The following is a 115,343-nucleotide window of genomic DNA, read 5'->3' as shown; positions in this document are numbered from 1 at the left end:
TGCTCGACACTCAAGGCAAAGTTGAACGTAATAGCGTTCTGCACGGGAATGACCACATCGCCAAAATCAAAGTCCGCGCCGGGGCCCATCGAATAGGTGAGGCTTCCTCGGTACAGCCCCGAAGACATACCCAATGGGTTAGGGGTCTTGATTTCGTAGGCGTACTCCATCTGTGCAAGGTTTATATAAGAAAGATCCTGCGCAGTTTTTCGGCTGCACGCTCCCGCACCTTCGGGCACCAGCCAAAAATAGGCAGCAGCATTAGTGCTGGCCACCAGGAAGCCGGTACTTACACATGGGCTCGGAGCGTTCGCCCATACTGACTGCCATGACTGACCCGGCCGCGCCCATGCGCTGACTCCTGGAGGACGTGGAACGTCCCATGGCGTACCGATACCGGCCATACGCATCTGGACTGTTTCGGTCTCACCGGTCATGACATGTGTGACCTGTAAGTCCCGCCAGTCGGATGGCACCTTCACCATAAACCCTTGCCGCTCATCCTCATGATTGGCCAAAACCGGCGCATTCGTTCTCGCCCGGAACTCAGGCGCCCTGAGACTGAAAATATTCAATTGCTTGCAGCGGGAGGGCATATGGTTTGCGCAGACCGTGCTCAGAGGCGTGGTGTTTTCGAATTTGTTCTGCATCGGGTTAGCTGGGTCCGGCCTGAATACCGCCGTGATTTCCCGGGTGATACCGACCGCTGATGTACTGAACAACAGCGCTGCGCCGATGCCCCCCAATTGCTTGATCCATGTGTTGCTGCGTTTCATCGTGAGTTGTCTCGTCATTGATTGATCGTGGCCGCTCTAGACCTGCGAATCCCAAATCACGGTCACCACACCTGAGTAGGTACTGCCCGGCCGATTGAGCATTTCGGCCATGTCGTCACGCAACACTTCAAAGTGCAGGGTGCCGGGCCGGTCGTTGACGTAGAACAGCGGCTGGAACAGTTCGGTACCGCTGCCATCCAGGCGCAGCGGGCGCCTGCGCACCGCCTGGTCGCCCTGGCCGTCGATGCCGCCGGGCAGGGTCACGGCCACCTGCACCGGCACTTCATCGCCGGTGCCGTTGCGCAAGCCACAGGTGTTGCCCATGACAATCGAGCACTCCAACTGCATCTTGAAACGCGAACTGGCGCCGATCTTGAAGGTTTGGTCGCGGTACAACCGGGCCGGTGTGCGGCCACGATTGAGCCAGGCTTGCCAACCGCCTTCGGGGATCAGTTCGATGCGGTTGCCGCCGGGGGGGATGTCGACTTTGAGGGCGTGTTCCACGCTCAGGACAAAGTTGAGGGCTACCGTGTCGATACTCGGGATCAGCGCATCCCCCATATCAAAGTCCATCCCCCGCCCAATGGAGTAAGACAGCGAGCCACGGTACTCACCGGCGCGCATGCTCAACGGATTGGGGGTACGCAGTTCATATACATAGTCAATGCCACTCCAACGGAAGTAAGGAATCGTCAGCGACGGCGTTCTTGCACAAGCCCCGGCCCCCTCGGGCATCAACCAGAAAAACTGGGCATAAGAGGCACCCGCCGCCAGGAAATTGGTACTCATGCAGGGGGCAGGTGCCGATTGCCACATCGATTGCCAGCTAGCCCCAGGCCGGGCCCAGGCACTCACCCCGGGTGGATAAGAAAGGTTCCAACTGCCACCGATACCGGCAATGCGTATCTGGACGACTTCCGTCTCACCTGTGCTGTGGCGCACCTCCACATCCCGCCAATCTGAAGGTAGGGTGAGCATGAACCCCTGCCGGGGATTTTCATGATTAGCTTCAATCGCCTCTTTCGTAACGAACGAAAGCCCTGGAAGCCTCAGGCTGAAAATACCCAACGCCTTGCAACGTGCAGGCATGAAGGAGACGCAGACACCCCCTTGGGGCGTTTTATTCTCAAAGCGGTTGACCATCGGGTTAGACGGATCCGGGACAAACGTCGCCCGAATCTCCTGAACCGCAGCCTGCGCCGACAAACTGAACAACAGCGCCGCGCCCATCGCCCCGATCTGTGTGATCACTGTATTGCTGCGTTTCATCGTGGTTGTCTCGTCATGGCACTCAACCGGCGGTCTGCGCGCTGAGCGTGTTTTCAGCCAGGGTGTCCGGCGTGCAACGCAGGTCGCCGATCATCAACACATCGTTTGCATTGGCGGTGGTGGCCGGGTCCAGGCGGAACTGACACAGCAGTTGGTTCTGGTAGCGCACTTCCAGCGTCGGCGCGCTGGCGCTCATTTCCATCGAGAAAAACCCGTCCGCTTCGCTCACGCCACGGCTGGCGTGATTGATCACGTGGTGGCCTCTAAGCGGCTGCCCCTGGGCATCGAGCAGGCGCCCGAGCACGCTGACGGTTTTCATCACGGTGATTTTTCGGTAGTCCACCCCGCCTTTGTTCAGGTGGTACGTGGCGCGCGCCGGCTGGATGTTGGCGGCCGGTGGATGGTTGCCTTCAAAGTCGAAGTTCACGGTGCTGCTCTTGTAGGCCGACACCGGCACAAAGTTGCGCCCAGGCCGCAGGATCGCGCCGCCGCCACTGAAGTCATCGGCGCGCAGGGCAATGCTGTCCAGGTCGGTCTCGACGTCGATGATCATGCCCGCGCCGTTGCTCTGGTATTGGCTGGTCAGCAGCATCTTGTCGGCGCCGGCAACGAAGGTGCTGTTCAGGTTCAGGCCGCCGCTGATATCACCGTTGAACGAGCTGCGCTGGACAAAGCCGTCGCCGCTGACCACATCGGTGTCGAAGCTGGCCATGCCGGACAGCCCCACCCCGTAGGTGTCGGTGATCGCCGTGGCCGAGACGCTTTGCAGTACATGACCGTTGAGGTCCTGGCGGTAGGTGACCGAGGCGTTGTTATCGCGCCCCCCTTCACGGGCGGTACGGCTGCCGATGCTGCCGGATATTTGCCGCCCATCGCTGCCCAGGGCCAGGCTCAGGCTCAGGTCGACGCCGCGATTGCGCTCGTTACCGGTGCCGGCGCTGGCGGGACGGTCGAACACCGAAAGCCGCCAGTTGGCGTCGCTGCCCATCAAGGTATCGCGACGGCTCCAGCCCAGGTCCACGCCTGCGCCCTCAGTATTGCCTTCGCTGTGGGACAGCCGCACGTTCCATGAGTTTTTGGTGTCGACATGGTGGTTCACCGAGAGCGCCGAATTGCTGGTTTGCCCCACGAAGGTATTGCGCCGCAGGCGGGTGCCGTCCGGCAGGGTTTCGTAGGTGTCGCGGGTATCGAGCCAACTGCGGTTGTGGCTGAATACCAGGTTGGTGGCGCCGAAGCTATAGAGCCCTTGCAGGTCCATGCCGGTGCCGTGTTCGCGGGTCTGGTAGACATTGGCGTAGAGACTGGTATTGCTGGCTACTGTCCAGTCCGCCGAGCCGCCATATTGCAATTGCTCGCGCACTTCACGGGCCGACAGACCGAGAATTACCCGTGGATGCACCAGGTAGTTGACGGAGGCGCCGGCGGTGATCGCGCCACTGGCCTGTTCGTCCCAGTTGCTGAACAACTTGGTTTCACGCCCGGCGAACACGTTGTAGCGCCAGCGATCATCAGCGTTGCGCCAGTTACTGGGCTTGTACACCAGCTCCTGGGTGGTGCTGACGGTCAGGCCGTCTTCCACCAGGCGCACCTCCACTTCATAGATGCCACCGGGCAAGGGGCGCGTGTCCAACGTCTGCAAGCCGGCCGACACCGCCTGAGTGTTGATCAGCAGGCCATTGCGGTAAATCTCCACGGCGGCCTGGCGGTTGGCGGTGACGTAGATCGGGTACACGCTGGCTTTGCCGCTGTTGATGGACAGGCTGTCAGAGCTGCCATACATGACACCCAGCGCCGTGTCGGGGCTGGCGCCAAAGCTGCGCAACTGCCGCGTCAGGCCATCGGAATTGGGGGTGAAATGCCCCAGGCGCAAAAACTGGCCTTCCAGTTCACGCTGGGTATACAGCTCATGGATCGCGTGGCGCAGTTGCTCTTCGTCGCCACTCTGGCGCGCCAGTTGCAGGTTGAACACCTGGGTCCAGTTACCCAGGCTGGCACTGGCCTGCAAGCCATAACGTCCGCCCAGGTCTTCGTCCTGGCCGCCGTTGAGGTTGAGCTGATTATTGATGATCAGGCCCCGGCTGCCGCCTTCGGGCTGCTGGTAGTAACGCGGCGCATCACCGGTGCGTTCGACGTTTTGGGTGATGATCGACAACTGCGAGCTTTCCAGGCTGTAGTGCATCGACACCAACTGCTGCGGGCACGATTGGGTACACGCACCCAGGGGCAGGCCCTTTTCCAGCAAGCCTTGCCAGGTATCACGGGTAGCGGCGGGCACCTTGCTGTCGCCCGACTCAGTGAACTCAAGCAGCGTCACGCGCTCATCGCGGGACAGGACAATCAGCGCCTCTCCCAGCAATTGCTGATCAAGATCGACCCGCACAGCCAGTGGCACATCAAAGAAATGGTCGACAAACCCCGCCGGCAAACCCTGGGACTGGGTGAGCAAGTTGGCGGGCGTCACGGCGATGGGTGTCGGCGCAGCCAAGGCACTCGTACAAATCACTAGCGCAAGCGCAACCGCGATGGGCGTCATCGGGAACATGAAAGCAATACTCTGAGAGCCAAGAGACAAAGTGATAAACAGGCCGGACTCCCGGTGGACAGAAGCCCGGCCTGAGCGCCAATGCCCGAGAGCGCAAGGCTCATCGGGCACTTACGCCATCAGGGAGCAGGCGTTGGCAGTACGGCGTCGAACACCAGCGCCACGGCGGAGGTGTAGGCACCGCGCTGGGTCTCCGTAGGCTTGGCGGCCGCGATGCGCAGTTGAGCCCCGACGCCTGGGGTCGAATCAGCCTCGTTCACCACTTCTTTTGGCGTGCCATCCAGCTCCACGCCGTGCAGGGTGGTAGTCAGCGGGATGTTTTGTGCAGGGGTACCGTTGAACAACACCGCCGGGCCACCTTCGATATAAGCGTGGACCGAGCCGTTGGTGTTCTTCAGGTCGTAGATGGCGGTCAACGGTGCCAGCTCACCACTCACCAGGTTGTAGCTCATGGTTTCGTCCCGACCAAAGTTGGGATCACGTGGCTGAGCATGGAACACGGTGGTCGGGATGTTGGCCTTGATGTTGACGGTGTGGTTGGCCTCGCCGGCTGCGAATGCAACCGACGAACTCAGTGCCAGAACGGCCAGGGGGGCAGCAATCACAAACTTCTTGAACATGGTGGATACCTGTTTCTTGGGTATTGGATTAACCACCACAAGTTGAACTTGACGTTAATAAACAAAATCAACCTGCAATGAGAGTCATGACTGCCCGCAAGTGGTCAGCACAACACCCAGGTATGATCCACCGATTTCAATTTCAAATATGCCAGCAACTTCCCATAACCACGTAGCCCTTACACTACGCGGCTTGCGTGAATTTTATGGCAATTTGCCAAAACTTTAAAAGTATCCGTAAGATTTGTACTACACAACTACCCGACACTAAAACAACTTGAATAGCCTGTAAGAACAGTACCACAAAGATAATAAAAACCGGCCAAGCACTGCATAAAAAACTAGAGCAGCAACTCTAATCAATAGTTATAGCGCAAACGTTAAAAGTTGCACTGCACTTGCCCCATGCACCTAGGCGAATGACCGTTGGTCGCCCAGGCATACCCAAACCATAAGATATATCTTACGTTATGTCTAAACCTGCAAAGAGAGCGCACAGAAATGAGAGACCCTCATCACCACCGAGACCACGGTGACAGCCACGACGGCTTCGAAAAACGCCCCGGCCGTGAACGCGGCGGGCGTGGCCCCCGCGTCTTCGCACCGGGCGACCTGAAACTGCTGCTGCCGGCGCTGATTGCCGACCAGCCTTGCCACGGCTACGACCTGATCCGCCAGATCGAAGCCCTGTTCGACGGCGCCTACAGCCCCAGCCCTGGAGTGATCTATCCCACCCTGACCTTTCTTGAAGAAAGCGAATTGATCACGGGCGACGCCGAGGGCGGAAAAAAACGCTACACAATCACCGACGCCGGTCGTCTCTTCATCAGCGAACAGGCGATTGCCCTTGAGGGTATCCGCATGCGCATGGATGTGAGCAAACGCTCGCTGCGCGGCCATGACCGCCCGCCGCAAATCCATGAGGCGGTGCATAACCTGCGCCACGCTCTGCATTCGCACCACGGGCGCTGGAGCCCGGAAGAAATCCAGCGTGTCGCCGCGTTGCTCAACAGCACCGCCCAAGCCATTGCCGACGGGAAAGCCCAATGAATACGCAAGTCATCCATCGCGTTAGCCACGAAATCAAATTGCGCCGCCTCGACGTACTGCGCGTGGTCGACATCACGCCGCGCATGCGCCGCGTCACCGTGGGCGGCCCGGAGCTGGCAGGCTTTATCAGCCTGGGCAGTGACGATCACATCAAGCTGCTGTTCCCGCAGACCGCCGCCGAACGGGATGCCCTGGAAAGCCCGACGTTCAGCCTCAAGGGCGACGGCCCGCAACCACCCATGCGCGACTACACGCCGCGCCGCTATGACCTGGGCATCGGCGAACTGGACATCGACTTCGTGCTGCACGGTGATGGCCCTGCGTCGACCTGGGCCGCACAAGCCGCAGTCGGTCAGCGCCTGTACATCGGCGGGCCGCGCGGCTCGATGATCGTGCCGGATATCTTCGACAGCTACCTGCTGATCGGCGACGAAACCGCGCTGCCGGCCATCGGTCGCCGCCTGGAAGAACTGCCGGCGGGCCGCAAGGTCTTGGCGGTGATCGAGATCGAAAATGCCGCGGAGCAGCAAACGCTGCGCAGTGCTGCCGATGTGGACGTGATATGGGTGGTGCGCGGCCAGGACACCCTGCTGGAAGTGGTGCAGAACCTGACGCTGCCCGGTGGCACGCTGTACAGCTTTGTCGCCACCGAAACCAAGCTGTCGCGCCAGGTACGCCGGGTGCTGCTGGACACCCACAAGGTCAATGAAGAGTTCCTCAAGGCCGTCGGTTACTGGCGCGCCGAAGGCAGTGAAGAAGATTGAATCAAGTAGGGGGCTTGATGACTTTATCCAGCCCCACCACTGCCACCGCAATCGCCACAAACCCCGCCAGAATCCCTCCGGCATTCACGAACACCTGTGGATAACCGAGGGTGCCGACGTCAATGAACGGGTACTGATACTGCCCGAGCAAATCCCCGCGCAGCAGCGCATAAGCGAAATACACCAGCGGGTACAGCACCCAGGCGCCGATATGCTTGAAGCGCAACGTACCCTTGGGCACACACCGCAACCAGTAGATAAAAAACAGCACCGGCATCACGTCGTGGAGCAGTTCGTCGGCGATGAACTGAAAGCCTTCGGGCTGCCATAAATGCCGCAGCAACAGGCTGTACGCCAACCCCACCACCAGGATGCTCACAGCGATCCCACTGCTGATCGCCGGCCTGAGAAAAAACCGCTTCGCCGCTGAATCCGATTGGACCAGGGCATGACTCAATACCACCACCGCCAAGGTGTTGGTGAGCACCGTGAAGAAACTGAAAAAGTTGATCAGCCCGCCCAGCAGGCTGGCGCCGGCTTCCCAGCGCGAATAGAAAATCAGGTACTGCTGAGTCGCCAACCCCATCCAACCGGCCAGTGCCGCTGCCGCTATAAACCGCTTCATGGGTTCAATCCAGCGGGCGTTTGGTGCGCATCAGCTTGACGTACAACCCTTCGACTTTTTCCCGCGCCCACGGCGTTTTGCGCAGGAACGTCAGGCTCGACTTGATGCTCGGGTCGCTCTTGAAACACCGCACATCAATGCGCTCGGCGAGGCCTTCCCATTCGTAGTGTTCCACCAGGGTAGTGAGGACGTGCTGCAGGGTGACGCCGTGAAGGGGGTCGTTGCTTGTCGCGGTCATGCCGGGCCTATGAAAAAAGTAATCACGAAGGCGCACACCTTATCACCCCGCCCACCCACTGATAAAAAGTTCCCGTGGATCACGAAAAAGAGATGTTATATTGTAACCATAACTTTCAAATCTTTTCGTCGTTTTGCCAAGGAATGTCCGATGTCCCTCTCTTCCCTGTGGCGCTTGACCCCGCTTGCCGCCGCCCTGCTGATCTGCTCCGAAGCCCACGCCCTGGAACTGCAACCCCAAGTCATCACCGGCAACCCGCTGGGCAGCGAGCAGCTCGCCTCACCGACCACCGTGCTGGAAGGCGACGACCTGACCCTGCAACAAAAAGGCAGCCTTGGCGAAACCCTGAACAAGCAGCCGGGCGTGTCGTCTTCGTACTTTGGCCCAGGCGCCAGCCGGCCGATCATTCGTGGCCAGGACGGCGACCGCATTCGCATCCTGCGCAACGGCGTGGGCGCGCTGGATGCCTCGTCGCTGTCTTATGACCATGCGGTGCCGCTGGACCCGGTCAACGTCGAACGCATTGAAATCGTGCGTGGCCCGGCCGCGTTGCTATATGGCGGCAGCGCCATCGGCGGCGTGGTCAACACCTTCGACAACCGCATCCCCACCGAGGCCATCGAAGGCATTCACGGTGCCGGTGAATTGCGCTACGGCGGCGCCGACACCACCCGCAGCAGCGCGGGCAAACTGGAAGCCGGCAACGGTACGTTTGCCTTGCACCTGGACGCCAATGCGCGGGAATTCAACGACCTGAAAATCCCAGGCCAGGCCCGCAGCCGCCACGCACCGGACAGCGAAGACGGCCCCGGCAAGAACGGGCGCCTGGGCAACAGCGACGGGCGCCAGGACGGCGGCGCGGTGGGCGGTTCCTACACCTGGGATGACGGTTATGCCGGGCTGTCCTACAGCAGCTACGACAGTAACTACGGCTCGCCTGCCGAACAGGCAGTGCGCATCCGCATGAAGCAGGATCACTACGCCTTTGCGTCCGAGATCCGCAACCTGCAAGGCCCGTTCACCTCGGTGAAACTCGACACGGGCTACACCGACTACGAGCACCGCGAAATCGAAGGCGGCGAAACCGGCACGATCTTCAAGAACAAGGGCTATGAAGCCCGCGTGGAAGCGCGTCACCAGCCCATCGGCCCGTTCAACGGCGTGGTGGGCGCCCAGGTAACCCGCAACGAATTTTCGGCCCTCGGTGAAGAAGCCTTCGTGCCGCAGACCGATACCAACGCCGGCGCGCTGTTTATCCTTGAAGAAATGCAGGCCACCGAGCGCCTCAAGCTCAGCCTCGGCGGGCGCCTGGAACACACCAGCGTCGACCCGGACGCCAAGGGCAACGCACGTTTTGCCGGTGCCGACACATCCAACGACTTCACCGCCGGCAGCCTGTCGTCGGGCGCGGTGTATACGCTGACGCCGATCTGGTCCCTGGCCGCGACCCTGGGCTACACCGAGCGCGCGCCGACCTTCTACGAGCTGTATGCCAACGGCGCCCACGTCGCCACCGGCACCTATGAACTGGGCGACGCCAACCTGAAGAAAGAAAAAGCCGTGTCCAGCGACCTGGCCCTGCGCTTTGACAATGGCACCCACAAAGGCAGCTTCGGCGTGTTCTACAGCCGCTTCTCCAATTACATCGGCCTGCTGGGCACCGGTCGTACGCTGAACGATGACGGTGAAGAAGACGCGGGTGGCATTCCCGAGTACGAATATTCCGGCGTGCGTGCACGCTTCGCCGGCTTTGAGGCACAGGATCACATCAAGCTCGGCGAAGGCGCCTACGGCAAATTCGCCCTGGAGTTGTCGGGCGACTACACCCGCGCCACCAACCTGGATACCGGCGAAGCCTTGCCGCGCATTGCGCCGCTGCGCTTGAACAGCGGCCTGCTGTGGGAACTTGACCGCTGGCAGGCGCGCATCGACGTGGAACACGCAGCGGGCCAGGGCCGAGTACCGGATAACGAAAGCGGCACCGATGGCTACACCACTTTGGGCGCGAGCGCGGGTTACCACTTCAACATGGGCGGCAGCCAGTGGCTGGCATTTGTGAACGGTGAAAACCTGACCAACCAGACCGTGCGCTATGCCAGTTCGATCCTGCGCGATGTGGCGCCCGCCCCGGGCAGGAGCGTGCAAGTGGGCCTGCGCACCAGCTTCTAAAAACACTGGAAATCTCCTGTGGGAGGAGGCTTGCCCCCTCCCACATTCATTTTTGCAGCGACACTTCGTCACTGTTACCAAATCTGAAATGATGCATCTTGCGATTCAGGCTTTCTCTAAAGGCCTCCGCGCTTTATCCTTCGCAACAACCTGAAACGTTTCATCTCCCGGTCGACCCCATCTTGCTGAATATTCCTAGCCATCAAGACAGCGCTGTCTTACACCGAGCTGCGCCCAAGGATAAATCGCCGGCCTGTGGATAACCCTCCCGATCCTCAGAAAAACCGAATTAACGCTGAACCAAGCCTGTGCCGAATCGTCATTTACAGTGAGTGAAGCACGGGGTTACACAATTATTCCAACGTCACGGAGAAACACACTATGAGCACTGATGGTGCTTCAAGCCCAAGCCGCCTGCTGCCCAGGTTGCTAGGCGTCTTGCTGCTGATCATGGGCCTGGCCCTGCTGGCCGGCGGTATCAAGCTGACAATGCTCGGCGGGTCGCTGTACTACCTGCTGGCCGGTATCGGCATCGCCCTCACCGGCGTCCTGCTGCTGGCGACCCGCCGTGCGGCGCTGGGTCTGTACGCGCTGGTGCTGTTCGCCAGTACCGTGTGGGCATTGTGGGAAGTCGGCCTGGACTGGTGGCAGTTGGTGCCACGCCTGGCGCTGCTGTTCGCCCTGGGCATCGTCATGTTGCTGCCGTGGTTTCGTCGTCCGTTGCTGCGTGGCCAACCTGCCCCGCTGGGCACTGGAGCGCTGAGCGTGGCCGTGGTGCTGGCCGGCGCTGCCGCCCTCGCCAGCCAGTTCACCAACCCTGGTGAAATCAAAGGCCAACTGGACCGCGACGCGGTGCCGGGCATGGCCAATGCTGCGCCGTCCCAGGCTGATGGCGACTGGAATTCCTACGGTCGTTCGTCCTTCGGTGACCGTTACTCGCCGCTGGCGCAGATCACCCCGGAGAATGCCCACAAGCTGGTGCCGGCGTGGACCTACCGCACCGGCGACATCCCTGGCCCGAACGATCCAGGCGAGACCACCGCGGAAAACACCCCGCTGAAAGTCAACGGCATGCTCTACGTGTGCACCCCGCACAGCCAGGTGATTGCCCTGGACCCGGACACCGGCAAGGAAATCTGGCGTTTCGATCCGAAGATCAGCAGCCAGGGCGCTGAGAACTTCAAGGGTTGGGCGCACATGACCTGCCGTGGCGTGTCGTATCACGATGACGCCGCCTACGCGTCCGAGCAGAGCCCGACCGGCAGCGCCAGCCCGGCCGCCGCGCCGAATGCCTGCCCTAAACGCATCTTCGTGCCGACCGCCGACACCCGCCTGATCGCCCTGAACGCCGACACCGGCAAGATGTGCGAAGACTTCGGCGACAAAGGCCAGGTCGACCTGCGTGCCAATATCGGCAGCTTCGCCCCAGGCGGTTACTACTCCACCTCGCCACCGGCCGTGACCAAGAACCTGGTTGTGATCGGTGGTCACGTGACCGATAACGTCTCCACCGACGAGCCAAGCGGCGTGATCCGCGCGTTCGACGTGCACACCGGCAAGCTGGTGTGGAACTGGGACAGCGGCAACCCGGACGACACCACCCCGTTGGCCGAAGGCAAGACCTACACCCGCAACTCGCCGAACATGTGGTCCATGTTCGCCGTGGATGAAAAACTCGGCATGCTCTACCTGCCGATGGGCAACCAGATGCCCGACCAATACGGCGGCGACCGTACCGACGATTCCGAGAAATATTCCGCCGGCCTGACCGCCCTGGACATCGACAGCGGCCACGTGAAGTGGACCTTCCAGTTCACTCACCATGACCTCTGGGACATGGACGTGGGCGGGCAGCCGTCGCTGATCGACATCAAGACCGACGCCGGCGTGAAGCAGGCCGTCATGGCATCGACCAAGCAAGGCAGCATCTACGTGCTGGACCGTGCAACCGGCCAACCGGTGGTGCCGGTCCATGAAGTGGCCGTGCCGCAAGGCGCAGTCGCGGGCGACCGTACCTCCCCTACCCAGCCGAAGTCCGAGCTGAACTTCATGCCGCCGCCGCTCAAAGAGCGCGACATGTGGGGCGTGACGCCGTTCGACCAACTGCTGTGCCGCATCGATTTCAAATCCCTGCGCTACGACGGCGCGTTCACCCCGCCATCGCTGCAAGGCTCGATCGTTTACCCAGGTAACTTCGGTGTGTTCGACTGGGGTGGTATTTCCGTCGACCCGGTACGCCAGATCGCCTTCGTGAACCCTAGCTACATGGCGTTCAAGTCCAAGCTGATCCCAGCCGCCGACATCGCCAAGCAAGGCCCTCGCGTCAGCGAAACCGAAGGCGTACAGCCGAACAAAGGCGCGCCGTACGGTGTGATCCTCGAAGCCATGCTGTCGCCAATGGGCCTGCCGTGCCAGGCACCGGCGTGGGGTTATGTGGCGGCGGTCGACCTGACCACCCACAAAACCATCTGGATGCACAAGAACGGCACCGTGCGTGACAGCTCGCCGGTTCCGATCCCGCTGAGCATGGGCGTGCCTAGCCTGGGCGGCACCTTCACCACTGCCGGTGGCGTGTCCTTCCTGAGCGGCACCCTCGACCAGTACCTGCGTGCCTACGACGTGAAAAACGGCAAGCAACTGTGGGAAGGCCGCCTGCCAGCCGGCGCGCAAACCACACCGATGACCTACACCGGCAAGGACGGCAAGCAGTACGTGCTGGTCGTGGCGGGTGGTCATGGTTCCCTGGGTACCAAGCAGGGTGACTATGTGATGGCGTTTAAACTGCCGGATTAAGCTTTATCGGCGGTAAAAAAAGGCGGCTACCCTAAACAGGTAGCCGCCTTTTTCATAAACAACACAGATCAATATGTGGTGTTCAGGTGACTAGTGCTCGATCACTTCCCCACGCATCACCGCCAACCGGGCAATCAACCGATTCTGCACCGGCACCGCAATGCCTTCGCTGTCCATCGCCTTGATCAAATCCTCCACCAGCGCATTGAAGTCACTGCGGCTCACGTTCTGGCCCTTGTGACTCTCGGCCATGCTGTCGCCGGTGTAGGTGCACGGCCCGCCGGCTTCGACGCAGAACTGTTCGATCAATTTGTTGCGCAGGCGCTGGATATCGACGCGCCGGAAGCGTTCGACGATGCGCTCATCCCGGGCGATGTTGAGCAGCATGCCTTCGACAATCCGGGTGATGCCGGGCATGGCGCCAAGGTCGCGGTACAGGCTGTCGTCCTTGGGCGGTTGCTGGGCGCAGGCGCTGAGCAGCAGCACCAGGGCGATCGGTAGGAAACGCATCAGAAACTCCCTTGCACCGACAGGTAGGTGCCGTTCTGGTTATCCAAGGTGGCGATCTCCCCAAGCCGGGCATAGGCCAGCACAAACGACAGATGCTTGGTGGGAAAGTAGCCGACAAACACATCGGCCCAGTCGCTTTCGCCGGCGAACGACAGGTTGTCGGGTTTCTCGCGGTACTCCACGCCCACCGCCCAGCGCGGGTTGAACAGCAGCGCCACCGAACCTTCCTTGAGCAGGCTGCGACTGTCACGGCGGTCGCCGCCAAAGCCTAGCAGACCGGTTTCGTTGGCGCGGCTGTAGCGCAGGCTGCCGTTGACGAGCACGTTGTAGCCGAACGCGGCGCCCATGAACAAACGGCTCGCGGCCAGGTAGCCTTCCACGTCGCTGTCGCGCCTGGCACCGACCAGGCTGGGGATGTCGAAGTTGGTCTGGTGCTTGTATTCCAGGCCGAGGGACACCTGGGGCAAATGGTCGTAAATCACATCACCGAACAGGCGCACCTTTACGCCGAGCACATCCTGGCCAAGATTGTCTTCCGGCAGATTGAGCTTGTGCACCAGGCTGCCAAGGTCAAAGCGCTGGCGGGCGAAAGACACTTCGACGCGGTTGTCATAGGCCAGCGCCAGCCCCGCCACGTCCAGCCGATAGTCCGGCAGGTTGACCGTGGTGGCGAACGCCGTCGCGCCCCATTCGTGCTGTTCACCGTAGCCGGCCAGTACCGCCCACGGCGTGATACCGCCGCCCGCCGTGCCCTCGATGCTGCTGGCACCGCCGGTGGCGATCAGGCGGCCGTTATCGGCCAGGGTGGTTTGCACAGTCAGGGCGGCCAGGCAGCCGAGCAATAGAGAAAAACGCACGTCAGCCACTCAATGAACCAGGGAAGTTTGCGCACTGAGGGGCAACGCCACCCAGGCTTCGAAAGCGTCGGCGCTCAAGGGCCGGCTGATCAGGTAACCCTGGGCCGTGTCGCACTGCCAGCGCTCCAGAAGACGCAGACTGTGGGCGTATTCAACGCCCTCGGCGACCACTTTGAGGCCCAGGTTGTGGCTCATCTCGATGGTGGAACGCACGATCACCGCGTCCTCACTGGTTTCATCGAGGTTACGGACAAAGGATTGGTCGATCTTCAACTCTTGCACCGGCAGGCGCTTGAGGTGAGCCAGCGACGAATAGCCGGTGCCGAAGTCATCCACCGACAGACTGATGCCGCAATCACGCAGCAGGTGCAGGACTTTCAGCGCTTTTTCCGGCTCACGCATCACTGCGCTTTCGGTGATTTCGAACACCAGTTGCTCCGCCGGCAAACCATAGCGACGCAGCAACGCCGAGACGCGGTGGGCCAGCTCATCGCCGAGTAAATCGTCCGCCGAGATGTTCAGCGACAACTGCAGGTACAGGCCACGGCGGTTCCATTCACACAGCTGACGAATGCCCTCTTCGATCACCCAGTGGGTCAGCAGTTGAATGCTGCCGGAACGTTCGGCCAGGGGAATGAATTCCGCCGGCGAGACCATGCCGAACTGCGGATGCTGCCAGCGCAACAGGGCTTCAGCCTGACGTACGGTGCCCTGGCGGATGTCCAGCTTGGGCTGGTAATGCAGCAGCAACTGGCCCTGGTTAGGCGCGTGGCGCAGGTCGCGGATCAGGGTGATCTGGCGACGGTGCGCCAGGTCACGGCCGTGCTCGTAGATTTGCAGGCGACCGGGCATTTGCGCGGCGTCTTTCATGGCGATGGCCGCACGCTCAAGCAGGGTGTGCGGGCTTTCACCGTCGGCCGGGAATGCCGCGATACCCAGGCGACAGTCCAGCGCCAAGTCATGGCCGTTGATGCGCTGGGGGCGCAGCAACAGTTGTTGGAGTTTGTCGGCCATGCCCACCGCCTCGTCGCTGCCGGCGCCTTCGAGCAATAGCAGAAACTCGTCGGCGATCAGGTGCGCCAGGGTATCGCCAGGACGCAGTACCGCCTCCAGGCGACGGCAGACGGCCAGCAGCAATTGGTCCACTGCATCCGGCCCGGCGGTTTCGCTGGCGGCACGCAGGTTGTCGATGCCCAGGTAGATCAAGGCGACCGGTCGATTCAACGCAATGGCACTGCCCAGGCGCTCCATGGCCAGTGCGCGGTTCGGCAGGCCGGTGAGGCGATCATGCAAGGCATTGTGGGCAAGCTGCTGTTCGCGCTCGGCGATGCCGCTTTGCATGGAGTTGACCGCACTGGCGAGCAAGCCCAGCTCGTCGCTGCGGGCCAGGGCGACGGGCGTCTGGTAATCGCCCTGACCAATACGCTCGGCCGCCAACGCCAATGCCTGTACCGGACGCGACACGCTACGCGCCAGCAGCAAGGCACCCATCAGCGACGCCAGTAACGCGACCAACGCAATGACCAGGATCTTTTCATCCAACGGCACAAAGGCTTGCATCGCCGCGTCCAGCGGGCTCTGCAGCAAGGCCAGGACTTTGCCGTTTTCATCGCTGGCCAACACCAGCGACTGACTGAGGAAGCTCTGTTCCAGGTGATCGGTGGTGGACACGCCTCGGCGCGTGGAATCGCCCTGCATCAGTGCCTGGATGCTCTCGTGCAGCGCTTGGGGTTGGGTAGTAACCAACTCGCCAGGCTGGTCTTTCTCGATCGCCAGGAACGACACTTCCAGGTTGCTCAACGAACGCAATTCACCGGCGAACGCGCCGTCCATGCTGAAGCCCATCACCACCCGCGCAATCGGCAGCGGCGCCAGCACCGAGGCTTCCACCAGCAGGTGCGGCTTGCCTTGCAGCGGCACGATCAGCATGGCCTGGCGATTGCGCCGGGCTTCGCGCAGCGACTGGTCATAGGTGAAGGTCGAGCCTTCGGGCACTTCGCTCAGAGTACTGGCCAGGACTTTGCCGTCCATGCCCAGCAGGATCATGTCACTGGCGTTGATGCGCTTGCCGTGATTGAGCAGCACCGAGCGCATCGTCGCCGAGTCGCCGCTGGCCACGGCATCGCGAAAACCGAAGTCGGCCGCGAGCAGTTGCACGCCGTCGGCGAGGCGCCGACCGCGTACGTCCAGCAAGCGTTCGAAGACCCGCGCCCCCACATCCAGCTGGGCCAGCGCCTGGCTGCGCACCGCTGAGCTGGTGGCTGCCTTGACGCTGAAATACAGCGCACCGATCACCACCAGCAACAGCAGGATCAGGACGCTGGCGACGCGCGCCTGGAAACTACTGCGCAGTTTCACGGGCAGCTCGATTGAAGGCATCACCAAAGGCGCTTGGCGTGGGCGGAAGGTCTTCGGACGCGGGCTCCAGGGCCAGCACTACGTTGTGGCTCAGGCCTGCGGCGGGCACGTGCAAGGTGCCGCCGTCCAACGGCTGCATATCCTTCAGTTGCGGGTGCCACAGGGTGGCGTGGTAATCACCGGGCGCCAGCTGCTCCAGGCGTACCTGGCCCTGGGCGTTGCTGGCGCCAAAGTGCGGGTCGTCGGTGACGTAGATGTAGCCGAGCATCCAGTCATGAATATTGCAGCCGAGCACCACCACGCCGGGTTTGTCGAACAGCAACGGCTCGGCGGGCGTGCCTTCGTACAGGCGCAATTCGAAACGTTTGGCCGTAGAAAAGGAATACACCTGATGCCGGATGTTATCGCTATTGGGGAAACGCACCTGGGTGCCGGTATGGACCGCCAGCACATGGGGGGCGAAGCGCTGGCCACGTTGGTCCATATTGGCCGTGAGCACGCCGGCCGATGCGGCGGGCGGGCCTTGCAGTGTGACTATCGCATCCGCCACCGGGCTGCCATCGGCCTGCTTGAACGACAGGTCCAGCGTGGCCGCCGAGGCAGAGCCCGCCAGCATCAGCATCAGGGAGATCGAAGGAAAAATTCGGGCCATGGTCGATCCGCAAAAAATGGAAAATGAGCGGCCAGCCTTGGCACAGCGATGTGCGGTCATGATGCCGCAATCAAGGCATAATGCCATCACTCAATAGCGCTGGATACTTGACCGTTGGTCGGTAAATAACTGTGCAAACGGTCAAGCCTTGTAAAGCCTATCGGCCTGGACCATAGAAACTGTAGCAGCGGGTCATCAGACCTGCGCGTGCTCGCAGCGCATCCACCTCTCGAACGCCATGGCATTCAGTGGCCGGCTGATGAGGTAGCCCTGGGCCGTATCGCAGTTCCACTGTTTGAGCAGCTTGAGACTCGGCTCGAACTCCACGCCTTCGGCCACCACCTTAAGCCCCAGGTTGTGGCTCATTTCGATGGTGGAGCGCACGATCACACCATCGCCCGTGGCGCTGTCGAGGTTGCGCACGAACGACTGGTCGATCTTCAACTCCTGCACCGGCAGACGCTGTAATTGCGCCAGCGACGAATAGCCGGTGCCGAAGTCATCCACCGACAGGCTGATGCCACAGTCGCGCAGTTGCTCCAGCACGCTGAGGGCCTGCTGCGGGTTGTGCATGATCGCGCTTTCGGTGATCTCGAAAATCAGTTGCTGGGCCGGCACGTTGTAGCGCGTCAGCAAAGTGGTGACACGGACCGCCAGTTCATCATCGGCCAGGTCGTCCACCGAAATATTCACCGACAGCTGAATAGGCAGTCCGCGCTGCGCCCATTCGCCGATCTGGCGAATCGCTTCTTCAATCACCCACTGGGTCAGGCCACCCATGCTGCCGGTGCGTTCGGCCAGGGGGATGAATTCGGCGGGCGACACCAGCCCCAGCGTCGGGTGCTGCCAGCGCAGCAAGGCTTCGGCCTGGCGTACCTGGCCGTGCAGCAGGTCGAGCTTGGGCTGGTAGCACAGGTACAACTGACCTTCGACGACCGCACGACGCAGGTCGCGGATCAGGCTGATCTGCCGTTGGTGTGCCAGGTCGCGGTCCTGTTGGTAGACCTGCAGATAGCCGGGCAGCGTCGTTGCATCGTGGCGCGCAATCGCGGCGCGGCTGATCAACTCTTCCACGTGCTGGCAGTCGGCGGGGTACGCGGCGATGCCGATACTGACCTCGTGGCGCACTTCGTGACTGCCGATGCGCTGGGGTTCGGTGAGCAGCGCGTAGAGGCGGTCGGCGCGGGCCACGGCGCGGTCGATCTCGGTGTTTTCCAGGAGCAACAGGAATTCGCTGCCGGTGATGCGTGCAGCCGTGTCGCTGGCCAACAGGCTCATGGACAGACACCGGCTGGCTTCGCGCATCATCTCTTCCACGCCTTGCGGGCCGAAGCCTTCGTTGATGACGCGGTAGTTCTCGATGCCCAGATACAGCAACACCACCGGCCGCCGCGCACTGATCGCACTGCCCAGGCGCTCCATTGCCAGGGCGCGATTGGGCAGGCCGGTCAGTGGGTCGTGGAGGGCGTTATGGGCCAGTTGCCGCTCGCGCACGGCGATGCCGCTTTGCATGGCATTGAAGGCACGGGCCAACAGGCCGAATTCATCGTGGCTGCGCACCCGCACCGGCGTGCGGTAGTCACCCGCGCCGATGCGCCCGGCCGCCTCCACCAGCGCGTTGAGCGGGCGCGACACCCGCCGCGCCAGGAACAACGCGCCGGCCAACGACACCAGCAGCACCGCCAGGGCAATCCCGAGGAACTGCCGATCCAGTGGCGCAAAGGATTCCAGTGCGTGGTCCAGCGGGCTTTGCAGCAGTACGCGCACGTCGTCGCCGTCACCGGAGTTGGCGAGCGGCAACACTCGGCTGAGCACGCGCTGACCGTAAAACGACTGGATCTGCGCCTGCGGGTTCAGCGGCGCATCGTGCAGCAGGCTGAGGATGGCGGCCTGATAAGCCTCAGGCTGGGTGCTGAACAAGGGACCAGGCTTGCCGCCCTGCACGCTGAGGAACGAGACCTCCAGGTTGCTCATGGAGCGCAGTTCATTGGCAAACAGTTGGTCCATGGGAAAGCCCATGACGACGCGGGCGATGGGCAATGGATCGAGTACTTGATCCTGCACCAGCAAGTAAGGTCGCCCGTCCAGGGCCACAATCAGCATTTGCAAGCCGTTGCGCCGTGCCTGGCGCAAGGCGTTGTCATAGGGAAAAAGCTGCCCGCGCGTAAAGATGGGCAAGGTGCTGACCACGACCTTGCCCTCCGGGCCCAGTACAAACACTTCGCTGGAGCGGATGCCGGTACCATGCCGCCGCAGCGCGGCCAGAATCGGCACCGTCTTGCCTTCGGCCACGGCCTGCTTGAACGGGCCGTCGGCGGTGAGCCAACCGAGGCCGTATTGCAGGCGACGGCCGCGCAGGTCCAGCAGGCGTTCAAACACCTGGGTTCCGGTTTTCAATTGGACCTGTGCCTGGTTCTCCACCGCGCGGGTGGTGGCGGCCTTGACGGCGAAATAGGTGGCGGCGACCACCACCAGCAGCAGCAACGCCAGCACCCCGGCGATACGGGTTTGGAACGTATGGCGCCACGTCATGGCGGTGCCCTCTGGCAGTGTTCGCCGCTTTCTGCCACTACGTCGTTGTGTCATGTGCATTCCTTGCGACAGCTGACCCGGCGTCAAAAAAACATCTATTTGGAGTGAGTATTTGGTTTGAGGAGATTAGCTGGGAGTTGGGGGGAGTGCATCCAATAAAATCGGGGAGTTGGGTGGCGGTTTATTGGCGACCCTGGGGTTGAGTGTGGGCATATCCGTTATTTGGGTGATGGCGGATATTGGTTCCGCCCTTACGGCGGGTCACTTTGGAAAAGCCCCAAAGTAACCAAAGGGCTCTTGCCCCAACACTCGGCACCTCGCCTAGGCTCGGTGTGCCCTCACTCCGGCTTGAATCCGTGGGCCGCCGCGATGGGCCATCCTTGGCCCAGCGCGGCTAACCCGGCGTCCTGCCGGGTTACCCACGGATTCAAGCCTGCGTTCGGCCAGCGTGTTTAACGGGGCGCCTAAGATCAAGATCACGATCAAAAGCGCAGATCAAAAGACCGCTGACTTCGTCAGCGAAAAGGATGTAAGAGCAAGAGCAAAAGCAGATCTAAAGCAGATCTACAGCAGTCTGAGATCTATCTGATATATGGAGATCAAAATGTGGGAGGGGCGGTGCGACGATTCGACTTGCCCCCGATGGGGGAGTGTCAGCTGATGCAGCTGTGACTGATCCACAGCTATCGAGGGCAAGCCCTCTCCCACATTTTTAACCCAGTACATCCGACACAACACCGGTCGGCTCTAAGGCCGCCGCGCTCTTGCTTTTGATCGGGAATCGCCCCGTCAACCACGATGGCCGGAATTCGATATTGATTTGGGGGGTAAACCGGCAGGGATGCCGGTTTAGCCGCCCTGCGCCATGGATGGCGCGTGGCGGCGGCCCCCCAAATCAATGTCGGATTACGGGCATGCCGAGCCTAGGCGAGGCACCGAGTGGTGGGGCACACATTTTTTATCCGAGCGATCACCCAGCCCACTCAATCAAACACAGCGCGCCCGCATGAAATCCCCCCACCGGCGCACCAGGTAGTTGTGCTCATCCATCACCGAATTCCACACAGCGATATGCCCCATCCGCTGCTCATACGACCCCCCGTCCCGCACCTCACCCACATCAATCAACGGCAACCCATCACTCCCCAACAACTCTTCCCGAGCAGCCTTCCCGGCATACCAATAATCCCACTCAGCGCTGCTCAGGTGATCGCGGCTGCGCGCCGGGTTGCCGATGTAGTAACCCTGGCGGGCCATGACCGCGCCGGGCCAGCCGGACAGCCACCAGTTGAGGTAGGCATAGGCCGCATCCAGCACCGGGCCTTGGGCATGGCGCGACAGCGACAAACCGCCAAACCAGGCGCGATAGCCTTCGCGGGGCACGGCCAGGCGGTATTTCACCCCGGCGCGATGCAAGCGCATCAAGGTCGGCGACCACAGGCTCTGGATATCAACGTTCGGGCTGAGCATCAATTGCGCCGCCTCTTCATCGTCGGACCAGAACGCCGCGAAGTGCCCCTCCTTCTGCTTGCGCACCAGAATGTCAGCCAACACGTCGATCTCTTCGATGCTCATGTTGCCGATGTCGTTAAAACGGGCCAGCCCTGCGCCCTGCACCGCCAGCGCGGCATCCAGGGCGCCGATGGCGGCGTCACTTTGCAGCGCCGTGCGTGCGCGCCAGGCCGGGTCCAGCAGCCAGCCCCAGCTCTCGTTGCCGTGGCAAAAGCCTTCGGGCAGACGCTCGGGGCGGTAGGCGAAACTGTCGGCATTGTGGGTCAGGGGCAGCATGCTGATGCGTTCGGTGACGGTGCTGCCGAGGCTGCCGTCGTGCTGCACGAATAAGCGCTCGCTGGGCACGCTGCCACTGCCCAGGCGGTCGCTGGAGGACAGGCGCCCGCGCTTGGGCAGGTCGTTGATCTCATGCCACAGCGCGATGCGTCGTGTATCGATGGGCTGGATCGCACGGGCCGGCCACACAAAGTCGACGTTGTGAAACCACTGGTCGTACAGGTCGTAGCTGTCGGGCTGCATCACCGCAATGCGCTGGGCCTGTTCGACGTCGTGTACCTGGTAGATCAGCCGAATGCCCAGTTCCTGTTCAGCCCGAACGCGCAAGGTTTCGAGCAAGGTCACGGAGGTGCCGAGGACACGTAGGGTGATCATCCGGCGAACCGCCGCGAGAACGCCTCAAAGGATCGCCGGAGCAGCGCCGGGTCCAGGCCGCGCAGGATAAACACCAGGCGCGATTGCCGATCCGTGCCCGGCCACGCAGGCAGATGGACCGGGGCATGCAGGCAGTGCTGCACGCCATGAATGACGATGGGAGCGTTGCTGGCGTTCACGTTGAGCAGTCCTTTGACGCGAAGGATTCGTTCGCCGTGGCATCTTAACAGCATCGACAACCACACCCCGAAACCCACCCAATCCAGCGGCTGGTCGAAGGTCAGGCTGCACACTTGCGCCGCGCCGTGGGTGGCGCTGGTGGTTTGATGCAGTTGCCAGCGGCTGACTTCCACCGTCGGCTCGGCGCTGCGCAGGCCCTCGCCGAGCAGCAGTTGATCGCCGCTGTGGATGTCATGGGTGTTGAGGATCGGCGTGCCGGCGTTGAGTGCCCGCAGGTGCGCCCGCAGTGGCTCGCAGTCGCCCGCCAGGTCCGTCTTGCTCAGCAGCAAACGGTCCGCGGCCGCCACCTGGGCCAGCCACTCCGGGTGCAGGCGTTCTTGCAGGGCGGCGTGGCTGGCGTCGACCAGAGTGATCACCAGGCCAATGTGAAAACGCCCACGCAATTGCACATCGTTGTTCAGGGTGGCGAGGATCGGCGCCGGGTCGGCCAGGCCGGTGGTTTCCAGGATCACCCGTTTGAACGCAGGTATTTCGCCACGCTCGCGGCGTTGCAACAGGCCGAGCAGCGCGTCCTTGAGTTCGCCACGGATCGAGCAGCACACGCAGCCGCTGGGCAGCAGAACAGTGTCGGGCGCGACTTCTTCGACCAACAGATGGTCGATGCCGACGTCGCCGAATTCATTGATCAGCAGTGCGGTATCGCCAAGGCTTTCGCCTTGCAGCAGGCGCTTGAGCAAAGTGGTCTTGCCGCTGCCGAGGAAGCCGGTGATGACATTCAGGGCGATGCTCATGGGGCGGACTCCAGGTGATCCAACAGCCGGGCATCGAGGGGGTCCAGCGGGCGGCCGAGCATGGTTTCGGCCGCTTGCCAGAGTTGATCCAGGCCGCTCGCCAATGCTTGTTTGCCGGTGGCGCCCAACAGCAGATAGGAAGCGCCCTGGAAGTCTTCGACCTTGAGCCGGAACACCGCCAACACCTGGTTGATCGCCGCAATACGGCGCAGGCGCTCGCGGCGCCGGGGCAATTCGTCGCCCAGGGGGTCGCTCCAGTGCAGGTCTTCGCCGAGCAATCCGCAGAGTCCGCACATGGCTACACCTCACTCATGGCATGACGTCGCCGGAGTTCGGGCCCAGGGTCTGGCCGACGAACAGATTGCCGCCCGGCTCGCTGGCGAGCAGCACGGCGGTGGGCGCGACTTCATCCGCCAAACCGAAGCGGCCCAGGGGCAGTTCGGCGGCCTTGGCGCGCTTCCAGTCGTCGCTGATACCGCCGACCAAAGGCGTTTCAATCGGGCCGGGGGCGATGGCGTTGACCAGCACATTGTCCTTGGCCACTTCCAGCGCCAGGGATTTGGTAAAGCCGATCACGCCGGCCTTGGCGGCTGCGTAGTGAGTCAGTTCGGCGCCGCCCTTGATGCCCAGTTGCGAGGCCACATTGATGATCCGCCCCCAACGCTGCGCGACCATGTGAGGCAAGGCGCGCTGGCTGGCGACGAACACACTGGTGAGGTCGACGCGCAGCATGTCGTTCCACATTTCGATGGACAGATCGACGCAACGCGCCTGGGTCAGCATGCCGGCGTTGTTGACCAGAATGTCGATGCCGCCGAAGTGTTCGACGCAACGGTCGACACTGGCTTGGGCGCCTTCGACGGTGCCCACATCGGCCAGGCATTCAAAGACCTCGGCGCCGAGGTTGCGGCAGGTGATCGCGGTTTCGGCGAGGCTGGCCGCGTTGCGGTCGGCCAGCACCAGCCGCGCGCCTTCGGCAGCGTAGGCACGGGCGATGGCGGCGCCAATGCCGCTGCCAGCGCCAGTGATCACGGCCCGGCGGTTAGTCAGTTGGTTCATGCAAAAACTCCTGAAAAAAACCACTTCCAATGTGGGAGGGGGCAAGCCCCCTCCCACATTTTGATCGAGTACACCTGTTAGTCAGGCCAGCGCACAGTGAGGCCGCCGTCGATGACGATGCTCTGCCCGGTCAGATAACTCGACGCCTCACTGGTCAAAAACTGCACCAGCGACGCCACCTCATCCGCCCGCCCTACCCGGCCCAACGGAATCGCCCGCGCTGCTTTCGCCAAGCCCTCCGGCCCCAGCGAGTTTTTCGCGTCCAGGGACTGCGGCGTCTCGATCAACCCAGGGATCACCGCATTGCAACGAATGCCCAAGCCCGCCAATTCCACCGCCAGCGACCGGCACAAGCCCGGCACACCGGCCTTGGCGGCGGCATAGTGCGAGTGTTCCTGCCAGCCGTACACGCCACCGGCAATCGAGGAAATCGCCACCAGCGCGCCGCCTTCCTTCATGTGCCGCGTCGCCGCACGGAAGGTGCGCATCACCCCCGTCAGGTCGACGTTGAGCATCTCGTCCCACAGCGCATCGGTCATCTCCAGCAGCGGCGCGCGACGCAGCAAGCCGGCGTTGGCGACCGCGTAATCCAACCGGCCGAAGTGCTGCACGGCCTGTGCGGCCAGGGCGTCCACCGAAGCGGTATCGCCCACGTCCAGCGGCAACATCAGGCATTCGCCACCGGCCTGTTCCACCAGGTCGACAGTGGCTTGCGGGTCGTGCGGGTCGGCCGGGTAATACCCGCCCACCACTGCCACGCCGCTGCGCGCATAGGCCACGGCGAGGGCTTGACCGATGCCGCTGGCGGCACCGGTAATCAAGGCAACTTTACGACTCATCAATGGCTCCTTATTGAACGGTTTCCGGACGCACATGGCGGGCGGCAAACATCAACATGCCGGACAGGAAGCACGGCAACGCGCCGAACCACAGCGCAGCGGTCTGCCAGTCGCTGCCGGCGGACAACACTTGGGTCGCACCGAAGCCTGCGACCACTGCACCAATCGGCCCCATGGCATGGATGATTGCGCCACCGGTGGCGCGGATGCTGGTGGGGAAACTTTCGCTGATAAAGAACAGCGCCGCCGAGTACGGCCCGATCAGGAAGAACAGGCCCAGGCTGTAAAGCCCGACCACCATGGCCATGTTGCTTGGGCCGAACAGCATGCCGGCGAACGACAGCCCGCCGAGCATCCAGCCCAGGCCGATCACGTTGCGGCGGCCGATCTTGTCGCCCATCCAGCCATGGCTGAGGTAGCCGCAGTAACCCACCAGGTTCGACAGCACGAGGATGATCAACGAGTTCTCGAACGAGATGTGGTGCACGCTGACGATCACCGACGTGCCAAGCACGCTGAACACCTGGATCGCTGCCCAGTTGAGCAGCAGCGCCGCGCCGATCACCAGCGTGGCGCGACGGGCCGGGCCACGGAACGCCGCTTTGAGGCCAGCCTTGCTGTGTTCGTCGTAATCCACGCCGTAGGTCACGGCGACGTTCTGCGCTTCTTTCACCGCGCCGCTTTTACGCAGTTCGCTGATGCGCTGGTGGATCTGGAACTGTGGGCTCTCCTTGAGCTTGCGCGCCATGATCGCGATCACTACCGCAGGGATCGCGGCGAAAATGAAGCAGCCCTGCCAGCCGATGATCGGCAGCAGCAACGCGGTCAAACCGGCGGCGATCAACGCACCGACCGGCCAGCCGCCCTGCACCAGGCTGTAGATGAAACCGCGGCGTTTGGTCAGGCGCGGGTCTTCCGAGGCGCCATACAGTTCGGTCAAATAAGTGGCGTTGACGGTTTCCTCGGCATACCCCAGGCCACCCAGCGAACGGATCAGAATCAGCGGCGACTTGCCCCACGCGCCGCCAATGGCCGTCAGCGCCGAGCACAGCGCAGAGCCGGCCACGGTGAAAATAATCCCTTTACGGCGGCCCAATTTATCCACGATTGGGCCGATGGCCAGGGCAACCACGGCAGTACCCACCGCCACCCAGGTCGCGATTTCAGCTTGCTCCACTTCACCCCAGCCAAAGTGTCGGCCGATCTCCGGCAACAACGTGCCGAACAGGATGAAGTCATACACCGCAAACACCCAGGCAAAAAACGCGATCCAGGTGGCGAAGCGCACTTCCTGGGACGTCAGTTGCCGGGGTTTCCAGCCAGTCAGGTCAAGCTTGTTGTAGATGGACATAATCGCGCCTCGGGAGGTGGGGGCTGCTTGGGTTGGGATCAGGTACGCGGCTGGCGGCGGATAAAGTCGTCGGCGATTTCGTCGAAGGTGACGAAGCGCACGCCGGCATGGCTCTGGATGTGTTCGATCAGGCGCTCAAGCATCAACAGCACTTGCGGGCGGCCGGACACGTCGGGGTGAATGGTCATGGTGAACACCGCGTGTTCGTGTTCGCGGTAGACCCAGTCGAACTGGTCGCGCCACATTTCTTCCAGGTGACGCGGGTTGACGAAGCCGTGGCTGTTGGGGGCTTTCTTGATGAACATCATCGGCGGCAGGTCGTCCAGGTACCAGTTGGCCGGGATCTCCACCAGGTCGGTTTCTTCGCCGCGTACCAAGGGTTTCATCCAGGTGTCGGGGTGCTGGCTGTAGTCGATCTTGGTCCAGCTGTCGCCCTTGCGCACGTAGTAGGGATGGAAGTCGTTGTGCATCAGGCTGTGGTCGTACTTGATGCCTTTTTTCAGCAGCAGTTCGTTGGTGACCTTGCTGAATTCCCACCACGGCGCGACGTAGCCGGTCGGGCGCTTGCCGGTGACCTGGGTGATCAGCTCGATGGATTTATCGAGGACGATTTCTTCCTGCTCGGCCGTCATCGCGATGGGGTTTTCGTGGCTGTAGCCATGCACGCCGATTTCGTGACCGGCGTCGGCCACCGCCTTCATCTGCTCGGGGAAGGTTTCCATCGAATGGCCGGGAATAAACCAGGTGGTGCGCAGGCCGTAGCGTTCGAACAATTTGAGCAGGCGCGGCGCGCCGATTTCACCGGCGAACAGGCCACGGGAGATGTCGTCCGGCGAGTCTTCGCCGCCGTAGGAACCGAGCCAGCCGGCGACGGCATCCACGTCGACGCCGAATGCACAGAGAATGTCTTTAGCCATGATGTGTCTCCTTAAATGTTGAGTACGGATTCGACAGACAAGGCCGCGCGCAACAGCCGCGCGTCCTCCCCCGTCGGGGCGCTGAGCAGCAGCCCGGTGGGCAGGCCCTGGGCGTCGCGGCCGCTGGGCACACTGACGCCTGGCATGTCGAGCAAACTGCCGGGCATGGTCAGGCGCAGGGTGGCGAGGTTGGTGCTGATGAACAGGTCATCGTCGGCTTCCAGCGGTGCCAGTGGCGGCGCGACATGGGCCACGGTGGGGGTGATCAGGATCGCGCCGTCGAGGTCGTCGAGCAGTTGCTGTTGCAGGCGGCGGCGCGCATCGGTCAGGTGGATAAGTTGGCTGGCCGGCAACGTGCGCGCAGCTTCAAGGCGGCGGCGCACACGGGGGTCGAGTTGCTCGGCATCGGCGCTGTCGAGCAGGCTCTGGTGCAGGGCGAAGGCTTCGAAGGATCCGAGCCAGCCGTGGTGTTTGATCAGGTCGAGGGTGGCCTGGAAGGTCGGGCATTCACGTTCTTCGATCAGCGCGCCTTGGGCCTGGAGTTGCGCCACGGCGCGCAGCAGGTTGTTGCGCACCGCAGGCTCGACGTCCTGCTGCGCCAACACAAAGTGCTGACCCTTGAGGCTGCGGGCGTTGTGGGTCTGGGCGCGGCCATGGAGCAGGTCGTCGATGGCCAGCGCATCACGCACGCTGCGGGTCAGCGGGCCGAGGCTGTCGAGGGTGTGGGCCAGGGGAAACACGCCGTCACGGCTGTAGCGCCGACTGCTGCTGCGATAGCCGACCAGGCCGTTGAGGGCGGCCGGGATGCGAATGGAGCCAGCGGTGTCGGTGCCCATGGCAATCGGCACAATCCCGGCGGCCACGGCCACGGCCGAACCCGAGGACGAGCCGCCGGGAATACGCGCTTGGTTCGCCCCATGAGGGTTGTGCGGCGTGCCGAAATGCGGGTTCAGGCCCAGGCCGGAATACGCCAGTTCGCTGAGGTTGGTTTTGCCGACGCTGACCATCCCGGCGCGGCACAGCAGGCCCACGCTCGGCGCATCGAGCAAGGCAGCAGGCGCGTTGCGCCGGTAAGCCGCGCCGGCGGTGGTGACGCTGCCAGCCACGTCGAACAGGTCTTTCCAGGCCACGGGCACACCGTCGAACCTGCTCAAAGGTTGGCCGGCGCGCCACCGGGCAGCGGACGCTTCGGCTTCACGGCGGGCGCGCTCGGCGGTCAGGGAAATGAAAACGCTGGCCAAGCGGCTCGCTTGATCGAGTGCCTGTTCGAGGGCTTGCACCGGGTCGCTGCGACCGCTGGCGAAATCCTCGGCCATTGACGTGGCGTCTGACATCAGGAAAACCTCGTAAAACGTACATATTCATAAAATGTACATCTTACAAAGGCAGCTTTCGTGCCAGTCTCTATTTTGCCTCGTGGAGCTGATTGCGGTTTTCCGTCCAGAACTGCGGGATAGATGGTTTGGATAAGGGCAAAAAAGTCTTGCGTTGCGTTCGTGAGTCGCCCTCAATGAAATAATGTATCTTTTATTAATAAGTACATTTTGGTGCAGAAAAGTAACAGCCGTCACTTTCAGGCCCCAAAAAAGTGCCAGCGACGTAGCACAGAGTGACAGGTGCAACTTATGAGAGAATCCCCGGCCACCGTCCTACAAGCCCCAGGGAACGTAATGAAAGCAGTGTCCGCCTCGGCCTCCCGTTACGCGATGATTCACCAAGTGTTGCGCGACGCGATCGTCAACGGCACCGCTCGGCATGGCCTGGTTTTACTGGAAGCGCCGTTGGCCGAATTGTTCGGCACCAGCCGCGTGCCGGTGCGCAAGGCCCTGGACCTGCTGCATGCCGAAGGCTTGATCTGCCGTTTCGCCGGCCGAGGTTATCTGATCAACCCCGAGGGGCTGGCCATGGAGCCGCTGCGGCTGCCGCTGAGCCATGCGCATCTGGGCCTGAACGGCGAGGCTGAACTGGTGGACACCCGGCCCTTGGGTGAGCGCATCGTCGAGGAGATCGGCGCGGCGCTGTCCACCTGCATTGCGTTCGGCCATTACCGCCTGGATGAACAAGCCGCCGCCGACCATTATGGGGTCAGCCGCGCAGTGGTACGTGAAGCGCTGATGCGCCTGCGCGACCGGGGCCTGGTGGAAAAAGAGCCTTATTCCCAATGGCTGGCCGGGCCCTTGACCGCACGGGAAGTCACCGAAGATTACGAATTGCGCGCCTGCCTGGAGCCCGAGGCCCTGCGCCAGAGCGCACCGGACCTCGACCGCGAGATGCTTGAAGCGATGTTGCGGCGGGTACTGGATGCCCAGGACAGCGCCGAGTGCAGCCTGGAAGCCATCGAACAGATCGAGGAAGACTTGCACCAGCGCTGCCTGGCCGGGATGCAAAACCGCAAGATCGCCGCACTGATTCGCCAGGGCCAGAGCCCGATGATCATCAGCCGGATTTTCTACCGTTTGCTGGGGATCGGCGCTGATCCGGCGATGTTGGCTGAACATCGCTTGATTCTGGAGCTGTTGCTGCATGGCGCGTTTGATGCGGCGGCGTTGAACCTGCGCGAACATTTGCAACGGGCACGCCAGCGGATGTTGCAGCGGTTGAAGGTGTTATCGGTATTGCCGGAGCAACCCCTACCCGCCTACCTGCACAAAATCAGCTGAATGCTCCCACATCGACCGCATGGCAGCAGATAATTTATGCAATATGTTGCTATCTCACTCCCACCATTGAAACCACTGCTGGCCCGCCCCATCTAACCTCCATACTTCCTTATGCAGGTGCCCCATGAGCGACCAGCAAGAATTCCCTGATTACGACCTCAACGATTACGCCGACCCAGAAAACGCTGAAACCCCTTCGTCCAATACCGGCCTGGCCCTGCCTGGGCAAAACCTGCCGGACAAGGTCTATATCATCCCGATTCACAACCGGCCCTTCTTCCCGGCGCAAGTGCTGCCGGTGATCGTCAACGAAGAGCCGTGGGCCGAGACGCTGGAACTGGTGAGCAAATCCGACCACCACTCCCTCGCCCTGTTCTTCATGGACACGCCGCCGGAAGACCCACGTCACTTCGACACCTCCGCGCTGCCGCTGTACGGCACCCTGGTGAAGGTGCACCACGCCAGCCGCGAGAACGGCAAGCTGCAATTCGTTGCCCAGGGCCTGACCCGCGTGCGCATCAAGACCTGGCTCAAGCACCACCGCCCACCGTACCTGGTAGAGGTCGAATACCCGCACCAGCCCACCGAGCCGACCGACGAGGTCAAGGCCTACGGCATGGCGCTGATCAATGCGATCAAGGAACTGCTGCCGCTCAACCCGCTGTACAGCGAAGAGCTGAAGAACTACCTCAACCGTTTCAGCCCCAACGACCCGTCGCCCCTCACCGACTTCGCCGCCGCCCTCACCTCGGCGACAGGTAATGAGCTGCAGGAAGTGCTGGACTGCGTGCCGATGCTCAAGCGCATGGAAAAAGTCTTGCCGATGCTGCGCAAGGAAGTCGAAGTGGCGCGCCTGCAAAAAGAACTCTCCGCCGAGGTGAACCGCAAGATCGGCGAACACCAGCGCGAGTTCTTCCTCAAGGAACAGCTCAAGGTTATCCAGCAAGAGCTGGGCCTCACCAAGGACGACCGCAGCGCCGACGTGGAGCAGTTCGAGCAGCGCCTGGAAGGCAAGGTGTTGCCGGCCCAGGCGAAAAAACGCATCGATGAAGAACTGAACAAACTGTCGATCCTGGAAACCGGCTCGCCGGAATACGCCGTGACGCGCAACTATCTGGACTGGGCCACCTCGGTGCCATGGGGCGTGTATGGCGAGGACAAACTTGACCTGAAACACGCGCGCAAGGTGCTGGACAAGCACCATGCCGGCCTGGATGACATCAAGAGCCGCATTCTCGAATTCCTCGCGGTGGGCGCCTATAAAGGTGAAGTCGCCGGTTCCATCGTACTGCTGGTCGGCCCGCCGGGCGTGGGCAAGACCAGCGTGGGTAAATCCATCGCCGAGTCCCTGGGCCGGCCGTTCTATCGTTTCAGCGTCGGCGGCATGCGCGACGAGGCCGAGATCAAGGGCCATCGCCGCACCTACATCGGCGCCCTGCCGGGCAAGCTGGTGCAGGCGCTCAAGGATGTGGAAGTGATGAACCCGGTGATCATGCTCGACGAGATCGACAAGATGGGCCAGAGCTTCCAGGGCGACCCGGCTTCGGCGCTGCTGGAAACCCTCGACCCGGAGCAGAACGTCGAATTCCTCGATCACTACCTGGACCTGCGCCTGGACCTGTCCAAAGTGCTGTTCGTGTGCACCGCCAACACCCTGGACTCGATTCCCGGCCCGTTGCTGGACCGTATGGAAGTGATTCGCCTGTCGGGTTACATCACCGAAGAAAAAGTCGCCATCGCCAAACGCCACCTGTGGCCAAAACAGCTGGAAAAAGCCGGGGTCTCGAAAAACAGCCTGAGCATCAGCGACGGCGCCCTGCGCGCGTTGATCGACGGCTACGCCCGCGAAGCCGGGGTGCGCCAGTTGGAGAAACAACTGGGCAAGCTGGTGCGCAAGGCGGTGGTCAAGTTGCTGGATGAGCCGAAGTCGGTGATCAAGATCGGCAACAAAGACCTGGAAAGCTCCCTCGGCATGCCGGTGTTCCGCAACGAACAAGTGCTGTCCGGCACCGGTGTGATCACCGGCCTGGCCTGGACCAGCATGGGCGGCGCGACGTTGCCAATCGAGGCGACACGTATCCACACGCTCAATCGCGGCTTCAAGCTCACCGGGCAGTTGGGTGAGGTGATGAAAGAGTCCGCCGAAATCGCCTACAGCTACATCAGCTCCAACCTGAAGTCGTTTGGCGGTGACCCGAAGTTCTTCGACGAAGCCTTCGTGCACTTGCACGTACCGGAAGGCGCTACGCCGAAGGACGGCCCGAGTGCCGGGGTGACCATGGCCAGCGCGCTGTTATCCCTGGCGCGCAATCAAGCGCCGAAAAAAGGCGTGGCCATGACGGGCGAACTGACGTTGACCGGGCATGTGCTGCCGATCGGCGGGGTGCGCGAGAAGGTGATCGCGGCGCGGCGCCAGAAGATTCACGAGCTGATTCTGCCGGAGCCGAATCGCGGTAGTTTTGAAGAGTTGCCGGACTATCTGAAGGAAGGCATGACGGTGCACTTTGCCAAGCGCTTTGCGGATGTGGCGAAGGTGCTCTTCTGACAAACTTCTAGCGTCTGTGAAGGCCTCTGTGGTGAGCGGGCTTGCCCCGCGCTGGGTGGCGAAGCCGTCCCTGAAAAACGCTGCGCGCTGTCAGACAAAACCTGGCGTTCGGTTTTGGGCCCGCTGCGCAGCCCAGCGCGGCAAGCCCGCTCACCACAACAAGCAAGCTCACACTCACTTCTGTCATTTCCCTCCTGTCACACCTTGTCTCATCTTCGGTTATGCTCCCCCTTCGTCGTGTATTAACGGAGCCTTCATGACCGCTGCCCGCCTGTTTCTCCCCTTGAGCCTTGCCCTGCTGGCCGGATGCGCCAGTGCCCCCAAGCAAAACGTCAGCGTGGACAACCAGAGCGCCTGCCCGCTCCAGCTTAAAACCGGGCAAAACCTGATCCTCACCCTGCCCAGTAACCCCACCACCGGCTACCGCTGGGCCATCCAGGATTCCGCCGGCGGTGTGCTGCGAGCGCTGAGCCCGGAGGTATACAGCAGCTCAGAGTCCGGTGTGATCGGCGGTGGCGGCCAATCCACCTGGCGCTTCCAGGCGTTTACTGCCGGCCAGGGCCGTTTGCGCCTGACCTCCCAACAACCTTGGGAGCCGGAAGCCGAGCCGGCCAAGACTTTCGACTGCGCCATTACGGTGAACTGATATGCCCTGGCTGATTCTTGCGTTGATGGGCGCGGCCACGTTTATCTACGGCTTGAGCACCCACGCGATGTTGCTGTGTCTGCTGGTCAAGCCGCTGCCGATATTGGCGTTGTTGGGTTGGCTGCATGACGCACCGCCCACCGACTATCGACGCTGGATCAGCCTGGGGCTGATTTTTTCCCTGGTCGGCGATGTGTTGCTGGCCTGGCCGGGCGACCTGTTTATCTTTGGTCTCGGCGCGTTTCTGTTTGCTCACCTCGCGTACCTCAAAGCCTACTTCAGCGATTGCCGTCGTTTGGCGTTGTTGCCATTGGCTCTCGCACTGGGCGTGGGCGCGATTCTGCTGAGCATCCTGATTTCCCATGGGCTCGGCGACTTGCTGATACCCGTGGTGGTTTACGCCTTGGTGATCAGCGCCATGCTCTGGCGCGCGCTGGCACGATTGGGCAGCGACGTGCCGAAACGCTCGGCAGTGTTGGCGGCGGCGGGCGCGGTGTCGTTTGTGTTTTCCGACGCACTGATCGGTATCAATCGCTTCGTGGTGGCATTCGAGGCGGCGCCGTATTTGTTGATCGCTACTTATTGGCTTGGCCAGTGGGGGATCACCGCATCAGCATTCCATCAGACAACCCGCGCACACGAGGGCCAACTTGGCTAAAATGCCGGCCTTTCCCCCATCGTCGCCGGAACAGCCGTGAGCAAAGAACCCGATCGCCTATTCGCCCAGCCCCTGCCCCAGGTGCCGGACTTCGCCTTTAACGAGGATGTGGTGCGGGTGTTCCCGGACATGATCAAGCGCTCGGTGCCGGGTTACCCCACTATCGTCGAAAACCTCGGCGTGCTGGCCGCGCAATTTGCCCAACCGGGTAGCGTGCTGTATGACCTGGGCTCTTCCCTGGGTGCCGTGACCCAAGCCCTGCGTCGCCATGTGCGCACCGAGGGTTGCCGGGTGATCGCTGTGGATAACTCGGCCGCGATGGTCGAGCGCTGCCGCGAATACCTCAATGGCCAGGACTCGATGTTCCAGGAGCTGCTGCCGGTCGAGGTGATCGACGGCGACATCCTCGCGTTGCAGTTCCAACCGGCCTCGGTGGTGGCGCTGAATTTCACCCTGCAATTTATCGCGCCCGACGAGCGCCTGGCCTTGTTGTCGCGTATTCGTCAGTCGCTGCTGCCCGGCGGTGCATTGATCCTCTCGGAAAAGCTGCGTTTCAATGACCTTGAAGAACATGCGCTGCTCACCGATCTGCATGTCGCGTTCAAACGCGCCAACGGCTACAGCGAACTGGAAATCGCCCAGAAGCGCAGCGCCATCGAAAACGTCATGAAGCCCGACAGCCTCGAAGAACACCGTGAGCGCCTGCTGGCGGCCGGCTTCTCGAAAGTCGTGCCGTGGTTCCAGTGTCTTAACTTTGCCTCGTTGATTGCCCTGCCATGATTGATCTGTCCCCCCTCGCCCGCCATTTGGTCGGTACTCCCCTGGCCGTATGGGCCCAAGGGCTGCAAGCGCAGCTCGACAGCAAAATGGAAAAAGGCCATGGCGACCTGGAGCGCTGGCAGAGTGCGTTGGATGCGCTGCCGAAGATCATGCCCAGCAACGTCGACTTGCTGAACGACCTGGTGCTGGACACCGACTGCGACGACGAAACCCGTGCGCAAATGCGCACCGCATTGTTAGGCCTGTGCCCGTGGCGCAAGGGGCCTTTTCACCTGTTCGGCGTGCATGTGGACACCGAATGGCGTTCGGACTGGAAGTGGTCGCGGGTCGCGCCGCACCTGGACCTCAAGGGCAAACGCATCCTCGATGTGGGCTGCGGCAACGGTTACTACATGTGGCGCATGCTCGGTGCCGGTGCCGACAGCGTAATTGGCGTGGACCCGAACTGGTTGTTCTTCTGCCAGTTCCAGGCGGTACAGCGCTACCTGTCCGAACCCAAGGCCTGGCACCTGCCATTCCCGTTTGAGGATTTGCCGGCGAACCTGGAAGGCTTCGACACGGTGTTTTCCATGGGCGTGTTCTATCACCGCCGCTCGCCCATCGAGCATTTGCTGGCGCTGAAGGACACCCTGGTCAAGGGCGGCGAGTTGGTGTTGGAAACCTTGGTGGTGGAAGGCGATCAGCAGCAGGTGCTGGTGCCGGAAGACCGTTATGCACAGATGCGCAATGTGTGGTTCCTGCCGTCGGTGCCAGCACTGATGCTGTGGCTGCGCCGCGCAGGATTCAGCGATGTGCGTTGTGTGGATGTGAGCGTGACCACAGTCGAAGAACAGCGTGGTACGGAGTGGATGAAGTATCAGTCGCTCAGCGACTTCCTCGACCCTGAGGATCACAGCAAGACGATTGAAGGACTGCCGGCGCCTATGCGGGCGGTGATCATCGCCAGGAAATAATCCCCAATCTCTCTGAAAAAGTGGAGATCAAAATGTGGGAGGGGGCTTGCCCCCTCCCACATTTGCTCATCCGTGTTCTTTAGATTGGCGGCTTGGCTCGGCGGGCCTTGAAGAATTCGCTCAAGACTGTGCCGCACTCTTCAGCCAGCACACCACCTTCAAACAACACCCGATGATTCAAAAAGCCCTGGGTAAAAAACTGCCCCTGGCTCTGCACAATCCCCGCCTTGGGCTCCAGCGCGCCATACACCACCCGCGCAATACGCGAATGCACGATCAACCCCGCGCACATGCTGCACGGTTCCAACGTCACATACAGCGTACTGCCCACCAGCCGATAGTTGCTGATGGCCTGGGCGGCGGCGCGGATGGCGACCATTTCGGCATGAGCGCTAGGGTCGTTGCCGCTGATGGGGCAGTTGAAACCTCGGCCGATGATTTCGCCGTCCTGCACCAGCACCGCGCCCACCGGCACTTCGCCCAGTGCCGCGCCTTGGGCGGCGAGGGCCAGGGCTTCGCGCATAAAGTCCTGGTCGCGGCTGCGGTCGATGATCGCCGTGGGGCGAATCTGGCGCATCACGCCACCTCGATGGCGGCCATCAGGCCGGTTTCCATGTGGTCGATCACGTGGCAGTGGAACATCCACACCCCCGGGTTATCCGCCACCAATGCCACGCGGGCGCGCTCGTTCTTGCCCAGCAGGTAGGTGTCGGTGAAATACGGGATCACCTTGTGGCGGTTCGAGGCGATCACCTTGAAGCTCATGCCGTGCAGGTGGATCGGGTGCTGGTACTGGGTCATGTTCTTCAATTCGAAAATGTAGCTTTTGCCCTTCTCCAGCTTGGCTATCGGGCGGTCGGCGCAGGTCTTGTCGGTGATGTCCCAGGCTTGGCCGTTGATCTGCCACAGGCTGGGCGGCTTGCCGTTTTCGACGTTGACCGACACCGAGCCGACCCACTCGAAATTGAAGTTGAGTTTTTCCGCATTGGCCAGGTCCGGCTCGGCGACCGGGTTCGCCGGCAGCGCGGGCGGCCATTCGGTGGGCGCATCGGTGTTGGCTACCGAGCGGAAGGTGCCCAGGCGCACCGGTCCATTACGGATCGACAATTCTTCACCCGCAGGCGGTGCCTTGATCGCCAGGCAGATGCGCATGCCCGGGCCCAGCCAGTATTCCTTGCCCAGCGGGCGCGGTTCGATGGGGTTGCCGTCCAGCGCGTAGATCTGCGCTTCGACGTCGGGAATGTTGATGCGGTAAGTCAGGGTGTTGTCGAGATTGAGCAGGCGCACGCGAGTGATCTGCCCGGCGGGCAAGTCGATCACTGCCTGGGACACACCGTTGATGGTCGACAGCCGCCCAGCCGTACCGCCACGCGCCGCTTCACGGGGGATGCTGAAGGCGACAAAGGCGCCCTCTTCATCGACGTGCCAGCTTTTCAGGCTGAGGGTGCGTTCGTGCTTGAAACCGGTGGGTTCGCGTTCTTCGATGATCAGCGGGCCGACCAGGCCACGGCCGAGTTCTTCGCTGCTGTTCACATGGGGGTGATACCAGTAGCTGCCGGCGTCGGGCACGCGGAATTTGTAGTCGAAGTACTCGCCGGGCAGTACCGGCAATTGCGAGACGTAGGGCACGCCGTCCATTTCCAGCGGCAGGCGGATGCCATGCCAGTGAATGGTGGTGGCGACCGGCAGGTGGTTGATAAAGCGCACCCGCAGCCATTCGCCTTGGCGCACACGCAACTCGGTACCCGGTGCCGAGGGGCCGAACGCCCAGGCTTGGGTCTTGTGGCCTGGCACCAGTTCCACGTCCAACGGTGCGGCAATCAGCTCGTAATCGTGACCCGCTTCGGATTCGGCGACTTTCCCCAGCCAGTAGCGGTAGGCGCCACCGGCACCGACGCCCACTACGGCCAGGCCTGCAAGACCACCCAGGATTTGTCGACGGGAAAAGGATCGGGACACAACAACCTCACGTATCTGCCACAGGCGCACGGCCTGCAAAGGGCAGATACGATACACCTGCATCGGCTAAACAGTAAGACTTCGCATTGCCGCACAGCTGAATTGTGGACTGCGATGAAGATCAAAAATGTGGGAGGGGGCTTGCCCCCGATTACGGTGCATCAGATAAGAGTAGGCTGACTGACACACTGCTATCGGGGGCAAGCCCCCTCCCACATGTTGATCTCCATTGAATCTTATAGTGTGCTCGCTCAGGTCCTGGAAGCGGCCAGGATCAGGGCCTTCATCTCGGCCACTGCGCCTTTGAAACCGACGAACAGCGCGTGAGCCACCAGCGCATGACCGATGTTCAGCTCGTTGATGCCCTTGATCGCGGCAACAGCTTCCACGTTGTGGTAATGCAGGCCATGACCGGCGTTGACGATCAGGCCTTCATTGAGGCCGCAGTTCACACCGTCGATGATGCGCTGCAGTTCATCCGCCACTTCAGTCGGCGTGGTGGCATCGGCGTAACGGCCGGTGTGCAGTTCGATGGCCGGCGCGCCGACGCGACGCGACGCTTCGATCTGGCGCTCGTCGGCGTCGATGAACAGCGACACTTCACTGCCGATCTTCGACAGGCGCTCCACAGCGGCCTTGATCCGCGCTTCCTGGCCGGCCACGTCGAGGCCGCCTTCGGTGGTCAGCTCCTGGCGGGTTTCCGGGACCAGGCAGATGTGCGCCGGACGGATGCGCTCGGCAAACAGCATCATTTCTTCGGTGACGCCCATTTCGAAGTTCATGCGGGTTTGCAGCACGTCCTTGAGCAGCAACACATCGCGTTCCTGGATGTGGCGGCGGTCTTCGCGCAGGTGCACGGTGATGCCGTCGGCGCCTGCTTCTTCGGCATCCAGCGCGGCCTTGACCGGATCAGGGTAACGGGTGCCCCGGGCCTGGCGCAGGGTGGCGACGTGGTCGATGTTGACGCCAAGAAGAATGCGATTGCTGGTGGTCACGGAAGCGCTCCTGAATAGGGAAAGAAACGGTGCACAGCATACACGGGGATGTCAGGGCTTTCGAAACAACTCGCGGCTGACCAGCGGCCGTCCGCCCAGGTGCACGGCCAGGGCCTGGCGCATCAGGCGCTTGGCGGCGGACAAGGCGCCCGGCGCCGTCCAATCCGCTTCGCTCATGGCCAACAGCTCAGTGCCCTGGAACAGGCCCGGTTGCAGCAGATAGACACGCTCAAGGCCAGCGTCGACTTGCAGGCGGTACATGCCATCGGCGGCGATGGGCGCGCCGTGCAGGTCGTAGTGCAGGTCGAAACCGTAGCCGAGGTCATCCAGCAGGCGCCATTCGAACGCACGCAACAGGGGTTCCAGAGGACGGCCTTCGGCCAGGGCCAACAGCGTGGCGGCGTAGTGATCGAAGACCGCTGGGTGCGGGTCTTCGGCGGGCAGCAGACGAATCAGCAGTTCGTTGAGGTAGAGGCCGCTGAACAACGCATCGCCGTTGAGCCAGGCCGACGTGCCGACGCTTTCCAGGCGGCCGACGTTTTTCAGCTCACCCTTGCCGCGAAACTCCACATCCAACGCAACGAACGGCCGCGCCAACGTACCCGCCTTGCCCCTCGCACTGCGCAAGACTGCACGCAGGCGGCCTTGGGGCGTGAGGAAATCTACCAGCGCGCTGGTCTCGCGATAGGCGCGGCTGTGCAGGACATAGGCGAGTTGGCTGGGGGGTTGGGATTGGGACATGGGTTCTCTATCTTGAAAACAATACAAACCTAATGTGGGAGGGGGCTTGCCCCCGATGGCGGTGGTTCAGTCACTTATCTATTAACTGACCCACCGCTATCGGGGGCAAGCCCCCTCCCACATTTTTTGCCCTGCCGTGTCCTTACAGGTCGCCGTAGCCCAGGGAGCGCAGTGCACGCTCGTCATCGGACCAGCCGCCTTTCACCTTCACCCACAGGTTGAGCATGATCTTGGAATCGAACAGCAATTCCATGTCTTTGCGCGCTTCGGTGCCGATGCGCTTGATGCGCTCGCCCTTGTCACCAATGATGATTTTCTTCTGGCCGTCACGTTCGACGAGGATCAGCGCATGGATATGCAAGGTCTTGCCCTGCTGCTTGAACTCTTCGATTTCAACGGTGATCTGGTACGGCAGCTCGGCGCCCATCTGGCGCATGATTTTCTCGCGCACCAGTTCGGCGGCGAGGAAGCGGCTGCTGCGGTCGGTGATCTGGTCTTCCGGAAAGAAGTGCTCGTTCTCCGGCAGGTAGCCGGCGATAACGCGCTCCAAGGCTTCGAGGTTGTGACCGTGCTGGGCCGAGATCGGCATGATCTGGGCGTTCGGCAGTTGTTCCTGCAACCAGGTCAGGTGTGGCATCAACTCGGCTTTGTCTTCGATGCGGTCGGTCTTGTTCAGCGCGACGATCAATGGCCCGGTGACGTACTGCACGCGCTCAAGGACCATCTGGTCTTCGTCAGTCCACTTGGTGCGGTCGACCACGAAGATCACCACGTCGACGTCTTTCAACGCCGCCGAAGCGGTCTTGTTCATGTAGCGGTTCAGGGCTTTCTCGCCGCCTTTGTGCATACCAGGGGTGTCGACGTAGACCGCTTGCACGGTGCCTTCGGTCTTGATGCCCAGCATGTTGTGGCGAGTGGTCTGTGGCTTGCGCGAGGTGATCGCGAGCTTCTGGCCGAGGATGTGGTTGAGCAGCGTGGACTTGCCCACGTTCGGGCGGCCAACGATGGCAACATAGCCACAGCGTGTTGCGGTTGAATCAGTCATGGCCATTCTCCACGCCCAGGGCAATCAGTGCTGCAGCGGCCGCTACCTGTTCGGCAATACGACGGCTCACACCCTGACCTCGGCTTTTTTCATTCAGTAAGGTGATTTCACATTCCACGAAGAATACGCGGCAATGGGGCTCACCCTGGATATCCACCACTTCGTAGCGTGGCAGTTCGCAACCACGGGACTGCAGGTATTCCTGCAGGCGGGTCTTGGGATCTTTGTTGGTGTCGACCAGCGTGAGGCTTTCAATCTCCGAAGCCAGCCAGGCGACCACGCGCTCCTTGGCCGTTTCCATCCCTGCATCGAGGTAGATCGCACCGATCAACGCTTCGAGGGCATCGGCCAGGATCGACTCGCGACGGAAGCCGCCGCTTTTCAATTCGCCGGACCCCAGGCGCAGGTACTCACCCAGGCCGAAACCACGGGCCAGTACGGCAAGGGTCTCACCTTTTACCAGGCGCGCGCGCAAGCGCGACAGCTGGCCTTCGCGCGCTTGGGGGAAGCGTTCGAACAGCGCCTCACCGGCGGCGAAATTGAGAATGGCATCACCGAGGAATTCCAGGCGCTCGTTATTACGCCCTGCAAAGCTGCGGTGTGTGAGGGCAAGGATCATCAATTCCTGATCCTTGAAGGTGTAGCCGAGCTGGCGCTCTAAACGACTTAGCGAAACGGTCACGGTTTATCCATACCTAGTTGCTGCATATCTAGTGGGTGGCACCGGCGGCCATCGACGATTGACGCAGTGTTCAAATTCACATCCTGATGGTTACAGCCTGGAGCCGGAATTGTCCAAGCCCCAGAAAAGCAGTCGGCGCTGTGTTCACAGCGCCGCTTGTATTACTTGATCAGCCCGACCCGCGAGAAATTCGGCAGGTGGCTGAGCTTGGGTTCCGGCCAGCTCATCCAGACCGCGAAGGCCTTGCCGACGATATTCTGGTCGGGAACCATGCCCAGCAGCTCCTTGGGAATGCTCGGGTCATCCCAGTAGCGACTGTCATTGGAGTTGTCACGGTTGTCGCCCATCATGAAATAGTGCCCGGCCGGCACTTTCCACTCGCCGTCAGGCATGGCGCGGTAGCGGCTCATTTCCTTGCGGATTTCGTGCTCTACCGCACCGAGTTTTTCCTGGTACAGCTCGGCGCTGCCCAGGCTGTTCGGTTCGGAACCGAGCAGTTTCTCGGACACCGACTCGCCATTGATCAACAGACGCTTGTCGCTGGTATAGCGAATCACGTCGCCCGGCAGGCCCACCACACGCTTGATGTAGTTGACGTTCGGGTCGCTCGGATAGCGAAACACCATCACATCGCCGCGCTGCGGATCACCGACTTCAATGACCTTCTTGTCGATCACCGGCAGGCGAATCCCGTAGGAAAACTTGTTCACCAGGATGAAGTCGCCCACGTCCAGGGTAGGTTTCATCGACCCCGAAGGGATCTGAAACGGCTCCACCAGGAACGAACGCAGCACCAGCACGATGAACAACACCGGGAAGAACGACTTGCCGTATTCAACCAGCAAAGGCTCTTTGTTCAGTTTCTCGATCACCACGCCATCGGGCTGGCTGACGCTGCCCTGATAGGACGCGATAGCCGCCCGCCGACGCGGGGCGAAGAACACCAGATCGAGCAACGCCAGGAGACCGCAAACGGCAACGGCGATGACCAGCAACAGCGGGAAATTTAGCGACATAGGACCTAACTATCCAACCTGAGCACCGCAAGGAAGGCTTCTTGTGGAATTTCCACGTTGCCCACTTGCTTCATGCGTTTTTTACCGGCCTTTTGCTTCTCAAGCAGCTTGCGCTTACGGCTTACGTCGCCGCCGTAGCATTTGGCCAGTACGTTCTTTCTGAGAGCCTTGACAGAGGTCCGTGCAATGATCTGCCCGCCAATGGCGGCCTGGATCGCGACGTCGAACATCTGGCGCGGAATCAGTTCTTTCATCTTCTCGGTCAGTTGGCGACCTTTGTAGTGCGCGTTGTCCTTGTGCACGATGAGTGCCAGGGCATCGACCTTGTCGCCGTTGATCAACACATCCAGTTTCACCAGATTCGCCGATTGGTACCGGTCGAAATGGTAATCCAGGGAAGCATAGCCGCGACTGGTGGATTTGAGACGGTCGAAGAAGTCCAGGACCACTTCGTTCATCGGCAAATCGTAGGTCACTTGCACCTGGGTACCGAGGAACAACATGTCGTGCTGCACGCCACGCTTTTCGATACACAGGGTAATGACGTTGCCCAGGTGTTCCTGCGGCACCAGGATATTGGCGCGCACGATCGGCTCGCGCATGTCTTCGATGGAAGACAGGTCTGGGAGCTTGGACGGGTTGTCGACGTAAATCGTTTCACCGGTTTTCAACAACAGTTCAAAAATAACCGTTGGCGCGGTGGTGATCAGGTCCAGGTCGTATTCGCGCTCAAGGCGCTCCTGGATGATTTCCATGTGCAGCATGCCGAGGAAGCCGCAACGGAAGCCGAAGCCCAGGGCGTCGGAGCTTTCCGGGGTGTACTGCAACGACGAGTCGTTGAGGGTCAGCTTCTGCAGGGCTTCGCGGAAGTCTTCGAAGTCATCGGAGCTGACCGGGAACAGGCCGGCGTAAACCTGCGGCTGGATGCGTTTGAAGCCCGGCAGCACGTCAACGTCAGGGGTGGAGCTCAAGGTCAGGGTGTCACCGACCGGTGCACCGTGAATGTCCTTGATACCGGCGATGATGAAGCCTACTTCACCGGCTTTCAGATCAGTGGTGGCGGTGTGTTTCGGGTTGAATACACCGACGCTGTCCACCAGGTGGATCTTGCCGGTGGACTTGACCAGGATCTTGTCGCCCTTCTTCACACGGCCGTGGCGCACACGTACCAGGGAGACAACCCCCAGGTAGTTGTCGAACCAGGAGTCGATGATCAACGCTTGCAGCGGATCTTCGTAGTTGCCGGTGGGGGCGGGGATGGTCTTGACCAGGCGTTCGAGCACTTCGTCGACGCCCAGGCCGGTCTTGGCGCTGCACTCGACGGCGTCGGTGGCGTCAATGCCGATGATTTTTTCGATTTCTTCTTTTACCCGGTCCGGATCGGCCTGCGGCAGGTCGATCTTGTTCAGCACCGGCATGACTTCCAGGCCTTGCTCGATGGCGGTGTAGCAGTTGGCCACGGACTGGGCTTCAACGCCCTGGCCCGCGTCCACCACCAGCAGCGCACCTTCGCAGGCCGCCAGGGAGCGGCTGACTTCGTAGGTAAAGTCAACGTGGCCCGGGGTGTCGATGAAGTTCAGTTGGTACTTGATACCGTCTTTGGCGGTGTAGTACAGGGTAACGCTGTGGGCCTTGATGGTGATCCCGCGCTCGCGTTCGAGGTCCATGGAGTCCAGTACCTGGGCTTCCATTTCACGCTCGGCAAGGCCGCCGCACATCTGGATGAATCGATCGGCCAGCGTCGACTTACCATGGTCAATGTGGGCGATGATGGAGAAATTGCGGATATGACTCAAATCACTCACGGATCAACACTCAAAAAGGCTGCAGGCAGATTGCCCGCTGAAAAATAGCCGGGAATTGTACCTGAAGCTTCAGCCAGACGTCATCTTTGCTGACCAGAACAAAAATGCCCCACTCATTCGAGCGGGGCATTTTTTGTGCATAAGCGCGGTATCAACCGGCTCGGCGCAGCAGCCAGAACCCGGCCAGGGCGCAGATGGCGGTCGGCACCAGCACCGCAAACAGCGGCGAGAAACCGAACACCAGGCTCGACGGACCGAGCAGATCCTGGGCAATCCGGAAGGTAAAGCCCACCAGCACACCGGTAAATACACGCTGCCCCAGGGTCACGGAGCGCAATGGGCCGAAGATGAACGAGATCGCCATCAACACCAGCGCGGCAGTCACCACCGGCTGCAACACCTTGACCCAAAACGCCAGCCAGTAGCGGCCGTTGTTCAGCCCTTGCTCCTTCAGGTAGTGGATGTAACTCCACAACCCGGAGATCGGCAGGCTTTCGGGAATCATCACCACGGTATTGAGCAATTGCGGTTTAAGTGCAATGTCCCACTCTTCACTTGGCACATTGATCACTTCGGTGCTGGCCTTGGTGCCTTGGCCGACATTGCGAAAGTGCGTAGTGGTGATATCCGTCAGTTGCCATTTTTCGCCGCTGTACTGTGCACGTTTGGCGAAGCTGGACGACAGCATGTGGCGTTCTTTATCGAAGGTGTAGCGCGTCACACCGATCAACAGGCCGCCCGGCTGCACGGCGTTGATGTGGATGAACTCATCACCCTGGCGGTGCCACAGGCCATGCTTGGCGCTTTGTGCATCGCCCGAACCCTGGGCCAGGGCGCGATTGGCCTGGGCAGTGGTTTCGGCCGGCGGTGCGACGTATTCACCGATCAGTACGCTGCACAGCATCAGCAGCAGCATGGGCTTCATCACCGCCCAGACGATACGACCGATGGACACCCCGGCGGCACGCATGATCGTCAGTTCGCTGTTGCTGGCCAGGCTGCCCAGGCCGATCAGGCAGCCGATCAGCGCGGCCATCGGCATCATGTCGTAGAGACGACGCGGCGCGGTAAGTGCCACGTAGCTCAGCACATCCCACACGGTGTAGGTGTCGCTGACGTTGCCCACTTCATCGATGAAGGCGAACAACGAGGCCAGCCCGAGGATGATGCCCAGTACCGCCAGGATGGCGATCAGGACGCTGCTACCTATATAGCGATCGAGCTTAGCCACGAGCCAACTCCTTCTGGCCACGACGGCTCAACATTTTCAAACGGATAGGCTCCCAGTACAGCAGGCCCAGGCCGATCACCAGGAAGATCCCATGCACCCACCACAACCCCAGGGTCGGCGACAGCTTGCCTTTCTCCAGGGAGCCGCGGGCGGAAATCAGGATGGTGAGGTAAGCCATGTACAGCAGGATCGCCGGCAACAGCTTGAGGAAGCGGCCCTGGCGCGGGTTGACGCGAGACAGCGGCACGGCCATCAGGGTCACGATAAACACCAGCAAAGGCAGGGAAATACGCCATTGCAGCTCGGCGATGGAGCGCAGCTCCTGGCTACCGAGCAGCTCCGTCGTAGGAATGGCGTCGCGGTCGGTCACCTCGTCGCTGACATCCGGACGGGCGAGCAACACGCCGTAGGTGTCGTACTTGATAGCCCGGTAATCGGCCTGGCCAGGGCTGCCGTCGTAGCGATAGCCGTTTTCCAGGATCAGGTAGCGGCTGCCGTCCGGCCGTATGTCCTGGCGACCTGACTCGGCGACCAGCACCGAGATACCCCGGTCTTTCTTGTCCTGACCCAGGCGTTTCTCGGAGATGAATACCCCGCCCAGGTTGGCGCGGTCTTCGGTCATGGTTTCGGTGTAGGTGACCCGCGTGCCGTCATTGAGTGCCTGGAAGCGGCCCGGTTCGAGGGTGTCGAACTCGGTCATCGCGTCCTGCTTGTTCAGCACCAGCTGGAACTGCATGGCGCCCTGGGGGGCCAGGCTCAGGCTCAGCCAGGCGACGATCAACGCGACGCCCGCGGCCGGAATCATGGTCATGCCGAGCAGGCGCTGCTGGCTCATGCCGGTGGCCGAGAGCACGGTCATTTCGCTTTCGAGGTACAGGCGGCCGTAGGCCAGCAGGATCCCGAGGAACAGGCCCAGTGGCAGGATCAGTTGCAGGAACCCTGGCAGGCGAAAGCCCATGATCAGGAACAACGAACCTGGATCCAGGGCGCCGGAAGCAGCCTGGGCCAGGTATTTGACGAAACGACCACTCATGATGATGACCAGCAGGACCGCACTCACGGCACTCAGGGTCAACAGGACTTCGCGGGACAGATAACGGAAGACAATCAAACCAGACACTCCAGGGTTGTCAGGCTAAGGCGGCCAAACAAGCAGCATACCGAGTCAGCCCCTTACACAGGGCCGGCTAAAAAGATGGCGCATTATCCTGTGATTGACCGCGCCTGTCACTGCGCAACCTCACGCACACCTACAAAGCGTGCGCCAAGGGTTGTCAGGCTCCGTCGGCGAGGTTCAAACTGCGGCCTTTGTCGCTGGCGGTTTACGTAACTGCCACGCTTTAAAGCCTGGAGACAGAACCCAGGCTCTCAGACCTTTATAAGGGACCCGAAAATGGAATTGGTTGTAAAAAGCGTTAGCCCCGAAACGTTGAAAACCGCCACCCTCGTGGTCGCCATTGGCGAAGGCCGCAAGCTCGGCGTGGCCGCCAAGCAACTCGACGAACTCAGCGGCGGCGCCATCAGCGCAGTGCTCAAGCGCGGCGACCTGGCTGGCAAAGTCGGCCAGAGCCTGCTGCTGCAGAGCCTGCCTAACCTCAAGGCCGACCGCGTATTGCTGGTCGGCGTGGGCAAGGATGCCGAATTGGGCGACCGCCCTTTCCGCAAGATCATCAGCAGCATCCTCGGCACCCTCAAGGGTCTGGGGGGTGGCGACGCCACACTGGCCCTCGACGAAATCGTGGTCAAAGGCCGCGACAGCTACGGCAAGACCCGCCTGCTGGCCGAAACCCTGGTGGACGGCGGCTATATCTTCGACCAGTTCAAGAGTCAGAAAGCCGAACCCCGCGCCCTGAAGAAAATCACCCTGCTGACCATCAAGGCCGCGCAGGCTGAAGTCCAGCGCGCCGTGACCCACGCCACCGCAATTGCCAACGGTATGTCGTTTACCCGCGACCTGGGCAACCTGCCGCCGAATATCTGCCACCCAACCTTCCTGGGCGAGCAGGCCAAGGCATTGGGCAAAGAGTTCAAGGGCCTGAAAGTCGAAGTGCTGGACGAGAAAAAGATCAAGGAACTGGGCATGGGCTCGTTCTATGCCGTGGGCCAGGGCAGCGACCAGCCACCCCGCCTGATCGTGATGCAGTACAACGGCGGCAAGAAGTCCGAGAAGCCTTACGCCCTGGTCGGCAAAGGCATCACGTTCGACACCGGCGGCATCAGCCTCAAGCCGGGCGCCGGCATGGATGAGATGAAGTACGACATGGGCGGCGCCGCGAGCGTGTTCGGCACCCTGCGTGCCGTGTTGGAACTCAAGCTGCCGATCAACCTGGTGTGCATCCTGGCCTGCGCCGAGAACATGCCGAGCGGCGGCGCTGCACGCCCAGGTGACATCGTCACCACCATGAGCGGCCAGACCGTCGAGATCCTCAACACCGACGCCGAAGGCCGCCTGGTGCTGTGTGACGCCCTGACCTACGCCGAGCGCTTCAAGCCGCAAGCAGTGATCGACATCGCCACCCTGACCGGTGCGTGCATTGTTGCACTGGGCTCCCACACATCGGGCCTGCTGGGCAACAGCGACGAATTGATCGAGCAACTGCTCAGCGCCGGCAAGGCTGCCGACGACCGCGCCTGGCAACTGCCGCTGTTCGATGAGTACCAGGAACAGCTGGACAGCCCGTTCGCCGACATCGCCAACATCGGCGGCCCGAAAGCCGGCACGATCACGGCGGCCTGCTTCCTGTCGCGCTTTGCCAAGAACTTCAACTGGGCGCACCTGGACATCGCCGGCACCGCGTGGACCAGCGGCGGCAAGGACAAGGGCGCCACTGGCCGTCCGGTACCACTGCTGACCCAATACCTGCTGGATCGCGCCAAGGCCTGAAACTGAAGATGCCGGGGCGGCCATCACACCGCCCCGGCCTCAGGAACCGCAATGACCCAAGTCGACTTCTATATATTGCCCAGCGCCGACCCGCTCGCGCGCTTGGACTTTGCCTGCAAACTCACCGAAAAAGCCTGGCGCATGGGCCACCGCATCTACCTGCATTGCAGCGATAGCGCCCAACGCGACGAACTCGACGCCCGCCTGTGGCGCTTCAAGGGTGAAAGCTTCGTACCCCATGGCCCTGCCGAATCCGAACCCGAAGGCCTGGTAGTACTGGGTTTGGGCGACAGCTGCGGCGATCACCATGACCTGCTGGTCAACCTGGACCTTAAAGTACCGCCCTTCGCCAAGACGTTCGCCCGTGTGGCGGAAGTGGTGGTGGAAGATCCGGCTATTCGTCAGGCCGCGCGGGAGAGTTTCCGTTTCTACCGCGAACAGGGCTATCCTTTGCAAGATCACCGGCTACAACGACTTTGAGCACACGATGGACACTTCCAACCCTGTAAAAAAAGATGACCACCTGCTGGATGACCTTGAGTCGATCCGTCAGTTGCTGGGTGATGATGGCTTGCAACCGCCGCTGCTGACCGAATCGGTCGACGGCGAGGTACAGATTCCGTTGCTATTTGACATGGTGGGCGGCAAACCCACCCCGGCCCCGGTCGAACCGCCCGTCGTAGCCGCTGCACCCGTTGCGGCCGCCGCCGAGAAAACGCCTGACGCCCTGCTGCTGCACCTGGACAACGAACTGCGCGCCGCCGCGCAATTGATCATGCAAGACGTGATCGACGACTTTGCCCCGCACATCGAAACCGAGATCAAGCGCCGGATGGATGCGCGCATGGAGCGGTTGCTCAGCCAATACCAGTCCTAAGCCACACATAGATCCAATGTGGGAGTGGGCAAGCCCCCTCCCACATTTGCCCCCATACACCTCAAGCCCGTCTTCGCCTCGCCCTGCGCCCTATCCCCCGTTATACTTGCCGGCTTTCCTGAATAAATGCCAACTAGGGTCCCGCCGCGCATGGATAAGACCTACCAGCCGCACGCTATTGAAACTTCCTGGTACAACACCTGGGAGTCCGAGAACTATTTCGCTCCGCAAGGTGCGGGCGAGTCCTACACCATCATGATTCCGCCACCGAACGTCACTGGCAGCCTGCACATGGGCCATGGCTTCAACAATGCGATCATGGATGCGTTGATCCGTTTCCGCCGCATGCAGGGCCGCAATACCCTGTGGCAACCAGGCACCGACCACGCGGGTATCGCCACCCAGATGCTGGTCGAGCGTCAACTCGAAGCCACCGGCCAGAGCCGCCACGACCTGGGTCGTGAGAAATTCCTGGAAAAAATCTGGGAATGGAAAGACCAGTCCGGTGGCAATATCAGCCGTCAGATCCGTCGCCTGGGTTCGTCCGTCGACTGGAGCCGCGAGCGCTTCACCATGGACGACGGCCTGTCCGAGTCCGTGAAAGAAGCCTTTGTGCGCCTGCATGAAGACGGCCTGATCTACCGCGGCAAGCGCCTGGTCAACTGGGACACCAAGTTGCACACGGCGATTTCCGACCTCGAAGTGGAAAACCACGACGAAAAAGGCTTCCTGTGGAACCTCAAGTACCCGCTGGCCGACGGCGCCAAGACCGCTGAAGGCAACGACTACCTGATCGTCGCCACCACCCGTCCGGAAACCATGCTTGGCGACGCCGCTGTCGCGGTTAACCCGAACGACGAACGCTACCAGGCACTGATCGGCAAGTTCGTTGACCTGCCATTGGTTGGCCGTCGCATCCCGATCATCGCGGACGACTACTGCGACCCTGAATTCGGCACTGGCTGCGTGAAAATCACCCCGGCCCACGATTTCAACGACTACGAAGTCGGCAAGCGCCACAACCTGCCGCTGCTGAACATCTTCGACAAGAATGCCGCCGTACTGCCGGCCTGCCAGGTGTTCAACCTGGATGGCACGCTGAACGACAGCATCGACGGCAAGATCCCGGCTGAATACGCCGGCCTCGACCGTTTTGAAGCACGCAAGCAGATCGTGGCCGCGTTCGACGCGGCCGGCCTGCTGGTGAGCGTTGACGACCACGGCCTGAAAGTGCCGAAAGGCGACCGTTCCGGCACCGTGATCGAGCCGTGGCTGACCGACCAGTGGTACGTGTCCACCAAGCCGCTGGCTGAACCTGCCATCGCCGCCGTGGAAGATGGTCGTATCCAGTTCGTGCCCAAACAGTACGAAAACATGTACTTCTCGTGGATGCGTGACATCCAGGATTGGTGCATCAGCCGTCAACTGTGGTGGGGCCACCGCATTCCGGCCTGGTACGACGAGTCGGGCAAGGTCTATGTAGGCCGCGACGAAGCCGAAGTGCGTGCCAAGCACAACCTCGGCCCGGACGTAGCGCTGCAACAGGACAACGATGTTCTGGACACCTGGTTCAGCTCGGGCCTGTGGACGTTCTCCACCCTGGGCTGGCCGCAGCAGACCGAATTCCTCAAGAAATTCCACTCCACCGACGTCTTGGTCACCGGTTTCGACATCATTTTCTTCTGGGTTGCCCGGATGATCATGCTGACCATGCATTTGGTGAAGAACGAGGACGGCACGCCGCAGGTTCCGTTCAAGACCGTCTACGTGCATGGCCTGGTACGTGATGGCCAGGGCCAGAAGATGTCCAAGTCCAAGGGCAACGTCCTGGACCCACTGGACATCATCGACGGCATCGACCTGGAAACCCTGGTGCAAAAGCGCACCTCGGGCCTGATGCAGCCGAAACTGGCGAAGAAGATCGAGAAGCAGACCCGCGACGAGTTCGCCGACGGTATCGCCAGCTACGGCACCGACGCCCTGCGTTTCACCTTCTGCTCGCTGGCGTCCACCGGTCGTGACATCAAGTTCGACATGGGCCGCGTCGAAGGCTATCGCAACTTCTGCAACAAGATCTGGAACGCCGCGCGCTACGTGCTGGATAAAGGCGAAGACTGCGGCCAGAACGGCGAAGCCTACGAGCTGAGCCTGGCTGACCGCTGGATCATCTCGCAGTTGCAACGCACCGAAGCCGAAGTAACCCGCCAGCTCGACCAGTTCCGTTTTGACCTGGCGGCCCAGGCCTTGTACGAGTTCATCTGGAACCAGTATTGCGACTGGTACCTGGAACTGTCCAAGCCCGTGCTGTGGGACGAAAACGCGCCGGTCGAACGCCAGCGCGGCACCCGTCGCACCCTGGTGCGTGTGCTGGAAGTGGCCCTGCGCCTGGCGCATCCGTTCATGCCGTTCATCACCGAAGAAATCTGGCAGCGCCTCGCGCCGCTGGCCGGTATCGAAGGCAAGACCATCATGCTGCAGCCTTGGCCGGTGGCCAACGAAGCACGCATCGATGAAGCCGCCGAAAGCGATATCGAATGGCTCAAGACACTGATGCTTGGCACGCGCAACATCCGCGCCGAGATGAACATCGGGCCGGGCAAGCCATTGGCCGTGTTCGTGAAGAACGCCAGTGCCGAAGATCAGCGTCGCCTCAGCGAGAACGACGCGCTGCTCAAGAAGCTGGCGAAGCTGGAGTCGATCACCGTATTGGCTGACGGCGCCGAAGCACCACTGTCCGCCACCGCACTGGTCGGCGAGATGGAAGTGCTGGTGCCAATGGCCGGCCTGATCGACAAGGGCGCCGAACTGGCCCGCCTCGACAAGGAAATTGCGCGCCTGCAAGGCGAAGTGCAGCGAGTGGGCGGCAAGCTGTCCAACGCGGCGTTCGTCGACAAGGCGCCGGCTGAAGTGATCGACAAAGAACGCGCCAAACTGGCTGAAGCGGAACAGGCTTTGGGCAAGCTGGCGGAGCAACATGCGCGGATTTCCAGCCTGTAAGGCTTGAGCCGTGTGAAAAAAGAGACCTTCGGGTCTCTTTTTTTGCCCGAAATTCCCCGGTGCCAGGCTGGCAATACACCCCATGTGGGAGGGGCTTGCCCCCGATAGCAGTGTGTCAGCAACCTACAAATTGGCGGGTACACCGCCATCGGGGGCAAGCCCCCTCCCACATTTGACCGAGTTATCCTCGGGAATGTGTGACAATGGCCGCCACTTTGAGCCAACACCAGAATCATCATGACCACCCCCAGCACGCCCAAGCCTCCACGCAAAAAGCCTAAAACCGCCGCCACGGCCAAACCCGTCGCGCCGCGCAAGGAGGCCACCCTGCACCCGCGCAACCGCCACACAGGCCGTTACGACTTCCCGGCGCTGATCAAGACCACGCCGGAACTGGCGAAATTCGTGATCCTCAACCCTTACGGCAAGGAAAGCATCGACTTCGCCAGCCCGGATGCGGTGCGGGTGTTCAACCGGGCGCTGCTCAAGTCGTTCTATGGCATCCAGCATTGGGATATCCCGCAGGACTACCTGTGCCCGCCAGTGCCGGGGCGTGCCGACTACGTGCACTTCCTCGCCGACCTGCTGGCCAGCGTCAACGACGGCAAGATTCCCCGTGGTTCCATCGTCAAGGTGCTGGACATCGGCATGGGCGCCAACTGCGTCTATCCGCTGATTGGCTACATGGAATACCGCTGGAACTTCCTCGGCTCCGAGGTTGACCCTATCGCCGTCGCGGCGGCCAAGGCCATCGTGCAGTCGAACGACCTGAGCAAGGTCATCCAGTTGCGCCAGCAAGCAAATCCCAAGCACATCCTGCTGGGCCTGCTGGAGCCGGGCGAGCGTTTTGACCTGACCATGTGCAACCCGCCGTTCCATGCGTCCATGGACGAAGCCACCAAAGGCAGCGAACGCAAGTGGCGCGCCCTGGGCAAGGCGGATCCCAAGCGCAAATTGCCGGTGCTGAACTTCGGTGGCCAGTCGGCCGAGTTGTGGTGTGAAGGTGGTGAAGCGCGTTTTGTGACGCAGTTGATCGCCGAAAGCGCGAATTTTGCTCATAAAGTGCTGTGGTTCAGCACCTTGGTGTCAAAAGCGTCGAACTTGCCCGCGATTGAAACAGCCCTGAAAAAAGCCGGCGTGCTGGAAAGCCAGGTAGTGGAAATGTCCCAGGGCCAGAAGCAAAGCCGCTTCGTGGCCTGGACCTTCCAGACCAAGAACGAGCAGCAGATCTGGCGACAGCGCTGGGTCCGCGACTAAATCGCAGGCAACAAAAAACCGCGCCCGGATCACTCCGGAGCGCGGTTTTTTTTGCTGCGTCTTACTTGTTAACAGCGTCGGTCAGGCCTTTGGCCACAACCAGCTTGATAACTTTCTTGGCAGCGATTTCGATGGCAGCGCCAGTCGAAGGGTTACGGCCAGTACGGGCTGGACGCTCAGTCACTTTCAGTTTGCCAACGCCTGGCAGAGTGATTTCGCCGCCGTTTTCCAGCTGATCAGCAACAACTTGGCTCAGTTGGTCCAGCAGAGCGCGCACGGTAGTTTTCGGTGCGTCTACAGATTCAGCCAGGTCAGCGATCAGTTGGTCTTTAGTAATAGCCATTGTGGTGTTCCTTCCCTATCAAATTCATATGGATTGCAGAGTGCAGTGTCAGCCGTCGAGCCCGACCGTCTAGGCCTGGCACCCCAGGCTTATAACCTCGGAGAACGGGGTTATAGATGCTTGAAACGGGGATTGGTTCGACCTGACAGATGCTGAATGCACGCTTAACGCCGAGACTTGGCGTAAGACGGGGCAAAACTAGCACAGAGACGGGGAAATATCCGCCTCTACCTACCCATTTGGTCAGCTTTATCGCTCTAAACCGTGAAAAAAAGGCATATGCAATGTCAGACGGCGGTCAAAACCGCCTTCGAGGCGTGTCTTGACCAATGGGTGCGGTACACTGGGCGACTTTTCGGGGAGGCCAACCGCTCCCCTTCAACCAGCCGAGAAGCCCATGCCGATCCGTCATTGCATCGTCCACCTGATCGACAAAAAACCCGACGGCACGCCCGCAGTTCTCCACGCCCGCAACTCGGAGCTGTCCGAATCCGCTGCCATCGAGAACATGCTTGCCGACCTCAACGAGAGCTACAACGCCAAACAGGGCAAGGCCTGGGGTTTCTTCCATGCCGAGTCCGGCGCGCACCCGTTCAGCGGCTGGTTGAAGGAATATTTCGAGGGTGGCCAGGATTTCACCACCTTCAGCCGCACCGCCGTCGAGCACCTGCAAAAGCTGATGGAAGAGTCCAACCTCTCCACCGGCGGCCACGTGCTGTTCGCCCACTACCAGCAAGGCATGACCGATTACCTCGCCATCGCCCTGCTGCACCACAGCGAAGGCGTGGCGGTGACCGACGAACTGGACGTGACCCCGTCGCGTCACCTGGACCTGGGCCAACTGCACCTGGCGGCGCGCATCAACGTCTCCGAGTGGCAGAACAACAAGCAGTCCAAGCAGTACATCTCGTTTATCAAAGGCAAGAACGGCAAAAAGGTCTCGGAGTACTTCCGCGATTTTATTGGCTGCCAGGAAGGCGTCGACGGCCCGGGCGAAACCCGCACGCTGCTCAAGGCCTTCAGTGACTTCGTCGAAAGCGAAGACCTGCCGGACGAGTCCGCCCGCGAAAAAACCAAGACCCTGGTGGACTACGCCAGCAGCCAGGCCAAGCTCGGCGAGCCCATGGGCCTGGAAGAATTGTCGGGCCTGATCGATGAAGATCGGCCAAAAGCGTTCTACGACCATATCCGCAACAAGGACTACGGCCTGTCGCCGGAAATCCCGGCCGATAAGCGCACCCTCAACCAGTTCCGCCGTTTCACCGGGCGCGCCGAGGGTTTGTCCATCAGCTTTGAAGCGCACCTGCTGGGCGACAAGATCGAATACGACGAGGCCGCCGGCACCTTGATCATCAAGGGTCTACCCACCCAACTGACCGACCAGCTCAAGCGCCGTAACTGATGCTCGGCGGGGTCCTTAAAAAAGTCCTGCTGGTGTTGCTGGTGGTTGTAGTGATCCAGAACTGGGGCAAGATCGAGCGTCTCTTCAACCCTTCGCAGGTGGTTTCAGAGCAGGTCCGCACCTCGGCGCGGGTGGTGCTCTATGCCACCGAGTGGTGTGGTTACTGCAAGCAGATCCGCCGCTTTCTGGATCAGAAAGGCATTCCGTACCAGGCGTTCGACATCGAGAAGGACGCCCAGGCGCGCAAGGCGTATGAGGCGTTGGGTGGCGGTGGGATTCCGTTTGTGCAGGTGAATGGGACGTTGATCCGGGATTTCAATCCCGACGCGATAATGGCCGCGCTGAAATAATCAGCGCACCACGATCACCCGCCCCAACAGGCTGTGCTGCTCAAACCCCAGCACCGCCTGCAACGCATTCAGTACTGCCTGCGGGTCTTTGCTCGGGAAGCTGCCGCTGACGCGTTTGGCGCCCAGCTCTTCGTTGAGCAACAGGATGCGGCCGGGGTAGTAACGCCCCAGATCCTTCACTACATCGGCCAGCGGCGTCTTGTAGTAATTGAGCCAGCCGTCGCGCCAGGCCAGGCGGGATTCGCTGTCCACACCATGCATCGGCTCGGCAATGCCATCGGCGTAGGCCACTTGCTGGCCGGCCGTCAAAATCTGCTGCGGACCCTGTTTCGACGGGGTCACACCGACGCGCCCCGACAACACCGTCACTTGCGCCCCCGCCGGTTGCAGGCGCACTTCGAATTGCGTGCCAAGCACCCGCGCTTCACCGCTGCCCGCCTCCACCACAAAGGATTCGCCGGTGTGGGTCACGCTGAAAAAACCGGCACCACGCCGCAACTGGATATGCCGCTCGCCCTGGCTGAAATCCACGGCAATCGCGCTGTCGGCGTCGAGGGTGACTTTGGATTGATCGACCAGGGTGATGGTCTTCACCTCCCCCGGCGCGGTCACGTAATCAGCGCCAATGTCGTCGATCCAACGAGACGGCTGCCAACCGGCGCCCATGGACACCATCAACAGCAGGCAAGCAGCCATGGCCAGGGCGCCGGACCAGCGCACTACACGCGAACGTTTGGAGGTGTTCATCGCGTTGAGATAGCCCTGCAACGCCAGGGCGTCTTCGTCGGCGAGTTTGCGTGCGGGCACTTCGCTCAACTCCCACAGCACCTGGGCCTGGGCGTAGGCCTCGACGTGTGCCGGGTCGGCGCGCAACCAGTGGCTGAACGTCGCCTGGTCGCCGCTGCTCGGCTGATCGTGCAACAGGCTCAGCCAGGCCAGCGCGGCGTGTTGCTGGTCGGGCGTGGGGGTGACGTTCACGGTGCTTTCCCTGGCGTGCGTGGAGGCAATGGGTCGCGAAGGCTGGCCTTGCAGGCTTCGAGGGCACGCATCATATGTTTTTCCACGGCACTTTGGGACAACCCCATGGCCTTGGCGATTTCCGCGTATTTGCGGCCATGGATGCGGTTGAGCAGGAAAATCTGCCGCGTGCGTTCGGGCAGGCTGCGCAAGGCCGCTTCGACATGGCGCAGATCGTTGCCCGCCTCCAGTGCGGCCTGGGGTTCGCAGCCCTGGTTATCCTGCTGCTCGGGCAACCAGCCTTCGCTGCTGCGCACCCGTGCGCCTTCGCTGCGCAGATGGTCGATGGCGATATTGCCGGCGCAGCGCAGCAGGTAGGTGCTGAGCTCTTCGACCTGCACCAGGGGCCGGCGCCAGAAGCGCAGGAACAGGTCCTGCACCAGGTCAGCCGCCGTGGCGCGGCAGCCGACGCGGCGGCTCACCAAGGCTTCCATCTGCGAACGCTGGGACAGAAACACCTGCAGAAAATGCGCACGCCCACCCGTCGCATCAGTGTGCGGGCTGTCCTGGGATTCGGGTGGGGTACTGATCATCATGGCAAGGGCTCAGAGGGTGGCGAAGGCCGCAACGGGGCTGGCCAGCAGGCCGACGCCCGCCAGAATCAAGGCCAGCCTTGGCCGATACGGCAACAACAGCACCAGCAACAGGGCGCTGAGCATCAATACGGCGCACCACTGCACCAATCCCTCACCCCAACCAGCCACACTCACGGCGGGCCAGAGCGCGACGGCAAGCAGCGACCATCCGGCCACACGCAAACCCAGGCGTCGACGGGGCGAGGGCTTGCTGTGCAGTAGTTCGCCGTGATGCCGGTCGGTGGCCAAGCACAGTGCGGTAAACCCGGCGTAGCACATCAGCAGCGCGAGGAGCATTCAGTTGGCCTCTTGCTTGAGGTTGAGCGCACGCGCCCGTTCAGCCTTGGGTTGCGCCGCCGTGCGGTGCTGCATCTTCCAGGCGGCCCAGGCGAGGAACACGCCGCTGCCCAGGCAAGTCAGGTCGAAGCCGGCCATCGCCCAGTCGCCACTGGGCAGGGACACGCCCAAATGGTGATCGGTGGTGATTGCATTGAGCAGTGGCACGGCGACAAACATCAGCGCACCGACGCTTAATTGCTCGATCCACCCCTGGCGGCCGCGACGCACAATAGCGTGCATCAGGCTCAGGCCCCAGGCGATGAAGAACGCCTGCACTTCCCAATCGGAGCGATCGGCGAAGCTCACCGGCAGCAGACGGTTGGCCCAGAAGAACGCCGCAATGGCGATCAGCAGCCCGGACATGCTGGCGATATTGAGCACTTCCACCAGTCGCAGCTCAAAGGGCATCACACCGCTCCTGGCATGTTTGAGTTGGCGCTTGCCGAGCCAGATCACCAGCCCGGTGCCGATCATCGCCGTGCCCGCCAGGCCGCAGATAAAGTACAACCAACGCAGCACCGGCCCGGCAAAATGGCCCATGTGCAGGCCGTAGAAACTGCCGCCGACAATCGCGACCAACGATTGCCCGTCGCTGGCGCGCAACAGTTCGCCGGTGTGTCCGTTGAAGGACACGATGCTGTCGAATTCATGCACCACGCTGTCGGAACCTGCGCGGAACACATTGACCGACGCGTTGACATCACTGGGGTTGTTCACCCCGATGCGCCCCACGTGGCCGCCGTCCCAGTGCGCCCGCGCTTGCTCGTACATCGGCAGCAACGGCGCCAGTTCGCCCGGCTGGCCCGACGCCGGCGCATTGTTGGTCGCGGGGAATATTTCGTTGAAGAACGCACGGGTGTCGTTGCCATAGGAGGCCATGATCGGCGCCGGCATCACCATGCTCATAAAGATCACCAGGCTGCTGTAGGTGATCATCAGGTGAAACGGCAGCACCAGCACACCCACCGCGTTATGCCCGTCGAGCCAGGAGCGCTGGCCTTTGCGGGGGCGGAAGGTGAAGAAGTCCTTGAAGATTTTCTTGTGGGTGATGATGCCCGTGATCAGCGCCACGAACATCACCATCGCAGCGATGGTGGACAGCCAGCGGCCCCAGGGATGAGGCATTTGCAGCTGGAAGTGGAAACGGTAGAAGAAATCCCCGCCCATGCTTTCGCGGGCCTCTACGGCTTGGCCGCTGACGGGATCAAGGGTTTTGCGCATGAAATTGCCGCGCCGGCCAGGGTCGACCTTGTCTTGCCACATGACCGACAGGCCAGGGTCGCGACTGTCCGGCAGGGCGATAAACCAGCGCGCCGCTGTCGGTGCCACTTGCTGCAGGTAGTGTTGCGCGACGCTCAGGCTGCGCGCATTGTCCAGCGGATGGGCCTGCACCTCGGGTTGCATCCAGTGGGTGATCTCATCCTTGAAGTACGACAGGGTGCCCGTGAGGAAAATGGCAAACAGCAGCCAGCCGAAGATCAAGCCCGCCCAGGTGTGCAACCAGGCCATGGCCTGGCGGAATCCCTCTTTCATGTGCGCGCCATCCACAAGCCTAAGCCCGCCAGCGCGGCAAATGCCGCGCTCGGCAACATCACGCCAAACCAGGCGCGCCACGCCGTACGGCAGGCGAAGCACCAGAGCACCGCCAGCAGATAGAACACAAATGAACTCATCATCCCGGTGATCACGGCATCGGCGCGGGACGTCGGCATCCACAATGCCAGGCAGATGGCGGCGAGCGAGGCCATGAGGTAGCCGCCGACCACGGCGGCCAGCACGCGGGACGTGACAGCCAGGCGGTACAGCGCGGTAAGTGAAGTTTTGCTTTTCATGCGGGAGGCGCCAGGTTCATCAGCGCGCAATATTAATGATAAATATTCTCATAAGCAAAACAGAACGGATGAATCACCTGCCCTGACGGATTGCCGAACGGTGTTACGAGCCATACAATGCGAACAATTCTTGTTCTCTAAAGCATGCCGATGCTTGTGGAGTGTTTGCGTTGAGCCCGTCCAACACCGTCGAAGTTCTGTACAACGACCATCACCACTGGCTCACCGGCTGGTTGCGACGCAAGCTCGGCTGCCCGGAAAGTGCTGCCGACCTGGCGCAAGATACGTTCATCCGTGTACTCACGGCACGGGAAACGCCCACGCTGGTCGAGCCGCGCGCGTTTCTCACCACTATCGCCAAGCGCGTGCTGTTCAACTTCTACCGCCGTCAGGACCTGGAGCGCGCCTACCTCGACGCCCTGGCGCAGATGCCAGAACACGTGGCGCCGTCGGAAGAAGAACGCGCAATCATCCTGCAAACCCTGGTCGAACTGGACCAATTGCTCGACGGCCTGCCCACCCAAGTCAAACGCGCCTTCCTGCTGGCCCAACTCGATGGCCTGACCTACGCGCAGATTGGCGCTGAACTGGGCATCTCCATCGCTACCGTCAAACGCCACCTGAATAAAGCGGCCCTGCGCTGCTACTTTGCCCTATGAATTTCTCCACTCAAGTTGCCGAACAGGCCGTGCACTGGCTGATGGAAATGCAGCAAGGCGCCCTCAATCCTCGCCAGCAAGCCGCCTGGCAGCGCTGGCTGAATGCCCACAGTGAGCACCAGCGCGCCTGGGACCATATCCAGCGCGTCAACCAGCGCCTGCGCGGCATGCCCTCGCCCCTGGCCCATGCCGCATTGAACGCGCCGACCTCCACCAGCCGGCGCCAGGCGCTCAAGCTGCTGCTGATCCTCGGCGCGGGCTCGGCCGCCGCCTGGAGCCTGCGCCAGCAACATATTCTGCCGCCCCTGACCGCCGACTACCGCAGCCCCGTGGGCCAGCGACGCAAGGTGCAATTGGCCGACGGCAGCCAGTTGCAGCTCAACACCGGCAGCGCGGTGGATGTGCATTTCGATGGCCAGCAGCGACTGATCCGCCTGCTCGAAGGCGAGATCATGCTGAGCGGCAGCGCCGGCAACGCCCCTTTGCGCGTCCTTACCGGCCAGGGCCTGCTCAGCAGCCAGGCGGCGCAACTGAACGTGCGCCAGTTCAACGACCACACCCAGTTGGCGGTGCTCGACGGCCAGGTCGAGGTGATGCCCAACACCTACAGCGGCCTGCCGTTGACGGTGGGGGCCGCGCATCAAGTCAACTTCACCCGCAAAGGCTGGGATACCCCACGCCCGACCGACGCCAACAGCGGCGCCTGGGCCGACGGCATGTTGGTGGCCGCCCATATGCGCCTGGAGGACTTCCTCGACGAACTGGGCCGCTATCGTCGCGGCCAGGTCAATTGCGACCCGCAGGTGGCCAACCTGCTGATCTCCGGCAGCTACCCGCTGGACGAAAGCGAACGCATTCTTGACCTGCTGGAAGTCAGCCTGCCGGTCAAAGTGCGGCGCTTTACCCGCTACTGGGTGACGGTCCAGGCGCGCGCCTGAAATTATTTTGCAAACCTGTGAGCCGTTTTCCACCCCTCGCGTGACAGAGAAGGAAAGCCACCTTGATCCTTCCTTCTCAGGACCGCTCTTCATGCCCCAGCAGCCGACCCTAATCGCCCGCACCCTGCGCCACTTGTTACTGGGCGCCAGCCTCAGTTTCGCGGTATTGCCTTCTGTGATGGCGGCCGACGCGAAGCCTTATCACATTGCCCCGACGTCGCTGGAAGCGGCCCTGAACCAGTTTGGTCGCGAAGCCGGCGTGTTGATTTCCTTCGGCTCCGAAGTCACTGCAGGCATGCAGAGTCGTGGGCTGTCTGGCAATTACAGCACCGCCGAAGGCCTGCAAAAACTGCTGGAAGGCACCGGCCTGCAAGCCCGCCCTGAAGGTGACAACGCTTTCAGCCTGCAACCGGAAAAAGCTCCGGCTACGGTAGAGCTGGCGACGTCCAGCGTGGTCGGCGACTGGCTCGGCGACGCGGCACAGACCAATGTGTTCGAACACCCCGGCGCCCGTGATGTGATCCGCCGCGAAGCATTCGAACGCCAGGGCGCCACCCAGGCCAAGGACGTGCTCAACCGCATCCCCGGCGTCAACGCCCCGGACAACAACGGCACCGGCAGCCACGACATGGCGCTGAACTTCGGCATTCGTGGCCTCAACCCGCGCCTGGCGTCGCGCTCGACCGTGCTGATGGACGGCATCCCGGTGCCCTTCGCGCCGTATGGCCAGCCGCAACTGTCCTTCGCGCCGATCAGCATGGGCAACATGGACGCGGTGGACGTGGTGCGCGGCGGCGGCGCGGTGCGTTACGGCCCGCAGAACGTCGGCGGCGTGGTCAACTTCGTAACCCGCGCGATCCCGGATGCGCCCACGGTCAAAGGCGGCTTGCAGACGGAAACCAGCCCGTCCTCCAGCCACGACGGCTTCAAGACCACCGGCAACCTGCTGGCCGGCGGCACCGCCGAGAATGGCCTGGGCGGCGCGATCCTGTACTCCGGCACACGGGGCGGCGACTGGCGCGAAAACAGCAACACGCGCATCGACGACCTGATCCTCAAGGGCAAATACCAGCTCGACGACGCCAACAGCTTCAACGCCATGGCGCAGTACTACGAAGGCCAGGCCGACATGCCCGGCGGCTTGAACGTGGCGGACTACAAAGCCGACCCGTACCAGTCCACCCGCCCCTACGACAAGTTCTGGGGCCGCCGTACGATGTTCAACGTCGGTTACCGCTACGAGCAGGATCGCCGCGAATTCACCGCGAATACTTTCTTCACCAAGACCCTGCGCAGCGGCTACCTGGACCAGGGCACGTTCCTTTCGCTGTCGCCACGCGAATATTGGGTACGCGGCCTGGAAACCCGCTTCGCCCAGGGTTTTGACCTGGGCCCGACCAGCCATGAAGTCGGCGTCGGCTACCGCTATATCAACGAAGCCGGGCATGAACTGCGCTACCGCACGCCGATTTCGGCCAACAACCAGCAAATCCCCAGCACCGACAGCCGCAACGACCGTGACACCCGTGGCGGCACCGAGGCCAATGCTTTTTTCGTCGATGACCGGATTGATATCGGCAAATGGACGATCACCCCGGGCATTCGCTACGAGATGATCGAGTCCCAGCAGAGCAACAACCTGACCAACGTCCAATACAAGGGTGACTACAACACCGCGCTGCCGGCGTTGAACGTGCTCTATCACCTCACCGACAGCTGGAACCTATACGCCAATACCGAAGGTTCGTTCGGCAGTGTGCAATACAGCCAGATGCCCAACCGCGTCACCAGCGGTGAAGTCAAACCGGAAAAAGCCCGCACCTGGGAACTCGGCACCCGCTACGACGACGGCACCTTGCGCGCAGAGATCGGCGCGTTCCTGATCAACTTCGACAACCAGTATGAAAGTAACCAGACCAACGACTCGGTAATCGCCCGTGGTGAAACCCGCCACCAGGGCATCGAGACCAGCGTCAACTATGCCCTCGACGGCTTGAGCCCGGCGCTGGCCGGCTTCGATGTGTACGCCACCTACGCCTACGTCGACGCCACCATCCGCGAAGACGGCCCGAACAAAGGCAACCGCGTGCCCTTCTCGTCCAAGCACAAAGGCACCCTCGGCGTGGGCTACACCGAAGGCCGCTGGAAGCTCAACCTGGACAGCAGCTACCAGAGCAGCCAGTTCGCCGACAACGCCAACACCCAGGCCGAAAGCGCCAACGGCGCCAACGGCCGCATCCCCGGCTACATGCTGTTCAGCAGCCGCGCGGGCTACGACTTCGGCCCGCAACTGTCGGATCTGAATGTGGCGGTGGGCGTGAAAAACATCTTCAACACCCAGTACTTCACCCGCTCGTTCGACGACAACAACAAGGGCAAATACGTGGGTGAGCCGCGTACGGTGTATGTGCAGACGTCTATCGCGTTCTGATCAGCTGCCCGCCAGGCACGACGGTGTGCCGGCCACCAAGGCGTCGATGGCACAGCGCGTCTTGGCCGGCATATGGGTTGCCGTGGGCCAGATAACATGGATCGGTGAAGGCTGCTCGCGGTAGGCGGGCAATACGGCTTCCAGTTGTCCGCGCAGCACATAGTGCGCAACCAGCCAACTCGGCAACCAGGCCAGGCCCACGCCCGCGATAGCGGCGTCGGCCACGGCCTGGAGGTCGTCCATCAGCAGCGGGGAGACCACGCGGGAACGGTGTGGGGTATTGCTGCGGTAGGCGATGCCTCGGTGGCCGGCGAGGTCGTCGATGGATGCAATCGGCCCCACACGCTGCAAATACGCCGGTGCAGCCGCCAGGCACACGGACTGTTCACCCAGGCGTCGCGCGCTCAGGCGATCGGTGTCGGGCAGCGGGCCGATTCGCACGGCCACGTCGAAGCCTTCCTGGGCCAGATCCACCAGCCGGTCGGCGAAGCAGATCTCGATCTCCAGTTCTGGATAACGCGCCATCAAGCCCCACAGGGCGGGCGCCGCGTAGTGATGCCCGAACGCCAGCGGCAAGCTCACCCTCAAGCGTCCGCGTGGTTGTTGGCGGCCACTTTCCAACACCGATTCGGCCGCCTCCAGTTCTGCCAGTGCGCGCAGGCAATGTTCGTAGTAGGCCTGACCGTCTTCGGTGAGCCGTTGGCGACGGGTCGAACGCTGCAACAGGCATGTGCCAAGCCGCGCTTCCAGCCGCGCCAACCCTTTGCCCACCGCCGAGCGCGTGAGATTGAGCCGTTCGGCGGCCTCGGTCAGGTTGCCGCTTTCGACGATCTGCAAAAAGAGTTCAACGCCATCAAATCGTGGTGTGGCCATGCTGTAATTGTCGCCCTTGAGTCCCTTATCCAAAGAAAACTTATCACGAATAAAGAAATGGATTCCCCTGAGAATAATTCCGTCGTTTATCCACAGGAGAATCCCATGCCACCCGCCGCCACGTTATCGGCCGCCAGCACGCCCAGTCATGCCAGAAACAACCTGGCCCTCACCGCCGTGTGCCTGGTGGCGCTGATGTTCGGCCTGGAAATTTCCAGCGTGCCGATCATCTTGCCTACGCTCGAACAGCAACTGGGCACCGGTTTCCAGGACGCCCAATGGATCATGAACGCCTACACCCTGGCCTGCACCAGCGTGCTGATGGCGGCCGGCACCTTGGCCGACCGTTTTGGCCGTCGACGCATGCTGGTGCTGTGCCTGTGGGTATTCGCCCTGGCCTCGCTGGCGTGCGGGTTGGCCGACAGCGCCGCCACGCTGATTGTGGCGCGGTTTGTCCAGGGCATTGGCGGTGGGGCGATGATGATTTGCCAGTTCGCCATCCTGTCGCACCTGTTCCGCGAACCGGCGGCACGGGCGCGGGCGTTTGCCATATGGGGTGTGATTGCCGGCGTGGGCCTGGGCTTCGGGCCGATGATCGGCGCGTTGATCCTGGCCGTGGCGGATTGGCGCTGGGTGTTCCTGGTGCATGTGCCACTCACGCTGTTCACCTGGGTACTGCTGCGCGTCAGCGTGGAAGAATCCCGCGACCCGGCCGCCCATCGCCTCGATATCGCCGGCATGCTGACGCTGACGCTGTCGGTGTTTGCACTGGTCTACTTCATCACCCAGGGCAGCGAAAATGGCTTTGTGCCGGGTTGGGCGGGCTTGTCGCTGGCTGCGTTGCTGTTGTTTATCGTGATCGAGCGGCGCAGCGCGCACCCGATGTTCGACTTCGCGGTGTTTCGCATCCGGCGCTTCAATGGCGCATTGATGGGCTCGATTGGCATGAACTTCAGCTTCTGGCCGTTCATGATCTACCTGCCGTTGTACTTCCAGGCCGGCCTGGGTTACGACACGCTGACCACCGGCGCAGCCCTGCTCGCCTACACCTTGCCGACCCTGCTGGTGCCGCCGCTGGCCGAGCGCCTGGCCCTGCGCTACGGCGCCGAACGCATCATCCCTTTGGGCCTGGGCCTGATGGGCGCAGGCTTTCTGGCCATGGCCGCCGCCAATATCGCCGAACACCCGAGTATCAGGCTGATACTGGCCAGTTGCGTGATGGCGGGCGTGGGCCTGGCGCTGACCAACTCGCCTACCACCAATACCACCACAGGCTCGGTATCGGCCGACCGCGCAGGCATGGCGTCGGGTATCGACCTCAGCGCAAGGCTGATTACCCTGGCAATCAATATCGCGTTGATGGGCTTGGTGGTGTTGCTGGGTATCAGCCATCAACTGGCAGAGGTGATGCCGGCGAGCACTGCATTGGAATGGCCTACCATCAGTCAGGGCATTGCAGCGGGCAAATTGGAATTGCCAGGACTGACAGCTAACGATGCCCAGGCGGCACTGCGCCGCGGCGCCGGTCGGGCGATGCTGTTCGCGGGGTTGGGGGCTGGCGGACTGGCATTGCTGAGCCGGTATTTTTTCCGACGCAGCTAAACGAAAACGGGCCTGCAAATGCAGGCCCGTTTGTAGGGGATGAAAAATCGGTCAGCCGTTGATCACAGCGTTTTCGTTTTCCAGGAATTCCTGTTCCAGTGCGTCTTCATTCACTTTGTTGATTGGCTGGTTTTTCCCGGCAGCGCGTGGCTTGCCTTGCAGTCGGCCAAACAGATGTTCCAACGCGTGATCCAGTTTGGTGGCCGCGCTGTCGATCGCCTGTTCCAGGGTATCGCCCTTGGCGGACACCGACAGTGGCTGGTGACCTTTAGGCCGCGCTTCCAGGCGGCAACTCAAATCGTGGGGGCCGGGCTTGTCGCCGTTCTCATCCCGCAGGTAGACCTCAACACGAGTCAGGTCTTCTTCATAACGTTCGAGCGTGCTCTCAATGGTAGTACGTACCCACTCCTCCAGTCGGATGCTGCTTTCAATATGGTTATCGCTATTGACTTGGATTTGCATAGTTCTTCCCTTATTTCAGCTAGCTCGCGAGAGGTCACAACTGCGACACCGGGGTGGTGAAACCATGACCTCTTGATTACACAATTGAGCAGCCAGAGAAACAATTCAACCCCTTTGCAAAGATAAATCCTACATTACAAATTAAGCCTGACGACGAGCAAAAACGCTGTTAGGGTGGGGAGTTAGTTACATCTTCTTACGCTCTGTAAACGTCACAATTGCCCGTCTCCCAACGGGTGCAATCCGCGAAAAATCCCCGCTTCCTCTACCAGCCAGTCATGCACCGCACGCACGCCCGGATGGCTCAGCGCGCCCGGCGCGTAGAGCAATACGTAACGTTTGTGATTGGGCACGGCCAGGCCGAACGGCACGATCAAGGTGCCGCGCTCCAGCTCATCGTTAAGCAAGGTACGCCGTGCAATGGCCACACCCATGCCGGCGATCGCGGCTTCGATGGTCAAGTGGTTGCGGTTGAAGGTATGGCCGCGACGAACATCAGCTTGGTGGTAGCCGATAGCGTTCAGGTAAAACTCCCACTCGGCGTACTCATAACTCCCACGCCAGGCGGTGATGTCGTGCAGCAAAGGGAAATGCACCAGGTCGGCCGGCCCGTGCAGCGGCGGGCGGCCGCGCAACAGGCTCGGCGCGCACACCGGAAATATCTGCTCATCCAGCAGGGCTGTGGATAACAGGCCGGGGTAGCTGCCGTCGTTCAGGTCGATGGCCAGGTCGAAGTCGCCCTCATGCAGGGCGATACTGCTGTCCTCGGCGACCATGCGCAACTGGATGTCCGGAAAGCGTTGCTGCAAGCGCGGCAAGCGCGGGGTCAGCCACTTGCCCAGGAACGACGGAATCGAGCGCAGGCGCAAGGTGCCGCTGATCATCCCCGCATCCAGCCGCTGCAACTCCGCATCAATGCTGCCGTAAGCCTCCCCCACCGTCGCCGCCAATCGCTGGCCCTCGGCACTCAGCTCCACTCCCCGAGCCCGTCGATGGAACAGCCGAAAGCCCAAACGCTCCTCCAATTGGCGGATTTGCTGGCTCACCGCCCCCGGCGTGATGTGCAGTTCTTCGGCACAACGGGTGAACGACAGATGCCGTGCAGCACAGGAAAACACGTGCAGCCAGACGTAAGTCTGACCATGAAGCGGGCGAGCCATAGGGTTTAGTCCTGCTAAAGGGTGTCTTAGGATAATTCGTTGGTCAGTGCCGATCCAGAGGCTCAGTATCGCGCCAATTGCGCTCGTCCTACAAAACATGGCAGCGATTCCTACTCCATTGCTTGTAAGGGTTTAGCATGGCTATCAGTGTTTTTGATCTATTCAAGGTCGGTATCGGCCCGTCCAGCTCCCATACCGTCGGCCCCATGCGGGCAGCGGCGACCTTCGCCCAAGCCCTCAGCGACCAGCAAGTGCTCACCGAAACCCGACGGGTGGAAGTGCGTCTGTACGGCTCGCTGTCCGCCACTGGCGTTGGCCATGCCACCGACCGCGCCTGCGTGATGGGGCTGATGGGCGAATGGCCGGACCGTGTCGATCCCACCTCGATCAACACACGTATCCAGCAATTGCGCGAGTCCGGCCGCTTATTGCTGGCCGGCACCCAGGACATTGCCTTCAACTGGCGCACCGATCTCCTGCTACTCGACGAAAGCCTGCCCTACCACCCCAACGCCATGTCCCTGCACGCCTATGGCGACAGCGGCCTGCTCAGCGAGCAAACGTACTACTCGGTGGGCGGCGGTTTCATCATCGAAGCGGCTGAGGCGGCGTCAGGCATCGCGCCGACCAGCGATGTGCAGTTGCCCTATGACTTTTCCAGCGCCGTCGAACTGCTGGCCTTGTGCAACAAGCACGGCCTGCGCGTCTCCGAACTGATGATGGCCAATGAACGCGCGTGGCGCAGCGACGAAGAAATCCGCAGCGGCCTGCTGCATATCTGGTCGGTGATGCGCGAATGCGTGGAGCAGGGCCTGCGTGATGAAGGCATCTTGCCTGGTGGCCTGGATGTGCCACGCCGTGCTGCGAAACTGCACCGCAGCCTGTTGGAAATCGGCAAACCCAACGTCATCACCTCGACCTTGTCGGCCATGGAATGGGTCAACCTGTTCGCCCTCGCCGTCAACGAAGAGAACGCCGCCGGCGGGCGCATGGTCACGGCCCCCACCAACGGCGCGGCGGGGATCATCCCGGCGGTCTTGCATTACTACATGAAGTTCAACGCCGACGCGTCCGACGATGATGTGGTCAATTTCTTCCTGGCTGCCGCCGCCGTCGGCATCCTGTGTAAGAAAAACGCCTCAATCTCCGGCGCCGAAGTCGGCTGCCAGGGCGAAGTCGGCTCGGCCTGTGCCATGGCCGCCGCTGGCCTCGCCGACATCCTCGGCGCCACACCCGAGCAACTGGAAAATGCCGCCGAAATCGGCCTGGAACACAACCTCGGCCTGACCTGCGACCCGGTCGGCGGCCTGGTGCAAGTGCCGTGCATCGAGCGCAACGCCATCGCGGCGGTCAAGGCCATCAACGCCACGCAAATGGCCCTGCGCGGCGATGGCAAACACTTCATCTCCCTCGACCGCGTGATCCGCACCATGCGCGATACCGGCGCCGACATGCATGACAAATACAAAGAAACTTCACGGGGCGGCCTGGCCGTGAGCTGGGTGGAGTGCTGAGGAGCACCCCCTGACCGCCCCAACGTGAGCCCGCGCAAAAATAATAACGAGGCAATAACGATGACCGATGTACGTACACCTGCTGCCGAAAATCCTGTTGAAGTAGAAAATACCGTAACCACCGGCTGGACCAAACACGACACCACCTGGATGCTTGGCCTCTACGGCACCGCCATCGGCGCGGGCACCCTGTTCCTGCCGATCAACGCCGGCGTCGGCGGTTTTTGGCCGCTGATCGTGCTGGCGCTGCTGGCCTTCCCGATGACCTTCTTCGCCCACCGTGGGCTGACGCGCTTTGTGCTGTCAGGCAAATCCGGCGACATCACCGAAGTGGTCGAAGAACACTTCGGCGTCGGCGCGGGAAAGCTGATCACCTTGCTGTATTTCTTCGCGATCTTCCCGATTCTGCTGGTGTACAGCGTGGCGCTGACCAATACCCTGGGCAGTTTCATGGAGCACCAGTTGCACATGACGCCGCCGCCACGGGCAATTCTGTCGCTAGTGCTGATCCTCGGTCTGATGGCCATCGTGCGCTGCGGCCAGGGCGTGATCGTCAAGGCAATGAGCGTGCTGGTGTACCCGTTCGTCGCCGCCCTGCTGTTACTGGCGTTGAGCCTGATCCCCAACTGGAACGGCGCATTTTTCGCCTCCGCCAGCGAAGGCATGCCGCTGCCCATCTTCTTCAAGACCCTGTGGCTGGCGATCCCGGTGATGGTGTTCTCGTTCAACCACTCGCCGATCATCTCCGCGTTCGCCGTCGACCAGAAACACGTGTACGGCCCGCAGGCCGAGCGCAAAAGCAGCGGCATCCTCGCCACCGCCCACGGCATGATGGTGCTGACGGTGATGTTCTTCTGCTTCAGCTGCGTACTGGCACTGTCACCGGCGGACCTGGCGGCGGCCAAGGCCCAGAACATTTCCATCCTGTCGTACCTGGCCAACCACTTTCAGACGCCCGTGATTGCCTACGCCGCGCCACTGATTGCACTGGTGGCCATCACCAAATCCTTCCTCGGCCACTACATCGGCGCCAGCGAAGGCTTCCAGGGCTTGATCGTCAAATCCCTGCGCGGGCGTAACCGCTCCATGTCGGCCAAGTGGCTGGAACGCAGCACCGCACTGTTCATGGTGCTGACCTGCTGGGCCGTGGCCACCTTTAACCCAAGCATCCTGGGCATGATCGAAACCCTGGGCGGGCCGATCATCGCGTGCCTGCTGTTCCTGATGCCGATGTACGCGATCCGCCGCGTGCCAGCTTTGCGCCAGTATTCGGGCCAAGTGTCGAATGTGTTTGTGGTGGTGATCGGGTTGATTGCGCTGTCTGCGATCGTTTTCTCCGTACTGCCCTGAAATAGCCCACGGACTCAGCACAACCCAAATCAAATGTGGGAAGGGGCTTGCCCCCGATAGCAGTCTTTCAGCCAAGCATCTATTGGCTGACACACCGCTATCGGGAGCAAGCCCCTTCCTACATTGCGTGTACGGCACGCCCCTTGCTGTACAGCTTTTGAGGGAAACGGACTTTGGCCGGTGGTCAGGAGACGCGAACTAATCCCGATACCGGTCGTCAATGACTGCATGTTCTTATCAGGCGGTAACGCACCATGGACAATCCTTTTCAGATCATCACCGACACCTTTACCCCAACCTACCGGGTCAACCTGAGTATCCAACGGCTGGACGGCAGCATCATGCTCACCCTCTCGAATGAGGATGGCGTGGTCGCCAAACGCATGATCAGCGCCGAACAACGCAACGACCCGCAACGACTCAAACGCCTGGTGCAGAGCATCCAGTTCGGCATCGCCATCGAGCAGGGCCACAGCGCCATGGAGATCCTGGCGGTGATGACGGATGGCGATCACCAATTGTTGCAACGACCGCCCAGCCGCACCCTGCCCTTCAGCGTCGGGCTTTAAAGCTCGCCCTTCTCGGTTTCCAGGCTCGTCTGGCCCTTGCGGCGCGGGCCTTCGACCTTCACCGATGGGAACGCCGACGAAGCGTAGCGCACCACCAGAATCGCGAACGCCAACAGCAAAATCCCACCGCACAGGTAGATGATGCCTACGTCCGGCGGGTTGTGATGGGACACGTTGGAGATCAACAGACGGGTCAGCGCAGTGATCGCCACGTAGATCAGGAAGCGTACGGGCATGTGGTTGGTCTTGAAGTAAATCCCGACCATGGCGCCCAATTCCAGGTAGATGAACAGCAGCAAGATGTCATCGATCTTGATGTGTCCGTTCTCCAGCATCCCCAGAAATTCCATCACCGCCGCCCAGGCGGTTACTGCACCAATGGCGAACAGCGCCAGGTAGTGGAACGACTCCACGAACAGATTGCCCAGCGACTCAGCCAGCCCATGGACTTGCAGACGCAGCTTTTCGGCCCAGTTGATTTTCACGAGGGTACTTCCTTAGGTCGACTCGACCGGATAATGCGGGTTGGACGTGACGGTTGTTCTGCATGCAGAAAAAAGGCCAGCACTGGCATGAGATGATGGCGGGGTGATATGAGGCACGCCAAACCTGTATTTACGGGCTACATTAAAAAACTGCTACCCAAACCCCACGGTTTGGCTTACCCTTTTCGCTGTATATAAATACAGTAGTCGCAAAAGACAACTATCGTGAAGGCATGTGAGGTGGTGAATGGCCGTCGAAGTGGTATACCGCAGCAGCCGAGATCTGGAGCGTTTGTTCATGGATAAAGCCGAAGCTGACCGTCATGACAAAATGCTTGAACTCGCTGAGTTGCTGGCAGAAGTGTTGCAAAAAGCCGTGCCGTCCCTGAGCGAGCAGCAGGTGGAAGAAGCCGGGATCTACATGGCGAAGAATCGCGATGTGTTTGCCAAGGCCTTCAAGAGCCAGCCGGACGCGTTGTCCGAGTTGCTCAACGCAGCGGCGGAATAAAGCCCGAATTGAACAGGCCCTGAATCATTGGTTCAGGGCCTTTTTAATGCGTGCTCATCCATAGAGCAGGCGTTCGGCCAGTTCATCCGCCACCCGTGCCGGGGAGCGTTTTTCGGCTTGGGCGTGGGCGTAGATTTCGGTCAGGCGCTTGCCGATGTTGGACAGGTGCGCGGTGATGGTCGGCAGTTCGGCACCGCTGTGCTTGAGGGCGACGTAGATCAGGCCGCCGGAGTTGATCACGTAGTCGGGGGCGTAGAGGATGCCGCGCCCTTCCAGTTGGTCGGCCACTTGCAGGTTGGTCAGTTGCGCACTGGCGGACCCGGCCACGGCGGCACAGCGCAGTTGGCCCACGCTCGTGCGGTTGAACACCGCGCCCAGGCCGCAGGGCGCAAGGATGTCACAGGGGGTGCTGAGCAACGCGTCATTGGCGATGGGGTGCGCGCCCAGTTGTTCCATGGCCAGTTGCACCTTGCCGTGATCGATGTCGCTGACCAGCAATTCGGCACCGGCGGCGTGCAGTTGTTCGGCCAGTGCATAACCGACGTTGCCCAGGCCCTGGACTGCCACGCGCAGCCCTTCGAGGTTGTCGCTGCCCAGGCGGGCCATGGCGGTGGTGCGAATGCCGGCGAACACGCCCATGGCCGCATGGGGCGAAGGGTCGCCAGCGGCGGTGGTGCTGGTGACGAAACAGGTGTGTTGGGCGATGCAATCCATGTCGGCCACCGAGGTGCCGCTGTCGATAGCGGTGATGTAGCGCCCATTGAGTTGCTCGACACAACGTCCAAACGCTTCAAACAACGCAGCCCGGTTTTCCACATGGGCGGGACGCAGGATTACCGCCGTGCCACCGCCTACCGGCAGCCCGGCCAGGGCCGCCTTGTAGCTCATGCCTTGGGCCAGGCGCGCGGCATCGGCCACGGCGCTTTCGTCGTCGGGGTAGGCGATATAACGACAGCCGCCCAAGGCAGGCCCCAGGCGGCTGTTGTGAATGGCGATGACCGCCTTGAGCCCCGTCACCGGGTCGACGCTCAGGTGCAGCGATTCAAGGCGGGTGCTGTGCATGAGAGCAAACATCGTCAAGCTCCCGAATCACTTCTGGTGTCGCCAAGTATAGGCTGGCGGCAGAAAACTGCCGAAGTGCACTGGAATAAGCCGCCCGATTTTGCAGAGCTTGCGACATAAGAACGTGGGATATTTCTTAAGCCACTAGACGAACATTCTCAGCAAGGCTAAAACGGGGGCATCCGCCGGAGAACGCAATGAAGCCCCGCCAAGCCTTTTTCGCCTGCCTGCAACGTTCGCCGCCAGCGCTGTTCGAAGCAGCGCTGTGGATCGCCGCCGAGCACGACCCGGCGGTGCAGCCGCTAGAGATCCTGCAGAACCTGGCCTTACTGCAACAACAGGTCAGCCTGAGCATGCCCATGCTGCCGGCAGATGAACTGGGTCAACCGCTGCTGCGGCGCATGAATGACCTGGGGTTTGCCCAGGATGACTTCACCCCGCTGCGCCCTGCCGCCGCACTGCTGGACAAGGTGCTACAGCGCAAACGCGGGCAACCCCTGGCCATGGGGTTGATTGCCATGGAGCTTGCGCGACGCCTGGAGATACCGATGGTTGGCGTGAACTTCCCCGGGCACTTCCTGCTGCGGGTGCCCGGTGCCGATCACTTGCTGGACCCGTGCGGCGGGCGGCGCCTGTACCCCAACGATTGCCGTGAATTGCTGCAACGCCAGTACGGACCCAACCTCAAGTTGCAGGCCGACCACCTGCACACCGCCGACGCGCGTTCTATCCTGCAACGACTGTCGCGCAACCTGCGCCAGTTGCACCTCGCCAACGACAACCCGCTGGCAGCCCTGGTGGACGCCGAGCGCGTATTGGAACTGGGCAGCGCCAATGCCGCCGACTACCTGGCACGGGCCAGCCTGTATCAACGCCTGGACTGCCCGAACGCCGAGCGTTTTGACCTGGAACACGCGCTGATGCTCAGTGAAGATCCGATCCAACGCCTGCGCCTGACCGAGCGGCTAGGGCACCTGCCGCCCAATTCAGTGGTGCACTAGCCCTCAGGCGCCTTGAGAATATCGCCAGGCAGCGCGCTCTTCGGCACATCACCCCCTGGTGATCGGACCTGAATAATCAACAATGCCGCCATCACCGCCGGTATCGCGCAAAAGAAAAAAATCTGCTGCACCGGAATATGCATCGCCAGCAGCATGCTGCCAAACAACGGCCCCAGGATCGAACCAAAGCGCCCGACACCGAGTGCCCAACCGGTACCGGTGGCACGCACATGCGCCGGGTAAAAGTTGCTGGCGAAAGCATTGAGGGTCAATTGTCCCCCGATGATGCAGAACCCGGCCGCAAACACACAGGCCACCAGATAGTGCGAATTGTCGTGGTTCAGCCCCAGCAAAACGGTGCACACCGCAGCCGCCGCCAATACAGTGGACAGCAGGCGCACCTTGCTTTTGAGCCTGTCGGCAAACCAGGCCATGCCGATCGCGCCCAAGGTGCCGGCAAACAGGAACATCGACGTCACCAAATTGGCCTGATTCAGCGCCAGGCCACTTTCCAGCAACAGCGACGGCAGCCAACTGATCATGAAATACAGCAAGATCAGACTGACAAAGAAGGTCGCCCAGATAAGCAGCGTCGGACGTGCATAGCCATGGCGGAACAGCTCGACCACCGTCAGCTTGCTGCCCTGCGCTTGAAGGTGTTCTGCCTCGTTCGCCGGCGGCGGTTGCCAGTCGGGCAGCATGCGCGAGGTCACGTTGCGCAATCGCCGATACGGCGGTGCATCGCGCAACAGGCGCGGCAACGATTCAGGCAGCAGCCACACCAGGAACGGAAACAACAGCAACGGTGTGACGCCACCGGCCAGGAACACCGCTTGCCAGCCGAAGCTGTCGATAAACCCCGCCGCCACAAACCCACCCGCCGCACCGCCGAACGAGAACCCGCACGCCGCCAAGGTCACCATCAGAGTGCGCAGGCGCGGCGGCGAATATTCCGACATCAACGCCATGGCGCTGGGCATCGCGCCACCCATGCCGATGCCGCAGATAAATCGCGCAGCCATCAGGGAGGTCAGTGAGTGGGCGAACACCATCAGCAGAGTCAGGCAGGCATAGATCAACACGCAGCCCAGCAAGATGCGCCGTACGCCAAATCGGTCAGCCAAAGGCGTCACCAGCAGCGAGCCTAATGTGAGCCCCAGCAGGTTGGCGCTGAACACCGGGCCGAACGCAGCTTTTTCCAATCCCCAATCCGACGCCAAAGCCGGCACTACATAGCCCAGCACCTGAGCATCGTAGCCATCGGTCACCAGCAGCAACGCCAGCAACAGGAGGATCAACCACTGATAGCGCGACACCGGACGGGCGTCGAGTGCCGCGCGAAAGCTGGCAATCTGATTGTGCATCGCAAGGTACCTGTTTATTTTTATTGGTAGGTGACGCAAATCCCCTGCGGGAGGGAGGGTGCAAGCCTTGAGCGTTATGGGGTGTCAGGTTGGTTGGCGGGGTGGGCCTGAATGAACGCCGGATGCTGCGCCGCCAATGCCGCCACCCGGCCAATGCGCGGATACGCCGCCAACGGCACTTTGAAGCGCTCCGCCGCGTACAGCTGGGGAATCAGAAACGTATCCGCCAGCCCAGGCTGTTCACCAAAACAAAACCCCGCATCGCCAATCAACTGCTCCACCGCGCCCAGCCCCTGGCTGATCCAGTGACCGATCCATTCCAGCAATTGCGCCTCATCGTGCCCCCACTGCCGCAACAGGTTCTGGGTGCTGGAGTTGTGCAGCGGGTGGATATCACAGCCGATGATCGACGCCACGGCACGCTCATGGGCGCGGGTGGCCAGGTCTTTGGAAAGCAACGGCGCCTGTGGATAACGTTCGTCCAGGTACTCGATGATCGCCGGCGACTGAATCAACAGTTCGCCGTCATCGGTGCGCAAGGCCGGCACGCGGCCTTGAGGGTTGATTGCCAGGTACTCCGGCTGGCGATTGGCGCCGCCCGCCGGTACCAGCAGGTTCACCGGCACCGCCGTGAAGTCCAGGCCCTTGAGGGCCAAGGCGATACGCACCCGGTACGACGCGGTGGAGCGGTAGTAGGTATAGAGTTCCATCACCCTGCCCTCTTAACGTGCGGCGACCACAGTGCCACGGCATTCGCCGAAGCCGATGGAGGCGAAACCTTCCCGGTTGCAGCGGGCGCGCAGGATGATTTCATCACCGTCTTCCAGGAACCTGCGCACTTCGCCGGATGGCAATTCGATGACCTTCTTGCCGCCTTCGGTCATCTCCAGCAGGCTGCCGAACTGCCCTTCCTGCGGCCCGGACAGGGTCCCCGAACCGAACAGATCACCGGCCTGCAACTGGCAGCCGTTGACGCTGTGGTGTGCCACCAGTTGCGCCACAGTCCAGTACATATGCAGGCTGTTGCTCAGGGCCAGGCGCTGGGCCGGCAGGTTCTGTTCGCGCATGGCCGCGGTGGTCAGCAGCACTTCCAGTTCAATGTCCAGGGCACCGGCGGCCTGGTCACGTTTATCCAGCAAGTACGGCAGTGGTTGCGGATCGCCCTCGGGACGGGCCGGTTGCGCCTTGCGGAACGGTTCCAGTGCTTCGGCCGTGACAACCCAGGGCGAAATCGTGGTGATGAAGCTTTTCGACAGGAACGGCCCCAGCGGCTGGTATTCCCAGGCCTGGATGTCCCGCGCAGACCAGTCGTTGAGCAGACAGAAACCGGCAATGTGCTCGGCGGCGTCGCCGATGGCAATCGAGTCGCCCATGGCATTGCCCTGGCCAATCCAGATGCCCAGTTCCAGCTCGTAGTCCAACCGTGCGCAAGGGCCGAAGGTCGGTTCGGTCTGGCCGGCGGGCAGGGTCTGGCCCTTGGGGCGACGCACATCGGCACCGGAGGCGCGAATGGTCGAGGCGCGGCCGTGATAACCGATCGGCACGTACTTGTAGTTGGGCAGCAGAGGGTTGTCGGGACGGAACAGCTTACCGACGTTCTGCGCGTGCTCGATGCCGACGTAGAAGTCGGTGTAGTCATTGATCCGGGCCGGTACATGCATCTGGCAATCGGCGGCACGGTGCAGTACCTGCGCCTCACGCGCTTGCAGCGGGCTGCCCTCGGCAAGCAGTTCCAACAGGCGCTCACGCAGCGCAACACGCGGGCCACGGCCCAGTTCAAAAAACGCATTCAACTGGCCGCCCGCCGTCGCTTCAACCGCTCGGCGTGCTTCACCCTCAAATGCTTCCAGAGCGGCATGCAGGTCGAAGATGCAGTCCCCAATCGCCACGCCACTGCGCGGGGCCGAACCGTTGATGCTGAACACGCCCAACGGCAGGTTCTGCAAAGGAAAGTCGCGGTGGCCATTGGCGCAGGCCACCCAGCTTTGGGTAGAAGTGGGCTGAGTCATGGGTTATCTCCGGTTCGGGTTGAAGGTGTTGGGCAGCGAGGCCCAGCACGCGTCATAAGCAGGTTGAAGTTGCGGGCAGTCCAGGGCGAACTGGGTGGGACGCAGCACTTGGCTGGTCTCGAACATGAACGCCATGGTGTTGTCGATCTTGTGCGGCGCCAACTCGGCGTTGATCGCCTTGGTGCAGGTCTCGCCGTCCGGGCCGTGGGCGCTCATGCAACTGTGCAGCGACGCACCGCCGGGCAGGAAGCCCTCGGCCTTGGCGTCGTAGGCGCCCTGGATCAGGCCCATGTATTCGTTCATCAGGTTGCGGTGGAACCACGGCGGGCGGAAGGTGTTTTCGGCGACCATCCAGCGCGGCGGGAAGATCACGAAGTCGAGGTTGGCCAGGCCGTGCACGCTGGTGGGCGAGGTCAATACGGTGAAGATCGACGGATCGGGATGATCGAAACTCACGGTGCCGAGGGTGTTGAAGCGGCGCAGGTCGTATTTGTACGGCACGTTGTTGCCGTGCCAGGCGACCACGTTCAGCGGTGAGTGGTCCAACTCGCAGGCCCACAGCTCACCGAGGAACTTCTGCACCAGGGTTGTAGGCTGTTTCAGATCTTCGTAGTGCGCAACCGGGGTAAGGAAGTCACGGGGGTTGGCCAGGCCGTTACTGCCGATAGGTCCAAGGTCCGGCAGGCGCAGCGGCGCGCCGTGGTTTTCCGCGACATAACCGCGTGCTTGCGCATCCAGCAGTTCGACGCGGAATTTGAGACCACGCGGGAGCACGACGATCTCCAACGGCTCCACCTCCAGCACACCGAGTTCGGTGGCGATACGCAAGCGGCCCTGCTCGGGGACAATCAACAGTTCGCCATCGGCATTGAAGAACACGCGCTCCATCGAACGGTTGGCGCGGTAGGTATGGATGCTGATGCCTGAGGGCTTTTCTGACCCGGCGTTCGCCACCATTGCGACGAGGCCGTCGATAAAGTCTGTCGGCTCGCCGGGAATATCCAAAGGGTTCCAGCGCAGGCGATTGGGCGTTACCGCGCCCAGAGGGCCACCGGCCAGCTGTCGCTCCAGCTTGATGAACGCCGGGTGATTGGCCGATGGCTGGATGCGGTACAGCCAAGTGCGACGGGCTTCGCTGCGCACCATGGTGAAGGCGGTGCCGGAAAACAGTTCGGTATACAGCCCGTAGGGCGCTTTTTGCGGGGAGTTCTGGCCGACCGGCAAGGCGCCGGGCAGGGCTTCGCTGGCGAATTCATTGCCGAAGCCCGAAAGATATTCGAGGTTCATGGAGCTTCCTCTGGGGTCAGTTGTTTTTATCGTAATCCAGTTACGCATAACGTAATTTGATCACCATCAACCGTCAAGCTATAAAGACGCCCATTCATCTCTCGGATTCTCGCCCTTCCATGGAAAAGCCTCGCGACACCGGTAAACAGAAAGTCCGCTCGGCCGAAGTGGGCACCGACATCCTCAAGGCCCTGGCCGAGTTGTCGCCCGCCACTTCGTTGTCGCGCCTGGCCGAACATGTGCAGATGCCGGCAAGCAAGGTGCACCGCTACCTGCAGGCGTTGATCGCGTCTGGTTTTGCCGAACAGAACACCGCCACCAACCATTACGGCCTGGGGCGCGAGGCGCTGCGGGTGGGCCTGGCCGCACTGGGCAGCATGGACGTACTGAAAGTCGGCGCGATGCCCCTGGCAGAACTGCGCGACGAGTTGAATGAAACCTGCTTTCTGGCGGTATGGGGCAACCAGGGCGCGACGGTGGTGCAGATCGAGCCGGCGGTGCGCGCAGTCACGGTGGTGACGCAATTGGGTTCGGTGTTGCCGCTGCTCAGCTCGTCCACCGGGCTGGTGTTCAGCGCCTTCCTGCCGTCGCGGGAAACCGTCGAGTTGCGTGAGCGTGAAATCCAGGCCGGTCTCGCCCACGCCCTGGCCGACGACCAGGCTTACGCCCTCACCTGCGAGCAGATCCGCAGCCGTGGCCTGCACTTTGTGCATGGCCTGCTGATGCCGGGGGTGGATGCGCTGTCGGCGCCGGTGTTCAACGCGGTTGGGCAAGTGGCGGCGGTGATGACCGTGGTTGGCCCCACCTCGCTGTTCCATGCCGACGAAGATGGCCCGGCGGCGCAGCGCTTGCTGGCGGCGACCCAGGCCGTGAGTTGGCGGATGGGTTATCAGGCCTGAATCAGTCGTGCCAGTGCGCCAGGGCCACGGCCAGGCGGTTTTCCAGGGCTCGGATCGGCGCTGCATCGCTCAAGTAGTTATTGCTGATCATCGAAAACACCAACCGCCGCCCTTCGGCATCGGTGATGTAGCCGCTCAATGATGACACCCCGGCCATGGAGCCGGTCTTGGCGTGCAGGTTGTTTTCGGCAGCCGTCCCGCGCAGGCGATAACGCAGGCTGCCGCCGGTCATACGGTCGGCATTGCCGGCAATCGGCAAGGCGTTGTACCAGGCGTCGAACCAGGGTTGTCTGGCGCTTACCAGCAACAGGTCCGCCAGGTTCTGCGCCGACACCAGGTTGCGCCGCGACAAACCCGAGCCATCCACCTGGCTGAGCGTCGCCGGGTCCAGGCCCTGGCGCTGCATAAATGCCGCTACCGCCGCCACACCCGCCGCCGCCGTCCCCGCGTTGGCCGTTTTACGGCCCATGGCCTTGAGCAATGCCTCGGACATGTTGTTGTTCGAGAGCTTGAGCAGCGGCGTGATCAGTGCCTGCAACGGTGCCGATTGATGCTCCGCCAGCACCCTGGCGGTCCCAGGGCTTGCACCGCCAATCACCCTGCGCCCCAGCACCTCGATACCCTGCTGCGCCAAGGCTTGCTCGAACAGATGGGCCACCAGTTGCGTCGGCTCCCACACGCTCACCCACTGCCGGCTTTGCTTGCCCGGCGCCAGCGTGCCTGTCAGTTGCAGCAGATTGGTGCCGTGCTGACGGGTGATGCCATAGCTGTTGCCGGGGCCGCTGACGGCGCGGTTGCTCAGTTGCACGTAATCCGTGGGTGGGCTTAAAGAAACAGTCACCGGCTGGCCGGCAATGACCGGCGCCTTGGCTGTGACGATCAGGGTGCCCGCGTCAAAATCCGCATTGGGTGACACCGTCAGCGCGGAAATCTGCGCGCCATAATAGGTACTTTCATCGTCCTGGGCCCAGTCGACGCCCAGCCGTTCGGCGTCAAAAAAGCTGTCGTCGAACACCAGGTCGCCCTGCACCTGGCGCACGCCCTGGCTCGCCAACTGGGCGGCGAGTGCCTGGTAGTCGGCAAACTGGGTGGTCGGGTCACCCAAGCCGCGCAGGTAGAGGTTGCCGGTCAGGCGCTCACCTTGTTGCGGGCCGTTGCTCAGCAGTTGCGTGGCGAACCGATACTGCGGCCCCAGCACATCCATCGCCGCAGCAGTGGTGAGCAACTTGAGGTTGGAGGCAGGGATCAGGCGTGTGCGCGGGTTGTGTTGATAGAGGGTGCCGCCACTGCGGGCGTCGCGCACCATGACCGAAACCGTGGCGCCGTTGAGGGCAGGATCGGCCAACAGGCGGTCCAGCGTCGAGGACGTGGACGGCTGCGAAACACTCGCACAGCCGCCCAGTAAAATGCTCAGGCACAGCAGGTGTAGCCATCGTCCAAAGTGCATCGGTACCGTGTTCCGCAAAGCCATCAATGGCCGCAACGCTAACAGCTCCGTACCTTTGTGGCGAGCGGGCTGGGGTTTAGAACTCCAGGGTGCTGGACACCGACACCTGCCGCGCATCGCCCATGGACACAAACAGGCGGCTGGCCGCCGAGGTGTAGTAGACGCGGTCGAACAGGTTCTTCACGTTGACCTGGAACTTGACCTTCTGCCCGTCGATCCGGGTGTCGTAGGTGGCGAACGCATCCGCCACGGTGTAGCCCGGCAGGTCGAAATCGTTGGCGGCGTCGCCTGCGCGCTCGCCGACATACCGCGCACCCGTGCCGACGCGCAACTGATCACCGCCGAAAATGTTGCCGAAGTCGTAGGCCACCGACAACGAGCCGGTGTGCCTGGCCACGTTTTGCAGGCGGTTGCCTTGCAGCGTCGGGTCGTTGTCCTTGATGTCTTCGGCATCGGTGAAGGCGTAGCTGCCGATCAGGCTCCACTTGTCGGTCAATTGGCCGCTGGCATCCAGTTCCAGGCCACGGGAACGCACTTGACCGGCGATGCTGTAGACGGTGTTCGCACCAGAGCCCACCGACACCAGCACGTTGCGCTTGTCGATGTTGAACAACGCCGCGCTGGCGGTGATGCGCCCAGGAATGTCGAGCTTGGCGCCCAGCTCCCACGACTTGGATTCTTCGGGCGTAAGGTCGCCGGTCAAGGTGCTGCCATCGGCCAGGGCGGCGATGGTGGAGTTGGGCTTGAACGATTCGGTGTAGCTGCCGTAGAACGACAGCTCATCGGTGTAGCGATACACCAGCCCTGCACGCGGCACCCAGGCCTGGCCGTTGCCGTCGGTGTTGGCCTTGAACGGCACGCCTTTGCCTGCGTATTGGTCGTACATCTGGTAGCGCGCGCCCGCCACGAATATCCACTGGTCGGTGAGGTGGATCGCGTCCTGGAAGAACAGCGAGTCACTGCGCAGCAGGTCGGTCTGGGCGCTGTCGGCGGCGCTGACCGTAGTGCCCGCGACTTCGTTGCCATACACCGGGTTGTTGTAGTTGAACGTGGTGCGCGAGGCCTGGCGAATCAGGTCCGCGCGGTAGACCTTGCGGTACTCGTCGTCCAGGCCGAACACCAGGTCATGCTGCATGCCCAGCACATTGACCTTGCCTTCCAGGCTGGCCGTGGTGAAGCGGTCGGTGGTGATCGCGCCCTGGGTGCCGTCCATCCTGCGGGTCAGGGTGCCGTTGGTGTTCACCGCGCTGACGCGCACCTGGCTGGCGTCGTAGGTTTCGCGGTTCCAGCTGTAGCCGAAGTGGGCTTTCCAGTCGTCGTTCAAGTCGTGGTCGGCTTCAAAGCGGTACAGGTCGGAACGCCCTTCCATATTGTTGAATGGCTCATCCAGACGGCGGGTGGCCGGGATGTCCAGCGGGTGGTTGGACTTGTCGATGGCCGTGCCGCGGTCGAACGGCGAAAGAAATTCGCGGTGCTCGTAGGCAAACAACAACTTGGTGGTGTCGCCGTACCAGGCCAGGGATGGCGCCACCAGCGACTCGCGGTGAGTGCCGAAGTTGCGCCAGTAGTCTTCGTCTTCATGGTCGACGATCAGGCGATACGCCAGGCCCGAATCGCCGATGGGGCCGGTGGTGTCGAGGTTGCCGCCGCTGCCGTTCTTGCCGTCGCCGAAGGACGAGCCGCGCACGGTCAGGGACGTGGCCTGGGTCAGTTGCGGCTTTTTACTGACGATATTGACCACGCCGCCCGGGTCCTGGATGCCATACAACAGCGACGACGGGCCTTTGAGCACTTCGACCCGCTCCGCGGTTGAGTTCAATGCACGGCCCTGCACCACCGGCATGCCATCGCGCATGATCGAGCCGTTCCGGTTGTCGCCAAAGCCGCGCAGCATCACGGCGTCCTGGGTGCTGGCCAAGGTGTTGGCCTGAGTAATGCCGCTGACGTTGGCCAGGGCGTCATCCAGGTTGCGCGGGGTCTGGTCGCGCAGCACTTGGGCGGGTACCACATTGACGGTTTGCGGGGTTTCCAGCAGCAAAGCACGGGAGCGCATCACCGAACTGGTGGGCGGCGGCTGGTAGCTGGTGCTGTCCTCGGTTTGGCCGACACCGCTGATGGTGGTCGCGCCGAGGTTGAGCGCACCCTCGGTGGGCACGGGTTCCAGGGCCAGGGTGCGGGCGTCGATCTGACGGAAGGTAAAACCGGAGTTCGCCAGCAAGTGTTGCAGGGCCTGGGTCGCGCTCATTTGCCCGCGGACCGCCGGGGCACTGAGGCCGTAAGGCGCTTCATCGGTATAGATCACGCTGATCCCGGTGACCCGGCTGAAATCGCTCAAGGCCTGGGGCAACGGTTTGGCAGCCAGGGCAAAGGTGAACTGGGCGCTTTGCTGCTCCTGCGCCTGAGCCACGCCCAGGGGCAGCATTGCCAACCCCGACACCGCTAATACCGAGGCTCCCAGCCACTGTTTAACCAAACCGCCTGCCGTCGACTTCATGCTGTGAGAACCCGTGTAGAAAACGCCGTTAATGCGAATAGATCGCAGTTTCAAGCACTACACGGATGGGCTGGCGATTTACCTCACCTGTATTTGCAAATATTTTTATTTATTGCGCCTGAATGCGAAATCCGAAACGCGGGAAATGCACGTGAACGGTACCGGCGCGTTCGTCGGTGCGGCGCAGAATCAGTTCTTCGCGCCCAGCGAAGAGCAATTCGCCAGCGACCGGGTCGACACCGTAATCGATGGCGCTGATGGTCACTTGCTGGCCGACCTTGAAGCCATTCAAGTCATCGAACACTTCTTCCGGCAACGGCGCCGGTGTGGCCTTTTGTGCGATTTCCAACGCCTGCTCGGCGGTCATCTGGCTCGCGGTGCCATGGCCAAAACCGAGCACACGGCCCAACCACGCCGACACGGCCGGATACGCGTCCACCAACGGCGCGGTCACCGGCGTGGCCTTGAGAAACCACAGCGGGTGGGCCAGGGCAAAGTCGGCAATCGACGGTTCGCCAAACAGGAAGTCGCCCGGCTCTCGCTGCAATTGCTGCTCCAGCCGCGCCATAATCGCCGGCCATTGATGCTTGGCCAACTCGGCCGGAAGCTTGCTCGCCGTCCCACCGCTGAACAGCGCGGCACGGTCGGCAAGAAACGCCTTGATCGCTTCCGGCGGCAACTTGCCAAAACGCACCGCCACCGACTCCGGCTGGAACACCAGGCTTACGGCGTGGGCAAACACCACGCTGTCGGCCCAAGTGGCGAAGGTTTGGGTGATCATTTCCTGGCCCAGGGGAAACAACGCAGGTGCATTTTTTTCCTGTTCCAGGCGGCGGGCGATCAGGGCCGTGTCGCAATAAATGTCGGCGCCCACTTGCAGCACCGGGGTTTTACGATAGCCGCCCGTCAAGGCCGTCAGATCCGGTTTTGGCATCACCGGGGAGATATGCACCGAATGCCAGGACAACCCTTTGAAGCCCAGCAACAGCCGAGCTTTTTCCGCGAAGGGGGATGTGGGGTAGTGATGCAGAATTAGCTCAGACATGCTGGGGTCCACCTAACAAATGAACCCGCAGCTTAGCGCGCATCTTGCTCAGGTGGCGTGATGGGAACCCATCAGTCAGATCAATGAACCACTCGCCGCCAGACACTCCTTCGCACTCTTCTTCAGCTTCTTGATCAAGCGTTCCTGACGCAACGCGTCGCCCTTGCTCGCGCACTGCTCGGTGTACACCAGCGCAACGGCAGGGCTGGAGAGAAAAAACCGTGCGCCCTTGCCGCTCTGATGCGAGGCAAAACGGCGCACCGGGTCGTTGCTGATGCCGCAATACAGCGAGCCATTGGCGGCGCGCACCAGGTAGACGTACCAGGGTTTGGGTTCGACGGGATCAGTCACGGCCAGGTTCAACAGACAAGTGGAACACCCAGCGTATCAACGACTGGCCTGGAATGCCTTCAAGCCTTTATTGGCCTGGGCACGCACGGCGTTTTTCACCAACGGCGTCCAACCCAACAACAGGCCCTTGGTGCCGAGTGCCTGCCGCGACCAGCGCCACAAATCAAAGTGATCGTGGTGCTCGCAAATCTTGCCGTCGCGGAACACAAACCGCGCCTGGATATCGTTGACCACGGTGTTGCCCGTGGCGCTGAACAGGTAGGTGGCGACCCAATGCGCGCCGCCGCTGTGGTCATCACTGCGCACGTTGTCGAAAGTCAGGGAGAAGTCTTTGGCGCGGGTGGTGAGCATGCGCCACATATCGCCGGCATCACGTCCGCGCAGTTCGCCGAAGGCCGGGTCGCTGAACACCACATCATCGGTGTAGCAGGCCGCCATCGCCTCGGCGTCAAGGCGCTGGAAAGCGCTGTAGAACTCGGTGATCAAAGCGTTATGGGCGTCGCTCATGGACAGGTTCCGAAAAGCCATAGGGGTTGCGTACGATAGTGCGCAAACGCGCGGAACACTATCGGCATTTACCAGGCTAATACCGCAGGCAAAGCGCTAAGGCACCATGCCACAGCTACGCGCGTAGGCGAACAGGTCCACATCGGTGGAAATGCACAGCCGATGCATCGCCGTGCTTTTCTGTTTGCTGATGGTTGAAATACTGCGATTGACCCGTGCGGCGATCTGGCTCACGGTCATGCCGCTGGCCAGCATGCGCACCACCTCCCGCTCCTTGTCCGACAGCTGCGGCTGCTGAGACTGATCCCCGGTCCCCGCCTCCACCATTTGTACTCGCAGGCATTCGCTGGCAAAGGTCTTGCCTTCACTGACCGCCTTAATCGCCAGAGGCAGTTCCTTGGCCGAGGCACTCTTGGCCACAATGGCCTGTGCCCCGTGGGCAAACGACGCACGTAACGTGGCCACATTGGCGAACATCGTCACCAGAATCACCGGCAACCCCGGGTACTGGCGCTGCAACAGGCTGAGCAGGCCGTAACCGTCAGCCTGCTGGCCACCCGGCATGGCGAAATCGGTCACCAGCACATCGCAGGGTGTGCTGCCCAGCAGCCTGAGCAACTCATCGGGCCCATCGGCCTCCCCCACTACTTTGCACCGTCCATTCGCCTCGATCACGACCCGCTGCCCGATACGCACAATGGGATGATCGTCAGCAATAATTACTTGAAGCATAGGCACCCACGGATGATGGCAACTTGGACGCAGGCAAAATAGCGCCGTGGGCGATCCTCAACAACCGCTCACGACAATGAGCCGGGAGTCTGGTCCAGTGTTTGGTAGCCAATAAGCAACTCCCCACAAAACAAAAAGAAAATACCTACATAAAAAAACCGATCAACACTCGGCAAACCGTCGGCCCCCTACAGGCTGTTCAAGTAGGTGATGTAGGCCTGCAGGTCCGCCTGGAACACTTCCAGCTCGGCCCTGACCGACATCACGCCGTGAGCCTGGACCTGCTCAATCAACTCAACGCCTCTGGCCTCAAGGCCAACCCCACCCAGAAACGCCAGACTGCCCACCAGGCGATGCAAACGCTCGGCAGTCATTGCCGTATTGCACGTGAGGCGCGCATGTTCCAGCAGTGCACTGTCCTCCCGCGCGGCGACCAGCAGGCTTGCGAGCATCATGTCCACCGCCGATTGGCTGCCGAAGGTCTGGACAAGATCAGCACGGGTGGGCCATGCCACGCCGGGCGGGGTGGGCTTGCGCACCGGCGGCAGCGCACCGGGGCCGGGCAACCAGTACAGCAACACCTTGCGCAGTTGTTGCAGCATCAAGGGTTTGCGCAGCCAGGCGTCCATGCCAGCGGCGCGACATCGTTGCTGATCGTGGAGTGTCAGGTTGGCGGTCAAGGCAATCACCGGCATGCGTGCCAGGCCGTTGATGCGCTCGCGAAGACGGATGGCGCGGGTCATCCGGTAGCCATCCATCAGGGGCATCTGGCAGTCAGTGATCACCAGATCAAAGGGCCGGCTGACGATCGCTGCCAGGGCGCTGCGCCCATCGCTGAACAGCTCAAATCCCAGCCCGAGCGCCCCCAGGTACCAGCCCAGCAAGGCGCGGTAGGTGGAATGGTCTTCCACCACCAATACGGTCACATGCTGCCAATGGGCCGACAGTGCCGATTGCAGGTCAGGCACTTCGCCAGGCGGTGGGCAGGACGGCATGATCACCTCGTTGTTACGGTCGGTCCTACTGCCCTCTTTTGACATTCAAATGACTGCTTAAAAACCCACCAAGTATCCCTATGACCATTTTTATGGCGATACAACAACTACGAAAGCTCAACACTTCCTACACATGCTCGGATTTCTTCCGACGCTATTCAGTGCACTCCAGCATTGTCGTAATAGTTGTATTCCCCCGCCTCAGGTCGCCCGATAAATTGCGCCCCTCTCCAACGTCAGGCTTTGCCCTGGCACTGTAATTCGTCTGTTTTTGCACTGGAACAACCTGAAATGAAGATGTCCCTGATGAGCACCGCCCTGTTGCTCGCGACCACTCTACCCGCCTTTGCAGCCAGCACTGTGGACCTGACCGTAAAAGGCGTGATCACCCCAAGTGCCTGTACGCCTGTAATTGCAGGCGGTGGCGTGGTCGATCACGGAAAGATCGCCTCAAAAGATCTGGTGCAGGACAACCCTACGTCCCTGCCAAGGGTTATGTTGCAATTTTCCCTCAACTGCGAAGCACCAACCCACTTCGCCATCAGGCCCATCGATAACCGCACGGGTACCTCCATCGGAGGCAGCGACTTCGGCCTTGGCCTGATTAATGGCAACAAGAAGTTGGGGAGGTTTTCCCTGACGCCAAGAAACATGATTGCTGACAACACCGCCGTTCAACCGATCGCCTCTATAGATGGCGGGCAAACATGGTATGCGGAGTGGGCCTGGGAACTACAGACCCTATGGGGCGTAGGCGCCCTGGACGACGCCAGCATGCCGATTCCGGTGAAGGACCTGACCTTGGATTTTGAAGTAGGGACCCAGATCGCACGTGCAGACCAGTTCGACTGGAGTAACGAAGAGCCCATCGATGGCTCCGGCACTCTGGAAGTGGTTTACCTGTAGCCCTAACCCCCCCGTCCATCGACCTCTTCTCACAAAGGTTCTTTATCCATGAGCACATTTGCCACTCGCGCTGCGCTGGTACTGCTATTCACGCCAACGGTGTTTGCAGCCAGTAACACGGACCTCGCCATCAAAGGAAGCATCACTCCCAGCGCCTGCGAACTCTTGATGTCGAGTGGCGGCGTGGTCGATTTCGGCAAGATGTCGGCCAAGACACTCAATGCTGAACAATTCACCTCACTGCCCAACCAGGCGATGGAGTTTAGCGTGCGCTGTGAAGGCCCGACCTTTTTTACCCTGAACACCATCGACAACCGCGCCGGCAGCTCGGCCAATCATGATAACTGGCATGGGTTGGGCATGACACCCGACGGAGAGAAATTGGGGGGCGCAGCCCTTGCCTTGCGCGAGCTGGTCGCCGACGGCATACCCGCCCGCCCCATCGTCTCGGAGGACGGCGGCATGACCTGGAAAGCGGCAGTGGCGCTCAATCACGTCATGCTGACCGCTGTTGCGATGGGCAACGAACTGGTGCCCATCGCCGTCAAGAACCTGGACGCACAGCTCAGCCTTTATACCCATATCGCACCTGCCGAGCGCCTGACTCTCATCGATGAAGTCCCCGTGGATGGTCATGCCACTGTGCAACTCAACTATCTGTAATTACTGCAGAAAAATGCAACCGAAAGGAACTCGCCAGCCATGAAAAAAATTTTTAGCACTCTCTCTGCCTGCCTGCTACTCGCGTCCCCAGCCGCTTTTGCGGCCTCCACGGTGGACTTGGCCGTCAAAGGCCTGATCGTCCCCAGCGCCTGCACCCCTAGCCTGTCTAGCGGCGGGGTGATCGATCACGGCAAGATTTCGGCAAAAGACCTGCGCCCGGACAACCCGACGCTGATCGGCACTCACACCATGACCATCGCCGTGATATGTGATGCGCCCATTCAGTTTGCCCTGCACTCGGTCGACAACCGCGCCGGCTCAGCCACTGGTCCTACCAGCTACGGCCTGGGACTGATCAACGGCAACCAGAAACTGGGGCGGTATAACCTGATCCTGAGCAACCCGATTGCCGACAGCGTACCAGTGCAACCGATTGCCTCCAATGACGCGGGTAACACTTGGTACAGCGAGCGCTTCTGGGACCCGGGCCTGTACATGTCCGTTGCAGCCATGGATGACGACACTCAACCGCTATCCGCCAAAGAGGTCGTCATGGATATGCAGGTCGAGACCGTCATCGCCCGCACCGACAGCCTGGACCTGAGCAACGAAGTACCCATCGATGGCTCGGCCACACTTGAAGTGAAGTACCTGTAATGCCTTGCCCACCATGCCGGGGCATATGCCCGGCATGGGTTTTCCGACAGTCGTGCTTATGTGTGCCAGTGATGAACCGATGAATTCGTATGCTCGCTTTCTAGTACTGCTTTTGCCGCTAACCACCAACGAAGTCATTGCCGACTCGCTTGTCGACCTCACGGTTACTGGCAGACTCACGCCCGATGCCTGCCGCGTCGAGCTGTCCGATGAAGGCACCGTCGAACACGGCAAGATTCCCACCTACCGTCTGAACGCCTCGGCACCTACCGCACTGCCCGGGCGGGTGCTCGAATTAAGCGTGATCTGCACACGCCCCATGCTGTTTGCCCTGGTGGGTATCGACAACCGTCCGGAGTCCGCGATAACCCCCGGAACATTCGGCCTTGGCGTCAACGCTCATGCACCGGGACAACGCCTGGGGTCGGTGTCGCTCAGCTACCGCGACTCGATAGGGGATGGACAGCACATGCAGGCGTTGGCATCGATCAACAACGGCGAGACCTGGGTCCCGCAGTCCGCTGCCACACCACAGACCTATATGGGCTTTGCACTACCAGGCGAGCGCCAGCCCGACTTCATCAGCCAGTTGTTCAGCCAGCTCTGGGTCGACACGGTAATCGACGCCACAGAGCACCTGACCCTGGATCGAGACGTGCCGCTTGATGGTTCTATCGTGCTGGACTTGCGCTACCTCTAACTTTTTTTGCCTCAACGGATACCCCGTCATGACGACGTTATGTTCAAACACCGCCGCCGGTTTTATCGCCCTGATGCTCTTGCTCGGCACTCAAGTCAAAGCCGACGGCATGGTGCCCGAAAGCTCTGTGGTGATCGTTCACGAAGCCGAGGGCGAGGTGGCGATTTCGGTGACCAATACCGACAGCAAACTCGCCCTGCTGCATGTGACCCTGCAAGACGTCCCCGAAGACACTGAGCCGCTGCTGGTGGTCACGCCGCCGCTGTCACGGGTGGAACCGTCCAAATCGCAACTGGTGCGTTTCATTCTGCAAAACCAGACGCCACTGAAAACCCAGCGCCTCAAGCGCGCGATTTTCGAAGGGATGCCCCAGGGCCGGGCCGCTACGCAGGCAGGCCATGCACGCGTGGGTGTAACCGTGCGCCAGAACCTGCCGGTGATCGTGCATCCCAAGGGCCTGGCACTTAACCGCACGCCCTGGACCGACCTGACCTGGTCATTGCGCGATGGCATGTTGCAGGTGCGTAACGACACGCCCTATGTGGTGCGCCTGGCCCAGGAGCTGCGTTTGCTGCCCGGTGACGGCAAGGCCATGTTGCCGCGCACCTATGTGCTGCCGGGTGAAGCATTGAGCGTGCCGGCCAGCGGAGGGCCAGCTAGTACAGTCCAGTTACAGCCAGCCACGGTGTACGGATTTGCCGTTGCGGCCTACGAAGCACCCATCACGCCCTGACCCCACAAAACAGGCGCGCCAGATGCCTGGATAACGAAGTGATAGCTCATTGACTATCACCGGAACGCCTGCATGCGCCGGAAAAACCGGGCCTGGGCGTTCACTATTCGAGTGCCTTTCGTGAAAACAGTATTGAGTTACCGTGACGGCAAAGCCATGCCCGAAACACCGCCTCGCCCCGCCTTGCCGATCACGTTGCTGCTGTGCGCCTTGCTGCCGGCCAAAGGCTGGGCAGAGGGCGCTCCGGCGTCCGGCTTCGACGCCATAACCCTGCACCAACGGGGCATCGACCCGCAATTGGCCAGCCTGCTGCTGGATGCGCCGCGCTTTACCGCCGGGCAACATCTGGTCAGCCTGCGGGTCAACGGTCAGCAACGTGAGCGGGTGCGGGTCAGCTTTGATCAGCAGGGCACACTGTGCTTCGACCGCGCCTTGCTGGACGCCGCCAACCTGGTGGTTCCCGACGACGACCAGCACTGTCATGACTTCATCGCGCGATACCCGCAAAGCCTGGTGGAGCCTGATCCCGCCAACCTGTCGGTGCAGCTGGTGGTGCCCACCGAAGCCCTGCGGCCAACACCCCAGGATGTATCGGGTTATCAAACCGGCGGCTTTGCCGGGTTGCTCAATTACGACCTGACCGGGTTCTACAACCGCTATGGCGGTGACGCCAGCCGGTTTGGCTCGGCCAATACTGAAGTCGGCTTCAATGCCGGTGACTGGATCGTGCGCAGCCGTCAGGTGCAGACCTGGCAGGATGGCCTCTCGCGTACGACCCATCTGGAGGCCTATGCCCAGCGCACCTTTGCCAGCCATCAAGCGGTGTTGCAGGCCGGGCAGATCAACCTCTACAACCCGGTGTTGTCCGGCGCACAGGTCACTGGCGTACAGGTGCTGACCGAGCAGGCCCTGCTGGAGCAAGGCCAGGGCGCGGTGATCGAAGGCATCGCCAACAGTGCGGCGCAAATCGAAGTCCGGCAGAACGGCGCGCTGATTCACTCCACCGTCGTACCCGCCGGGCCGTTTGCGCTGAACGACGTACGACGCTTGAACACCCGTTCGGACGTGGAGGTCACGGTCAAGGAAAGCGTCGGCGGCGAACGACGCTTCACCGTGCCGGCCGCCATGCTCGGCCTCGGTTTGCCTGCACCGGGTTACTCGGTCGCCGCCGGACGGGTGCGGAATATCGGCGATGCCCAGGGCGATGATCCCTGGGTGGTGAGCGCCGGCTGGACAGGCACCGTGCACCCGCAAGTGACTTTGGGCGGCGGCCTGCTGGCGGCCGATGAGTATCGCTCTGCCGGTGCCAGCCTGGGCTGGCTGCCGTGGCTGGACAGCCAGATCCAGCTGTCGACGCAACTGTCCGATGCCAGTGGCAGAGAACAGGTCAGCGGCGCACAAACCGATCTGTCCTGGTCCCAGCGCTTGAGCGAACAATGGTCATTCAGCGCGGCCAACTCCTGGCGCACCCCCGGCTATCGTGAACTCGAAGAAAGCACCTACGAACGGGACACCGGCCAGCAGCACTCACGCTATCGCGATCAACAAAGCATAACGCTCGGCTGGGCCCATCCGTGGCTCGGCGCATTCAGTGCCGGGTTGTCACGGGCCAGCCGTTTCGATGGCGATAGCAGCAGCCGTGCCTTGGCCTCCTGGGGCACCAATGTAGGCGGCGTGTCATTGTCGGCCAGTGCCGAATGGCAAATGGGCGGGCGCCAGCAACAGGACAATGCGGTGTACCTGAACATCAGTGCACCACTGGGCGAAAATCGCCGGGTGCGTGGCTGGGTGCGTAACTCAGCCGGTGAGAACCGCACCGGTATGGGCGTCACTGAACAGCTGGACGATCAACTCAGCTATCGGGTCAGCGCCGAACACGACAGCCGCGACCGTCAAGTGGAAACCACCTTGGGCGTGTCGGCATTGCCGCGCTACAGCCAGTTGGACGTCAGCTACAGCCGCTCCGACAGCGAGCGCTCCAGCTATCAAGGCGGCGCCCGTGGCGGCGTGGTGATGCACGGCGACGGCGTGACGTTTTCACCCTACCCCGTGCGCGACACCTTCGCCCTGGTGTCGGTGGGCGACATGAGCGGCGTCAAGCTCAGCACCCCCAGCGGCCCGGTCTGGACCGACTGGCAAGGCCAGGCGGTGGTGCCCCAGGTCAACGCCTACGGCCGCAGCCTGGTGGAAGTGCAGACCCGTTCGTTGCCGCGCAATGCCGACATCAGCAACGGCCTGGCGATGATCTCGGCCGGGCGCGGTGCCGTGGACCGGGTCGAGTTTGGCGTGGGCCTGACGCGCCGCGCCCTGCTCACAGTCAGCACTGACCAGGGCGCACCGCTGCCCACGGGGGCCTCCGTCAGCAGCGCGCGTGGCGAGTTTGTCACCCTGGTCCAGGAAGGCAGCCAGGTGTTCTTGCCCAATGTGCTTGAGCAGCCAGCCTTATGGATTACCCGAGCGGACGGCAGCCGCTGCCAGTTGCGCTTCGAACTGCCGGAAAAAGCCGACCCCTCGGTGTATTTCGAAACCGCACCCGCCCGCTGCCATCAACCTTGAGGACACTGCCATGCCCCTTGTCACCCGTCTGCATCAACTGAGCCTGTGGCTATTGATTGGCGTTGCCGGCACCGCCCTGGCTGCGGACGAATGCCAATTGAATGTGAGCGAACCCTTGGTGGATTTCGGCCTGATGAGCCGCCTCGCCCAGGACGACAGCGCGGCTGAACGCTTGCTGGGCGAGCGCCGCCTGAGCCTGAGCTTCACCTGCCCCAAGGCCGACGACATGAGCCTGTTCTACCGCGCCCTGGCCGCCAATGCGCAGCGTCTGCAATTGACCGAGCACGGCAGCTACGCCGTCGAAGCCGGCCATGCCGTGCTCGATGGACACCGCGTGGAACTGGGCCTGCTCCCCGCACCTGGCCAGCCACCGTTGACCAGCGCGACAGCTCTGGACTGGCTTCCCGCTCATGGCATCGCGCCCGTGCAACGAGGTGCGGTCGTCACCGGCCAGAATCTGTCGTTGCAACTGACCCTGCGCGCCTGGGCCGACCCTGCCGCCACCCAAGTACGGGATGCCACCACCTGGGAAGCCACCGGGACGCTCTATAGCCCCCAGCATGGCCGCTCTCGCGAACTGAACCTGCGTGCGCACTTTGCCCCCGTGGCCTGCCAACCCGCGCTGTCGGATCATGGCATCGTGGACTACGGCACCTTGCTGGCCAAAGACTTGAATACCACCCTCGAAACGCCTTTGCCCGGCAGAACCTTGCGCTTTAGCGTGATGTGCGACGCCGCTACGCGTTTTGCCCTGCGCATGCATGACAACCGCCAGGGCTCGGCCACCGGCGGTATCGATGAGACCGCCTATGGCCTGGACCTGGATGCCAGCCACAACAAAATCGGGCGCTTCTATCTGACAATCGACCCAGGTGAATTCAACGCCGACACCTTCAGGACCCTGTACCGCACCGACTCCACCAGCAATGGCGCGGCGTGGAGCAGTTCCAGCCAACGGCAAATCCCCATGGCCGCCAACAGCTACATGGGCTTTACCGACAAGGCCGGCAACACCCAGGGCCCGATCGCGCTGCGCAACCTGTCCGGTACGGTGCGCATCAAAACCTACCTGGCGCCCACTCAATCCCTGGACCTGCGCCACGTAGTGCGCATCAACGGCTCCGGCACCCTCGAAATCATCTACCTGTAACCCTTGGGATCAGCCTCATGAAAAAGCACGACATCGCCCTTTTCACCCTGCTGCTGCTCGGTAGTACGCCCAATGCACAGGCCGCTTCGATCGTGGATCTGGCGGTCAAGGGTCGGATCACGCCCACCGCGTGCAATCCATTACTGTCCAACGGTGCAATGATCGACTACGGCAAAATGTCCCACCAAGACCTGAGCCCGGACAAAAGCACCCGTCTGCCGGTCAAGCTGCTGCAAGTCAGCATCGACTGTAGCGCGCCAAGCCGTTTCGCCTTGCGCATGCACGACAATCGGGACGGCTCGGCCATGGTCAACAGCGAGATTTACTACGGCCTGGGCTTGGACAAGAGCGGCAACCGCATCGGCCTGTATTCCATGACCTTCGACCCTCGCCAGACTCAAGTCGACAGCACCACGCAGGTCTACGGCACCGAGTCCACCACGGGCGGGCTGGCCTGGCGTACCGCCAACCTCAACCCGATCAACATTGGCGCCAACAGCTACCTGGGCTTCACCGCCATCGCCGGCAGCACGGCCGGCCCGTCGGCGATCCAGGAGCTGATCAGCACGGTCAAGGTCGAGACCGTGATCAACGCCACGCAAAACCTGGACCTGAGCAGCGACACCCGACTCGATGGCCTGGCCACCTTGGAGGTCGTGTACCTCTAGCGTTTTTCGCTGCTGACTTGCACATACCGCGCACGCCCGGCGCCCAGCCCAGCGATGATCGCGCCCAGGCCGATCACCGCGAAAATCCAGCCGATGGCCGCCCAGCCACCGGTCCAGTCATGCATCAGCCCAACCGCCAACGGGCCGAGGGATGCCAGGGTGTACCCGATGCCCTGGGCCATGCTCGACAGGTTGGCCGCCACATGGGCATCTCGCGAACGCAACACGATCAAGGTCAGCGCCAGGCTGAAGGTGCCGCCCTGCCCCAGGCCGAGCAGAATCGCCCAGCCCCACAAACCGTCCAAAGGCGCATACAGGCAACCGAACAGCCCGCCCAACGTCAGCAGCATCACCACCAGGATTGCCAGGCGCTGGTCTTTGCCACGAGTGGCCAACCACGGGGCCGCCAGGGAACTCAATAGCTGCACAATAATGGAGCCAGACAGCGCCAACCCTGCTTCGGTGGCACTCAAGCCTCGGTCAATCAGGATCGAAGGCAACCAGCCGAACACGATATAGGCCAGGGACGATTGCAGCCCCATGTACAGGGTCACCTGCCAGGCCAGCGGATCACGCAACAAGCCCTTGACCCGATACGCGACACGGTGAGCGCCGTGTTTCTGTCCGATCTGCGGCAACCAGAACAGCGCCGCCACCAGCGCCGGCAGCATCCAGAAGCCCAGGCCCACAGTCCAGTTGTCGCCGAAATAGTGACTCAACGGCACCGTCGCCCCCGCCGCCAGCGCTGCACCCAGGCACAGCGCCATGGTGTAGACGCCCGTCATGGTGCCCGCGTGCTTGGCGAAATCGCGCTTGACGATACCCGGCAGCAACACGCCGATGATGCCGATGCTTGCGCCGGCGATCAGGCTGCCGACGAACAGACCGACCTCGCCGAAGGAACTGCGCAGGATGATACCGGCAGCCAGTGTCAGCAAAATCCCCAGCACCACGCGCTCAGCGCCAAAACGCCGCGCCAGGATCGGAGCCATGGGCGCAAACAGCCCCAGGCACAGCACGGGCAAGGTGGTCAGCAGACCGGCCTTGGCCGCCGACAAGCCCAGGCTGCTGGATACGTCACCGAGCACCGGCGCCATGCTGGACAGCGCCGGACGCAGGTTCAGCGCCACCAGCACCAGGCCCAACAGCAACAGCCAGGGGCGGTTCACCGTCGCAGGCGCGTGCTGCACGACGTCATCGTCGGCTTCGGCGTCAATCAACAGTTCTTCGAGTTCGGTCGTGTGTTTGGATGGAAGGTTCATTGATCAACTATCGGCAGAGGGATTTGGCACGGGGTCCACCAGGCGTCAGACCGACGCTGGTCGTCTGTCGTGGGATGCGGACTTTCGCCCAACCATAGGATGAATTTTCCTACAGCCTATTCAGCGCTGCCTACAAAGGCAACGCACTACGGTTCTTAGGCAGGAAAAGGAGCAGTATTTTCGATTGGTAAAATTACCCTTAGAGGGTAATTATTCGGCTCAGGTGTCTTATGGAAAAGTACACACCTCATTACGATCTGGCGGGGATAAAGGCGGATGTCAGGCGGCTTGGAAGGAAGGCGTTTACCCGCACTGCAGAAGAGTGCGGCGATGCTCTTGGCCTTAGTATCAAGGATATGCAGGAGGTCATCTATGAGCTGCAGAACTGGATGCTGCACAAGTCGATGACCACCTATGGAGACCATCGAGTTTGGCAAGATGTGTATCACATCCACTCAAAAGGTAAGGAGATTTACATCAAGGTCACATACCGCACTGACGGTAGGCCTCCGGTAGTCTCCTTCAAGGAGAAAAACCCATGAAAGAAAAAGAGCTTTGCTACATCTGTGGCGCTCCTGATGCGTTGAGCTATTACGAGGGACGCAGTGAAACCATCCGCATCAAAGGCATGGAGCGTCGGGTCGATAATCTTTCAGGCTGGGAATGCGAGGTGTGTGGCGACGGTTTCTGGGATCCCGACAACGACAGCGCTGACCGTTACGGCGAAGCGAAAGACGAACTCACCCTCGCCGCTCGGAAAATGATCGGCGCCGAGATTAAACGTACCCGCCGCAAACTGCACCTTACGCAAAAAGAGGCAGTAGATTTGCTGTCCGGGGCCGGCCACAACGCATTCTCTCGCTACGAACGCGGCGAGCTTCTTGCGCCCAAGCCCTTAGTGCTACTGATTCGGTTGTTGGATCGCCATCCGCATTTGCTGGCGCAAGCAAGAATTCTGGCCGAAGGTGCTGATTTGCGTGGCGCTTTCACCTATACCGTCCACGACGAGACTGAAACGCTGAAAGCCTCATAGATCACAAATAATAAACCCGGCGCCAAGGCCGGGTTTATTTTCAAGCATCATCTATCGATTAATGCAAAATCTGGCTCAAGAACAACTTGGTCCGGTCATTCTGCGGGTTGTCGAAGAAGTCATTCGGCGCTGCCTGTTCCACGATCTCGCCCTTGTCCATGAAGATCACGCGGTTGGCCACGGTGCGGGCGAAGCCCATCTCGTGGGTTACGCACAACATGGTCATGCCGTCTTCGGCCAGGCCGATCATGGTGTCGAGTACTTCCTTCACCATTTCCGGGTCCAGCGCCGAGGTTGGCTCGTCGAACAGCATGATTTTCGGCTTCATGCACAGGGCGCGGGCAATCGCCACACGCTGTTGCTGGCCGCCGGACAGTTGCCCCGGAAACTTGTGGGCCTGCTCCGGAATGCGCACGCGCTCCAGGTAGTGCATGGCGATTTCTTCGGCCTTGCGCTTGGGCATCTTGCGCACCCACATCGGCGCCAGCGTGCAGTTCTGCAGGATGGTCAGGTGCGGGAACAGGTTGAAGTGCTGGAACACCATGCCGACTTCACGGCGGATCGCTTCGATCTGCTTGAGGTCGTTGGTCAGTTCCACGCCATCGACCACGATGCGGCCCTGCTGGTGCTCTTCCAGACGGTTGAGGCAGCGGATGGTGGTGGACTTGCCCGAACCCGACGGGCCGCACAGCACGATACGCTCGCCCTGCTTGACGTTGAGGTTGATGTCTTTCAACACGTGGAACTGGCCGTACCACTTGTTGACGCCCTGCATCTGGATAATGCCTTCAGGGCTCACAGGCTGTTTGATTGCTTCGCTCATAACAACAACTCCTAACGCTTGTGGCCTGTGTCGAGCTTGTGTTCCAAATGAATGGAATAGCGCGACATACCAAAACAGAAAATCCAGAACACCAGGGCGGCGAACACGTAGCCTTCAGTGGCCATGCCCAGCCATTTCGGGTCGGCGGCGGCTTGCTTGACACTGTTGAGCAGGTCGAACAGGCCGATGATGATCACCAGGCTGGTGTCCTTGAACAGCGCAATAAACGTGTTGACGATACCGGGGATCACCAGCTTCAGGGCTTGCGGCAGAATCACCAGGCCCATGCTGCGCCAATATCCGAGGCCCATTGCGGCGGCCGCTTCGTACTGCCCCTTGGGAATCGCCTGCAAGCCACCGCGCACCACTTCGGCCACATAGGCCGACTGGAACAGGATCACGCCGATCAACGCCCGCAGCAGCTTGTCGATGCCCATGCCTTCCGGCAGGAACAGCGGCAGCATCACCGAGGACATGAACAGCACGGTGATCAACGGCACGCCGCGCCAGAATTCGATGAAGGTCACGCAGACCACTCGAATCGCCGGCATGTTCGAGCGCCGTCCCAACGCCAGCACGATGCCCAGGGGCAAGGCGCCGGCGATACCGACAGTGGCGATCACCAGGGTCAGCATCAAGCCGCCCCATTGGCTGGTCGCCACGTTGGCCAGGCCGAAGATGCCGCCGTGCAACAGGAAGTAGGCGATGATCGGGTACAGCACCAGGAAGCCCAGGCCGTAGATCGCCTTGCGCTGAAAGCGCGAGATGAACAACGGCGCCACGCCAACGATGGCCAGCCACACGGTCAGGTCTACGCGCCAGCGCAGGTCGCCGGGGTAGTAGCCGTACATGAACTGCCCGAAGCGCTGTTGGATAAACACCCAGCAGGCGCCCTCTTTGGTGCAATCGGCGCGTGTGGTGCCGACCCAGTTCGCATCGAGGATGGCCCAATGCAGGATCGGCGGTACTACCAGGTAGACCAGGTACAGCGACAGCAAGGTCAGCAGGGTGTTGAGCCAACTGGAAAACAGGTTGGCGCGCATCCATGCCACCGGGCCGAAGACTTTGTTCGGCGGCGGCATATCAGGTTTGAACGTATGCGTACTCATGGGCGTTTCCTCACCGCTCGATCAGCGCAATGCGCTTGTTGTACCAGTTCATCAGCAGGGAAATGCTGATGCTGATCGCCAGGTACACGCTCATGGTGATGGCAATGACTTCGATGGCCTGGCCGGTCTGGTTGAGCACCGTGCCGGCAAACAGCGAAACCATTTCCGGGTAACCGATACCGGCGGCCAACGACGAGTTTTTCGCCAGGTTCAGGTATTGGCTGGTCAGCGGCGGAATGATCACCCGCAAGGCTTGCGGGATGATGACCTTGCGCAGCGTCGGCCCAGGGCGCAGGCCCAGGGAGCGCGCAGCTTCGGTCTGGCCGTGGCTGACGGACTTGATGCCCGAACGCACGATCTCGGCGATAAACGCTGCCGTATAAACAGTCAGTGCCAGGGTCAGTGCCAGCAGTTCAGGGATCAGCACCCAGCCGCCGACAAAGTTGAAGCCTTGCAGCTTGGGCATTTCCCAGTGCAACGGTGCACCGAAGATCAGGGCGCACAACGCCGGGATCACGATGAACAGCGCCAGGCCCGCCCAGAACTTGTGGAACGGAACGCCAGTGGCTTCAAAGCGCTTGTTGGCCCAACGCGCCATCAGCACAATTGCCACGATCGCCACCACCACGCTGGCCACAAAGGGCCAGAACCCGTCAGCGGCCAGTGCTGCCGGCATGTTCAGGCCTCGGCTGCTGACAAAGAAGGTGTCACCGAAGTTATGGCTATTGCGCGGCCCCGGCATGGTCAGGAACACCGCGAAGTACCAGAACAGGATCTGCAGCAACGGCGGAATGTTGCGGAACACTTCCACGTACACCGTCGCCAGCTTGTTGATCATCCAGTTCGGCGACAGGCGCGCCACGCCGATGATGAAGCCGAGCAAGGTTGCCAGGACCACGCCGATCACGGTCACCAGCAAGGTATTGAGCAGGCCGATTACAAAGACGCGGGCATAGCTGTCCGATTCGGTGTAGTCGATCAAGTGCTGCGCGATGCCAAAGCCGGCACTGCGCTCAAGAAAGTCGAAACCCGAGGTAATGCCCCGGTGTTGAAGGTTGGTCTGGGTATTGTTGAAGAGGTACCAGCCCAGCGAGACCACCGCCACAATCGTGATGATCTGGAAGAGCCACGCACGCACTTTGGGATCGCTGAAGCTGAGCTTCTGCTTTGGTGCGCCGATTTGATTTTGCATGAAGTGCCCCGGAAAGAATGGAACAGAACATCACCCGGCGGTTGGCCCACCGGGTGACAGAACCATCAGCGATCAGCGCACAGGGGGTGCGTATTGAATGCCGCCGTTGTTCCACAGCGCGTTCAGGCCACGGTCGATTTCCAGCGGGGTGCTCTTGCCCAGGTTGCGCTCGAACACTTCGCCGTAGTTACCGACTTGCTTGACGATCTGTACGACCCAGTCTTTCTTCACTTTCAGGTCTTTGCCGTATTCGCCGTCAGCACCGAGCAGACGTGCAACGTCCGGGTTCTTGGTGGACTTGGCTTCAGCTTCAACGTTTTTCGAGGTGATACCGGCCTCTTCAGCGTTGAGCATGGCGTAGCCTACCCAGCGCACGATAGCCAGCCACTCGTCGTCGCCATTACGCACGACCGGGCCCAGGGGTTCCTTGGAAATGGTTTCCGGCAGAACCACGTAGTCCTTCGGCGAGGCCAGCTTGCTGCGCTGGGCGAACAGTTGGGACTTGTCGGAGGTCAGCACGTCGCAACGACCGGATTCCAGCGACTTGGCGCTTTCGTCGGAGGTGTCGAAGGTGATCGGGGTGTATTTCAGACCGTTGCCACGGAAGTAGTCGGAAACGTTCAGCTCGGTGGTGGTACCGGCCTGGATGCAGATGGTTGCACCGTCCAGTTCCTTGGCGCTTTTGACGCCCAGCTTGTTGTTTACCAGGAAGCCGATGCCGTCGTAGTAGGTAATGAAGCCCGGGAATTTCAGGCCCATGCCTGCGTCACGGGAGCTGGTCATGGTGGTGTTGCGCGAAAGGATGTCGACTTCGCCGGACTGAAGCGCGGTGAAACGCTCCTTGGCGTTCAACTGGCTGAACTTGACCTTGGTCGCGTCGCCGAACACAGCAGCGGCTACAGCGCGGCAAACGTCAGCGTCGATCCCGAGGATCTTGCCACTGGCATCCGGTACCGAGAAACCCGGCAAGCCGTCACTCACACCGCATTGCACAAAGCCTTTCTTCTGCACGGCGTCCAGAGTGGCGCCAGCTTGGGCGAAACCACTGACACCCAGTACAGCGGCCGCGGAAACGATGGCCAGGGTGGATTTCAATACCTTCATTCAAACCTCCAAATACGCTCTTGTTGTGTCGAAGCTCCGAACCTCAGCGCACCCTTATGAGGCGATATCGACCCGTGTTGGTTTTTTTTAGGGCCAAGCGGCATGAGGCTGTCGCGATAATTCCAGCTGCTTTCCTACAAGCGGCACTCACTGATAGTGTTACCGTCACAAGAAAGTTCTGACATCGACCTACACGTAGCAAGGCGCGTACCAGAGTCGCGGCTGAGTCGTTTCAGCCCATCGTCAATAGAAAAAGATTCAGCCTTGCGACATTCTCTTAACAGATCAACCTCTAGCGCACCGTTCCGTCGCACTTAATCGGAGCGCACGCACCTTTATGGAGCAGACATGACCGACCCCTTGATTCTTCAGCCCGCCAAGCCCGCAGACGCCTGCGTAATCTGGTTGCATGGCCTGGGTGCCGATCGCTACGACTTCTTGCCGGTGGCTGAAGCGTTGCAGGAAGAATTGCAGACCACCCGCTTTGTATTGCCCCAGGCGCCGACCCGTGCGGTGACTATTAATGGCGGCTACGAGATGCCGAGCTGGTACGACATCAAGGCCATGAGCCCGGCGCGTTCCATCAGTCTGGAAGAGCTGGAAGTATCGGCAAAAATGCTCACGGATTTGATCGAGGCCCAGAAGAGAACCGGAATAGACGCTTCGCGAATTTTTCTTGCGGGTTTTTCCCAGGGCGGCGCCGTGGTCTTCCACACTGCGTTTATGAATTGGGAAGGCCCGCTGGGTGGCGTCATCGCCCTCTCCACTTACGCGCCTACCTTTGGTGATGAGCTGGAATTGTCGGCCAGCCAGCAGCGCATTCCGGCCCTGTGCCTGCACGGCCAGTACGACGACGTGGTACAGAACGCCATGGGCCGTACGGCGTACGAGCACCTGAAGAGCCGTGGTGTCACCGTGACATGGCAGGAATACCCAATGGGTCACGAAGTGTTACCTGAAGAGATACGCGATATCGGCACTTGGCTGGCCGAGCGCCTGCGCTGAAATCCACGTTTATGTAGCCGTATGACAGACGCACTACGCCGCGCCCGATTCTTGCATTACACTGGCCGGCGTACATTCCTTAACCAATTAATGAGATCACCGTGCTCAAAGCACTCAAGAAGATGTTCGGCAAAAGCGAGGCTGAGCCGCTCGCGCCTGTTCCCAGTGCTCCTGTCCCCTCCTCCGGCAGCCGCAATGACGGCCAACAGCCCGGCCGGACCGCACCTGTCGCGCAGCCGAAGACGCCGCCGGTGACACCGCCCGAACAGGCGACACCTCAGGCTGAAGCCGCGCCAGCCCCGAAGCCGCGCCGGGAACGTGCGCCCAAACCGGTCGTCATTCCCTGGAAACTCGAAGACTTCGTCGTCGAGCCCCAGGAAGGTAAAACCCGCTTCCACGATTTCAAACTGGCTCCGGAACTGATGCACGCCATCCAGGACCTGGGCTTCCCTTACTGCACGCCGATCCAGGCGCAGGTGCTTGGCTTCACCCTTGCCGGCAAAGACGCCATCGGCCGTGCCCAGACCGGCACCGGCAAGACCGCCGCGTTCCTGATCTCGATCATCACCCAGCTACTGCAAACACCGCCGCCGAAAGAGCGCTACATGGGTGAACCGCGCGCGCTGATCATCGCCCCGACCCGGGAGCTGGTGGTACAGATCGCCAAGGACGCCGCCGACCTGACCAAGTACACCGGCCTAAATGTGATGACCTTCGTCGGTGGCATGGACTTCGATAAACAGCTCAAGCACCTCGAAGCCCGCCACTGCGACATCCTGGTCGCCACCCCCGGCCGCCTGCTGGACTTCAACCAGCGCGGCGACGTGCACCTGGACATGGTCGAAGTGATGGTGCTGGACGAAGCCGACCGCATGCTCGACATGGGTTTCATCCCGCAAGTGCGCCAGATCATTCGCCAGACCCCGCCGAAAAACGAGCGCCAGACGCTGCTGTTCTCCGCGACCTTCACCGAAGACGTGATGAACCTCGCCAAGCAGTGGACCACCGACCCGTCCATCGTCGAGATCGAAGCGCTGAACGTCGCCAGCGAAAACGTCGAACAGCACATTTACGCTGTGGCCGGTGCCGACAAGTACAAGCTGCTCTACAACCTGATCAACGACAACGGTTGGGAGCGCGTCATGGTGTTCGCCAACCGCAAGGACGAAGTACGCCGTATCGAAGAGCGCCTGGTGCGCGACGGCGTCAACGCCGCGCAACTGTCGGGCGATGTGCCACAACACAAGCGCATCAAGACCCTGGAAGGTTTCCGCGAAGGCAAGATCCGCGTGCTGGTGGCCACTGACGTCGCCGGGCGCGGGATTCATATCGACGGCATCAGCCACGTGATCAACTTCACCCTGCCGGAAGTGCCGGACGACTACGTGCACCGGATTGGCCGTACCGGCCGTGCGGGTGCTGCGGGTGTGTCGATCAGCTTTGCGGGAGAAGATGACTCGTATCAGTTGCCATCGATCGAGACCTTGCTGGGCCGCAAGATCAGCTGCGAGACACCGCCGACGCACTTGCTGCGTGCCGTGGAGCGCAAGCGCCCCTAAGGCTTGGAATGCAGTAAAAATGTGGGAGGGGGCTTGCCCCCTCCCACATTTGATTTGAGGTGATTTTAAGAGAGGTGTTCGGCGGGCTATTTCCAGCGATCCGCGGCAGCGTGGTCGCTGTCCCGCCCTTCCACCCAGCGCGCCCCTTCGGGGGTGTTCTCTTTCTTCCAGAACGGCGCCCGGGTCTTCAAGTAATCCATCACAAACGCACACGCATCAAACGCCGCCTGGCGATGGGCACTGGCGGCCGCGACAAACACAATCGGCTCACCCGGCTCCAACGCGCCAACGCGGTGCAGCACTTCGAGCTTGAGCAGCGGCCAGCGTTGCTCGGCTTCCACGGCGATCTTGGCCAAGGCCTTTTCGGTCATGCCGGGGTAATGCTCCAGGAACATCCCCGACACATCGCGGCCGTCATTGAAGTCGCGCACATAACCGACAAAGCTCACCACCGCGCCCACGCCCACGTTGGCCGCGTGCATGGCGTTGACTTCGGCACCGGGATCAAACGCCTGGACCTGCACACGGATGGCCATGCTCAGCCTCCGGTCACGGGCGGGAAGAACGCGACTTCATCGCCTGCTTGCACCAGTTCGTCGAGGCTGCACAACTCCTCGTTGCGGGCGCACATCAGGCTCGTCTCGTTGAGGACGGCAAACTCGGGGTCACCGGCCAACGCCAGGCGCACGGCATCAACGGTGGCAAACTCACCTTCCATCTCCAGCGAATCGAAGCCCACCGCTTCGGCATAGCGCGCAAAAAACAGTACGTTAATGCTCATACTTGATCCGCCTTGAAATGCCCGCTCTTGCCGCCCAGTTTTTCCAATAGGCGAATACTTTCGATGGTCATGCCGCGATCCACGGCCTTGCACATGTCGTAGATCGTCAGTGCAGCGACACTGGCAGCGGTCAGTGCTTCCATCTCTACGCCGGTCTGCCCGGACAGTTTGCAGCGCGCCACGATATGCACGGCGTCCACGCCATCGGCGCTCAGTTCAACCTTGACGCCGGTGAGCATCAACGGATGGCAAAGGGGGATCAAGTCACTGGTTTTCTTGGCAGCCTGGATCCCGGCGATGCGGGCCACGGCAAACACGTCGCCCTTGGGGTGGGCGCCGTCGACAATCATTTGCAGGGTGCCTGGCAACATGCGCACCCGCGCTTCAGCCACCGCCTCACGGAACGTCACGGACTTGTCGGTGACGTCGACCATATGGGCGCGACCTTGGGAATCGAGATGAGTCAGCACAGCGATACTCCTGATCAGGAGCCGCGAGTGTAAACCATGTGGGAGGGAGCAAGCGCCCTCCCACAGTGACCGCGTTTACAGATGGGATTCGGCGTATTCGGCCAGAATCGAGCGAGGCACCCCTTGCAGCGCAATGTGCACGCCGTTGGGGAAGTCTTTGAAGCGTTCCGTCAGGTAGGTCAGCCCGGAGCTGGTCGCGGACAGGTAAGGGGTGTCGATCTGCGCCAGGTTGCCCAGGCACACCACTTTTGAACCGGCGCCGGCACGGGTGATGATGGTCTTCATCTGGTGCGGCGTGAGGTTCTGGCATTCATCGATCAAAATCAGGCTTTGCTGGAAGCTGCGACCTCGGATGTAGTTGAGGGATTTGAACTGCAACGGCACTTTGCTGAGGATGTAGTCGACGCTGCCATGGGTGTTTTCGTCATCCATGTGCAAGGCTTCGAGGTTGTCGGTGATCGCCCCCAACCATGGCTCCATTTTTTCCGCTTCGGTGCCGGGCAGGAAACCGATTTCCTGGTCCAGGCCCTGCACGCTCCGGGTGGCGATGATGCGGCGATAGCGCTTGGTGACCATGGTCTGCTCGATAGCAGCGGCCAGGGCGAGGATGGTTTTACCGGAACCCGCGGCGCCGGTCAGATTGACCAGGTGGATGTCCGGGTCGAGTAGCGCGTACAGCGCCAGGCTCTGGTAGATGTCACGCGGTTTCAGGCCCCAGGCTTCCTGGTGCAGCAGGGGTTCCTGATGCAGGTCGAGGATCAGCAGCTTGTCGACCTGAATCTCTTTGATCCAGCCTACAAAACCCTGTTCGTCGATGATGAATTCATTGATGTGCACGGCCGGCAGGTTGTCGATCAGTTGCACCTGATGCCAGGTGCGGCCGTGGTCCTGACGGGTTTCGACCTTGCTCACGAGGTCCCAGAACGAGCCGGTCACCGTGTGATAACCCCGGGACAGCATTGAAACGTCATCGACCAGTTGGTCGGTGCTGTAGTCCTCGGCCGCGATCCCGCACGCTCGGGCCTTGAGGCGCATATTGATGTCTTTGGTCACCAGCACCAGGCGCAGGTCCTTGTCGCGCGCGTGCAGGTCGATCAATTGGTTGATGATTTTGTTGTCGTTGAGGTTTTCCGGCAGCAGGCTGTTGGGCTCGCTGCGCTTGCTCATCAGGATCGACAGCAAGCCCTTGGGCCCGCTTTTGCCACGCTGGATCGGCACGCCGACTTCAACATCCTCGGGTGAGGCTTCGCCCAGGGTCTTGTCGATCAGGCGGATGGCCTGGCGGCATTCGGCGGCAACGCTGTGGTGCCCACTTTTGAGCTTGTCGAGTTCCTCAAGCACAATCATCGGGATGGCGACGTGGTGTTCTTCGAAGTTAAGCAGTGCGTTTGGATCGTGGATCAGTACGTTGGTATCAAGCACATAAAGGATTGGCTGGTCGGAAGAAGGGGTGCGTCCATGATCATCCATACTCGGTCACCTTTGTGGGAGCCAGTCGACGCAATACCACGACAGTGCTGCGCCTCGATTGACCGCCGAACACACCGCAAAAGGAGTCTTGGAAGACGCCACCTGTGGTGCAGGTTTCGGCGATCTGACTTCGTAATACCGCAAAACCCATGACAGAAAAAAGCACTTTGACGCTTTTTTGAAGTTTATTTTTCAGGATGACGAATAGCACTAGCCGAGTGCCATGCACCCCGTTAAAGTCGGAAGTCCGCCTGCCTCGAAACGTCGCACAAAATCACCCCCATTTCGCCTTAAACCCAACAGGGGCGGGCACTTCATATTTTTAACGAAAGGCTTCCCGGCAGTCCTGCCAACCCAAGCCACTCTGCGCCGTTGCCTGTAGCAACAGAGGCAATGCCACCCGCGCCTTGTCCTGGGTATCGTGGAATACAATCACCCCTTTGCGCCACAGCAGCATCAGCGTGAGCACGCGCTGCATCGACTCATCGGCCTTGAGCTTGCCCGGCTCGTCCTGGGAATCGATGTCCCACAACGCCACCTGCAAACCCTGGGACTGAAAGAAACCCTGGCTGTCCGCACGACGCTGCCCATAGGGCGGGCGGAACAGCGGCACATAGTTTTCCGGCATCAGGTTCTGCACCAGCGCGGCACTGCGGGTGATGGAGCTTTGCCAGTCGACCCAATGGCTATGGGACCGGTACTGCCAGCCCTGGGTGCCGACGCACTGGCCCTGGTACAACGCCTCCACCTCAGCGGCGGAACTGCGCTCAACGCGGGTTTGCAGGCTGCTGCCGAGGGCAAAGAAGGTGGCGTTCATCTTCTGCTTGCGCAGGTAATCGACGAGCCAGTCGGTATTGCCACTGACCGGCGCCGGGCCGCCGTCGAAGGTCAGCAGAAACAGACGGTCGTTGAACTCGTCGCCGTTACGTTCATGGTCGCCGAACCGCGCGACTTCGCTGCTGATCTGCGGGAACAACGCGGCTTTGCGCAGCAGTTCGTCCAGGTAGCGTTCGTGGAAGGTATGGCTGGGGGCGGACCAGCCTATATAGAAGGAGTCTTCGCTGACTTCGAACTTGCCGGCCTGTTCGCGCAGGTCGTCCATGTTTTCCACCAGGTAGCAGAACGAGGCATCCACCTCGCAGCTCTGTTGGGCGACGGTGTAGTTTTCCAGCAAGCGTTGCCAGAGCTGGCGGCGCAGGTCGTCGATGGCGGCCTGGTTGATGATCTTCAGGCCCAGGCGCTGTTTGAGCGCTGCGTCGCCCAAGGACTCACTGGCCAGCAGGCTGCGGGCGAACATCAGGATTTCGGCGCGCGAGGCGACGTCGAACAGCGCAGGGCTGCTGAGTTTTTCGGGCCAGGTGCCACGGTCCAGGCTGGCGACGTCCATCGGCGCCGCATGGGCGTTCAGGCTTAACAGGCACGCGGCCAATAACAGTGCTATTCGCACACAGGGTCTCCCTCTCCAGAGTCGTCGGCCACTATAGCGGATCGCGCCTATCGGCATCATAGGTGGAGTCAAACCGCCCCAGCCCCTAGAATCCCCCCACGATTACAGGAGACGACTTCATGCTGACGGTGATTTCCCCCGCCAAAACCCTCGATTTCGAGTCAAAACCGGCGACCCCACGCTTCACCCAGCCGCAATATCTCGACCACTCCCAGGAGCTGATCGAACAATTGCGCGAGCTGAGCCCGGCGCAAATCAGTGAGCTGATGCACGTTTCCGACAAAATCGGCGGCCTCAACGCCGCACGTTTCGGCAGCTGGACGCCGGCCTTCACTCCGGAGAATGCCAAGCAGGCTCTGCTGGCGTTCAAGGGCGACGTATATACCGGCCTCAATGCCGAGACGTTCAGCGATGCCGACTTCAGCTACGCCCAAGACCATCTGCGCATGCTCTCGGGCCTCTACGGCCTGCTGCGCCCGCTGGACCTGATGATGCCGTACCGCCTGGAGATGGGCACCAAACTGGCCAACACCCGTGGCAAGGACCTGTACGCATTCTGGGGCACGCGCATTAGCGAATGGCTCAACGAAGCCCTGGCCGAGCAAGGCGATGATGTACTGCTCAACCTGGCATCCAACGAATACTTCTCGGCGGTCAAGCGCACGGCCCTGAAGGCACGGATCATCAATACCGAGTTCAGGGACTTCAAGAACGGCCAGTACAAAATCATCAGTTTCTACGCGAAAAAAGCCCGGGGCATGATGAGCCGCTTCGTGATTGAGGAGCGCATCAACGATCCGGCCAAGCTCAAACAGTTCGATGTGCAGGGCTATCGCTTCAATGCGGAGCAGTCCAAACCGGACAACCTGGTGTTTTTGCGCGATCACGCACCGGAATAAGGCCTCGCAGCCTTCTTTCAGACAATGAGATCCAAATGTGGGAGGGGGCGTGCCCCCGATGACGGTGTGTCAGCCAGAGATAACTTGGCTGATCCGCTGCAATCGGGGGCAAGCCCCCTCCCACATTTTTGTCCGCATTTCCCACCATGAATCGTCAAATTTATGGCGTCAAAAAAAATCCAGACACATCCCTAACATTTATTTCACTCGACATTTCCGATTTTTTTTCGTAGTGGCACCACTTTTTTTAAACACTAGTGGCACAAAACTATCCCACCGCGCCAACTCCCTGTAACTACTGGCTCAAATAGCAAGTGCTATCAATATAGTACCAGTGCCATCTCGGTTAATATTTCAAGAAATTTCCACGCTCGGGATAGGCGGTCTGGAACTTCGTCCAAAAGCACGGCTCATACCACCGGTAACGAAATTCTCTGATTCTGTAAGAGATGACTTACATGGCGACCAACGGAAGTAGCGAAGTTGTCACATTGAACTTTGACTCATTGGTCATATTGCCAACCGATTAATCAAGAGCGGCGACAAGGATGATTTGCTTCTCCCTATAAGGCCAGGGCCAAACCTCCCCTAATGGTCAGTGAGTCAACCCAAGGCATTGATATTTAAAGGTTTGCAGCCTCTATCAAAGCCCTGCGGCACTGGCGCCAGGCCCTTCTCCCAGGAAGGCCGGCTGCATTTGAGGGCAGGTCCCAACAACAAGGCCACGTTGCGCACAACTTGAGTGCACTAGTTAGCCACTCACTATTTAACATGCCTGTACGCGGTAAGTCGGCGTCTATTCGCCCAACTTTCGCGGCATCAGTGACGCTTGCAAACATGAACTCCGGCCATTAATTGGCATGTTTAACACAGTCTTGAATGACAAAGAGGTAAATGCGATGCGCATCAGCATATTTGGTCTAGGTTACGTTGGCGCAGTGTGTGCCGGTTGCCTGTCTGCCCGTGGCCACGAAGTGGTCGGCGTAGACATCTCCAAGGATAAGATCGACCTTATCAACGCTGGCAAATCGCCAATCGTTGAACCGGGTCTGGGCGAGCTGTTGAGCCAGGGTATCGAAACCGGTCGACTGCGCGGCACCACCAACTTCGCCGAAGCCATCCGCGATACCGACCTGTCGATGATTTGCGTCGGCACGCCGAGCAAGAAAAATGGCGACCTGGAACTCGACTACATCGAAGCCGTGTGCCGCGAAATCGGTTTTGTCCTGCGTGACAAAGCCACCCGCCACACCGTAGTGGTGCGCAGCACCGTGCTGCCGGGCACCGTGGCCAACGTGGTCATCCCGATTCTCGAAGACTGCTCCGGCAAGAAAGCCGGCGTCGACTTCGGTGTCGCGGTCAACCCGGAATTCCTGCGTGAATCCACCGCCATCGCCGACTACGACCTGCCACCGATGACCGTCATCGGCGAGTTCGACAAAGCCTCCGGCGATGTCCTGCAGTCGCTGTACGAAGAACTCGACGCGCCGATCATCCGCAAGGACATCGCCGTTGCCGAGATGATCAAGTACACCTGCAACGTGTGGCACGCCACCAAGGTGACCTTCGCCAACGAGATCGGCAACATCGCCAAGGCCGTCGGCGTCGATGGTCGTGAAGTGATGGAAGTAGTCTGCCAGGACAAGACCCTCAACCTGTCCCAGTACTACATGCGCCCAGGCTTCGCGTTCGGCGGCTCGTGCCTGCCAAAAGACGTGCGTGCCCTGACCTACCGCGCCAGCTCCCTGGACGTGGAAGCGCCGTTGCTCAACTCGCTGATGCGCAGCAACGAGTCCCAGGTGCAGAACGCCTTCGACATCGTTTCCAGCCACGACAAGCGCAAAGTCGCCCTGCTGGGCCTGAGCTTCAAGGCCGGCACCGACGACCTGCGTGAAAGCCCGCTGGTAGAACTCGCGGAAATGCTGATCGGCAAGGGCTACGACCTGAGCATCTACGACAGCAACGTCGAGTACGCCCGTGTCCACGGTGCGAACAAGGACTACATCGAAGGCAAGATCCCGCACGTGTCGTCCCTGCTCAACTCGGACTTCGACGACGTGATCAACAACTCCGACGTGATCATCCTGGGCAACCGTGACGAGAAATTCCGCGCCCTGGCGCAGAACGCACCGCACGGCAAGCAAGTGATCGACCTGGTGGGCTTCATGTCCAAGGCGACCTGCACGACCGGTCGCACCGAAGGCATTTGCTGGTAACAGCAACGGCAAGTTCCGCGCTGCACCTGTCCTGATCCCCAGCAGGTGCAGCCGGAGCCTTCTTCACCTTCGGATGACGCTTATGTCCAAGTTAAAACACGTACTGCTCCAATCCGCCGGCTGGCTGTTCTTTCTGAGCCTGCTGATGGGTCTCGCCCTGCTGTTGCCGGCGAGTACGTTCGACTCCGAGTCGAAGAATTTTATTTTCCTGATTGGCGCCGTCGGTATCTGGCGCTACTCGATGGGTGCTACGCATTTCTTTCGCGGCATGCTGTTTTTGTACGTGGTCTACCCGCACCTGCGCCGTAAAGTGCGCAAGCTGGGCAAGGCCGCCGACCCGTCCCATGTGTTCCTGATGGTTACCAGTTTCCGGATCGATGCGCTGACCACCGCGCAGGTCTACAGCTCGGTAATCCGCGAAGCCATCGAATGCGGCTTCCCCACCACCGTGGTCTGCTCGCTGGTGGAAATGTCCGATGAGCTGCTGGTCAAGAGCCTCTGGGAAAAAATGAACCCGCCGGACCACGTCAAGCTCGACTTCGTGCGCATCGCCGGCACCGGCAAGCGTGACGGCCTGGCTTTCGGTTTCCGCGCCATCTCCCGCCACCTGCCGGATGACCGCGCCGTCGTGGCGGTGATCGATGGCGACACCGTGCTCGCCGAAGGCGTCGTACGCAAGACCGTGCCGTGGTTCCAGCTGTTCGGCAATGTCGGCGGCCTGACCACCAACGAGTTCTGTGAAGTGCGCGGCGGCTACATCATGAGCGAGTGGCACAAACTGCGCTTCGCCCAGCGCCACATCAACATGTGCTCCATGGCCCTGTCCAAGCGCGTGCTGACCATGACCGGGCGCATGTCGGTGTTCCGTGCCAGCGTCGTGACCGACCCGGGCTTTATCGCCGACGTGGAAAGTGACTCGCTGCAACACTGGCGCCTGGGCCGCTTCAAGTTTCTCACCGGCGACGACAAGTCCAGCTGGTTCAGCCTGATGCGCCTGGGCTACGACACCTTCTACGTGCCGGACGCCGCGATCAACACCGTGGAACACCCGCCGGAAAAGAGCTTTATCAAGGCCAGCCGCAAGCTGATGTTCCGCTGGTACGGCAACAACCTGCGCCAGAACTCCCGCGCCCTGGGCCTGGGCGTACGCCGCCTCGGTCTGTTCACCAGCGTGGTGTTGTTCGACCAGCGCGTGTCGATGTGGACCTCCCTGCTCGGCCTGACCGTGGCGATCATCGCCACCTTCAAATACGGCGGCGCGTTCATCCTCGCGTACCTGCTGTGGATCGGCATCACCCGCCTGATCCTCACGCTGCTGCTGTCGTGCTCCGGCCACAAGATCGGCCCGGCTTACCCGGCGATTCTCTATTACAACCAGATCATGGGCGCGCTGGTGAAGATCTACGTGTTCTTCCGCCTTGATCAACAGTCCTGGACCCGCCAGGACACCAAACTGACCCGCGATTTGGCCAGCTTTCAACGTTGGTTCAACACCTGGTCGTCTCGGACCATGACCTTCTCCGCCGGCAGCATCTTCGTCGCCGTTTTGCTGATGATGGTCTGAACCTGCCAAGCCTGAATTAACTTAGGAATACACCTGATGAATAGCCAAGCAAACGTCAACGTTGTCCACGAATCCGAAGCCCAGCGCCAACACGCACGGGTCAAAATCCCGGCCAAACTGCGCTTTTTCGGCAATGACGGCAAACCCACCGAAGCGCGGGTGATCGACCTCTCCGCCGGCGGCCTGGCATTCACTGCGACCCAACCGCTGAACGTTGGTGAAGTGCACAAGGGCCGCCTGCAGTTCGTGATTGATAACCTCGGCCTGGCGATGGACGTCGAGTTGCAGATTCGCTCCTACGACCGCCAGAGCGGCCGCACCGGTTGCCAGTTCCAGAACCTGGAGCCACAGGATATCTCGACCCTGCGCCACCTGATCACGTCGCACTTGTCCGGCGACATCGTGTCCATGGGCGACGTGCTGGCGACCCTGCAACGCGACAACTTCACCAAGGCACGCAAGGTCAAGGACAGCGGCAGCGGCATGACCGCGTTCGGTCGCCTGCGCGCCGTGGTGTTCAGCGCCGGTATCTTCATCGTTGGTCTGGCGGCGTTCGGGTTTGTCTTCAAGTCGGTGTACGGCATGTACTTCGTCAGCCACGCCCAGGCCGGCCTGGTGAGCGTGCCCGGCATGAACGTGACCATGCCGCGCGACGGCACCGTGCAAAGCCTGCTCAAAGGTGACGCGATTGCCGCCAAAGGCGCGCCACTGGCGACCTTCAGCACCAGCATGCTGGACGTGCTCAAGGGCCACTTGGACGAAGACCAACTGCAACCGGCCAAGGTCGAAGAGCTGTTCGGCAAGCAAATGACCGGCACCCTGACTTCGCCGTGTGATTGTGTGGTCGCCCAGCAAATGGTCGCCGACGGTCAGTACGCCAGCAAAGGTGATGTGATCTTCCAACTGGTGCCACGCGGCGCCCCGGCCAATGTGGAAGCACGCTTCACTTATCGCCAGTTCGGCGACGTGCGCCCAGGTACGCCAGTGAGCTTCCAGGTCGCCGACGAAGACCAGGTGCGCACCGGCACCATCGTCAGCAGCACCAGCCTGAACAGCGCCGACCTGTCCTCCGACATCCGCGTCCAGATCAAGCCTGATGCACCACTGGACAGCGCCTTCGCCGGCCGCCCGGTGGAAGTCACCAGCGACCGTGGCCCATCGCTGAACTGGCTGATCGATAAAGCCATGGCGCACGGTCTGTAAGCGAGGACATGCCTGTGAACCCTATCTCAATAACAACACCGACCCATGTGGGCGCCGGGCTTGCCCGCGATGCAGGCGACTCGGTACATCAGTTGCACCGCGCCGATACCATCGCAGGCAAGCCAGCTCCCACACAAAGCAGATCGCACTTCGCCTCGGCCTATTGCGCGCTGGCCCTTGCGGTCAGCCTCGCCGGTTGCGCCGGCCTGCCCGACCAACGCCTGGCCAATGAAGCGCTCAAGCGTGGCGACACGGCCACCGCGCAGCAGAATTACCAGCAACTGGCAGACCTGGGTTACAGCGAGGCCCAAGTGGGCCTGGCCGATATCCAGGTAGGCACCCGCGATCCGGCGCAAATCAAACAGGCCGAAGCCACTTACCGTGCCGCGGCGGACACCTCGCCGCGCGCCCAGGCGCGCCTCGGCCGCCTGCTGGTGGCCAAGCCTGGCGCCACCGAAGCCGAGCACCATGAAGCCGAAGGCCTGCTGAAAAAAGCCTTTGCCAATGGTGAAGGCAACACCCTGATTCCGCTGGCGATGCTGTACCTGCAATACCCGCACAGCTTCCCGAATGTGAACGCCCAGCAGCAGATCAGTAAATGGCAGGCCGCCGGTTATCCGGAAGCCGGCCTGGCCCAAGTGCTGCTGTATCGCACCCAGGACACCTACGACCAGCACCTCGATGATGTGGAGCGCATCTGCAAAGCCGCGTTGAACACCACCGACATCTGCTACGTCGAACTGGCCACGGTTTATCAGAAGCAAGCCGCGCCGGAAAAACAGGCCGAGTTGCTCAAGCAGATGGAAGCCGGCTACAGCCGTGGCACCGTCACCGCCCAGCGTGTCGACAGCGTCGCTCGTGTGCTGGGCGATGCCACCCTCGGCACGCCGGACGAAAAAACCGCCCAGGCCCTGCTGGAAAAAATCGCCCCTGGCTACCCGGCATCCTGGGTCAGCCTGGCGCAGCTGCTCTACGACTTCCCGGAACTGGGCGACGTCGACCAGATGATGAAGTACCTGGACAACGGCCGCGCCGCCGACCAGCCGCGCGCCGAATTGCTCCTGGGCAAGCTCTACTACGAAGGCAAGTGGGTCCCGGCAGATGCCAAGGCCGCCGAGGCGCATTTCGAAAAAGCCGTGGGCCGTGAAGTGGCCGCCGATTACTACCTCGGCCAGATCTACCGCCGTGGCTACCTGGGCAAGGTCTACCCGCAAAGAGCCCTGGACCACTTGCTGACCGCTGCGCGCAACGGCCAGAACAGTGCCGATTTCGCCATCGCCCAACTGTTTTCCCAAGGCAAGGGCACCAAGCCCGACCCATTGAACGCCTATGTCTTCAGCCAATTGGCCAAAGCCCAGGACACCCCGGAAGCCGTTGAGCTGGCCACCCAGCTCGAAGCGCCCCTGACGCCGGAACAACGCGCCCAAGGCCAACGCCTGGTGCAACAGGAACTGGCCACCCGCGGCACCCTGGCCCAGAGCTCGTTGCAACTGCACGCCCTGGATGAAGAAGAAGACGGCGAGGAATCCCTATGAAGCTCAACCCATTCGTCAAGGCCGGCATTGGCCTGACCTTTGCCCTGCTGTGGTCGTGCCCGACCCTGGCCGCGCTGACCGAAGCCAAGAACTTCGGCCTGGAAGTGAAAATCACCGGCCAGTCCGAAGATGACCGCGACCTGGGCACGCAAAAAGGCGGCGACGTCAACGGCGTCGGTATCGACCTGCGCCCGTGGATCTACGGCGAAAGCGGCAACTGGAGCGCTTATGCGATGGGCCAGGCGGTTGC

General features: G+C 61.4%; 106 protein-coding genes (2 of these 106 running past the window's edge). 45 read left to right on the top strand and 61 right to left on the bottom strand.

What is annotated here, in order from left to right; all coding sequences use genetic code 11:
- From DNK50_RS09100 to DNK50_RS09085, 4 genes are all read right to left on the bottom strand, one after another.
- On the bottom strand, positions 1-776 hold the 5' portion of the coding sequence (locus tag DNK50_RS09100) for a hypothetical protein (protein ID WP_112193660.1). It extends 460 nt beyond the left edge of the window; only the first 776 of its 1,236 coding nucleotides appear in the window; its start codon is at positions 774-776; the stop codon falls past the left edge of the window.
- 36 nt (positions 777-812) lie between these two features.
- The gene (locus DNK50_RS29445; protein ID WP_371929479.1) at positions 813-1,565 is read right to left on the bottom strand and encodes a hypothetical protein; all 753 of its coding nucleotides are present in this window, start codon (positions 1,563-1,565) and stop codon (positions 813-815) included.
- Positions 1,566-2,067: 502 nt separating this feature from the next.
- A complete protein-coding gene (locus DNK50_RS09090; protein WP_112193656.1) occupies positions 2,068-4,587 on the bottom strand; it encodes a CS1-pili formation C-terminal domain-containing protein in 2,520 nt (839 codons plus the stop codon).
- A gap of 119 nt (positions 4,588-4,706) precedes the next feature.
- Positions 4,707-5,207: a CS1 type fimbrial major subunit gene (locus DNK50_RS09085; protein ID WP_099583527.1), complete on the bottom strand. Its 501-nt coding sequence runs from the start codon at positions 5,205-5,207 to the stop codon at positions 4,707-4,709.
- Between the two features lie 501 nt (positions 5,208-5,708).
- Between DNK50_RS09085 and DNK50_RS09080 the strand changes: the two genes are divergently transcribed.
- Both DNK50_RS09080 and DNK50_RS09075 read left to right on the top strand, forming a co-directional pair.
- Complete coding sequence (locus DNK50_RS09080) at positions 5,709-6,257, top strand: PadR family transcriptional regulator (RefSeq protein WP_112193654.1); 549 nt, start codon at positions 5,709-5,711, stop codon at positions 6,255-6,257.
- Positions 6,254-7,021 (top strand): siderophore-interacting protein, encoded by a 768-nt coding sequence (locus DNK50_RS09075; RefSeq protein WP_112193652.1) that lies wholly within the window; start codon positions 6,254-6,256, stop codon positions 7,019-7,021. The genes DNK50_RS09080 and DNK50_RS09075 overlap by 4 nt, the downstream gene beginning before the upstream one ends.
- Position 7,022: 1 nt before the next feature.
- Here the strand turns inward: DNK50_RS09075 and DNK50_RS09070 are convergent, their stop codons facing one another.
- Both DNK50_RS09070 and DNK50_RS09065 read right to left on the bottom strand, forming a co-directional pair.
- Entirely contained in the window at positions 7,023-7,646 is a 624-nt protein-coding gene (locus DNK50_RS09070) for a Pr6Pr family membrane protein (protein ID WP_099583530.1), read from the bottom strand.
- A gap of 4 nt (positions 7,647-7,650) precedes the next feature.
- On the bottom strand, positions 7,651-7,884 hold the full coding sequence (locus DNK50_RS09065) for a VF530 family DNA-binding protein (protein WP_016977534.1): 234 nt from the start codon (positions 7,882-7,884) through the stop codon (positions 7,651-7,653).
- A 150-nt stretch (positions 7,885-8,034) separates the two neighbouring features.
- On the opposite strand from DNK50_RS09065, the gene DNK50_RS09060 reads away from it, so the two are divergent.
- Together DNK50_RS09060 and DNK50_RS09055 are read left to right on the top strand one after the other, a co-directional pair.
- Positions 8,035-10,053 (top strand): TonB-dependent receptor, encoded by a 2,019-nt coding sequence (locus DNK50_RS09060; protein WP_112193650.1) that lies wholly within the window; start codon positions 8,035-8,037, stop codon positions 10,051-10,053.
- Positions 10,054-10,434: 381 nt separating this feature from the next.
- On the top strand, positions 10,435-12,846 hold the full coding sequence (locus DNK50_RS09055; RefSeq protein WP_099583532.1) for a glucose/quinate/shikimate family membrane-bound PQQ-dependent dehydrogenase: 2,412 nt from the start codon (positions 10,435-10,437) through the stop codon (positions 12,844-12,846).
- A gap of 90 nt (positions 12,847-12,936) precedes the next feature.
- Here DNK50_RS09055 and DNK50_RS09050 read toward each other — a convergent pair whose 3' ends face one another.
- The 13 genes from DNK50_RS09050 to DNK50_RS08985 form a co-directional block, all read right to left on the bottom strand.
- Positions 12,937-13,356 (bottom strand): group 1 truncated hemoglobin, encoded by a 420-nt coding sequence (locus tag DNK50_RS09050; RefSeq protein ID WP_099583533.1) that lies wholly within the window; start codon positions 13,354-13,356, stop codon positions 12,937-12,939.
- On the bottom strand, positions 13,356-14,213 hold the full coding sequence (locus DNK50_RS09045; RefSeq protein ID WP_112193648.1) for a DUF3034 family protein: 858 nt from the start codon (positions 14,211-14,213) through the stop codon (positions 13,356-13,358). Before DNK50_RS09045 ends, DNK50_RS09050 begins: the two co-directional genes overlap by 1 nt.
- A gap of 9 nt (positions 14,214-14,222) precedes the next feature.
- Complete coding sequence (locus DNK50_RS09040) at positions 14,223-16,571, bottom strand: EAL domain-containing protein (RefSeq protein ID WP_112193645.1); 2,349 nt, start codon at positions 16,569-16,571, stop codon at positions 14,223-14,225.
- Entirely contained in the window at positions 16,555-17,223 is a 669-nt protein-coding gene (locus tag DNK50_RS09035; protein WP_112193643.1) for a methylamine utilization protein, read from the bottom strand. The genes DNK50_RS09040 and DNK50_RS09035 overlap by 17 nt, the downstream gene beginning before the upstream one ends.
- Positions 17,224-17,418: 195 nt before the next feature.
- The gene (locus tag DNK50_RS09030) at positions 17,419-19,755 is read right to left on the bottom strand and encodes a bifunctional diguanylate cyclase/phosphodiesterase (protein ID WP_112193641.1); all 2,337 of its coding nucleotides are present in this window, start codon (positions 19,753-19,755) and stop codon (positions 17,419-17,421) included.
- Positions 19,756-20,742: 987 nt separating this feature from the next.
- Entirely contained in the window at positions 20,743-21,918 is a 1,176-nt protein-coding gene (locus tag DNK50_RS09020) for a PotD/PotF family extracellular solute-binding protein (RefSeq protein WP_112193637.1), read from the bottom strand.
- Positions 21,915-22,889 (bottom strand): GTP-binding protein, encoded by a 975-nt coding sequence (locus tag DNK50_RS09015; RefSeq protein ID WP_099585020.1) that lies wholly within the window; start codon positions 22,887-22,889, stop codon positions 21,915-21,917. The genes DNK50_RS09020 and DNK50_RS09015 overlap by 4 nt, the downstream gene beginning before the upstream one ends.
- Positions 22,886-23,185, bottom strand: coding sequence for a hypothetical protein (locus DNK50_RS09010; protein WP_099585019.1), 300 nt, complete (start codon positions 23,183-23,185; stop codon positions 22,886-22,888). The genes DNK50_RS09015 and DNK50_RS09010 overlap by 4 nt, the downstream gene beginning before the upstream one ends.
- Before the next feature lie 13 nt (positions 23,186-23,198).
- Positions 23,199-23,948 (bottom strand): SDR family NAD(P)-dependent oxidoreductase, encoded by a 750-nt coding sequence (locus tag DNK50_RS09005; RefSeq protein WP_112193635.1) that lies wholly within the window; start codon positions 23,946-23,948, stop codon positions 23,199-23,201.
- 77 nt (positions 23,949-24,025) lie between these two features.
- Positions 24,026-24,787 (bottom strand): SDR family NAD(P)-dependent oxidoreductase, encoded by a 762-nt coding sequence (locus DNK50_RS09000; RefSeq protein ID WP_099585017.1) that lies wholly within the window; start codon positions 24,785-24,787, stop codon positions 24,026-24,028.
- 10 nt (positions 24,788-24,797) lie between these two features.
- Positions 24,798-26,138 (bottom strand): MFS transporter, encoded by a 1,341-nt coding sequence (locus tag DNK50_RS08995; protein ID WP_099585016.1) that lies wholly within the window; start codon positions 26,136-26,138, stop codon positions 24,798-24,800.
- 38 nt (positions 26,139-26,176) lie between these two features.
- The gene (locus tag DNK50_RS08990; RefSeq protein WP_003234086.1) at positions 26,177-27,055 is read right to left on the bottom strand and encodes a polysaccharide deacetylase; all 879 of its coding nucleotides are present in this window, start codon (positions 27,053-27,055) and stop codon (positions 26,177-26,179) included.
- An 11-nt stretch (positions 27,056-27,066) separates the two neighbouring features.
- Positions 27,067-28,389, bottom strand: coding sequence for an amidase (locus DNK50_RS08985; protein ID WP_112193633.1), 1,323 nt, complete (start codon positions 28,387-28,389; stop codon positions 27,067-27,069).
- Positions 28,390-28,725: 336 nt separating this feature from the next.
- On the opposite strand from DNK50_RS08985, the gene DNK50_RS08980 reads away from it, so the two are divergent.
- From DNK50_RS08980 to cmoB, 6 genes are all read left to right on the top strand, one after another.
- On the top strand, positions 28,726-29,715 hold the full coding sequence (locus DNK50_RS08980) for a GntR family transcriptional regulator (protein ID WP_099585014.1): 990 nt from the start codon (positions 28,726-28,728) through the stop codon (positions 29,713-29,715).
- 124 nt (positions 29,716-29,839) lie between these two features.
- Positions 29,840-32,260, top strand: a complete 2,421-nt coding sequence (gene lon, locus DNK50_RS08975) for an endopeptidase La (protein ID WP_099585013.1) — start codon at positions 29,840-29,842, stop codon at positions 32,258-32,260.
- A 256-nt stretch (positions 32,261-32,516) separates the two neighbouring features.
- Complete coding sequence (locus DNK50_RS08970) at positions 32,517-32,906, top strand: protease inhibitor I42 family protein (RefSeq protein ID WP_112193631.1); 390 nt, start codon at positions 32,517-32,519, stop codon at positions 32,904-32,906.
- Between the two features lies 1 nt (position 32,907).
- On the top strand, positions 32,908-33,564 hold the full coding sequence (locus DNK50_RS08965) for a lysoplasmalogenase (RefSeq protein ID WP_112193628.1): 657 nt from the start codon (positions 32,908-32,910) through the stop codon (positions 33,562-33,564).
- A 36-nt stretch (positions 33,565-33,600) separates the two neighbouring features.
- Entirely contained in the window at positions 33,601-34,344 is a 744-nt protein-coding gene (gene cmoA, locus DNK50_RS08960; RefSeq protein WP_099585010.1) for a carboxy-S-adenosyl-L-methionine synthase CmoA, read from the top strand.
- The gene (gene cmoB / locus DNK50_RS08955; protein WP_099585009.1) at positions 34,341-35,297 is read left to right on the top strand and encodes a tRNA 5-methoxyuridine(34)/uridine 5-oxyacetic acid(34) synthase CmoB; all 957 of its coding nucleotides are present in this window, start codon (positions 34,341-34,343) and stop codon (positions 35,295-35,297) included. The genes cmoA and cmoB overlap by 4 nt, the downstream gene beginning before the upstream one ends.
- Positions 35,298-35,376: 79 nt before the next feature.
- Here the strand turns inward: cmoB and tadA are convergent, their stop codons facing one another.
- From tadA to lptF, 10 genes are all read right to left on the bottom strand, one after another.
- On the bottom strand, positions 35,377-35,874 hold the full coding sequence (tadA, locus tag DNK50_RS08950) for a tRNA adenosine(34) deaminase TadA (protein WP_112193627.1): 498 nt from the start codon (positions 35,872-35,874) through the stop codon (positions 35,377-35,379).
- The gene (locus tag DNK50_RS08945) at positions 35,874-37,256 is read right to left on the bottom strand and encodes a multicopper oxidase family protein (protein WP_099585030.1); all 1,383 of its coding nucleotides are present in this window, start codon (positions 37,254-37,256) and stop codon (positions 35,874-35,876) included. Before DNK50_RS08945 ends, tadA begins: the two co-directional genes overlap by 1 nt.
- Before the next feature lie 251 nt (positions 37,257-37,507).
- The gene (gene pdxJ / locus DNK50_RS08940; protein WP_099585007.1) at positions 37,508-38,251 is read right to left on the bottom strand and encodes a pyridoxine 5'-phosphate synthase; all 744 of its coding nucleotides are present in this window, start codon (positions 38,249-38,251) and stop codon (positions 37,508-37,510) included.
- 51 nt (positions 38,252-38,302) lie between these two features.
- The gene (recO, locus tag DNK50_RS08935; RefSeq protein ID WP_099585006.1) at positions 38,303-38,992 is read right to left on the bottom strand and encodes a DNA repair protein RecO; all 690 of its coding nucleotides are present in this window, start codon (positions 38,990-38,992) and stop codon (positions 38,303-38,305) included.
- Between the two features lie 142 nt (positions 38,993-39,134).
- Entirely contained in the window at positions 39,135-40,037 is a 903-nt protein-coding gene (gene era / locus DNK50_RS08930) for a GTPase Era (protein WP_043204836.1), read from the bottom strand.
- Complete coding sequence (rnc, locus tag DNK50_RS08925) at positions 40,030-40,719, bottom strand: ribonuclease III (protein WP_032886446.1); 690 nt, start codon at positions 40,717-40,719, stop codon at positions 40,030-40,032. Before rnc ends, era begins: the two co-directional genes overlap by 8 nt.
- Positions 40,720-40,880: 161 nt before the next feature.
- On the bottom strand, positions 40,881-41,735 hold the full coding sequence (gene lepB / locus DNK50_RS08920) for a signal peptidase I (protein ID WP_099585005.1): 855 nt from the start codon (positions 41,733-41,735) through the stop codon (positions 40,881-40,883).
- Positions 41,736-41,740: 5 nt separating this feature from the next.
- Positions 41,741-43,540 carry a translation elongation factor 4 gene (gene lepA / locus DNK50_RS08915; protein ID WP_032859966.1) on the bottom strand — a complete coding sequence of 600 codons (1,800 nt, stop codon included), beginning with the start codon at positions 43,538-43,540 and terminating at the stop codon, positions 41,741-41,743.
- Between the two features lie 151 nt (positions 43,541-43,691).
- Complete coding sequence (lptG, locus tag DNK50_RS08910; RefSeq protein WP_099585004.1) at positions 43,692-44,771, bottom strand: LPS export ABC transporter permease LptG; 1,080 nt, start codon at positions 44,769-44,771, stop codon at positions 43,692-43,694.
- A complete protein-coding gene (gene lptF / locus DNK50_RS08905; protein WP_099585003.1) occupies positions 44,764-45,882 on the bottom strand; it encodes an LPS export ABC transporter permease LptF in 1,119 nt (372 codons plus the stop codon). The genes lptG and lptF overlap by 8 nt, the downstream gene beginning before the upstream one ends.
- Positions 45,883-46,164: 282 nt before the next feature.
- Between lptF and DNK50_RS08900 the strand changes: the two genes are divergently transcribed.
- From DNK50_RS08900 to rlmF, 5 genes are all read left to right on the top strand, one after another.
- Entirely contained in the window at positions 46,165-47,655 is a 1,491-nt protein-coding gene (locus DNK50_RS08900) for a leucyl aminopeptidase (protein WP_112193625.1), read from the top strand.
- A gap of 51 nt (positions 47,656-47,706) precedes the next feature.
- Positions 47,707-48,135 (top strand): DNA polymerase III subunit chi, encoded by a 429-nt coding sequence (locus DNK50_RS08895; protein WP_112193623.1) that lies wholly within the window; start codon positions 47,707-47,709, stop codon positions 48,133-48,135.
- A 7-nt stretch (positions 48,136-48,142) separates the two neighbouring features.
- Positions 48,143-48,532 (top strand): DNA polymerase III subunit chi, encoded by a 390-nt coding sequence (locus DNK50_RS08890; protein ID WP_099585000.1) that lies wholly within the window; start codon positions 48,143-48,145, stop codon positions 48,530-48,532.
- 150 nt (positions 48,533-48,682) lie between these two features.
- Complete coding sequence (locus tag DNK50_RS08885) at positions 48,683-51,529, top strand: valine--tRNA ligase (protein WP_112193621.1); 2,847 nt, start codon at positions 48,683-48,685, stop codon at positions 51,527-51,529.
- A gap of 237 nt (positions 51,530-51,766) precedes the next feature.
- On the top strand, positions 51,767-52,786 hold the full coding sequence (gene rlmF, locus DNK50_RS08880; protein WP_112193619.1) for a 23S rRNA (adenine(1618)-N(6))-methyltransferase RlmF: 1,020 nt from the start codon (positions 51,767-51,769) through the stop codon (positions 52,784-52,786).
- A 61-nt stretch (positions 52,787-52,847) separates the two neighbouring features.
- Here rlmF and DNK50_RS08875 read toward each other — a convergent pair whose 3' ends face one another.
- Complete coding sequence (locus tag DNK50_RS08875) at positions 52,848-53,129, bottom strand: HU family DNA-binding protein (protein WP_099584997.1); 282 nt, start codon at positions 53,127-53,129, stop codon at positions 52,848-52,850.
- A 397-nt stretch (positions 53,130-53,526) separates the two neighbouring features.
- Between DNK50_RS08875 and yejK the strand changes: the two genes are divergently transcribed.
- Both yejK and DNK50_RS08865 read left to right on the top strand, forming a co-directional pair.
- A complete protein-coding gene (yejK, locus tag DNK50_RS08870; RefSeq protein WP_112193617.1) occupies positions 53,527-54,531 on the top strand; it encodes a nucleoid-associated protein YejK in 1,005 nt (334 codons plus the stop codon).
- Positions 54,531-54,881: a glutaredoxin family protein gene (locus tag DNK50_RS08865; protein WP_099584996.1), complete on the top strand. Its 351-nt coding sequence runs from the start codon at positions 54,531-54,533 to the stop codon at positions 54,879-54,881. Before yejK ends, DNK50_RS08865 begins: the two co-directional genes overlap by 1 nt.
- Here DNK50_RS08865 and DNK50_RS08860 read toward each other — a convergent pair whose 3' ends face one another.
- The 5 genes from DNK50_RS08860 to DNK50_RS08840 are packed head-to-tail and all read right to left on the bottom strand — an operon-like array spanning position 54,882 to position 58,644.
- On the bottom strand, positions 54,882-55,859 hold the full coding sequence (locus tag DNK50_RS08860; RefSeq protein WP_112193615.1) for a FecR family protein: 978 nt from the start codon (positions 55,857-55,859) through the stop codon (positions 54,882-54,884).
- Positions 55,856-56,434: an RNA polymerase sigma factor gene (locus DNK50_RS08855; protein WP_112193613.1), complete on the bottom strand. Its 579-nt coding sequence runs from the start codon at positions 56,432-56,434 to the stop codon at positions 55,856-55,858. Before DNK50_RS08855 ends, DNK50_RS08860 begins: the two co-directional genes overlap by 4 nt.
- A 9-nt stretch (positions 56,435-56,443) precedes the next feature.
- Positions 56,444-56,770: a DUF3325 domain-containing protein gene (locus DNK50_RS08850; RefSeq protein ID WP_099584993.1), complete on the bottom strand. Its 327-nt coding sequence runs from the start codon at positions 56,768-56,770 to the stop codon at positions 56,444-56,446.
- On the bottom strand, positions 56,771-58,345 hold the full coding sequence (locus DNK50_RS08845) for a PepSY domain-containing protein (protein ID WP_112193611.1): 1,575 nt from the start codon (positions 58,343-58,345) through the stop codon (positions 56,771-56,773).
- A complete protein-coding gene (locus DNK50_RS08840; RefSeq protein WP_099584991.1) occupies positions 58,342-58,644 on the bottom strand; it encodes a DUF3649 domain-containing protein in 303 nt (100 codons plus the stop codon). The genes DNK50_RS08845 and DNK50_RS08840 overlap by 4 nt, the downstream gene beginning before the upstream one ends.
- 170 nt (positions 58,645-58,814) lie before the next feature.
- On the opposite strand from DNK50_RS08840, the gene DNK50_RS08835 reads away from it, so the two are divergent.
- From DNK50_RS08835 to fecA, 3 genes are all read left to right on the top strand, one after another.
- A complete protein-coding gene (locus DNK50_RS08835) occupies positions 58,815-59,303 on the top strand; it encodes a sigma-70 family RNA polymerase sigma factor (RefSeq protein ID WP_112193609.1) in 489 nt (162 codons plus the stop codon).
- Positions 59,300-60,241, top strand: a complete 942-nt coding sequence (locus tag DNK50_RS08830; RefSeq protein ID WP_112193607.1) for a FecR domain-containing protein — start codon at positions 59,300-59,302, stop codon at positions 60,239-60,241. The genes DNK50_RS08835 and DNK50_RS08830 overlap by 4 nt, the downstream gene beginning before the upstream one ends.
- A 91-nt stretch (positions 60,242-60,332) precedes the next feature.
- On the top strand, positions 60,333-62,672 hold the full coding sequence (gene fecA / locus DNK50_RS08825; protein WP_112193605.1) for a TonB-dependent Fe(3+) dicitrate receptor FecA: 2,340 nt from the start codon (positions 60,333-60,335) through the stop codon (positions 62,670-62,672).
- Here the strand turns inward: fecA and DNK50_RS08820 are convergent, their stop codons facing one another.
- The gene (locus DNK50_RS08820; protein ID WP_099584987.1) at positions 62,673-63,545 is read right to left on the bottom strand and encodes a LysR family transcriptional regulator; all 873 of its coding nucleotides are present in this window, start codon (positions 63,543-63,545) and stop codon (positions 62,673-62,675) included.
- Positions 63,546-63,650: 105 nt separating this feature from the next.
- Here DNK50_RS08820 and DNK50_RS08815 point away from each other — a divergent pair, with 105 nt between their 5' ends.
- On the top strand, positions 63,651-65,147 hold the full coding sequence (locus tag DNK50_RS08815; RefSeq protein WP_112193603.1) for an MFS transporter: 1,497 nt from the start codon (positions 63,651-63,653) through the stop codon (positions 65,145-65,147).
- Between the two features lie 51 nt (positions 65,148-65,198).
- On the opposite strand, the gene DNK50_RS08810 is transcribed toward DNK50_RS08815, so the two are convergent.
- Complete coding sequence (locus DNK50_RS08810; protein ID WP_099584985.1) at positions 65,199-65,609, bottom strand: HPF/RaiA family ribosome-associated protein; 411 nt, start codon at positions 65,607-65,609, stop codon at positions 65,199-65,201.
- Positions 65,610-65,821: 212 nt separating this feature from the next.
- A complete protein-coding gene (locus DNK50_RS08805; protein WP_112193601.1) occupies positions 65,822-66,769 on the bottom strand; it encodes a LysR substrate-binding domain-containing protein in 948 nt (315 codons plus the stop codon).
- A gap of 137 nt (positions 66,770-66,906) precedes the next feature.
- Between DNK50_RS08805 and DNK50_RS08800 the strand changes: the two genes are divergently transcribed.
- The 3 genes from DNK50_RS08800 to DNK50_RS08790 all read left to right on the top strand — a co-directional run bounded on the left by DNK50_RS08800 (position 66,907) and on the right by DNK50_RS08790 (position 70,202).
- On the top strand, positions 66,907-68,283 hold the full coding sequence (locus tag DNK50_RS08800) for an L-serine ammonia-lyase (protein ID WP_099584983.1): 1,377 nt from the start codon (positions 66,907-66,909) through the stop codon (positions 68,281-68,283).
- Positions 68,284-68,343: 60 nt separating this feature from the next.
- Entirely contained in the window at positions 68,344-69,633 is a 1,290-nt protein-coding gene (locus DNK50_RS08795; protein WP_112193599.1) for a serine/threonine transporter, read from the top strand.
- Positions 69,634-69,887: 254 nt separating this feature from the next.
- On the top strand, positions 69,888-70,202 hold the full coding sequence (locus DNK50_RS08790; RefSeq protein ID WP_099584981.1) for a DUF3509 domain-containing protein: 315 nt from the start codon (positions 69,888-69,890) through the stop codon (positions 70,200-70,202).
- On the opposite strand, the gene DNK50_RS08785 is transcribed toward DNK50_RS08790, so the two are convergent.
- The gene (locus DNK50_RS08785) at positions 70,199-70,687 is read right to left on the bottom strand and encodes a phosphate-starvation-inducible protein PsiE (protein ID WP_099584980.1); all 489 of its coding nucleotides are present in this window, start codon (positions 70,685-70,687) and stop codon (positions 70,199-70,201) included. The two genes, DNK50_RS08790 and DNK50_RS08785, sit on opposite strands and share 4 nt — an antisense overlap.
- Before the next feature lie 247 nt (positions 70,688-70,934).
- Here DNK50_RS08785 and DNK50_RS08780 point away from each other — a divergent pair, with 247 nt between their 5' ends.
- Positions 70,935-71,195, top strand: coding sequence for a YebG family protein (locus tag DNK50_RS08780; RefSeq protein ID WP_003171979.1), 261 nt, complete (start codon positions 70,935-70,937; stop codon positions 71,193-71,195).
- Positions 71,196-71,249: 54 nt separating this feature from the next.
- Here DNK50_RS08780 and DNK50_RS08775 read toward each other — a convergent pair whose 3' ends face one another.
- On the bottom strand, positions 71,250-72,269 hold the full coding sequence (locus DNK50_RS08775; protein ID WP_099584979.1) for a Glu/Leu/Phe/Val dehydrogenase dimerization domain-containing protein: 1,020 nt from the start codon (positions 72,267-72,269) through the stop codon (positions 71,250-71,252).
- A 185-nt stretch (positions 72,270-72,454) separates the two neighbouring features.
- Here DNK50_RS08775 and DNK50_RS08770 point away from each other — a divergent pair, with 185 nt between their 5' ends.
- Positions 72,455-73,258 (top strand): SirB1 family protein, encoded by an 804-nt coding sequence (locus tag DNK50_RS08770; protein WP_099584978.1) that lies wholly within the window; start codon positions 72,455-72,457, stop codon positions 73,256-73,258.
- Here the strand turns inward: DNK50_RS08770 and DNK50_RS08765 are convergent.
- The 4 genes from DNK50_RS08765 to hmgA form a co-directional block, all read right to left on the bottom strand.
- On the bottom strand, positions 73,255-74,622 hold the full coding sequence (locus tag DNK50_RS08765) for an aromatic acid/H+ symport family MFS transporter (protein WP_112193598.1): 1,368 nt from the start codon (positions 74,620-74,622) through the stop codon (positions 73,255-73,257). The genes DNK50_RS08770 and DNK50_RS08765 overlap by 4 nt on opposite strands.
- 74 nt (positions 74,623-74,696) lie before the next feature.
- Positions 74,697-75,332 (bottom strand): maleylacetoacetate isomerase, encoded by a 636-nt coding sequence (maiA, locus tag DNK50_RS08760; protein ID WP_112193596.1) that lies wholly within the window; start codon positions 75,330-75,332, stop codon positions 74,697-74,699.
- A 12-nt stretch (positions 75,333-75,344) separates the two neighbouring features.
- On the bottom strand, positions 75,345-76,631 hold the full coding sequence (gene fahA, locus DNK50_RS08755; protein ID WP_112193594.1) for a fumarylacetoacetase: 1,287 nt from the start codon (positions 76,629-76,631) through the stop codon (positions 75,345-75,347).
- Between the two features lie 3 nt (positions 76,632-76,634).
- Positions 76,635-77,918: a homogentisate 1,2-dioxygenase gene (gene hmgA, locus DNK50_RS08750; RefSeq protein ID WP_112193592.1), complete on the bottom strand. Its 1,284-nt coding sequence runs from the start codon at positions 77,916-77,918 to the stop codon at positions 76,635-76,637.
- A 119-nt stretch (positions 77,919-78,037) separates the two neighbouring features.
- Here hmgA and DNK50_RS08745 point away from each other — a divergent pair, with 119 nt between their 5' ends.
- A complete protein-coding gene (locus DNK50_RS08745) occupies positions 78,038-78,817 on the top strand; it encodes an IclR family transcriptional regulator (protein ID WP_112193591.1) in 780 nt (259 codons plus the stop codon).
- A 1-nt stretch (position 78,818) separates the two neighbouring features.
- On the opposite strand, the gene dacB is transcribed toward DNK50_RS08745, so the two are convergent.
- The 7 genes from dacB to DNK50_RS08710 form a co-directional block, all read right to left on the bottom strand.
- Positions 78,819-80,264: a D-alanyl-D-alanine carboxypeptidase/D-alanyl-D-alanine-endopeptidase gene (gene dacB / locus DNK50_RS08740; protein WP_112193589.1), complete on the bottom strand. Its 1,446-nt coding sequence runs from the start codon at positions 80,262-80,264 to the stop codon at positions 78,819-78,821.
- 76 nt (positions 80,265-80,340) lie between these two features.
- On the bottom strand, positions 80,341-82,758 hold the full coding sequence (locus tag DNK50_RS08735) for a TonB-dependent receptor (RefSeq protein WP_112193587.1): 2,418 nt from the start codon (positions 82,756-82,758) through the stop codon (positions 80,341-80,343).
- Positions 82,759-82,867: 109 nt separating this feature from the next.
- Entirely contained in the window at positions 82,868-83,803 is a 936-nt protein-coding gene (locus tag DNK50_RS08730; protein ID WP_112193585.1) for a glutathione S-transferase family protein, read from the bottom strand.
- A gap of 75 nt (positions 83,804-83,878) precedes the next feature.
- A complete protein-coding gene (locus tag DNK50_RS08725; protein WP_099585028.1) occupies positions 83,879-84,154 on the bottom strand; it encodes a GIY-YIG nuclease family protein in 276 nt (91 codons plus the stop codon).
- Between the two features lie 36 nt (positions 84,155-84,190).
- On the bottom strand, positions 84,191-84,661 hold the full coding sequence (locus DNK50_RS08720) for a nuclear transport factor 2 family protein (RefSeq protein WP_112193583.1): 471 nt from the start codon (positions 84,659-84,661) through the stop codon (positions 84,191-84,193).
- 96 nt (positions 84,662-84,757) lie between these two features.
- On the bottom strand, positions 84,758-85,393 hold the full coding sequence (locus tag DNK50_RS08715) for a response regulator transcription factor (protein ID WP_099584969.1): 636 nt from the start codon (positions 85,391-85,393) through the stop codon (positions 84,758-84,760).
- A gap of 188 nt (positions 85,394-85,581) precedes the next feature.
- Entirely contained in the window at positions 85,582-86,388 is an 807-nt protein-coding gene (locus DNK50_RS08710) for a response regulator (RefSeq protein WP_112193581.1), read from the bottom strand.
- Positions 86,389-86,694: 306 nt separating this feature from the next.
- Between DNK50_RS08710 and DNK50_RS08705 the strand changes: the two genes are divergently transcribed.
- The 8 genes from DNK50_RS08705 to DNK50_RS08670 all read left to right on the top strand — a co-directional run bounded on the left by DNK50_RS08705 (position 86,695) and on the right by DNK50_RS08670 (position 94,421).
- Positions 86,695-87,294, top strand: coding sequence for a DUF1120 domain-containing protein (locus DNK50_RS08705; RefSeq protein ID WP_244653796.1), 600 nt, complete (start codon positions 86,695-86,697; stop codon positions 87,292-87,294).
- Between the two features lie 48 nt (positions 87,295-87,342).
- A complete protein-coding gene (locus tag DNK50_RS08700; protein WP_112193579.1) occupies positions 87,343-87,957 on the top strand; it encodes a DUF1120 domain-containing protein in 615 nt (204 codons plus the stop codon).
- Positions 87,958-87,996: 39 nt separating this feature from the next.
- Positions 87,997-88,614: a DUF1120 domain-containing protein gene (locus DNK50_RS08695; RefSeq protein ID WP_099584965.1), complete on the top strand. Its 618-nt coding sequence runs from the start codon at positions 87,997-87,999 to the stop codon at positions 88,612-88,614.
- 79 nt (positions 88,615-88,693) lie between these two features.
- Positions 88,694-89,314, top strand: a complete 621-nt coding sequence (locus DNK50_RS08690; RefSeq protein ID WP_112196911.1) for a DUF1120 domain-containing protein — start codon at positions 88,694-88,696, stop codon at positions 89,312-89,314.
- A 28-nt stretch (positions 89,315-89,342) separates the two neighbouring features.
- Positions 89,343-90,047: a fimbria/pilus chaperone family protein gene (locus tag DNK50_RS08685; RefSeq protein ID WP_112193578.1), complete on the top strand. Its 705-nt coding sequence runs from the start codon at positions 89,343-89,345 to the stop codon at positions 90,045-90,047.
- A 156-nt stretch (positions 90,048-90,203) separates the two neighbouring features.
- Positions 90,204-92,603 carry a fimbria/pilus outer membrane usher protein gene (locus DNK50_RS08680; RefSeq protein ID WP_177411602.1) on the top strand — a complete coding sequence of 800 codons (2,400 nt, stop codon included), beginning with the start codon at positions 90,204-90,206 and terminating at the stop codon, positions 92,601-92,603.
- 10 nt (positions 92,604-92,613) lie between these two features.
- On the top strand, positions 92,614-93,753 hold the full coding sequence (locus tag DNK50_RS08675; protein ID WP_177411509.1) for a DUF1120 domain-containing protein: 1,140 nt from the start codon (positions 92,614-92,616) through the stop codon (positions 93,751-93,753).
- A gap of 17 nt (positions 93,754-93,770) precedes the next feature.
- On the top strand, positions 93,771-94,421 hold the full coding sequence (locus DNK50_RS08670) for a DUF1120 domain-containing protein (RefSeq protein WP_112193576.1): 651 nt from the start codon (positions 93,771-93,773) through the stop codon (positions 94,419-94,421).
- Here the strand turns inward: DNK50_RS08670 and DNK50_RS08665 are convergent.
- A complete protein-coding gene (locus tag DNK50_RS08665) occupies positions 94,418-95,683 on the bottom strand; it encodes a CynX/NimT family MFS transporter (protein ID WP_112193574.1) in 1,266 nt (421 codons plus the stop codon). The genes DNK50_RS08670 and DNK50_RS08665 overlap by 4 nt on opposite strands.
- Positions 95,684-95,913: 230 nt before the next feature.
- On the opposite strand from DNK50_RS08665, the gene DNK50_RS08660 reads away from it, so the two are divergent.
- Together DNK50_RS08660 and DNK50_RS08655 are read left to right on the top strand one after the other, a co-directional pair.
- Positions 95,914-96,225, top strand: a complete 312-nt coding sequence (locus DNK50_RS08660) for a type II toxin-antitoxin system MqsR family toxin (protein ID WP_099584960.1) — start codon at positions 95,914-95,916, stop codon at positions 96,223-96,225.
- Positions 96,222-96,716: a type II toxin-antitoxin system MqsA family antitoxin gene (locus DNK50_RS08655; RefSeq protein WP_099584959.1), complete on the top strand. Its 495-nt coding sequence runs from the start codon at positions 96,222-96,224 to the stop codon at positions 96,714-96,716. Before DNK50_RS08660 ends, DNK50_RS08655 begins: the two co-directional genes overlap by 4 nt.
- 58 nt (positions 96,717-96,774) lie before the next feature.
- Here DNK50_RS08655 and DNK50_RS08650 read toward each other — a convergent pair whose 3' ends face one another.
- The 4 genes from DNK50_RS08650 to DNK50_RS08635 all read right to left on the bottom strand — a co-directional run bounded on the left by DNK50_RS08650 (position 96,775) and on the right by DNK50_RS08635 (position 100,944).
- Entirely contained in the window at positions 96,775-97,539 is a 765-nt protein-coding gene (locus tag DNK50_RS08650; protein WP_003171943.1) for an amino acid ABC transporter ATP-binding protein, read from the bottom strand.
- An 11-nt stretch (positions 97,540-97,550) separates the two neighbouring features.
- Positions 97,551-98,648 carry an amino acid ABC transporter permease gene (locus DNK50_RS08645; RefSeq protein WP_099584958.1) on the bottom strand — a complete coding sequence of 366 codons (1,098 nt, stop codon included), beginning with the start codon at positions 98,646-98,648 and terminating at the stop codon, positions 97,551-97,553.
- A gap of 10 nt (positions 98,649-98,658) precedes the next feature.
- A complete protein-coding gene (locus DNK50_RS08640) occupies positions 98,659-99,840 on the bottom strand; it encodes an amino acid ABC transporter permease (RefSeq protein WP_099584957.1) in 1,182 nt (393 codons plus the stop codon).
- Between the two features lie 72 nt (positions 99,841-99,912).
- Positions 99,913-100,944, bottom strand: coding sequence for an amino acid ABC transporter substrate-binding protein (locus DNK50_RS08635; RefSeq protein WP_017526224.1), 1,032 nt, complete (start codon positions 100,942-100,944; stop codon positions 99,913-99,915).
- 348 nt (positions 100,945-101,292) lie between these two features.
- Here DNK50_RS08635 and DNK50_RS08630 point away from each other — a divergent pair, with 348 nt between their 5' ends.
- Both DNK50_RS08630 and rhlB read left to right on the top strand, forming a co-directional pair.
- A complete protein-coding gene (locus tag DNK50_RS08630) occupies positions 101,293-101,949 on the top strand; it encodes an alpha/beta hydrolase (protein WP_099584956.1) in 657 nt (218 codons plus the stop codon).
- A gap of 95 nt (positions 101,950-102,044) precedes the next feature.
- The gene (gene rhlB, locus DNK50_RS08625) at positions 102,045-103,508 is read left to right on the top strand and encodes an ATP-dependent RNA helicase RhlB (protein ID WP_177411600.1); all 1,464 of its coding nucleotides are present in this window, start codon (positions 102,045-102,047) and stop codon (positions 103,506-103,508) included.
- Positions 103,509-103,594: 86 nt separating this feature from the next.
- On the opposite strand, the gene moaE is transcribed toward rhlB, so the two are convergent.
- From moaE to DNK50_RS08600, 5 genes are all read right to left on the bottom strand, one after another.
- Complete coding sequence (gene moaE / locus DNK50_RS08620; protein WP_099584954.1) at positions 103,595-104,044, bottom strand: molybdopterin synthase catalytic subunit MoaE; 450 nt, start codon at positions 104,042-104,044, stop codon at positions 103,595-103,597.
- A gap of 2 nt (positions 104,045-104,046) precedes the next feature.
- Complete coding sequence (gene moaD, locus DNK50_RS08615; RefSeq protein ID WP_112193572.1) at positions 104,047-104,289, bottom strand: molybdopterin converting factor subunit 1; 243 nt, start codon at positions 104,287-104,289, stop codon at positions 104,047-104,049.
- A complete protein-coding gene (gene moaC, locus DNK50_RS08610; RefSeq protein WP_099584952.1) occupies positions 104,286-104,759 on the bottom strand; it encodes a cyclic pyranopterin monophosphate synthase MoaC in 474 nt (157 codons plus the stop codon). Before moaC ends, moaD begins: the two co-directional genes overlap by 4 nt.
- Positions 104,760-104,834: 75 nt before the next feature.
- The gene (locus tag DNK50_RS08605; protein WP_032886372.1) at positions 104,835-106,229 is read right to left on the bottom strand and encodes a PhoH family protein; all 1,395 of its coding nucleotides are present in this window, start codon (positions 106,227-106,229) and stop codon (positions 104,835-104,837) included.
- A gap of 322 nt (positions 106,230-106,551) precedes the next feature.
- Complete coding sequence (locus tag DNK50_RS08600; protein ID WP_112193570.1) at positions 106,552-107,676, bottom strand: polysaccharide deacetylase family protein; 1,125 nt, start codon at positions 107,674-107,676, stop codon at positions 106,552-106,554.
- A 119-nt stretch (positions 107,677-107,795) separates the two neighbouring features.
- On the opposite strand from DNK50_RS08600, the gene yaaA reads away from it, so the two are divergent.
- The 6 genes from yaaA to DNK50_RS08560 all read left to right on the top strand — a co-directional run.
- On the top strand, positions 107,796-108,575 hold the full coding sequence (yaaA, locus tag DNK50_RS08595) for a peroxide stress protein YaaA (protein WP_112193568.1): 780 nt from the start codon (positions 107,796-107,798) through the stop codon (positions 108,573-108,575).
- A gap of 899 nt (positions 108,576-109,474) precedes the next feature.
- Positions 109,475-110,791: a nucleotide sugar dehydrogenase gene (locus DNK50_RS08585; RefSeq protein WP_099584949.1), complete on the top strand. Its 1,317-nt coding sequence runs from the start codon at positions 109,475-109,477 to the stop codon at positions 110,789-110,791.
- An 82-nt stretch (positions 110,792-110,873) separates the two neighbouring features.
- Entirely contained in the window at positions 110,874-112,355 is a 1,482-nt protein-coding gene (gene alg8, locus DNK50_RS08580; RefSeq protein WP_160385045.1) for a mannuronan synthase, read from the top strand.
- Positions 112,356-112,391: 36 nt separating this feature from the next.
- Positions 112,392-113,558: an alginate biosynthesis protein Alg44 gene (locus DNK50_RS08570; RefSeq protein WP_112193564.1), complete on the top strand. Its 1,167-nt coding sequence runs from the start codon at positions 112,392-112,394 to the stop codon at positions 113,556-113,558.
- A 110-nt stretch (positions 113,559-113,668) separates the two neighbouring features.
- The gene (gene algK, locus DNK50_RS08565) at positions 113,669-115,093 is read left to right on the top strand and encodes an alginate biosynthesis TPR repeat lipoprotein AlgK (protein ID WP_099585025.1); all 1,425 of its coding nucleotides are present in this window, start codon (positions 113,669-113,671) and stop codon (positions 115,091-115,093) included.
- Positions 115,090-115,343, top strand: partial view of an alginate export family protein gene (locus DNK50_RS08560; RefSeq protein ID WP_099584946.1) — the beginning only. It continues 1,231 nt past the right edge of the window; 254 of the gene's 1,485 nt are visible here — the first part of the coding sequence; the start codon lies at positions 115,090-115,092; the stop codon falls past the right edge of the window. The genes algK and DNK50_RS08560 overlap by 4 nt, the downstream gene beginning before the upstream one ends.

Origin of the sequence: Pseudomonas sp. LG1E9, assembly GCF_003290225.1 — a bacterium.
GTDB classification, from domain to species: domain Bacteria; phylum Pseudomonadota; class Gammaproteobacteria; order Pseudomonadales; family Pseudomonadaceae; genus Aquipseudomonas; species Aquipseudomonas cyclaminis.
Note: the sequence above shows the minus strand (reverse complement) of the source record. Positions and strands in the feature narration are given on the sequence as shown.

Excerpts from the sequence above, each read along its gene's own strand:
- DNK50_RS29445 (WP_371929479.1), bottom strand. The coding sequence starts at position 1,565 with ATGAGTACCAATTTCCTGGCGGCGGGTGCCTCTTATGCCCAGTTTTTC.
- DNK50_RS09090 (WP_112193656.1), bottom strand. The coding sequence starts at position 4,587 with ATGTTCCCGATGACGCCCATCGCGGTTGCGCTTGCGCTAGTGATTTGT.
- DNK50_RS09085 (WP_099583527.1), bottom strand. The coding sequence starts at position 5,207 with ATGTTCAAGAAGTTTGTGATTGCTGCCCCCCTGGCCGTTCTGGCACTG.
- DNK50_RS09080 (WP_112193654.1), top strand. The coding sequence starts at position 5,709 with ATGAGAGACCCTCATCACCACCGAGACCACGGTGACAGCCACGACGGC.
- DNK50_RS09075 (WP_112193652.1), top strand. The coding sequence starts at position 6,254 with ATGAATACGCAAGTCATCCATCGCGTTAGCCACGAAATCAAATTGCGC.
- DNK50_RS09070 (WP_099583530.1), bottom strand. The coding sequence starts at position 7,646 with ATGAAGCGGTTTATAGCGGCAGCGGCACTGGCCGGTTGGATGGGGTTG.
- DNK50_RS09065 (WP_016977534.1), bottom strand. The coding sequence starts at position 7,884 with ATGACCGCGACAAGCAACGACCCCCTTCACGGCGTCACCCTGCAGCAC.
- DNK50_RS09060 (WP_112193650.1), top strand. The coding sequence starts at position 8,035 with ATGTCCCTCTCTTCCCTGTGGCGCTTGACCCCGCTTGCCGCCGCCCTG.
- DNK50_RS09055 (WP_099583532.1), top strand. The coding sequence starts at position 10,435 with ATGAGCACTGATGGTGCTTCAAGCCCAAGCCGCCTGCTGCCCAGGTTG.
- DNK50_RS09050 (WP_099583533.1), bottom strand. The coding sequence starts at position 13,356 with ATGCGTTTCCTACCGATCGCCCTGGTGCTGCTGCTCAGCGCCTGCGCC.
- DNK50_RS09035 (WP_112193643.1), bottom strand. The coding sequence starts at position 17,223 with ATGGCCCGAATTTTTCCTTCGATCTCCCTGATGCTGATGCTGGCGGGC.
- DNK50_RS09030 (WP_112193641.1), bottom strand. The coding sequence starts at position 19,755 with ATGACGTGGCGCCATACGTTCCAAACCCGTATCGCCGGGGTGCTGGCG.
- DNK50_RS09020 (WP_112193637.1), bottom strand. The coding sequence starts at position 21,918 with ATGATCACCCTACGTGTCCTCGGCACCTCCGTGACCTTGCTCGAAACC.
- DNK50_RS09015 (WP_099585020.1), bottom strand. The coding sequence starts at position 22,889 with ATGAGCATCGCCCTGAATGTCATCACCGGCTTCCTCGGCAGCGGCAAG.
- DNK50_RS09010 (WP_099585019.1), bottom strand. The coding sequence starts at position 23,185 with ATGTGCGGACTCTGCGGATTGCTCGGCGAAGACCTGCACTGGAGCGAC.
- DNK50_RS09005 (WP_112193635.1), bottom strand. The coding sequence starts at position 23,948 with ATGAACCAACTGACTAACCGCCGGGCCGTGATCACTGGCGCTGGCAGC.
- DNK50_RS09000 (WP_099585017.1), bottom strand. The coding sequence starts at position 24,787 with ATGAGTCGTAAAGTTGCCTTGATTACCGGTGCCGCCAGCGGCATCGGT.
- DNK50_RS08995 (WP_099585016.1), bottom strand. The coding sequence starts at position 26,138 with ATGTCCATCTACAACAAGCTTGACCTGACTGGCTGGAAACCCCGGCAA.
- DNK50_RS08990 (WP_003234086.1), bottom strand. The coding sequence starts at position 27,055 with ATGGCTAAAGACATTCTCTGTGCATTCGGCGTCGACGTGGATGCCGTC.
- DNK50_RS08985 (WP_112193633.1), bottom strand. The coding sequence starts at position 28,389 with ATGTCAGACGCCACGTCAATGGCCGAGGATTTCGCCAGCGGTCGCAGC.
- DNK50_RS08980 (WP_099585014.1), top strand. The coding sequence starts at position 28,726 with ATGAAAGCAGTGTCCGCCTCGGCCTCCCGTTACGCGATGATTCACCAA.
- lon (WP_099585013.1), top strand. The coding sequence starts at position 29,840 with ATGAGCGACCAGCAAGAATTCCCTGATTACGACCTCAACGATTACGCC.
- DNK50_RS08970 (WP_112193631.1), top strand. The coding sequence starts at position 32,517 with ATGACCGCTGCCCGCCTGTTTCTCCCCTTGAGCCTTGCCCTGCTGGCC.
- DNK50_RS08965 (WP_112193628.1), top strand. The coding sequence starts at position 32,908 with ATGCCCTGGCTGATTCTTGCGTTGATGGGCGCGGCCACGTTTATCTAC.
- cmoB (WP_099585009.1), top strand. The coding sequence starts at position 34,341 with ATGATTGATCTGTCCCCCCTCGCCCGCCATTTGGTCGGTACTCCCCTG.
- tadA (WP_112193627.1), bottom strand. The coding sequence starts at position 35,874 with ATGCGCCAGATTCGCCCCACGGCGATCATCGACCGCAGCCGCGACCAG.
- recO (WP_099585006.1), bottom strand. The coding sequence starts at position 38,992 with ATGTCCCAATCCCAACCCCCCAGCCAACTCGCCTATGTCCTGCACAGC.
- era (WP_043204836.1), bottom strand. The coding sequence starts at position 40,037 with ATGACTGATTCAACCGCAACACGCTGTGGCTATGTTGCCATCGTTGGC.
- lepB (WP_099585005.1), bottom strand. The coding sequence starts at position 41,735 with ATGTCGCTAAATTTCCCGCTGTTGCTGGTCATCGCCGTTGCCGTTTGC.
- DNK50_RS08900 (WP_112193625.1), top strand. The coding sequence starts at position 46,165 with ATGGAATTGGTTGTAAAAAGCGTTAGCCCCGAAACGTTGAAAACCGCC.
- DNK50_RS08895 (WP_112193623.1), top strand. The coding sequence starts at position 47,707 with ATGACCCAAGTCGACTTCTATATATTGCCCAGCGCCGACCCGCTCGCG.
- DNK50_RS08890 (WP_099585000.1), top strand. The coding sequence starts at position 48,143 with ATGGACACTTCCAACCCTGTAAAAAAAGATGACCACCTGCTGGATGAC.
- DNK50_RS08885 (WP_112193621.1), top strand. The coding sequence starts at position 48,683 with ATGGATAAGACCTACCAGCCGCACGCTATTGAAACTTCCTGGTACAAC.
- rlmF (WP_112193619.1), top strand. The coding sequence starts at position 51,767 with ATGACCACCCCCAGCACGCCCAAGCCTCCACGCAAAAAGCCTAAAACC.
- DNK50_RS08875 (WP_099584997.1), bottom strand. The coding sequence starts at position 53,129 with ATGGCTATTACTAAAGACCAACTGATCGCTGACCTGGCTGAATCTGTA.
- yejK (WP_112193617.1), top strand. The coding sequence starts at position 53,527 with ATGCCGATCCGTCATTGCATCGTCCACCTGATCGACAAAAAACCCGAC.
- DNK50_RS08865 (WP_099584996.1), top strand. The coding sequence starts at position 54,531 with ATGCTCGGCGGGGTCCTTAAAAAAGTCCTGCTGGTGTTGCTGGTGGTT.
- DNK50_RS08855 (WP_112193613.1), bottom strand. The coding sequence starts at position 56,434 with ATGATGATCAGTACCCCACCCGAATCCCAGGACAGCCCGCACACTGAT.
- DNK50_RS08850 (WP_099584993.1), bottom strand. The coding sequence starts at position 56,770 with ATGCTCCTCGCGCTGCTGATGTGCTACGCCGGGTTTACCGCACTGTGC.
- DNK50_RS08845 (WP_112193611.1), bottom strand. The coding sequence starts at position 58,345 with ATGAAAGAGGGATTCCGCCAGGCCATGGCCTGGTTGCACACCTGGGCG.
- DNK50_RS08840 (WP_099584991.1), bottom strand. The coding sequence starts at position 58,644 with ATGAAAAGCAAAACTTCACTTACCGCGCTGTACCGCCTGGCTGTCACG.
- DNK50_RS08830 (WP_112193607.1), top strand. The coding sequence starts at position 59,300 with ATGAATTTCTCCACTCAAGTTGCCGAACAGGCCGTGCACTGGCTGATG.
- fecA (WP_112193605.1), top strand. The coding sequence starts at position 60,333 with ATGCCCCAGCAGCCGACCCTAATCGCCCGCACCCTGCGCCACTTGTTA.
- DNK50_RS08820 (WP_099584987.1), bottom strand. The coding sequence starts at position 63,545 with ATGGCCACACCACGATTTGATGGCGTTGAACTCTTTTTGCAGATCGTC.
- DNK50_RS08815 (WP_112193603.1), top strand. The coding sequence starts at position 63,651 with ATGCCACCCGCCGCCACGTTATCGGCCGCCAGCACGCCCAGTCATGCC.
- DNK50_RS08810 (WP_099584985.1), bottom strand. The coding sequence starts at position 65,609 with ATGCAAATCCAAGTCAATAGCGATAACCATATTGAAAGCAGCATCCGA.
- DNK50_RS08805 (WP_112193601.1), bottom strand. The coding sequence starts at position 66,769 with ATGGCTCGCCCGCTTCATGGTCAGACTTACGTCTGGCTGCACGTGTTT.
- DNK50_RS08800 (WP_099584983.1), top strand. The coding sequence starts at position 66,907 with ATGGCTATCAGTGTTTTTGATCTATTCAAGGTCGGTATCGGCCCGTCC.
- DNK50_RS08795 (WP_112193599.1), top strand. The coding sequence starts at position 68,344 with ATGACCGATGTACGTACACCTGCTGCCGAAAATCCTGTTGAAGTAGAA.
- DNK50_RS08790 (WP_099584981.1), top strand. The coding sequence starts at position 69,888 with ATGGACAATCCTTTTCAGATCATCACCGACACCTTTACCCCAACCTAC.
- DNK50_RS08780 (WP_003171979.1), top strand. The coding sequence starts at position 70,935 with ATGGCCGTCGAAGTGGTATACCGCAGCAGCCGAGATCTGGAGCGTTTG.
- DNK50_RS08775 (WP_099584979.1), bottom strand. The coding sequence starts at position 72,269 with ATGTTTGCTCTCATGCACAGCACCCGCCTTGAATCGCTGCACCTGAGC.
- DNK50_RS08770 (WP_099584978.1), top strand. The coding sequence starts at position 72,455 with ATGAAGCCCCGCCAAGCCTTTTTCGCCTGCCTGCAACGTTCGCCGCCA.
- DNK50_RS08765 (WP_112193598.1), bottom strand. The coding sequence starts at position 74,622 with ATGCACAATCAGATTGCCAGCTTTCGCGCGGCACTCGACGCCCGTCCG.
- maiA (WP_112193596.1), bottom strand. The coding sequence starts at position 75,332 with ATGGAACTCTATACCTACTACCGCTCCACCGCGTCGTACCGGGTGCGT.
- fahA (WP_112193594.1), bottom strand. The coding sequence starts at position 76,631 with ATGACTCAGCCCACTTCTACCCAAAGCTGGGTGGCCTGCGCCAATGGC.
- hmgA (WP_112193592.1), bottom strand. The coding sequence starts at position 77,918 with ATGAACCTCGAATATCTTTCGGGCTTCGGCAATGAATTCGCCAGCGAA.
- DNK50_RS08745 (WP_112193591.1), top strand. The coding sequence starts at position 78,038 with ATGGAAAAGCCTCGCGACACCGGTAAACAGAAAGTCCGCTCGGCCGAA.
- dacB (WP_112193589.1), bottom strand. The coding sequence starts at position 80,264 with ATGCACTTTGGACGATGGCTACACCTGCTGTGCCTGAGCATTTTACTG.
- DNK50_RS08735 (WP_112193587.1), bottom strand. The coding sequence starts at position 82,758 with ATGAAGTCGACGGCAGGCGGTTTGGTTAAACAGTGGCTGGGAGCCTCG.
- DNK50_RS08730 (WP_112193585.1), bottom strand. The coding sequence starts at position 83,803 with ATGTCTGAGCTAATTCTGCATCACTACCCCACATCCCCCTTCGCGGAA.
- DNK50_RS08720 (WP_112193583.1), bottom strand. The coding sequence starts at position 84,661 with ATGAGCGACGCCCATAACGCTTTGATCACCGAGTTCTACAGCGCTTTC.
- DNK50_RS08715 (WP_099584969.1), bottom strand. The coding sequence starts at position 85,393 with ATGCTTCAAGTAATTATTGCTGACGATCATCCCATTGTGCGTATCGGG.
- DNK50_RS08710 (WP_112193581.1), bottom strand. The coding sequence starts at position 86,388 with ATGCCGTCCTGCCCACCGCCTGGCGAAGTGCCTGACCTGCAATCGGCA.
- DNK50_RS08705 (WP_244653796.1), top strand. The coding sequence starts at position 86,695 with ATGAGCACCGCCCTGTTGCTCGCGACCACTCTACCCGCCTTTGCAGCC.
- DNK50_RS08700 (WP_112193579.1), top strand. The coding sequence starts at position 87,343 with ATGAGCACATTTGCCACTCGCGCTGCGCTGGTACTGCTATTCACGCCA.
- DNK50_RS08695 (WP_099584965.1), top strand. The coding sequence starts at position 87,997 with ATGAAAAAAATTTTTAGCACTCTCTCTGCCTGCCTGCTACTCGCGTCC.
- DNK50_RS08690 (WP_112196911.1), top strand. The coding sequence starts at position 88,694 with ATGAATTCGTATGCTCGCTTTCTAGTACTGCTTTTGCCGCTAACCACC.
- DNK50_RS08685 (WP_112193578.1), top strand. The coding sequence starts at position 89,343 with ATGACGACGTTATGTTCAAACACCGCCGCCGGTTTTATCGCCCTGATG.
- DNK50_RS08680 (WP_177411602.1), top strand. The coding sequence starts at position 90,204 with ATGCCCGAAACACCGCCTCGCCCCGCCTTGCCGATCACGTTGCTGCTG.
- DNK50_RS08675 (WP_177411509.1), top strand. The coding sequence starts at position 92,614 with ATGCCCCTTGTCACCCGTCTGCATCAACTGAGCCTGTGGCTATTGATT.
- DNK50_RS08670 (WP_112193576.1), top strand. The coding sequence starts at position 93,771 with ATGAAAAAGCACGACATCGCCCTTTTCACCCTGCTGCTGCTCGGTAGT.
- DNK50_RS08665 (WP_112193574.1), bottom strand. The coding sequence starts at position 95,683 with ATGAACCTTCCATCCAAACACACGACCGAACTCGAAGAACTGTTGATT.
- DNK50_RS08660 (WP_099584960.1), top strand. The coding sequence starts at position 95,914 with ATGGAAAAGTACACACCTCATTACGATCTGGCGGGGATAAAGGCGGAT.
- DNK50_RS08655 (WP_099584959.1), top strand. The coding sequence starts at position 96,222 with ATGAAAGAAAAAGAGCTTTGCTACATCTGTGGCGCTCCTGATGCGTTG.
- DNK50_RS08650 (WP_003171943.1), bottom strand. The coding sequence starts at position 97,539 with ATGAGCGAAGCAATCAAACAGCCTGTGAGCCCTGAAGGCATTATCCAG.
- DNK50_RS08645 (WP_099584958.1), bottom strand. The coding sequence starts at position 98,648 with ATGAGTACGCATACGTTCAAACCTGATATGCCGCCGCCGAACAAAGTC.
- DNK50_RS08640 (WP_099584957.1), bottom strand. The coding sequence starts at position 99,840 with ATGCAAAATCAAATCGGCGCACCAAAGCAGAAGCTCAGCTTCAGCGAT.
- DNK50_RS08635 (WP_017526224.1), bottom strand. The coding sequence starts at position 100,944 with ATGAAGGTATTGAAATCCACCCTGGCCATCGTTTCCGCGGCCGCTGTA.
- DNK50_RS08630 (WP_099584956.1), top strand. The coding sequence starts at position 101,293 with ATGACCGACCCCTTGATTCTTCAGCCCGCCAAGCCCGCAGACGCCTGC.
- moaE (WP_099584954.1), bottom strand. The coding sequence starts at position 104,044 with ATGGCCATCCGTGTGCAGGTCCAGGCGTTTGATCCCGGTGCCGAAGTC.
- moaD (WP_112193572.1), bottom strand. The coding sequence starts at position 104,289 with ATGAGCATTAACGTACTGTTTTTTGCGCGCTATGCCGAAGCGGTGGGC.
- DNK50_RS08605 (WP_032886372.1), bottom strand. The coding sequence starts at position 106,229 with ATGGATGATCATGGACGCACCCCTTCTTCCGACCAGCCAATCCTTTAT.
- yaaA (WP_112193568.1), top strand. The coding sequence starts at position 107,796 with ATGCTGACGGTGATTTCCCCCGCCAAAACCCTCGATTTCGAGTCAAAA.
- DNK50_RS08585 (WP_099584949.1), top strand. The coding sequence starts at position 109,475 with ATGCGCATCAGCATATTTGGTCTAGGTTACGTTGGCGCAGTGTGTGCC.
- alg8 (WP_160385045.1), top strand. The coding sequence starts at position 110,874 with ATGTCCAAGTTAAAACACGTACTGCTCCAATCCGCCGGCTGGCTGTTC.
- DNK50_RS08570 (WP_112193564.1), top strand. The coding sequence starts at position 112,392 with ATGAATAGCCAAGCAAACGTCAACGTTGTCCACGAATCCGAAGCCCAG.